Genomic DNA, 113,419 nt, shown 5'->3' with positions numbered 1-113,419 from the left:
CGGCCTCGGCGATGTAGGTCACGCCCTTGTCCATGCAGTGGACGACCGACTCAGCCGTCTTCGAGTTCTCCGACAGCGGCGTGGTCCCCCACTGCTCGGTCCGCCCCTGGCCCACCAGCCACGCCACCGAGCTGTCGAGCATGCCGAGTATCGCGGGAAGGTCGTCGGGGCCGCCTTCTCTGATGGTGATCTCCATCTCCCCATGATGGCAGGGTGGTCTGCATGAGACTCTTCGCAGCCGTGCTGCCCCCGCCCGAGGTGGCCGCCGAACTCGCCGCCGTGGTCGACCGGTTGAAGCGGTTGCCGGGTGCGGAGGCGCTGCGCTGGACCGGTCGCCCCGGCTGGCCCCGTGGCGGAGCCACTCATTGGCACTACACCCTGGCGTTCTACGGCGAGGTCGAGGACGGGGTCGTACCGGACCTGTCGGACCGGCTGGCCCGCGCGGCCCACCGCACGCCGCCCTTCCGCCTGTCCGTCGCGGGTGGCGGCCAGTTCGGCCACGGCCGGGCCCTGTGGGCGGGCGCCGAGGGCGACCTGGAGACCCTCCGCCTGCTGGCCGACCGCGCGGAGGCGGCGGCCCGGAAGGCGGGCGTGGCGATGGGGGAGCACCGTCGCTACAAGGCCCACCTGACGGTGGCCCGCAGCCGGGACGCGGTGGAGGTACGGCCGTATGTCGCGCTGCTCGCCGAGTTCGCGAGCCGGACCTGGACGGTGGGGGAGCTGACGCTGGTTCGCAGCAACCTGCCGACGTCGGGAGTGCCGGGGGAGCAGCCGCGGTACGAGGTGGTCGCCCGCTGGGGGCTGGGGCCTGTCCGGCGGATCGGGTCGCGGGAAATCGGCGGTGCCTGATCGGTGCTGGTGAGCGGGGTGTGGTGGGTGCGGCTGCAAGGCGGAGGAGGCGTGGACATCAGCCGCTGCCGCGGCGGGCGACGGGGTGGGGGCACCCCCGGCCGAAGGCTGGGGGACGTCGGCGAGTGACGACAACGCCGCTGGGGCCCCCTCTGGGGGAGTGCGTGCCACACCCCGCGTCTGCGGCAGGATCCGCCGGGCAGGCCCCAAGGACGGCCGGTTAGGCTCCTTGCCGTGGACCCGAAGACCCGGAACCGGATTATGGCCGGTGCGCTTGTGCTGTTGTTCGTGGTGGTCGCCGTGGCTTCTGCCATGAGGTGACAGGAGGAGCCGAAGGGATGACCGCGGCCGGCTGAGTGACCGGCCGCGGGTCGGCGGTGGCCCTTACGGGCGCTGCCCCTGACGTCGGCTACCGGTCGGCTACCAGGCGAAGGCCTCCGGAGAAGGACCCGGACCCGGGAAGATCTCGTCCAGCCCCTCCAGCAACTCCTCGCTCAGCTCGAGCTCGACGGCCCTCAGCGCCGACTCCAGCTGCTCGCCGGTGCGCGGGCCGACGATCGGACCCGTCACCCCCGGACGCGTCAGCAGCCAGGCCAGCGCGGTCTCGCCCGGCTCCGCCCCGTGCTTCTCCAGCAGGTCCTCGTAGGCCTGGATCTGCGCGCGGGCGGCGGGGTCCTTGAGGGTGTCGGCGGCCCGCCCGGACGCCCGGCGCCCGCCCTCGACCTCCTTCTTGATCACCCCGCCCAGCAGGCCGCCGTGCAGCGGCGACCAGGGGATGACCCCGAGGCCGTAGTCCTGCGCGGCCGGGATGACCTCCATCTCGGCGCGCCGCTCGGCCAGGTTGTACAGGCACTGCTCACTGACCAGCCCGATGGTCCCGCCACGCCGGGCGGCGATCTCGTTGGCCTGGGCGATCTTGTAGCCGGGGAAGTTGGAGGACCCGACGTACAGGATCTTGCCCTGCGTGATGAGGGTGTCGATCGCCTGCCAGATCTCCTCGAAGGGAGTGCTGCGGTCGATGTGATGGAACTGGTAGACGTCGATGTAGTCGGTCCCCAGCCGCTTCAGGCTGGCGTCGACGGACCGCCGGATGTTGAGGGCGGACAGCTTGTCGTGGTTGGGCCAGGCGTCGCCGTCGGCGGCCATGTTGCCGTACACCTTGGTGGCGAGCACGACCTTGTCGCGGTGCGCGGCACTCTTGGCGAACCAACTGCCGATGATCTCCTCGGTCCGCCCCTTGTTCTCACCCCACCCGTACACATTGGCGGTGTCGAAGAAGTTGATGCCGGCGTCCAGCGCCGCGTCCATGATCGCGTGACTGTCGGCCTCGTCGGTCTGGGGGCCGAAGTTCATGGTGCCGAGGACGAGTCGGCTGACCTTGAGTCCGGTACGTCCGAGCTGCGTGTACTTCATGGTCACCCAGCCAACGGCGTGGAGTGCGCTCTAAGCAAGCACCCCGGTCGGTCGTCCCGGCCGCGGGGCTCGGCGAGCAGGTCGTCCATCAGCTCGCACCGGATCGAGGGAAGGTACCCGGCGACCGCCGGCCCTCCTCCTCGGCCGCCTCCGTACGACCACAGTCGCGCGGTTCGACGATACGCACGGTGACCGGGGAACGTCCGGATCCGGTCAGTCCGTTCCGGCCGCGTACTCCTCGCCCAGAGCCCACCCCTGCCACATCGCCACGGCGAACGCCTCCGCGATCCGGTGCTCGCCGTTCGCGTTGGGGTGGGTGCCGTCATAGGTGTCGGTGTCGATGTCGTACGACGGCGGAGGTGAGGCCAGCAGGAGCGGTGACCGGGGCTCGTCCAGGTCGGCGACCGCCTTCGCCAGCAGCTCGTTGAAGAGGTTCACCTCTTCCGCGAACCGCACGTCCGACGCGGCCCGGATGTTCGGGATCACCGGCAGCACCACCATGCGGATGCGCGGCTCGGCCTCCCGTGCGGCGGCGACGAAGGACCGCACGTTCACCGCCGTCTGTTCCGCGTTCGTGTAGAAGCCCAGGTCGATCAGGCCGAGGGACACCAGGAGGACGTCGGCGCGGCAGGAACGCACGGCCTCCCCTATCAGCGGGGTCATGTGCAGCCAGCCCTCGCCCCAGCCGGCCAGGTGGGCGCGGGGGAAGTCGGGGTCGGCGTAGGCGTACGACGTGGGTGCGTCGGCGAGCTTGTCGTACAGCGTCTCGCGCGGGCCGACCAGCGTGAACGGGCCGCCGCAGGTCGCGCACAGGTGCTGCCACATGCGGTACCGCCATGTGTGTTCGCCCGCGCTGCCGATGGTCATCGAGTCCCCGACGGGCATGAACCTGAGCATCCGCTCATGATGGACGATCAGCGGGAGGGACGGGGTGTGAGGACCGCCACGTCCCCCGTGGGGGAACACCGGGCGGGATGGCAGGCTTGGCCCATGCGCCGACGACCGCTCGCCCTCCCCGCCGGAGCCCTCCTCGCCGGGCTCCTGCTCACGGGGGCCCTGGCCCCCGCCCCCGCCTCCGCCGCCGACGGCACCGGTGACCAGGGGTTCACGATCAAGGACCCGCGCATCACCGAGTCCAGCGGTCTCGCCGCCTCCCACCTCCACCCCGGCATCTACTGGACCCACAACGACAGCGACGACGGCCCCTACATCTACGCCGTCGACAGCGCGACCGGGAAGACCGTCGCCACGGTCACTCTCAGCGGCATCGGCAGACCCCGTGACGTCGAGGCCATCTCCATCGGCCCCGACAACCAGATCTACGTCGGTGACATCGGCGACAACCTCGACGGCAGCTGGCCGTATGTGTGGATCTACCGGCTGCCCGAGCCGAAGGTGCTGGAGACCCAGACGATCAAGGCCACGCAGTACATCGTCAAGTACTCGAACGGCGCCCGGAACGCCGAGTCCCTCATCGTCCATCCCAAGACGGGACGCGTGTACATCATCGACAAGAAGGAGGACGGCGGGCATCTCTACGAGGGCCCGGCGACCCTGTCCTCCTCCGGCACCAACATCTTCAAGCCCGTCGCCACCGTCGACCTCTGGGCCACCGACGCCGCCTTCTCGCCGGACGGCAGGCAACTCGCCGTACGCGGCTACTTCGGCGGCATCTACTACGACTGGAACGGCGGGAAGATCAAGCGCGAGGGACGGCTCGACGTGCCGCTCCAGAAGCAGGGCGAGTCGGTCAGCTACTCCACCGACGGGACCAGGCTGATGTACGGGAGTGAGGGCTCCGACAGCCCGGTGCAGGCCGAGGACGTGCCGGGCGGGACGGCGGCCGGGAAGTCATCGACGGGAAGCGGGAGTTCGGCCGCCGACGGGGGCAGCGGCAGTCCCGCCACCGGCCGGATCAAGGTCGGCGCCATCGCCGTCGGCGTCGCCCTGCTCGCCCTCTTCGGGCTGCGCCGGCTGCGGCGCACACCCACCCGCCGGCACTGACGCCCGGTGTGCGTACACCGGGCGCCTCTCACCGTCGTACGGAAGTGATCAGAGCTTCTCGATCACGTAGTCGACGCACTTGGTCAGCGCCTCGACGTCGGCCGGGTCGATCGCCGGGAACATCGCGACCCGGAGCTGGTTGCGGCCGAGCTTGCGGTAGGGCTCGGTGTCGACGACGCCGTTGGCGCGCAGCACCTTGGCGACGGCGGCCGCGTCGATCTCGTCGGCGAAGTCGATCGTGCCGATGACCTGGGAGCGCTGCGCCGGGTCGGCGACGAACGGGGTGGCGTACTTGCTCCCCTCCGCCCAGCTGTACAGCCGGGTCGAGGAGTCCTTCGTACGGGCCGTCGACCACGCCAGACCGCCCTGGCCGTTGAGCCACTCCAGCTGCTGGTTGAGCAGGAAGAGGGTGGCGAGTGCCGGGGTGTTGTACGTCTGGTTCTTGCGGGAGTTGTCGATCGCCGTGGGCAGGCTGAAGAACTCCGGTACGTGACGCCCGGACGCGTGGACGCGCTCGGCGCGCTCGATCGCGGCCGGGGAGAAGACGCCGATCCACAGGCCGCCGTCGGAGGCGAAGGACTTCTGCGGGGCGAAGTAGTAGACGTCGGTCTCGGTGACGTCCACGGGGAGGCCGCCCGCGCCGGAGGTGGCGTCGACGAGCACGAGCGCGCCCTCGTCGGCCCCGGAGACCCGCTCGATCGGCATGGCGACACCGGTCGAGGTCTCGTTGTGCGTGAAGGCGTAGACGTCCACGCCGGCCTCGGCGCGCGGCTCCGGGTGGGTGCCCGGGTCGGAGGCGATGACGGTGGGCTCGGCCAGCCAGGGGGCGAGCTTGGCGGCCTTGGCGAACTTGGACGAGAACTCGCCGAAGTTCAGGTGCTGCGACTTGCCGTCGATCAGACCGTGGGTGGCGACGTCCCAGAAGGCGGTGGATCCGCCGTTGCCGAGGACGACCTCGTAGCCGTCCGGGAGGGAGAACAGGGAGCTGATGCCCTCGCGGACCTGGCCGACCAGGTTCTTCACCGGGGCCTGGCGGTGGGAGGTGCCCATGAGAGAGGTACCGGTGGCGGCGAGCGCGTCCAGCGCCTCCGTCCGCACCTTGGAGGGGCCCGCGCCGAAGCGTCCGTCGGCGGGCTTGATGTCAGCGGGGATCTGGATGTCAGCCACGGGGCGAGCGTAGTGGTTGGAGGAAACGCGGTCGAAATGTAGTCCGTCGGGTGAGACGGGCGGGTGTGGGGGTGCGAGACGGTTCCGCGGCCGTCGTCCCGCGTCACTGTCGGTGCCGGCGGGCAGACTGGGAGGCATGGTCGAACTGGAGGCTGAACTGCGCAGGGCCGTCCGGGGCGAGGTGGGGTTCGGCATCACGTCGCGGGCGCTGGTCACCATGGACGCGTCCAACTACCGGCGGGTCCCGCTGGGGGTGGTGGCCCCTCGGGACACGGACGACGTGGCGGCCGTACTGGAGGTGTGCCGTGCCCACGGGGTGCCGGTGGTCGCCCGGGGCGGGGGCACGTCGATCGCGGGACAGTCGACGGGCACGGGCGTGGTCCTTGACTTCACCCGCCATATGAACCGTCTGGTCGACCTGGACGCGTCCACCCGTACGGCCGTCGTCCAGCCGGGGCTGGTCCTGGACCGTCTCCAGGAGGCCGCCGCCCCGCACGGCCTGCGTTTCGGCCCCGACCCCTCCACGCACAGCCGCTGCACGCTCGGCGGGATGATCGGCAACAACTCGTGCGGCTCGCACAGTGTGGCCTGGGGTACGACGGCGGACAGCGTCCGGGAGCTGGACGTGATCACCGCGCGGGGCGGGCGGCTGCGGCTGGGGCAGGACTGGGCCGGGGCACCGGAGGGCCTGCGCGAACTGGTGGCCGGGGAGCTGGCCCGCCTGCGCACCGGATTCCCGGAGCTGCCCCGCCGTATCTCCGGTTACGCGCTGGACGCCCTGCTCCCCGAGAGGGGCGCCGACGTGGCCCGCGCCTTCTGTGGCAGCGAGGGCACGCTGGGAATCCTCACGGAGGCGACCGTCCGCCTTGTCGAGTCACCCCGCGCGCGTGCGCTGGCGGTGCTGGGGTACGCCGACGAGAGCGCGGCGGCGGAGGCGGCGGCCGGGCTGCTCCCCGCCGCCCCGCTCACGGTCGAGGGCATGGCCGCCGACCTGGTGCGGTCCCCGGCCGGACTGCCGCGCGGTGGCGCCTGGCTGTTCGTGGAGACGGGCGGGGACTCGGCCGCGGCGGCACGGGCGCGTGCGGAGTCGGTCGTCCGGGCGGCGGATGTCCTCGACGCGCTGGTCGTCACCGACCCGGCCGGGCAGCGCGCACTCTGGCGCATCCGCGAGGACGCCTCCGGTACGGCGACACGGATGCCGGACGGCAGCGAGGCCTGGCCCGGCTGGGAGGACTGCGCGGTACCGCCCGCCCGCCTGGGCGCGTACCTGCGGGACTTCAGAGGCCTGCTGTCGGCCCACGCCCTGCGCGGCACCCCGTACGGCCACTTCGGTGACGGCTGTATCCACGTCCGCATCGACTTCGACCTGCTCAGCGAGGCTGGCGTGGCCCGCTTCCGCCGCTTCTCGGAGGAGCTGGCCGGCCTCGTCGTCGCCCACGGCGGCTCGCTCTCCGGGGAGCACGGGGACGGCCAGGCGAGAGCCGAACTGCTGCCGAGGATGTACGGCGAGGAGATGGTGACTCTCTTCGAGCGCGCCAAGGCCCTCTGGGACCCGGACGACCTCCTCAACCCGGGCATCCTGGTCCGTCCCGCCCCCCTGGACTCGAACCTCCGCTTCTCCGTCCTCCCCCGCGAGTCACTGCCGGTGGCCTTCGCCTACCCCACCGACGACGGCGACTTCTCCGCGGCCGTCCGCCGCTGCGTGGGTGTGGCGAAGTGCCGTACGACCGCGGTGTCCGGCTCCTCCGTGATGTGCCCGTCGTTCAGGGCGACGGGCGAGGAGGAGCACTCGACGCGCGGCCGGGCCCGGCTGCTGCACGAGATGCTGGCGGGCGAGCTGGTGACGGACGGCTGGCGTTCGGAGGAGGTCCGGGACGCGCTGGACCTGTGCCTGTCCTGCAAGGGCTGCCGGTCGGACTGCCCGGTGGGGGTGGACATGGCGACATACAAGGCGGAGTTCCTGCACCACCACTACGAGGGCCGTCGCCGTCCTTCGTCGCACTACAGCATGGGCTGGCTGCCGAGGTGGCTGGAGTTGACGGCACGCACCCGCACGGCGTGGGCGGCCAACGCGCTCGCCTCGGTAGGACCGCTGGCGGCGCTGGCCAAACGCCTTGGCGGTATCGCACCGGAACGCGGGATCCCGCGCCTGGCGAGGGAGCCCTTCAGCCGGTGGCAGCGGCGGCGCCCGCGCGGCCGGGCGGCGGAGGCGCGGCCGGGTCACCACCCGGACCCTCCGGCGCGCAGGGTCTTCCTCTGGCCGGACACGTTCACCGAGTACCTGTCACCGTCCGTGGGCCGGGCGGCCGTACGGGTGCTGGAGGCGGCGGGAGTGGGAGTGCTGGAGCTGCCGACGCGAGGTGGGAAGGCCCGGTGGCCCGGCCTGTTGCCGGGCCGGCTCGGCCGCTCCCCCCGGGCCTGCTGCGGTCTGACGTACATCTCGACGGGCCAACTGGACCGTGCCCGCGCGGTGCTGCGCCGCACCCTGGATCTGCTGGAGCCGTTCCTGGTCCCGGAGCCGGGGGACGCGCCCCTGTTCGTGGTCCTGGAACCCAGCTGTGCGGCAGCCCTGCGCGCGGATCTGCCGGAACTCCTCCCGGACGACCCGCGTGCGGCACACCTCGCGGGGGCGGTGGTCACCTTCGCGGAGGCCCTGGAACGCCTGGCCCCCGACTGGGCCCCGCCCCGCCTGGACCGCCCGGTCACCGGTCAGACCCACTGCCACCAGCACGCGGTACTGGGCGACACCGCCGACCGCCGCCTCCGCCAGGCCGCCGCCCTCAACGGTGACCTGACGGGCGGCTGCTGCGGCCTGGCCGGCAACTTCGGTTTCGAGAAAGGCCACTTCGAGGTGTCGAGGGCGTGTGCGGAGGAACAGTTGCTGCCGGCGGTGGCCGAGGCGGCGGAGGACACGGTGATCCTGGCGGACGGCTTCTCCTGCCGGACCCAGCTGGAACAGCTGGCGGGGGTGCGGGGGCGGCATCTGGCGGAAGTGCTGGCGGAGGGGTTGGAGGGGGAGGGGAAGTGACCTTGCGCGAGGCTGGATGGAACCGGGTGGCGGTCCTCTCCGACATCCACGGGGTGTTACCGGCGCTTGAGGCGGTCCTCGCGGAACCGGACGTGTCCACGGCCGACCGCATCGTCCTCACCGGCGACATCACGGCGGGCCCGCAACCGGGCCAGGTGATCGACGCGTTGCGCGAGCTGGGCGACCGGGTGCTGTGGCTGTCGGGAAACGCGGACCGGGAGTTGGTCGAGTACCGCAGGGGCGAACGTACCGAAATCCCCGACCCGATAGGTCCGTTCGCGGCGGACGCGCTCACCGCCGAACAGGTCGACTTCCTCGCTGCCCTCCCCAAGACGGCCACTCTCACGATTCGAGGCATGGGCCGGGTCCTGTTCTGCCACGCGACTCCCCGCGACGACGAGGAGATCGTCCTGGTCGACTCCACCTCGGACCGCTGGGCGGAGGTGTTCGCCGGCCTCGGCCCCGACATCGGAACCGTCGTCTGCGGCCACACCCACATGCCGTTCACCCGCCTCGCCCACGGCCGCCTGGTCGTCAACCCCGGCAGTGTGGGCATGCCCTACGGCCGTCCGGGCGCCCACTGGTGCCTCCTGGGCCCCGGGACCGACCTGCGTGTGACGTCGTACGACATCCCGGCGGCGGTGGCCCGGCTCCGTGCCGAATGCGCATACCCGGACATCGCGGAGTGGGCGGACTGCTACCTCAACTCCCGGGTGACCGATACGGAGGCGTTGGCGGTGTTCGGGCCGAGGGACGGGAGGGCGGCGGCCACCGAGGCTCCTTGCGGCCTGTCCGGCGGGCGCAGCTCAGGACGGTCCGGGCCGGGCGCCCCGGAGCGTCGGTGAGCGTTTCCGTGACACGCGGTCCTCGGCGGCGTGGGGAAGGCAACCGCTCGGGGTGCGTCTGTTGTCCTTGACGGAATGACCGGTCCCGCAGCCGAGGAGTCCCCGCCGATGACAGCAGCCCTTCGCCTTCAGCCCATCAGCCGTGCCGAGCATCTCGCCTTCGCCGGTTCCCGGCCGTCCGTCAGCCATATGCAGGTGCCGTCCTGGGGAGAGGTGAAGGCCGACTGGCGGGCGGAGAGTCTGGGCTGGTTCGACGGGGAGGGGCGGATCGTCGGGGCCGGGCTGGTGTTGTTGCGGGCGTTGCCCAAGGTGAAGCGGTGTCTCGCCTACCTGCCGGAGGGGCCTGTCATCGACTGGCACGACCCGGGGCTCGAGCGCTGGCTCGATCCGCTGCTGGCGTATCTGAAGCAGCGCGGCGCTTTCGCGGTGAAGATGGGGCCGCCGGTCGTCGTACGACGGTGGGGTGCGGACGCGGTGAAGGAGGCGATCGCCGATCCCGCCGCCCGGCGGCTGCGGGACGCCGAGGCGACCTCGGAGGATCCCCGTGCCCTCGAACTCGGCGAACGGCTGCGCCGGATGGGGTGGCGGCAGGCGGAGGCGGGCGGGGAGGAGGGGTTCGCGGCCGGGCAGCCCCGGTATGTGTTCCAGGTTCCTTTCGCCGGAAGGTCGTTGGACGACATCCAGCGCGGGCTCAATCAGCAGTGGCGGCGCAATGTGAAGAAGGCCGAGAAGGCCGGGGTCAAGGTCGTCCGCGGCGGATACGAGGACCTGCCCGCCTTCTACACGCTGTACGCCGAGACCGCCGAGCGCGACCGCTTCATCGCGCGCCCCCTCTCCTACTTCCAGCGCATGTGGACCGCCCTCACCGCCGAACACCCCGACCGTATGCGCCTCTACCTCGCCCACCACGAGGGCGAGGTGCTCGCCGCCGCGACCATGCTCACCGTCGGCGGGCACGTCTGGTACTCCTACGGCGCCTCCACCAGCCGCAGGCGCGAGGTCCAGCCCAACAACGCCATCCAGTGGCGGATGATGTGCGACGCCCATGAACTCGGCGCCTCCGTATACGACTTCAGAGGCATCACCGACACCCTGGAGGAGTCCAACCACCTGCTGGGGCTGCTCCGTTTCAAGGTGGGCGCAGGCGGGGAGGCCGTCGAGTACCTGGGGGAGTGGGACTTCCCGCTCAACAAGCTGCTCCACAAGGCGTTCGACGTGTACATTGCCCGCCGCGCTTCATAAGCCGGCTCTCAGGTTCATAAGAGAACTCTCAGGTTCGGGGCCGTTATACAGCTGTTACCCAGGTATTCACAGCACCTGTTTGCCTTTCGCAAGCCGACTTTGCTGTTCCTTGAGATCCGGGCCGTGTAAGTTCATCGGTGTCGGGCGGCGGGGATTGCCGAGGATGACGATCCGAAATCCCCGGACGTTGCCCAAGAGAATTCTCGCTCCATCCTGCACCACTTGCACTTCGAACTCTCAAGGAGTCGGAATGGGCCTCAAGAAGCTCGCCCCGCTGCCCCCCAAGCCCAAGAAGCAGCTGCCCCCGCCGCCCCCGCCGAAGCCGAAGAAGAAGGCCCACAAGCCGCTTCCGAAGCCGATCCCCGGCCAGGACAACTGAGCCAGCCTTAAAAGGGACCGACGGTTCGCCGTCGGTCCTTTTTCACTCCTGAATTCCCGTAATTCCAGCGTCGGAGAGCGGAGGTCGTGGGAAATGCACGCAAAGGAGAGTGAAGGAACGGAATACGAGTACGAAGTCGACGACTCGGAATACGAGGACGAGTACGAGTACGACGAGGACGGCGACCACACGCCCGCCATCCCGGCCCGCACCGCCTTCCGCCGCTTCTGGCCGCTGACCCGGGGCCTGCGCGGCTGGCTGGTGATCGTCTGGGTGTGCACGGTGATCGCCGCGCTCGCCGAGACCGAGGCCATCCTGCTCTTCGGCGACCTCACCGACCACGCCCTGCGGCAGGGCTCGCTCCGCGCCTTCTGGAGCCCGGCCGGCCAGTGGCTGGGCATCGCGATCGTCGGCGCGATCGTCGCGTACGCCGGCAACTCCACCGCCGCCTGGGTCACCGAACGCTTCGTCATGCGGCTGCGCGAACACGTCTTCGACCATGTCCAGCAGCTGCCCCCGCACTTCTTCCAGCGCCACCGCCAGGGCGACCTGCTCTCCCGCCTGACCAGCGACGTCGAGGCCATCGAGACCATGGTGGTGTCCGGGCTCGTGGGCGCCGCATCGGCCCTGTTCAGCGCCCTGTTCTACGCGGCCGCCGCAGTCTGGCTGCGCTGGGACCTGGCCGCCGCCACCTTCGTCCTCGCACCCCTGTTCTGGCTGGCCGCCCGCCGCTTCTCCGGCTCCATCAAGGACGTGTCCAGGGAGGGCCGGGTCGCCGACGGCGCGATCACCTCCGTGGTCGAGGAGTCCCTCGGCAACATCGTGCTGACACAGGCGTACGACCGCCGTGACGCCGAGCGCCGTCGCCTGAACGAGGAGGCGAGCGCCTGGTTCCGCGCCTCCGTCCGCTCCACCCGCCTCAACGAGGCCTACGAGCAGATCGTCCAGGTCATCGAGACCGTCTGCGTCCTCGCGGTGATCGGCATCGGCGCCTGGGAGATCTCCACCGGCCGGATGACCCTCGGCCAGCTCCTCGCCTTCTCCGCCTTCCTCGGCTACCTCTACCCGCCCGTGCGCGGCCTCGCCCAGCTCGGCCTCACCGTCACCGCCGCCACGGCCGGCGCCGAACGGCTGATCGAGATCCTCGACGTGCGGCCGTCGGTCACCGACCCGCGCCGCGGCACCGGCACCGACACCGGCCGCCCCGACGGCACCGTCGAGCTCCGCGACGTCGGCTTCCGCTACCCCGGTGCCGACCGGGCGGCCCTGGAGGGCCTCTCCTTCACGGTCAGCCCCGGCGAACTCGTGATCATCACCGGGCCCAGCGGCGCCGGCAAGTCCACCGTCTCCAAGATGCTGCTCCGCTTCTACGACCCCGACAGCGGCGAGATCCTCCTCGACGGCGTCCCGATCCGCGACTTCCCCCTCGCCAGGCTGCGCGAGTACATCACCCTGCTCCCGCAGGAGACCCTCGTCCTGCACGACACCGTCCGCGCCAACATCGCCTGCGGCCGCCCCGGCGCCAGCGAACAGGCCATCGAGGACGCCGCCAGGGCCGCCGACGCGCACGACTTCATCGTCCGGCTCCCCGACGGCTACGACACCAAGGTCGACCCCAACTCGGCCCGGCTCTCCGGCGGCCAGCTCCAGCGCCTGGCCATCGCCCGGGCGATCCTGCGCGACGCGCCCGTCCTCGTCCTCGACGAACCGACCACCGGCCTGGACGCGATGGCCGCGCGCCGCGTCGTCAAGCCGCTACGGCGCCTGATGACCGGCCGTACGACCATCATGATCACCCACGACCTCAACCTCGCCCCCGACGCCGACCGCATCCTCGTCGTCGACCGCGGTCGCATCGTCGAAACCGGCCGTCACGACGAACTCCTCGCCCGCGGCGGCGCCTACTCCCGCCTGCACCGCTCCCAGAACAACGCGGTGATGGACACCGGCGAGCTACGGCTGCCGCTGTTCGTGGACCAGGGCGGCGCCGCACCGGCGGCAGGGGCCGTGGGGACGGGGGTGCCCCAGGCCTCCTACACGGGCGCGCAGGGCGACGGGTACGCCTACCAGCAGCCGTACGGGAACGTGTACGACTACGACGTGTACGCGGCCGCGGGACTATGGCCCCAACCCATGTACGAGGCCCACATGGAGACTTACGTGGAGGCCGACTACGGGGCGAACGTGCCCACCACACTCCCCGACGGCCGCCCCCTGTTCCGCGACGAGGAGCCGTGGCCCGGCATGCGAGCCGCCGCCCCGGACGGCCCGCAACTCCGGTAGGTGTAGGTATAACACGGCCGCCCAGACCGCGATCGCCGGCGCCAACGTCGCATCCGGACACGCCTACGCCGCCTCCCAGGCCGCCGTCGACGCCGGTAACGCCGCCCTCCAGGTGGCCGCTCCCGCCAACGACGCCGTCCAACTCGGCGCCCCGTACGTGACCACCGACCCCGCCGCCGGCCTCGCCGTCCTGACCGGGCAGTCCACCAAGACGATTGCCCAGCAGCAGCAGGCCGTCGCCGAGGCCCACGCCCAGAACGCCCAGGAGGCCGCCGCCCAGGCGGCGAGCACCGCCAACGCGGCCACCGGCGACGCCAAGGCCGCCTACACCCTGGCCGCCGAAGCCGCCGGATACGCAGCCGCCGCCCGCGCCTCCGCGAAGGAGGCCCTGGACTACTCCGCCGAGGCCGCCGGGTATGCCTCCAAGGCCGCCCAGTCCCTCGCCCGCACCATCGACTACGACATGCAGGCCACCGCCGACGCCAAGGCCGCCGACGACGCCGCCGGCCGCGCCGACGGCTACGCCACGCAGGCCCGCGACTCCGCGGACGCCGCCGCCCTCGACGCCCAGGCCGCCCGCAACTCCGCCGACCAGGCGGAACAGGCGGCCGTGGACGCCCGGGCGGCCGCAAAGGACGCCGACGCCCAGGCCACCGCCGCCGAAGAAGCCGCCAAGAACGCCCAGAAGTACGCCGAATCCGCCCAGCAGGCAGCCACGGAGGCGGCCAACGCGCAGGCCAACCAGCAGGTCAGCACAGGGGCCGGAACGGGGGTGGCGAACAGCTTCTACGTCGTCGACAAGATCGATCCGATCGGAGATCCCCACCAGGACAACGACTGCGTCATCGACGTCGGACTCAGCGGCTGCACCGTGCAGTTCACCCTGCACTTCAACGCCACCGTCAGCTTCTACGTGTGCACCAACCCGGACGTCCCGGCCACGGAGTCCGGCTGCCCGCGAGAGGACACGGTGTTCGTCGGCACGAACACCTTCACCGATCTGTCCCAGCAGATCACCCGCTATTTCACCAAGCTTGAGCTGATCGAGGGCATCACCAAGATCATCGCCAAGGTCGCCTGGGACATCCTCGCCCAGGACTTCGTGGACTGCTGGCACGGCAGCGCCGGCGGCTGCGCATGGGCAGCGACCAATTTCCTCCCGGGCAAGAAGATCGGGGAGGCGATCGACGCGATCCGCGTCTTCGACGCGGCGCTGCGCACCGGCATCGGCGTCGAAGACGCGTTCAGGGCCCTGAAGGCCGCGGATATCGAGGCCGCGACGCTCGCCGACGTCGAGCGCACCTTCAACATCTACGGCCCCAGGCTTCACGGGCGCCGCACCAATTCACGATCACCGGCGCTCAGTACGCATCGCTGACGCAGCTGGCGGCGGCATTCGACTACGGCGAATACGCTCTCAGCGATCTGGATGCCGTAATCGACACATAGGTCGACCACATCGCGGCGAATGCGACGGCCGGGATCGGTGGCGGCACCCACGCCTCCACCGAACCCGGCTCGTCCATTTCCTGGAGCGTCAACAGCGGCGAGCTTGTCAAAAAGCGCCGGTGACCCGGCAGAAAACCGGCGCCGTTCCATGCGCCGGATTCACCAGGGCCTGGGATGTGTGCGGCGAGGAGATCACCACCTGACCTCCGCCGGGCGTCCGGCGCCCCGGTACGGCAACCCGCCGTACCGGGGGCCCCGGTGCTCAGTGTCACCCCACCCCTGCTGGCACTGCGCTTTGAGGACCGCCTCCGTCGGCAGACCGTCGTCGGTGGTGGCTGCGGCGGGCTGTTGCCTGGTGGCGTCCGCACCAGTTGGACCAGCATGGGCCCGGCCGGGGGCGACCCGCCGGGCCTCGCGATCCCAGGGGGATTCACGTGTGTATACGCGTCGAGGCCGCCGTTCTGTCCGGTGCGTGCGGTCGCACTGTCCGCGCTCGCTGTTCCTGTGGTCGCCCAGGCGGCGCGCCCGAGCGCGAAGGCGCTGCTCAGCTCCTTCTTCGCGAACTCCGAGCCCGTTGCGCACAGCGCGCACGCCATGAACTCCGCGCGGCGAATTCAGGGGGCGGGGCCGAACGTGTTTCGAGACTTTCTCGACGGCTCGGCATCTCAGCATCCAGGACAGTCCCATAAGGGGTTCACACGCCTGTCCAAGTCTATTACTCTGAACTGAGAAGTGCATCGTACTGAACAACGAATCTCCTGGACCGCCCGTGACCACCCCCAGCACCTCACAGCAGCCGACGTCGGTGCCCACGCCCGTCCCCGTGTCCGCGTCCGCCGCCACCGGCGTCCCCGGCCGGTTCGGCTCGCTCGGTCCCGTCGGCCTGGTGCTGGCCGGCGGGATCTCCGTGCAGTTCGGCGGCGCCCTCGCGGTCACCCTGATGCCCAGGGCGGGCGCCCTCGGCGTGGTGACCCTGCGGCTCCTCGCGGCCGCCGTGATCCTGCTCGTCGTCTGCCGGCCACGGCTGCGCGGCCACTCCCGCACCGACTGGGGCACGGTGATCGTCTTCGGCATCACCATGGGTGCGATGAACGGCCTCTTCTACGAGGCCGTCGACCGCATCCCGCTGGGCCTCGCCGTCACCCTCGAAGTGCTCGGACCGCTCGCCCTGTCCGTGCTGGCCTCCCGGCGCCTGATCAACGCCCTCTGGGCGGGACTAGCGCTGGGCGGCGTCTTCCTGCTCGGCGGCGGGGACTTCAGCGGCCTCGACCCCGTGGGTGTCGGCCTGGCCCTGGGAGCCGGCGCCATGTGGGCCACCTACATCATCTTCAGCGCCCGCACCGGCCGCCGCTTCCCGCAGGCCGACGGTCTGGCCCTGGCCATGGCGGTCGCGGCCCTGCTCTTCCTGCCGCTGGGCATCGCCGACGCCGGTCCCAAGCTCCTCGACCCGACCACCGTCGCCCTTGGCTCGTCGGTCGCGGTGCTCTCCTCCGTTCTGCCCTACACCCTCGAACTCCTCGCTCTGCGGCGCCTTCCCGCGCACACCTTCGCCGTTCTCATGAGCCTGGAACCGGCCATCGCCGCCACCGCCGGCTTCCTCATACTCGACCAGGCCCTGACGGCCACCCAGGCGGCCGCCATCGCCTTCGTCATCGCGGCGAGCATCGGCGCGGTGCGCACCCAGGTGGGGCGCGGCCGACGGACGGTAGTGGGCGTCGAGGCGGCGGCCGGCCTTCAGGCGGAGGGGAAGGGCAGCGCGTCCTGACAGCCGTTGGCCGGGCGCTGGATCTTCTTCACGGTCTGGGCGTCCAGCGCCAAGGACCGTCCCCGGGCCAAGCTCCCGCGGCGGCCGCGGACGCAAATTCATGCAAGCGTGCTTGATTGTTTCTTGGCTCGCTGCCATGCTCCTCCCCATGTCCGAGCCGACGCCCGTCATCGACGACCTGCGCGAGGAGAGCACGGAACTCGACCGGCTGGTAGCCGAGTTGGGGACCGAGCGGTGGGCTCTCGCCACTCCCGCGCCTCGCTGGACCATCGCCCACCAGATCGCCCATCTGCACTGGACCGACCGCGCCGCACTGCTCGCCGTGACGGACGAGGACGGTTTCCGCGCGGAGGCCGAGAAGGCTCTCGCCGCCCCCGACACGTTCGTCGACGACGGCGCCGAGGACGGCGCCCGGCTCCCGCCCGCCGAGCTGCTGTCCCGCTGGCGCGAGGGCCGGACCGCGCTCGACCGGGCCCTGCGGGAGGCCGCACCCGGCACCCGCTTCCCCTGGTTCGGGCCTCCTATGTCCGCCGCCTCCATGGCCACCGGCCGGCTTATGGAGACCTGGGCCCACGGCCAGGACATCGCCGACGCCCTGGGTGTGGTCCGCGCCCCTACCGCCCGGCTCCGACATGTGGTCCGCATCGGGGTGCGCGCGAGGAACTTCGCCTACCTGGTACACGGCCTCACCCGTCCCCCCGAGGAGTTCCGGGTGGAGATCACCGGCCCGGACGGCGAGCTGTGGACCTACGGCCCCGAAGCCGCCCCGCAGCGCGTCACCGGCCCCGCACTCGACTTCTGCCTCCTGGTCACCCAGCGCGCCCACCGGAGGGATCTCGCCGTGCGCGCCGTCGGCCCCGACGCCGACCGCTGGCTCGACATCGCCCAGGCCTTCGCGGGCCCGCCCGGCACCGGCCGCACCCCGAAGGGCGGCACCGCGTGACCCTGCGCATAGGCAACGCCTCCGGCTTCTACGGCGACCGCTCCGACGCCCTGCGCGAGATGCTCATCGGCGGCGAACTCGACGTGCTCACCGGTGACTACCTCGCCGAGCTGACCATGCTCATCCTGGGCCGCGACCGGCTGAAGGACCCTGGCGCCGGATACGCCCGCACCTTCCTCCGCCAGTTGGAGGACTGCCTGGGCCTCGCCCAGGAACGCGGCGTCAGGATCGTCACCAACGCCGGCGGCCTCAACCCCGCCGGACTCGCCGACGCGGTGCGGACGCTGGCCGACCGGCTCGGCATCCCCGTGCGCGTCGCACATGTGGAGGGCGACGACCTCACCGCCGCCCACCCCGGCAGCCTCGCCGCCCACGCCTACCTCGGCGGCTTCGGGATCGCCGAGTGCCTGCGGGCCGGCGCCGACGTCGTGGTCACCGGCCGGGTCACCGACGCCGCCCTCGTCACCGGACCGGCCGCCGCCCACTTCGGCTGGCGGCGGCAGGAGTACGACCGGCTCGCGGGCGCCGTCGTCGCCGGACACGTCCTGGAGTGCGGAACGCAGGCCACCGGCGGCAACTACGCGTTCTTCGACGAGACTCCCGGAGATCTCCGGCGGCCCGGCTTCCCACTCGCCGAACTCCACGAGGACGGCAGCTGCGTGATCACCAAGCACCCCGGCACCGGCGGCTTCGTCGACGTCGGCACGGTGACCGCCCAGCTCCTCTACGAGACCGGCGGCGCCCGGTACGCGGGCCCCGACGTCACCGCCCGCCTCGACACCGTACGGCTGAGCCAGGACGGCCCGGACCGGGTACGGATCGAGGGCGTGCGGGGCGAGGCACCGCCCCCGACCCTCAAGGTCGGCCGCAACCGGCTGGGCGGCTTCCGCAACGAGGTCGTCTTCGTCCTCACCGGGCTCGACATCGAGGCCAAGGCGGATCTGGTACGGGAGCAGATGGCCGACGCCCTCGCCAAGTCGCCCCCGCAGGAGGTGCGGTGGGAGCTGGTGCGCACCGACCGGGCCGACGCGGACACCGAGGAGACGGCCAGCGCTCTGCTGCGGCTCGTCGTACGGGACCAGGACCAGGAAGCCGTCGGTCGGGCGCTGAGCGGAGCCGCCGTGGAACTCGCGCTCGCCAGCTACCCCGGCTTCCATGTGCTCGCACCACCTGGCAAGGGCGCGCCCTATGGGGTCTTCGAGGATGTGTACGTCCCCCAGGGCGAGGTGCCCCATGTGGCCGTCCTCCATGACGGGCGACGGATACCTGTGCCGTCGGCCCAGGACACCCTCGTACTCCAGGATCCGCCGCGACCGCCGCTGCCCGAGCCGCTCCCGGCCGGTCCCACCCGGCGGGTGCCCCTCGGCCTTGTCGCCGGGGCCCGCAGCGGTGACAAGGGCGGGAACGCCAACGTCGGCGTCTGGGTGCGCTCGGACGAGGCCTGGCGGTGGCTCGCACACACCCTGACCGTCGACACCTTCCGGCACCTCATACCCGAGAGCCGTGAACTGACCGTCACCGGGCATCTCCTGCCCAACCTCCGCGCCGTCAACTTCACCGTCGAAGGCATCCTCGGCCGGGGTGTGGCCGCCCAACACCGTTTCGACCCCCAGGCCAAGGCCCTCGGCGAATGGCTTCGCTCCCGCCACCTGGACATCCCGGAGGCCCTGCTGTGACGGTCATCGAGACCACGCTCGACACCCACACCCCCGACTACCGGGCGAACCGCGACACCATGCTCGCCAAGCTCACCGACCTGGAGGCCGAGCACGCCAAGGCCCTCGCGGGCGGCGGCGACAAGTACGTCGCATGGCACCGGGCACGCGGCAAACTCCTCGCCCGCGAGCGCATCGAACTCCTCCTCGACCCCGACACGCCGTTCCTTGAGCTGTCGCCGCTGGCCGCCTGGGGCAGCGACTACGCCGTCGGCGCCTCGCTGGTCACCGGGATCGGGGTCGTCGAAGGCGTGGAGTGCCTGATCACCGCCAACGACCCCACCGTGCGCGGCGGCGCCAGCAACCCCTGGTCGCTGAAGAAGGCCCTGCGCGCCAACGACATCGCCCTCGCCAACCGGCTGCCCTGCATCAGTCTGGTCGAGTCGGGAGGTGCCGATCTGCCGTCCCAGAAGGAGATCTTCATCCCCGGAGGCGCCATCTTCCGGGACCTCACCCGGCTCTCGGCCGCCGGCATCCCCACCATCGCGGTCGTCTTCGGCAACTCCACCGCCGGCGGCGCCTACATCCCCGGCATGTCCGACCACGTGATCATGGTCAAGGAGCGCGCCAAGGTCTTCCTCGGCGGACCGCCCCTGGTGAAGATGGCCACCGGCGAGGAGAGCGACGACGAGTCCCTGGGCGGCGCGGAGATGCACGCGCGCGTGTCGGGTCTCGCCGACCACCTCGCCGTCGACGAGCCGGACGCGCTGCGCCAGGCGCGCCGGGTGGTCGCCCGCCTCAACCACCGCAAGGCGCACCAGGATCCGGGCCCGGCAGAACCCCCCAAGTACCCCGCAGACGAACTCCTGGGCATCGTCCCAGGCGACCTCAAGGTCCCCTTCGACCCGCGCGAGGTGATCGCCCGGCTCGTCGACGCCTCCGACTTCGACGAGTTCAAGCCGCTGTACGGGACCAGCCTGACGACGGGCTGGGCCACCCTGCACGGCTATCCCGTGGGGGTGCTGGCGAACGCACAGGGCGTCCTGTTCTCCGCGGAGTCGCAGAAGGCCGCCCAGTTCATCCAGCTCGCCAACCAGCGGGACATCCCGCTCCTCTTCCTGCACAACACCACCGGCTACATGGTCGGCAAGGAGTACGAGCAGGGCGGGATCATCAAGCACGGCGCGATGATGATCAACGCGGTCAGTAACTCGAAAGTCCCGCACATCTCGGTCCTCATGGGCGCCTCCTACGGCGCCGGCCACTACGGCATGTGCGGGCGCGCCTACGACCCCCGTTTCCTGTTCGCCTGGCCCAGCGCCAAGTCGGCAGTCATGGGCCCGCAGCAGCTCGCCGGCGTGCTGTCGATCGTCGCCCGCCAGTCGGCCGCCGCGAAGGGACAGCCGTACGACGAGGACGGCGACGCTGCCCTGCGCGCCATGGTCGAGCAGCAGATCGAGTCCGAGTCGCTGCCCATGTTCCTGTCCGGGCGGCTGTACGACGACGGGGTCATCGACCCGCGCGACACCCGCACCGTCCTCGGCCTGTGCCTGTCCGCCATCCACACCGCCCCCTACGAGGGCGCGCGGGGCGGCTTCGGCGTCTTCCGGATGTGAGGGATCACATGATTTCGACTCTGCTGGTCGCCAACCGGGGCGAGATCGCCTGCCGGATCTTCCGCACCTGTGCCGAACTCGGCATCCGGACCGTCGCCGTCCACTCGGACGCCGACGCGAACGCGCTCCACACGCGCGTGGCCGACACCGCGGTACGACTGCCGGGCGCCACGCCCGCGGACACCTACCTGCGCGGCGACGTGGTGGTGAAGGCCGCCGTGAGCGCCGGCGCGGACGCCGTGCACCCCGGGTACGGCTTCCTCTCCGAGAACGCCGACTTCGCCCGCGCCGTCATCGACGCCGGCCTGGCCTGGATCGGGCCGCCCCCGGAGGCGATCGAGGCGATGGCGTCCAAGACGCGCGCCAAGGAGCTGATGGGGATCGCGCCACTCGGCGAGGTCACCGAGTCCGACCTGCCGGTACTGGTGAAGGCGGCCGCGGGCGGCGGTGGGCGCGGGATGCGTGTCGTGCGCCGCCTGGAGGAGCTGACCGCCGCACTGGACAGCGCACGCGCCGAGGCCGCGAGCGCCTTCGGCGACGGCGAGGTCTTCGTCGAGCCCTACATCGAACGCGGCCGCCATGTGGAGGTGCAGATCCTCGCCGACGCGCACGGCACGGTGTGGCCGCTGGGCACCCGCGACTGCTCACTCCAGCGCAGACACCAGAAAGTGATCGAGGAAGCGCCGGCGCCCGGGCTAGCGGAAGGGCTCATGAAGGAGCTGTACGCGCTGGCCGTGCGCGCCGCCCGCGCCGTCGCCTACGTCGGCGCGGGCACCGTCGAGTTCCTCGTCGCCGACGGAAGGGCGCACTTCCTGGAGATGAACACCCGCCTCCAGGTGGAACACCCCGTCACCGAGGCCGTCTTCGGCATCGACCTGGTCGCCGAACAGATCCGCGTCGCCGAGGGCCACGCCCTCCCGCTCGAAGCCCCCCGGGCGCACGGCCACGCGATCGAGGCCCGCCTCTACGCCGAGGACCCCGCCCGCGACTGGGCCCCGCAGACCGGCACCCTGCACCGCCTCACCGTCCCCGGCAGCGTCCGCCTGGACACCGGCTACACCGACGGCGACGAGATCGGCGTCCACTACGACGCGATGCTCGCGAAAGTGATCGCGCACGCCCCCACACGCGCGGAAGCGCTGCGCACGCTGGCGCACGCGCTCGACAACGCCACCCTGCACGGCCCCACCACCAACCGCGACCTCCTCGTCCGCTCCCTGCGCCACGAGGAGTTCACCGAGGCCCGCATGGACACCGGCTTCTACGACCGCCACCTCACCACCCTCACGGCGCCCGCCCCCGATCCGCACGCCCCCCTCGCGGCCGCCCTGGCCGACGCCCACGGCCGCTCCCGCTTCGGCGGCTGGCGCAACGTTCCCTCCCAGCCGCAGACCAAGCGCTACCTGATGGCAGGCGAGGAACACGAGGCCCACTACCGGCACACGCGCGAGGGCCTCACGGCAGAGGGCGTACGGGTCGTGCACGCGAGCGCGCATCTGGTCGTACTCGAAGTGGACGGCGTACGCCGGAAGTTCGAGGTGACCACATACGGCGACCAGGTCCACGTCAACAACACCGCCCTCACCGCGCTACCCCGCTTCCCCGACCCGAAGGCCCAACTGGCGCCGGGGTCCTTGCTGGCACCGATGCCGGGGACGGTGGTCCGGGTGGCAGAGGGCCTGGCGGAAGGGGCCGCCGTAGAGGTCGGCCAGCCCCTGCTGTGGCTGGAGGCGATGAAGATGCAGCACCAGATCACAGCACCGGTCACGGGCACGCTGAGCGAGCTGAAGGTGGTACTCGGGCAGCAGGTGGAGCCCGGCTCTCTCCTGGCAGTGGTCAGAGCGCCCCTTTAGGGGCGCGGGGCAGTACCGATATGCGGCTACCGCCACGTGAGCACGACCAGCCACGACGATCCCGCACGCGAAGGAGCCACGTTGACCCCCCAAATCGAATCCGACGAGCACAAGGCACTCCGCGAAGCGGTGGCCACCCTCGGCAAGAAGTACGGCCGCGACTACATCACCCGCACCATCGCCGAAGGCAAGGCCCCCACCGAACTCTGGCAAGAAGCAGGCAAACTCGGCTACCTAGGCGTCAACCTCCCGGAGGAGTACGGAGGCGGCGGAGGCGGCATCAGCGACCTGTCCATCGTGCTCGAAGAGCTGGGCGCCGCGGGTTCCCCGCTCCTCATGCTCGTGGTCTCACCCGCCATCTGCGGCACAGTGATCGCCCGCTTCGGAACCGACGCCCAGAAGACCCGCTGGCTCCCCGCGCTAGCGGACGGCTCACGCCTGATGGCCTTCGGCATCACCGAACCCGACGCCGGCTCCAACTCCCACCGCATCACCACCACCGCCCGCCGCGACCCGGACACCGGCGACTGGCTGCTCACCGGCCGCAAGGTCTTCATCTCCGGCGTCGACATGGCCGACGCCGTCCTGATCGTCGGCCGTACCGAAGACGCCCGCACCGGACGCCTCAAGCCCTGCCTGTTCATCGTCCCGGCAAACGCCGAGGGCTTCCACAAGCACCCCATCGACATGGAACTCAACGCTGCGGAGAAGCAGTTCGAACTGGTTCTCGACGACGTACGGCTGCCCGCAGACGCACTCGTCGGCGACGAGGACGCGGGCCTGCTGCAACTGTTCGCCGGACTCAACCCGGAGCGGATCATGACGGCCGCCTTCGCGATCGGCATGGGGCGCTACGCACTGTCCAAGGCGATCGAGTACGCGCGCGACCGTACCGTCTGGAAGACCCCCATCGGCGCCCACCAGGCCATCGCACACCCCCTCGCCCAGGCACACATCGACCTTGAACTCGCGCGCCTGATGATGCAGAAGGCGGCCCATCTGTACGACGCAGGGGACGACATCGGCGCAGGCGAGGCCGCCAACATGGCCAAGTACGCGGCGGGCGAGGCATGCGTCCGCGCGGTCGACCAGGCCGTGCACACCCTCGGCGGCAACGGACTCACCCGGGAATTCGGACTCGCTTCGTTGATAACGGCCGCGCGTGTGGCTCGTATTGCTCCGGTGAGCAGGGAGATGATTCTCAACTACGTCTCCCACCAGACTCTCGGCCTTCCCAAGTCGTACTAGGCCACCCACTGGCACTGGCAGCCGCCTGGAGGAACCGTGTTCCGCAGCGAGTACGCAGACGTTCCGCCCGTAGAACTCCCCATCCACGAGGCGGTGCTGGGCCGGGCCGCCGAGTTCGGTGACACGCCCGCCCTGATCGACGGCACCGACGGCACCACCCTCACGTACGAACAACTGGACCGGTTCCACCGCAGGATCGCGGCCGCGTTCGCCGACGCGGGCGTCCGCAAGGGCGATGTGCTCGCCCTGCACAGCCCCAACACGGTCGCCTTCCCCACGGCGTTCTACGCCGCCACGCGCGCGGGCGCCTCCGTCACCCTCGTGCACCCGCTCGCCACACCAGAGGAGTTCGCCAAACAGCTCAAGGACTCCGCGGCCCGCTGGATCGTCACCGTCTCACCGCTGCTGGAAGCGGCCCGCCGGGCAGCCGAACTCGCCGGCGGCGGCGTAGCCGAGATCTTCGTCTGCGACAGCGCACCCGGGCACCGCTCCCTGATCGACATGCTCGCCGGCGACGCCCCCGAACCACAGGTCGACATCGACCCCGCCGAGGACATCGCCGCACTGCCGTACTCCTCCGGCACCACCGGCATCCCCAAGGGCGTGATGCTCACCCACCGCCAGATCGCCACCAACCTCGTCCAGCTGGAGCCGGCCGTCCCGGCGGCCCCCGGCGACCGCGTCCTCGCCGTGCTCCCGCTCTTCCACATCTACGGCCTCACCGCACTGATGAACGCGCCCCTGCGCAAGGGCGCAACCGTCGTCGTACTGCCCCGATTCGACCTGGAGACCTTCCTCGCGGCGATCCAGAACCACCGCATCACCGGCCTGTACGTCGCCCCGCCGATCGTCCTCGCCCTCGCCAAGCACCCGCTGGTCGAGCAGTACGACCTGTCCTCCCTGAAGTACGTCATGAGCGCCGCCGCACCCCTGGACGCCCGCCTCGCCGCCGCCTGCTCCGAGCGCCTCGGCCTGCCACCCGTCGCACAGGCCTACGGCATGACGGAACTCTCGCCCGGCACCCACGTCGTCCCGCTCCACGCCATGCACCAGGCACCGCCCGGCACCGTCGGCAAGCTCATCGCCGGCACCGAGATGCGGATCGTCTCCCTCGACGACCCGCACAAGGACCTCGGCACCGGCGAACCCGGCGAGATCCTCATCCGCGGCCCCCAGGTCATGAAGGGCTACCTCGGCCGCCCCGACGCCACCGCCGCGATGATCGACACGGACGGCTGGCTGCACACCGGCGACGTCGGCCACGTCGACGCCGACGGCTGGCTGTTCGTCGTCGACCGGGTCAAGGAACTCATCAAGTACAAGGGCTTCCAGGTGGCCCCCGCCGAACTGGAGGCACTCCTGCTCACCCACCCGGGCATCGCCGACGCCGCAGTCGTCGGCGCCTACAACGAGGACGGCAACGAGATCCCGCACGCCTTCGTCGTCCGCCAGCACACCGCCCACGAGCTCACCGAGAACGAGACCATGCTCTACGTCGCCGAACGCGTCGCACCCTACAAACGCGTCCGCAAGGTCACCTTCGTCGCCGGAGTGCCCCGCGCGGCCTCCGGGAAAATACTCCGCCGCGAACTGCGCGCACTGGGCGAAACCGGGCGGACCGGGGAACCCGGGGAGCGGCCATGACGTTGATCGGCCAGACACGCGCGCGTGCCGTCGCCACCCTCAGCCTCGACTCCACCCCCACCCGCAACGCCCTGTCCGCGGCCCTCGTCACCGAACTCGCCGAAGCCCTCACCGACTGCGCCAAGGACCCCGGGATCCGCGCGGTCGTCCTCACCCACACCGGTACCACCTTCTGCGCCGGCGCCGACCTGCGCGACCCGCCCCACCCCGACGCGCTCGTCGGCCTCCTGCGCCAGATCGTCGAACTCCCCAAACCGGTCGTCGCCCGGATCACCGGCCACGTCCGCGCCGGCGGCCTCGGCCTCCTCGCCGCCTGCGACATCGCGGCCGCCGCCACCGACGCCACCTTCGCCTTCACCGAGGTACGCATCGGAGTGGCCCCCGCCGTCATCTCCCTGACCCTCCTCCCACGCACCGACCCCCGCGCCCTCGCCCGCTACTACCTCACCGGCGAACGCTTCGAAGCCCCCGAGGCCGTACGCCTCGGCCTCCTCACCGCCACCGCCGACGACGTCGACACCGCCCTCGAACCCATCCTCGACGGCCTCCGCCGCTCCGCCCCCCAGGCCCTGACCGAGACGAAACAGCTGCTCACAGCTAGGGTGCTGGAAACATTCGACCGGGACGCGGCCGCCCTGACCGCCCTCTCGGCCCGGCTGTTCTCCTCCGACCAGGCCCGCGAGGGGATGACGGCCTTCCTCGAACGACGGGATGCGGCGTGGGTGGTGTGAGTACGGCTGGCGCGAGTACGGCGGAACACGCGCGCGGACCTCAACAGGACCGCGCCCCCAAACAGGACCGCAGCCGGGCCACCCGGCAACGGCTCCTGGAAGCCGCCGTGGCCTGCCTCGCCGAACACGGCTGGGCAGGCTCCACGGTCGCCGTCGTCGCCGAACGCGCCGGCGTCTCCCGAGGCGCCGCCCAGCACCACTTCCCGACCCGCGAGGACCTCTTCACCGCCGCCGTCGAATACGTCGCCGAAGAACGCTCCACGGCCCTGCGCGCCCTGTTCCCGCAGGGCGCCGCCGACGACCGCCGAGCCGTGGTCCACGCCCTCGTCGACCTCTACACCGGCCCCCTCTTCCGCGCCGCCCTCCACCTCTGGGTAGCCGCCTCCGACGAGGACCACCTCCGCCCCCGGGTCACCGAACTCGAAGCCCGAGTCGGCCGCGAGACCCACCGCATCGCCGTGGACCTCCTGTCCGCCGACGAATCCCGTCCGGGCACCCGCGAAACGGTCCAGGGCCTCCTGGACATGGCGAGGGGCCTGGGCCTGGCCAACCTGCTGACGGACGACGGGGCGAGGCGGGAGCGGGTGGTGGCCCAATGGGCGGCGCTGCTGGACGAGGTCCTGGGCTGAGCGCCGTTGGGGGCGCGGGGCTGTACCCGATGCGCGGCTACCGCCGCGTGGGCGCGACCAACCCCCACCCGCCCGCACCCGCCCGCACCCGCCAAGTCACCGTCAGAGGCAGCTCAGTGGGAGATATCCGCATACCCGGCGATGTCCTGAGGCTTCCTCGGCCCCGGCCCCACATACTCCGCCGACGGCCGCACCAACCGCCCCGTCCGCTTCTGCTCAAGAATGTGCGCCGACCACCCGGCAGTGCGCGCACACGTGAACATCGACGTGAACATGTGGGCCGGCACCTCCGCGAAGTCCAGCATGATCGCCGCCCAGAACTCCACGTTGGTGGCCAGCACACGATCCGGCCGACGGTTGTGGAGTTCCTCCAGCGCGGCCTTCTCCAACGCCTCCGCGATCTCGAACCGCGGCGCCCCCAGCTCCCGCGCCGTCCGCCGCAGCACCCGCGCCCGCGGATCCTCCGCCCGGTACACCCGGTGCCCGAACCCCATCAGCCGCTCACCCCGGTCCAGCGCACCCTTGACGTAGGCCTCCGCGTCCCCGGTCCGCTCGATCTCCTCGATCATCCCCAGCACCCGGGACGGCGCACCCCCGTGCAACGGCCCCGACATCGCGCCCACCGCACCCGACAGCGCCGCGGCCACATCCGCACCCGTGGAAGCGATGACCCGGGCGGTGAACGTGGACGCGTTCATGCCGTGCTCGGCGGCGGAGGTCCAGTACGCGTCCACGGCCGCGACATGCCGGGGGTCCGGCTCACCGCGCCAGCGGATCATGAACCGCTCCACCACCGAGTTCGCCTTGTCGATCTCCCGCTGCGGCACCATCGCCAGCCCCTGCCCGCGCGCGGACTGGGCGACGTACGACAGCGCCATGACCGCGGCCCGCGCCAGATCCTCCCGGGCCTGCTCCGCGTCGATGTCGAGGAGCGGTTTCAGCCCCCACACCGGGGCGAGCATGGCGAGCGCCGACTGGACGTCCACCCGGATGTCACCCGAATGGACCGGGATCGGGAACGGCTCGGCGGGCGGCAGACCGGGATTGAAGGCGCCGTCGACCAGCAGCCCCCAGACGTTCCCGAACGAGACGTGCCCGACCAGATCCTCGATGTCGACGCCCCGGTACCGCAGGGCGCCACCCTCCTTGTCCGGTTCGGCGATCTCCGTCTCGAACGCAACGATTCCTTCGAGCCCAGGTACGAAGTCGGACATGGGGCGGCTCCTCAATGAGGTGTACGGCGGAGGCATCTGCACCATAACCCCGAGTGCCAGAGTTGGGGAGCCCAGCGGCACTCAGTGCCACAGCAGCTCTGGGCCACATGTGCCCCCGACCCATATGCGCATACGGCAAGATGACCGCGTGACCGACCCCGACGCCGCCGCCTCCGACCACATCCTCAACCCCGCGCTGATGCGCAAGCACTACCGGGCCGAGGGCCTCGACGAGCACGACCTGGCCGCACATCCCATGGACCAGTTCACCCGCTGGTTCGAACAAGCCGTGCGCGCGGCGGCCGACGGCATGATCTACGAACCCAACGCGATGATCGTCTCCACCGCCGACGCCCAGGGCCACCCCAGCTCACGCACGGTCCTGATGAAGCAGTACGACGCCCAGGGCTTCGTCTTCTACACCAACTACGACTCCCGCAAGGCCCAGGACCTCGCCGCGAACCCCCATGTCTCGCTGCTCTTCCCCTGGCACGCGATCGCCCGTCAGATCATCGTCACCGGCACCGCCCGCCGCACCGGCCGCGACGAGACCGCCGCCTACTTCCGCACCCGCCCGCACGGCTCCCAGCTCGGGGCCTGGGCCAGCGCCCAGTCCTCGGTCATCCACTCCCGCACCGGACTCGACACCGCCTACGCCGAACTGAGCGCGCGCTACCCCGAGGGCGAACAGGTCCCGGTCCCCCCGCACTGGGGCGGCTTCCGCATCGCACCCCGCACGGTGGAGTTCTGGCAGGGCCGCCACAACCGCCTCCACGACCGCCTCCGCTACGTCACCGCCCCCGACGGCACCTGGCACGTGGAACGCCTCAGCCCCTGAAACGCAGACGACCCGCGAGCACGTGGTCCCTCCGCCTGACGGCGAAGAAGCCGGCCGGACGTACCGGCGAGCTCGCGGGTCGGGTGACTGCGTTGGATTGGCCGGCTGCGTGCGTCTCGCACACGCTGGTCCGGCACCGCACTCGTGTGGTGACGGGCGCTAGCCCGCAGCCACCTCCGACGTCCGGTGTGCATACATGCTCCGAACCACCTCCTTTCCTCGGTGCTCCACACCTTACGAAGCACGCTGGAGGTGCTCAAGGGGTTTTCTGGAGATGTCGGCAGGGCCGCCTCCGGCCGCGTGGTGCAGCCGTACGATCGAGCGAGGCCGACGCCCACGGCGCCCGTTGTCTCACGGGTCCTCTCACTTCTCCGCGCTACCGGCTTCGTGCTGGGCGCTTGTGGACGCATCGGCGTGCCCGCCGGGCCCGTCGGCAGCGTCCGGGGTCTCTGCCTGGCCGCGCTCTCCCGACCCTCCGTTGTCGGCGCCGGTCTGGGCTCCCTGCTGGATGTTGTCGGTGTCCGGGCCGGCCGGTTCCGGCGGAGTGTCCTGCTGGACGAGGGACGCGGCGGGTGCCGCGCTCGCGCTGGACGCTGCTGCCACGGACCCGACGCCGGCCCCGCCGAGAGCCAGGACGCCGACCGCCGTAGCCGCGATCTTGCGGTTGACCTTCATGATGTCCGCCTTCCGAACGGATCGATGTCACTGATACCGCCAGTGTGCGAAGCGGCCCATGAGGCGACCGTGTGCGGTCCATGTGAACCGCTGACATGGTGAACCGGCCCCTGCTCACGGGGCGGAGTGAGCGGGAGTTCCATGCGGACTCGGGCGCCTCCGTCGGCGGGATTGTCCGCTGTCACGCTGCCGCCGTGCGCCTCGGCGATGGACCGTACGATCGCCAGGCCCAGGCCGGCGCCGCCGCTCTTGCGGGCTCGTGCGGCATCGGCACGGCGGAATCGCTCGAAGGCGAACGGGAGGAACGCGGGCGGGAACCCGGGCCCGTTGTCGCGGACCTCGATCACGGCGGTCCCCGCTTCGGGTTCAGCGGTGAGCGCCACGTCGATGACGCCGCCGTCCGGGGTGTGGCGCAGGGCGTTGTCGAGGAGGTTGTCCACCGCCTGACGCACCCGGTCGGGATCGGCCACGACCCGCACCCGGGTGTCCGCCCGCACGTTCAGGCGGACACCGCGCGTCTCGGCGCGCGCTGAGGCCGCGTGGACCGCCCTGGTCAGGACGTCGGCCGGGGCCATCGGTTCGGATCGTATGAAGGCGCGGCCCTCGTCCGCGCGGGCCAGCAGCAACAGGTCCTCGGCCAGCCGGACCAGCCGGTCGGTGTCGGCCGCCGCCGCGGTGATCGCCGCCATCAGCGCCTCGCGCGATCGGCCCGGCCGGCTCGCCAGCTCCAGCTCGGCCCTCAGCGTCGTCAACGGCGTGCGCAGCTCGTGGCCGGCGTCGGCGACGAGGCTGCGTTCGCGGTCCAGGGCCCGGGCAAGGCGGTCCAGCACCGCGTTCATGGTGGCCGCCAGCGTCGCGATCTCATCGCGGGTCTCGGGCACCTGCAGCCGGGCTCCGGTGTCCTGTTCGGAGATGTCCGCCAGACGGCGCCGCATCCGTTCCACGGGGCGCAGCGCGGAGCCGGTCAGTACGTAGGCGCCGAGCCCGGCGAGAGCGACAGCGGGCGGCCCGGCGATCCAGAGCGCGGTGCTGGTGCGTGCCGTGGCCTCTTCCACCAGATGGGAGCCGGTGCCCACCACGACGAGGACCGGCCGGGCGCCGTTGCGGGCCGGTACGGCCAGCATCCGGAATTTCTCTCCCTCGATCATGGCGGTGAACCTCACCGGCATGCGGGCGGCGGCCCGCCGTTGCGTGGCGTCTGCCAGCGGTTGACGGCCGGCCGGATCGGTGGTCGCCAGCACCGTGCCATCGAGGGAAAGAACCCGCGTGATGTCGTCGGATGCCGGGTTCTGGCCCTGCTGATCCCCTTGCCGGCCGCTGTCCTGGCCTTCGGGAGGTGGGGGCGGGGGGAGTGGGGGGAGCGGTCCGGCGGACTCAAGGCGCACGACCTCTGCATCGGCCCGTGCGCGCAGCGTGGAGTCCAGGGACCTGTTCATACCTGCCGTCAGCTGCTGGACGAACAGCAGCCCTGCCGTGGCGATCACGACCGCTGTGCTCAGCGCGAACAGCACAGCCAGCCGCCACCTGAGCGGCATGACCGCTCATCCGCCTTTCGCCGGAATCGAGGCCCGCAGCCGGTACCCGGCTCCGCGCACGGTCTCCAGATGGGATTCCCCGCCCGGCTCGTCGATCTTGCGCCGCAGATACGCCACGTACTGGTCGACGACGTTGGACACCCCGTCGTAGGCGAAGTCCCACACGTGTTCCAGAATCCGCGTGCGGGTCAGCACATCCTGGGGATACCGCAGGAACAGCTCCAGCAGCGCAAACTCCTTGGGCGACAGCTGAAGCTCCGCCTGCCCGCGCCAGACCCGCCGGCTGGACGGGTCCAGCCGCAGATCCCCCACGGCAAGCAGCGCGGGCCGCTCTCCCGCCCCCCGCCGTACCAGCGCCCGCAGCCGCGCGAACAGCTCGGCAAAGCTGAAGGGCTTCGTCAGGTAGTCGTCCGCGCCCGAGTCCAGCCCCCGCACCCGGTCGCGGATCGCGTCCCGGGCGGTCAGCAGCAAAACCGGCGACCAGCACCCGTCGGCCCGCAGCCTGCGGCACACCTCGAATCCGTCGAAACCCGGCAGCATCACATCCAGCACGATCACGTCGTACGGGCTCTCCTGTCCCCGCCACACCGCCTCCGGACCGTCCCCGGCGACATCGACGGCATACCCCTCCTCACACAGCCCGCGCTGCAGCAGCGCCGCCGTGCGGACCTCGTCCTCGACCACCAGAACCCGCACACCACCACCGTAGGAGCAGCCGTATGTGAACGGCGTGTGAGACGGTCCCGCAACTGGCGTGGACGGGCGACCGCCTGGCGTATGTCGCCCGAACGGACCCGGGGTCTGCTATGTGCCGTACTGGAGCTTGCCAGGTTGGACGTATGGCCGCCGCCCCACCTAGCTTTCGGGGCATGACAAAGCGGCAGGTGATTCTCGGTGGTTCCGTGTTCGAGGAGCAGATCGGGTATGCGCGGGCGGTGGTGGACGGGGACTGGGTGCATGTGTCCGGGACCACCGGGTTCGACTATGCGGCCATGACCATCTCCGAGGATGTGGTGGAGCAGGCCGAGCAGTGTCTGCGGAACATCGGGGCGGCGCTGGCCGAGGCCCGGTGTGGTTTCAAGGATGTGGTGCGGGTGCGGTATCTGCTGCCCGTGCGGGAGGATTTCGAGCCGTGCTGGCCGGTGTTGCGGCGGGTGTTCGGGGATGTGCGGCCGGCCGCGACGATGATGGTGTGCGGGCTGGCGGATCCCCGGATGAAGATCGAGATCGAGGTGTACGCGCGGCTGGCGGCCGGAGGGGAGGGGGACGCGTGAGTGGTGTGCTGAGGTTCGTTCCCGTGGGTGGGGACGAGGCGCTGGAGGAGTGGCGGTATGTGCACAACGTCGTGGTGCCGCCTGCCGCGATGTCGGCGGCGGAGGCGCGGGAGCGGCTGGCGCGCGGGTACCGGCTGGAGAACGCGTATCTCGGGGACGTTCTCGTGGGGTGCTCGACGGTGCGGCCCGTGGTCGGCGGGGCGGTGACCGTGATCGCGCGGGTGTTGCCGGGGTTTCGGGGGCGGGGGTTCGGTAAGGCGTTGTACGAGCGTGGGCTCGCGCACGCGCGTGTGCAGGGCGCCGAGGCCGTCGAGACGTGTGTGCTGGCGGTCAACGAGGACGGGCTGCGGTTCGCCGGTCGGTGCGGGTTCGTCGAGGTCGAGCGGTATGTGCTCGACGGAGGGAACGATGAGTGGGTGGATCTTCGGCTGGGGCTGTGAGCGTCGGCTTGCAACGATTCCTTCAATCTTGCGGGAACACGGTGTGGGTTGCGTCACGTTCCAGTTGAATGAAGGGCAGCGAGGAACCGACGCGCCGTGCGTGCGGACGCAGCCTGATGGGGGTCCAGGTGAGTGCTTCCCGGCGTAGTGGGACCACCGACGAGCTGGGGCCCGACGAGCCCGAGCCGGAACCGGAGCGGGATGGTCCGGAGGACTCGGGCGGGTCGGATCTGCTCGCGGCGCTCCTTGACGGCATGGACGCGGCCCTGTGTGCGTTCGACGCGGACGGCGTGGTCACCCACTGGAACCGTGAGGCCGAGCGGATCCTGGGGTGGACGGCGGCGGAGGCGGTGGGCCGGCACGGGTTCGCCGGGTGGGCGGTGCGTGAGGCGGACGCCGACGAGGTCGAGGGGCGGCTGCTGTCGGCCATGCACGCCCCGGGGCGTCAGGTGCACGAGTTCGCGCTGCTCACGAAGGACGGCGGGCGGGTGCTCGTAAGGACGCAGTCGGCGGCCGTGCGTGGCCCGGACGGGAAGCCGGCGGGTGTGTACTGCGCGTTCAGTGAGGTGCATGCGCAGATCGACCTTGAGCGGTCGATCGCGCTGAGCGAGGCGCTGTTCGAGGACGCGGCCTGGGGTGTCGTCCTCGTGGACGCGGATCTGCGGCCGGCCGTGGTCAACGCGCATGCGGCGCGGGCGCTCGGGATCGGGCGTACGTCGGCGCTGGGGCGGCCGCTCGGGGAGTTGCTCGCGCAGGGTGTGGAGGAACTGGAGGGCGCGCTCACGCATGTGCTGGCCGAGGGTGCGCCGCCGGCGCCGGCCGAGATGTGGGTGAGTGTGCGGACGGCTGAGGGTGATCAGCGGCGCTGCTGGCGGTCCGGGTTCCTGCGGCTGGCGTCGCCGCTCGCGGAGGAGCCGGTGCCGCTCGGGGTGGGCTGGTTGTTCCTGGACGTCACGGAGGGGAAGCAGGCGGAGCAGGAGGCGTCGATGCTGCGCTTCCGTGCGAACCAGTTGCATCGTGCGGCCCGCGCGGCCGCGGACTGCGAGGATCCGGTGGAGGCGGCCACCGTCCACCTGGACTTCGCGCTGGCCGGTTTCGCCGATCATGCGGTGGTCGACCGGGTGGTGGGCGGTGCCCGGGCGGACGGGGACGTGGGTGAGGTACGGCTGGTGCGGATCGCGGCCACGCCCTCCGGGACGCCGGGGCCGAGCCTGCTGACTGGGGCCGCGGGGCTGCCGGTGCGCTACGAGGAGGGGCATCCGGCGCTGCAGTGCGTGGCGCGGGCCGGGAGTGTGCGGGCGGACGCCGGTTCGGTGCCTGCTGACCGTGCGCGGGCGTGGGCGCTGGACCGGCAGTGGCCGGGGGACGCGGTGCACGCGTTGTGCGCGGTGCTGCGCAGCCGGGGGCGGACGCTGGGCGTGCTGACGTTTCTCCGTGGGTCGGGGCGCAGCCGTTTCGAGCGTGTGGACGCGACGTACGCGGAGGACGTGGCCGTGCGGATCGCCACGGCGCTGGATCTGGCCCAGCTGGCGAAGGAGAGGCAGCAGTAGGGGCGTCTCAGTGCTGTCTCAGTGCTGGTAGAAGATCCGGTCGCGGTACTCCTCGAACACGCGGGCGTTCCACTCGTGGCCGCCGTCGACGTTGCCGGAGCGCAGCAGCGGGGGTTCGAGGCCGCGGTCGGCGAGGGTGGCCGCGGTGGTGGCCAGGACCGCCTGGAGCAGGGCGCTGGTGACGACGGTGGAGGCGGGGGCGAAGGGCGCCGGGATGGTGTCGAGGGTGAGTTCGGCGTCCCCGATGGCGATCTTCGAGTCGAGTACGACGTCGCAGTGGTCCTTGAGGTACGTGCCGGAGGAGTGCCGGGACGTGGTCTGCGCCGCGTACGCCACGGAGGTCACGCCGATGACCTTGGCGCCGCGCGTGCGGGCGCCGGCGGCCATCTCGACGGGGAGGGCGTTGCGGCCGGAGAGGGAGATGATCACCAGGGTGTCGCCGGCGCGCAGGGGTGAGGTGTCGAGGACGGCGGTGGCGAGTCCGTCGACGCGTTCCAGGCGGGAGCCGAGGGTCGCGGGCATCACGTCGACGCCGACGAGGCCGGGGGCCGCCAGGAGGTTCATGAGGGCGAGGCCGCCCGCGCGGTAGACGACGTCCTGGGCGGCGAGGGAGGAGTGCCCGGCGCCGAAGGCGAACAGCCGGCCGCCGGCGGCGACGGTGTCGGCGAGGAGGGTGCCGGCGGCGGTGATGGCGTCGGCCTCCTCGTCGCGGACGCGTTGCAGGAGGCCGATCGCGGCGTCGAAGAACAGGTCGGCGGGTGTGCCGTCGCTCATGCGGTGCCCCTTTGCGCGGTCGACGCCAATGTCTGTGTCGCGGATGTCTGTGTCGCGGATCACCCTCCGGTCTGGACCATCTCGGTGTCAATACGGCCGGGGGCGGCAGCGGTGGGCCGGGATGGGCGACCTCCGTTCTCCCGGCGTCCCCCGCTTGTCAGTGGGATCCGGCAGAATTGGTGACAGGGCCAGCGCACGCACGCGACCGGGCTTCGGCAGAGGTAATCGAGGGGCACGTATGTCCGGACTGATCGACACCACGGAGATGTATCTCCGCACCATCCTCGAGCTTGAAGAGGAAGGCGTGGTCCCGATGCGCGCCCGCATCGCGGAGCGGCTCGACCAGAGCGGGCCGACGGTGAGCCAGACGGTGGCGCGGATGGAGCGGGACGGTCTGGTCTCCGTCGCCAGCGACCGCCATCTGGAGCTGACCGACGAGGGTCGCCGGCTGGCGACGCGTGTGATGCGCAAGCACCGGCTCGCCGAGTGCCTGCTGGTCGATGTGATCGGCCTGGAGTGGGAGCAGGTGCACGCCGAGGCGTGTCGCTGGGAGCATGTGATGAGCGAGGCCGTGGAGCGGCGGGTGCTGGAGCTGCTGCGCCACCCGACCGAGTCGCCGTACGGCAATCCGATCCCGGGTCTGGAGGAGCTGGGCGAGAAGGACGGCGCGGACCCGTTCCTCGACGAGGGCATGGTGTCGCTGGCCGACCTGGACCCGGGCGCGGACGGCAAGACCGTGGTCGTACGCAGGATCGGCGAGCCCATCCAGACGGACGCGCAGCTGATGTACACGCTGCGGCGGGCGGGTGTGCAGCCCGGTTCGGTGGTGAGCGTGACGGAGGCGGCCGGCGGGGTGCTGGTGGGAAGCGGCGGCGAGGCGGCCGAGCTGGAGGCGGACGTCGCCTCCCATGTGTTCGTCGCCAAGCGCTGAGTACTGAAACCAGACCGTCGTTCAACTTCCGCTGCTGGTGGGGCAGTTGACACCTCTCTTCGTCGTCTCTCCCGGGTTTGTCGAACGTGTCGAATCCAGGATTCAGTGCGTCGAATCGCAGCGCCGGAACGGTTCGCGTGCGAGGCTGTCGCGAGAGGCATATGACCTGAGGGGGCGGGGAGGATGTGCCGAAGACATGGAAACGGACCTGGGGTTGGCCCCGGCACCCTTCGGTGCCGGGGCCTGTCCTCCCCAGTGCTGACCCGGAGCCCCGAGCTCTCAGGGTCATCCCCACGGACCGTCTTCCCCGAGCGGTCCGCCCCCCGCAGAAGAAATCCCCCTGGTGGCGCCGATCATGCCTGGGGAGGGGTCACTCGAACGAGGGGTGTTGCCTGCAGGGACCCGATTTTCGAATAGGTATTCGATAGTCTGCAGTGGTACCGAAGCATCACGAAGCGATACGAGGCGACACTAGGCACGCGGAGCTAGGGGGGTGCCAGGCTCATGGCACGACGCATCGACGTGACAGGAGCCGGCGGCGTACACCTCGCCGCCTGGGAGTTCGCGGACCCGCCCAAGCAGGGCGGCCCGGCGCGGCCGCACGGTGACCGCGCCGACCCGGACCGCTCGTCCCCCGGTGTGCTGTTACTGCACGGCCTGATGGGCCGCGCCTCGCACTGGGCCTCCACCGCCCGCTGGCTCTCCGACCGGCACCGCGCCGTCGCACTCGACCAGCGCGGCCACGGCCAGAGCGACAAGCCCCCGCAGGCCGCGTACACCCGTGAGGCGTACGTCGAGGACGCCGCGGCCGCCATCGAGCAGCTGGACCTCGCCCCGGCCGTGCTCATCGGCCACGCCATGGGTGCGCTGACCGCCTGGCAGCTAGCCGCGAAGCGCCCCGAACTGGTCCGGGGCCTGATCATCTGCGATATGCGGGCCTCCGCGCTGGGCGCGGCCTCGCAGCGCGAGTGGGCCGACTGGTTCAAGTCCTGGCCCGTCCCCTTCGCCACGCTCGCCGACGTACGCAAGTGGTTCGGCGAGGACGACCCCTGGGTGGAGCGGCCGAACCCGGCACGCGGGGAGTTCTACGCCGAGGTGATGCACGAGTGCGCCGACGGCTGGCGGCCCGTCTTCGACCCCGACCAGATGCTGAAGTCCCGGGAGACCTGGGTGTACGACGCGCACTGGGAGGAACTGGCCCAGGTGCCGTGCCCCGCGCTCGTTGTCCGCGGGGTGGACGGGGAGCTGGGGCGGGCGGAGGCACAGGAGATGGTGCGGGTCCTTTCCAAGGGGGAGTACGCGGAGGTGGCCGAGGCGGGGCATCTGTTGCCGTACGACCGGCCGGAGGCTTGGCGGGCGGCTGTGGAGCCGTTTCTCGATCGGGTGGGGGAGTGAGAGGCGCCTGTGGGGGCGGGGGCTCAGGGGGCGCTGCAGTCACCCCTTGCTTACAGCCGTAAGGATCTCCGGCAAGCTCGCCGCCGCGAGCGGTGCCGCCAGGCGCAGCCCCGTCCACGTGATCGCCGCCCCGTAGGCCGCCCCCACCGGTAGCAGCGCCCACGTCCAGTCCTCGCCGCCCGCGCTCACGTTCAACGCGATCGTCAGGGCGATGACGGGGGCGCACAGCAGGGCCGCCGAGACCATGCCGCCGAAGATGGCGATCCAGGCGAGGCCGGTCTGGCCGGGGGCGACGTTCTTGTGGCCCTCCTGGGGGATGGAGTACGGGAAGCGGGCCGATGTCCAGGCGCCGGTCGCCAGCATCGCGCCGAGCAGGGCGAGGGACAGGCCGAGCACCTCGGGCAGCCGGGGCCAGTCGCCCAGCAGGGCCGTGGTCAGGACGGTCACCAGCGTGGCGTACGGCAGGGTGATCACCAGCAGGGCCAGGGCCCGCCCGCGCAGTTCGACATAGGCGTCCCGCGGGGACGAGATGGTCATCGCCACCATCCAGAAGGCGGAGGTGTCCTGCCCGAACTGGTTGTACATCTGGATGCCGAGCATCCCGGCGGCGAAGCACGCGAAGTAGATCGACCCGGTGCCCTGGAGGGCGTTGAAGACGGGCACGATCAGGCCGATGGCCAGCGACGTCACCCACGCGGCCTTGGTCTTGGGGTCGCGCCAGACATAGCGCAGGCTGCGCGCCATGACCGTTCCGGTACGGCCGGCGGGGAGCAGCCGGCCGAGGCCCGCGCCGTCGGAGGAAAAACGGCTCCGGCCGGCCGAGTCGGGCGCCTGGAGCGTCGAGCCGTCCGGTGAGGTCATCAGCCGGGTCAGGGTCCGCGCCCACGCGCCGATCAGCAACGCCGACGCGGCCACGGACATGCCCAGTTGTGCGGCGGCCGTGCCGTACGAGCCCTCGCTCGCCGATTGCACCGCGCCGATCGCCGACGCCGGCGGCAGCCAGCGCACCACGTCGGTCACCGGTGTGAGTTCCCCGAGCCCGGCCGAACCGAGGCTCCGGGCACCGAAGTTGACCAGTTGCGCCCCGACCGCGATGACCAGGCCGCTCAGTACGGCCAGGTCACGACCCTTACGGCTGCTGAGCAGCCGTACGTTCGCGGCGGCCACGGCCCGCGCGAGGGCCACGCAGATCAGCAGCGCGAGGACGACCGCGACGACCGCGACACCGTACGCCGCCACCCCGTGCGCCACGGACACCGCACAGCCCACCAGCAGCAACAGCGAGAACAGCGGGCCGATACCGACCAGGGAGGCGGCCAGCAGGGCCCGTACCAGCGGTCGTGGCCGCAGCGGGAGCATCACCAGGCGGGTCGGGTCCAGGGTCTCGTCGCCGCTGGGGAAGAACAGCGGCATCACCGCCCACCCGAGCGCCAGCACGGCCGCTCCCAGCACGGCCACGGAGTCCGCGTGCGCATGCCCGCGCAGCAGGACCAGCCCCAGCAGCTGTACCGCCCCGAACAGCAGCGCGATCACGGCCGACGCGACGAACGCGGCCCGCCGGCCACCGGACTGCCGCAGCCCGTTGCGCAACAGCGACAGCTTCAGCCGTACGACGGTGGAGGTCACGTCCGTCATCGGGCCGCCCCGCCGCCCAGCCAGTCCAGGTCCGAACCGGCGTCCCGGCCGCTCGCCCCGACGAGTTCGAGGAAGGCGGCCTGGAGGGTGGTGTGCGCCCCGCGCACGTCCTCCAGGGTGCCCGTCGCGCGGATTCGTCCGGCGGCCATCACCGCCACCCAGTCGCACAGCGACTCGACGAGTTCCATGACGTGGGAGGAGAAGACGACGGTCGCGCCGGAGGCCGTGTAGCGCTCCAGGACGCCCCGGATGGTCTGCGCGGACACCGGGTCGACGCCCTCGAACGGCTCGTCCAGGAAGAGGACTTCGGGGTTGTGGAGGAGAGCCGCGGCGAGCCCGATCTTCTTGCGCATGCCGGTCGAGTAGTCGACGACGAGTTTGTGCTGGGCTCCGGCGAGATCAAGCACGTCCAGGAGCTGGGTGGCCCGCTTGTCGACCTCGGCGCCGGGCAGCCCGCGCAGCCGGCCGCTGTAGGCGAGCAGTTCGCGTCCGGAGAGCCGCTCGAAGAGTCGTAGTCCCTCGGGCAGCACGCCGATACGGGCCTTCACCGCCACCGGGTCCCGCCACACGTCGTGCCCGACGACCTCGACGCTCCCCTGATCCGGGCGGAGCAGCCCGGTCACCATGGAGAGAGTGGTGGTCTTCCCGGCCCCGTTGGGCCCGACCAGCCCGACGAACTTCCCCGCGGGCAGGGACAGATCGATCCCGCCGACGGCCACCTGCTGCCCAAAGCGTTTCCAGAGCCCACGAACACGAACGGCATCGGTCATGCCAGCACCCTAGGGGGTGGGCAGCGCCCTCAGGGGCGCGGGGGAACCGCGCACCTCAGCGGTCCCGCCCGCACGCATAGGCAAGCGCCGAGATCAACTCCTCCGCGTCCGGCAGCCACCGGTTCGCCGGTGTCGGCCGGCAGGCCCACTGCACCGCACCCCGGGAGCTGTACCGTGTCGGCGGCGCCGGCACGTACGCGCCCTCGCCCAGTGCCGTGAGGTCCAGCGACGCCGGCGACCAGCCCAGCTTCCGTACCAGCTCCGGCACCTTCACCGACCCGCCCGGCAGTACGAAGAACTGCATCCGCCGATCAGGCGTGAGCGTCACCGGCCCGAGCGTCAGCTCCATCCGCTCCATGCGTGCCAGCGCCAGAAACCCCGCCGTCTCCGGGACGGACAACGCGTCGAAGGTCCGCCCCGTCGGCAGCAGGATCGACGCCGCCGGCTGCTTCTGCCACATCCGGCGCGCCACCGTCGCACTACCGGTCGCCTGCGTCGCCCAGTCCGGGCGCGCCGCATGCGCGCCGGGCGCCGCGCACGCCACCTCCCCGCAGGAACAGCGCTGCACCCCCTCGACCGCTTCCAGCCAGGTGCCCGGGAAGACGTCCCAGTGGCGCTCCTCGGCGTAGCGTACGGCGGTCTCCAGCAGCGATTCCCCACGCTGCTTCGGAATCTGAGCGGCTTCGGTGCCGACGATCGTCTCTTCCACGCTCAACACAACTCCCGCACCCACCTGGAGTTACGGGCGTAGCGCGCGCGGGGGAGGAGCATCGATTCCGCAACCGGGGCGCATGGATGCACGTGTGGGGGCGCGCGGGAGGAACCGGGACGTGAGCGGGTAGTCAGAAGTGGGGGGTTGGCAGCGGTCGTACCCGCAATTCCGCTGCCTTTACCCGGCAATCCTCGCATGTCCCGCATTTTCGGTATGTCCGCTGGGCAGTGATCGTCAAGGCCGGATCTTTTCCCTACAGGGAGTTCGCAGGGGGTACGCCATGGCCGCAAGGCCGCTTGTCGCGCGGCAGCCGAACGAACGGTTGCAGGCGCTCATCCAGGAGGCGGGGTGCTCGAACGCCGGGCTCGCCCGCCGGGTCAACATGTGCGGTGCGGAGCACGGTCTCGACCTCCGGTACGACAAGACGTCCGTGGCCCGCTGGCTACGAGGACAGCAGCCGCGGGGCCGGGCACCGGCGATCATCGCCGAGGCGCTGGGGCGCAAGCTGGGCCGCACGGTCACGATCGACGAGATCGGCATGGCCAACGGCAAGAACCTCGCCTCGGGCGTCGGCCTGCAGTTCTCGCCGACGGTCCTGGGGGCCATCGAGCAGGTCTGCGAGCTGTGGCGCAGTGACGTGGGCCGCCGGGACTTCCTGTCCGGTTCCTCGGTCGCCGCGTCCGCGCTGGTCGAGCCCAGCCGGGACTGGCTGATCTCGGCGCCGGACGCGCAGGTGGCGCGGCAGGCCGGGCCGCGGGTCGGACCGTCGGACGTCGCGGCCGTGAAGGCCATGACACAGGCGCTCACCGACCTGGACCACCAGTACGGCAGCGGGCATGTGCGCCCGGTCGTGGTGCACTACCTCAACAGCGTGGTCTCCGGGCTGCTCGCCGGGTCCTACCGGGAGACCGTGGGCCGGGAGTTGTTCGCGGCCGTCGCCCGGCTCACCGAACTCGCCGGGTACATGGCCGTGGACACCGGCCAACCCGGGCTGGCCCAGCGGTACTACATCCAGTCGCTGCGTCTCGCGCAGGCCGCCGGCGACCGTGGCTACGGCGGCTATGTGCTCGCCGCCTCCATGAGCCACCTCGCCGCACAGCTCGGAAACCCGCGGGAGATCGCCCAGTTGGCGCGGGCGGCGCAGGAGGGGGCGCGTGGGCGCGTGACCCCGCGTGCGGAGGCGATGTTCTACGCGGCCGAGGCCCGGGGGCACGCGTTGCTGGGCGACGCGCGGTCGGCGCAGCTGGCGTCCGGGCGTGCGGTGTCGGCGATGGAGGCGGCCGATCCGTCCTCCGGGGACGACCCGTCGTGGATCGCGCACTTCGACGAGGCGTATCTGGCCGACGAGTTGGCGCACTGCCACCGTGACCTGGGTCAGGCCGAGGCGGCCGCGCGGAGCGCGGAGCAGTCGCTGGCCGGGCACCCGCCGACGCGGGCGCGGCGCCGCGCGATCGGCTATGTGCTCCTCGCCACGGCGCAGGTGCAGCAGCGCGAGATCGAACAGGCCTGTGCTACGGGGCTCAGGGCGGTGGAACTCCTTGAGACGGTCCGTTCCAACCGGGGTGCCGAGTACCTGGAGGACTTCCAGCAGCGTCTGGAGCCGTTCCGGGACGAACCGGTCGTCAGGGAGTTCGGCGCCCGCCTGGATCTGCAGGCGGCCGCATGAATTCATGCCCCGCGGCTGCGTGAACGTGTGGGAAACCACACCTTGCCGTGCGAGAGGCGGTATATACAGCGCGCCGCGGGGCGGTTTTGTTACTGCTGTCACAGGGAAGAAGATCGCGCCCTCGGCTGCGTGGCACCTTGCTGAGGGGACCCGGTAGCGTGAGCCGACGATTCACAAGGTCCCCCATTAGTAGGAGTCCCGGTGACGCAGAGTGGACAGGGCGAGCCCGCGCGCGAAGGCATCGTGCTGCCCTCCGACGGTGGCGAGCCCCTGCTGCCGGGCATGACGGGCGTTCCCGCCCCCGCATCGCAGCCGCCCGTGCAGGCCCCGGCGCCGACCACCGCGCCCTCCGAGGGCCAGGCCTGGGGGCAGCCGTGGGGGCCCGGTCACCAGCAGGGTGCGCCGCAGCCCGAGCAGGGCTGGCCGCAGGCGGCCGGCCAGGAGTGGAACACCCCGGAGCCGGCGCTGCCGCCCGCCTGGAACGCCCAGTCCCAGGCCGCGCAGTCCCACGCCGACCAGTACCAGTCCCACGCCGCGCAGTTCCAGCCCCCTGCTTCCGGCGCCGGCCCGCTCCCGCCGGAGGGGGCGCCCGCCCCGTCGTACGGCGGCGGTTACGAGCAGTCGTACGAGCAGTCCCACGGCCACGGCGCCCAGCCCCAGCAGTCGTACGGCGCCCCGCTGCCCCCTGCCGCCGGCCAGGACTCCTACGGCGCTCCGGGCGCCGCCCCGCACGGGAGCCACGGTGGCCACGGCGGGCACCCCGGCGTCCTGCCGTCCGCCGCCGACGAAGGCGCGACCCAGTACCTCCCGCCGGTGCCCACCGCGCCGGTGGGCGAGGGCGCCACGCAGTACATACCGCCCGTGTCGGCGGCCCCCGAAGGGGCCACCCAGCTGATACCGCCGGTCGGCCCCGGAGCGCTGCCGCCGGAGAGATCCCATGAGCAGACCACCTTCCTGGGCCGGCAGTCCGCCCCCGCCGCGCACCCCGACGCCGAGGCCACGCAGTACATCGCGCCGTACCAGGCCGGTGCCCCGCAGGGTGAGGACCGGCAGCCGCCCGCCGAGTTCGACAACCTCTTCCGCAGCGCCTCCGGCGGCGAGCCCCCGGCCGCGTCCACGGCCCAGCTGCCCCGCTTCCAGCAGCAGCCGCAGAACTTCCAGCAGCCGCCGGCGTACACCCCGCCCCCGCCGTCGTACGACCACGACGGTGACGGCGGCGGCCGGGGCGGTCGTGGCAGGTCGAAGGTGCCGTTGATCGCGGCCGTCGGGATCGGGATCGCCGTCCTCGGGATCGGGGCCGGTGCCCTGTTCAGCGGGGGCGGCGGGGGCTCGGGCGACCCCAACAAGACGGTCGCCGCGTCCCTGCCCGCGACCGACGGGTCCTCGTCGGGCGCGGCCGACCCGGCGAAGGCGCAGGCCACCGCCCTGGACAAGCTGCTCGCCGACAGCGGCAGCAGCCGTGCCACGGTGATCGGCGCCGTCGCCAACGTGAAGCAGTGCAAGGACCTGGACGGTTCCGCCTCCGACCTGCGCACCGCCGCCACGCAGCGTGCCGCACTGGTCACCAGGCTGTCGAAGCTGTCCGTCGACAAGCTGCCGGGCAACGCGGAGCTGACCACCGCCCTCACCCAGGCCTGGCAGGCCTCCGCGAACGCCGACAACCACTACGCGGCCTGGGCCGACCAGGCCAAGGGCAAGCACGGCTGCCACAAGGGCCAGGCCCGCACCACCGGCCAGACCGCGGCCGGCAACCGGGAGAGCGGGACCGCCAGCTCCCAGAAGGTGAAGGCGGCCGCGCTGTGGAACACGATCGCGAGCAAGTACGGGCTGACCCAGCGGCAGCCGACCCAGCTGTGAGAACGGGCCGGCCGGCCGTGAGGGCCGGCCGGTCAGCTGAGCGCGGCGTTCTCCAGGATCTTCGCCATGTCGAGGGCGTTCTTGTTCGCCGACTGGAGCAGGCCGCCCTTGACGGTCTGGACGTTCACGTCGGTGTTGACCAGCCGGGAGAAGCCGGCCGCGGCCAGCTTGCCCTGGTAGGGCCAGGACAGTGACGGGGTCAGGCCGCCGGTGGAGACCTTCAGGCCGCCGTTGAGGGTGCGGCGCACACTGTCGGCGCTGACCTCGCCGCTGCCGATCTTCTTCAGGGCGGCGGTCAGGACCTGGTAGGCGATCCAGGTCGTCTGCACCCCGGCGTCGGCCGGGTCGATCCGGTTGTCGCCGAAGGCCTCCTTGCTGATGACCTTCTTCATCTGGTCCCAGCGCGAGTCCGAGGCCACCGGGTACCAGCCGGTGATGTACGACCCCTCGTACGGGCCGGACGCACCGCCGGTGGAGTTGATCACTGTCTGGTCGACGCTGCCGACCTCGGCGGCCGTCTTCACCTTCGGGTATCCGTCGCGGGCGCGCTGGAAGTTGTCCATGAAGGTGGCCGTGCGGTCACCGAGCTCGGGCACCACACAGCCCTCCTTCAGCGAGTCCGAAGTGGCGTTCTCCAGCGCCTTCTGCGACTGCTTGTCGTACTCGGTGAGATTCTCGGCCGCGAGCTGGTCGATCGCCTTGGCGTGGCTGCCGGCCTGCAGGCCCGAGTCGAGCAGCTGGGGCAGCTGGTCGCCGGCGATGCTGTCCGGGCGTACCAGGGTGACCGGGCCGCAGGAGCCGGCCAGCGCCTCCCCGAGTCCGGCCAGCAGGGTGAGCTGGCCGCCGTTGACCGGGTAGGAGACGGGGCTGGAGAACTCCTGGTTCGACGCCCCGTAGCCGCCTATGTAGGGGATGGCGGCGCCTTCCAGCGCGGCGAAGTAGGAGTCGCCGAACTGGCTGTAGGAGCCGACGACCGCGACGACGTTCTCGTCGGCCGCCTTCTGGGCGCAGTTCGCGGCGCCCACGCTGGTGTTGTGGTCGTTGCAGGTGAGCAGCTTGAGCTTGCGGCCGTTGATGCCACCCTGGGAGTTGGTCCAGCGGACGATGGCCGACGCCATGGCGGGCATGCCGGCCTTGTTGGTGGCGCCGGTCTGCTGCGGCGCCCAGGTCATCACCTTGATCTCGTCGTCCCCCGAGCCCGACAGTCCTGGGACGACCCCGCAGCCGGCGGCGAGTGACGCGCAGGCCGTCATGGCCACCGCGGACAGGGCGGTGGCTCTGACGCGCCGGTGGGTCGTGGGGAGCATGGTGCTGAGGGTGGGGCGCCTGCCGGTCATGAACACACACGATTCCGCCACATCACTAACCAGCGAGTGCCCCATGGTCGACGAAGAGTGATGTGCGGGTGAATTACGGGGGGCGGTTACGGGCGAGTGGCGAGGAACGTACGATCGATGACCGTGCAAGGTTCGGAGAACTCTTCCCGTCGCGGCCGTCGCTCCTCCACCATGGGCGGCATGCCACTCAATGACATGCCGTGGTGGCGCTGGCGCAGCAATGTGCGCTCCGCGCTGCACATGCTTTCCGACCCGGACTTCCAGCGGAACGTCTGGCTGGCCGGCCAGGAGGGGTACGGAGATGTGACCGACGCGGTCTACCGGCTGGTCGAGGACACCTGGCTGGACAACTGGTCCGCGGAGAAATACGTCGGGACGATATTCCGCGACTCGCAGGAGGCGGCGCTGGTCGACACCGCCGTGCTGCGGGTGCTGCGGATCATGCACCAGGTGGGGCCGGACGCGCCGGTCTCCGCGTACCTCGACCACCAGGCGTGGCCGGACGCGGTGCGGGCGGCCCGGGACGCGCACATGCGTCTGGCGGCGAGCGACGGCGACGATCCGGACATCCCGCCGCGCAGCCTGGAGGTGCTGCGGATCGTGACCCGGGCGGCGTGAGTCCGCGAAGCGGACGCTGACCGCCGAGGGGCGGGCGGGCATGAGATTCTGTGGTGCATGACTGAGCAGTCCACCCGAGCCCAGGCCGCCCCGGCCGACCAGTACGTCCTCACCCTTTCCTGCCCGGACAAGAAGGGCATCGTGCACGCCGTGTCGAGTTACCTCTTCATGACCGGCTGCAACATCGAGGACAGCCAGCAGTTCGGGGACCACGACACGGGTCTGTTCTTCATGCGCGTCCACTTCTCCGCCGACGAGCCGGTGACGGTCGACAAGCTGCGGGCCAGTTTCGCGGCGGTCGGCGACTCGTTCCACATGGACTGGCAGATCAATCGGGCCGACGAGCGGATGCGGGTCGTCCTCATGGTCAGCAAGTTCGGGCACTGCCTGAACGACCTGCTCTTCCGCGCGAGTATCGGTGCGCTGCCGGTGGAGATCGCCGCGGTGGTCTCCAACCACACCGACTTCGCGGAGCTGGTGGGCTCGTACAACATCCCCTTCCACCACATCCCGGTGACGAAGGAGACCAAGGCGGACGCGGAGGCACGGTTCCTCGAGCTCGTCCGCGAGGAGAACGTCGAACTGGTGGTCCTCGCCCGCTATATGCAGGTCCTCTCCGACGACCTGTGCAAGCAGCTCAGCGGCCGGATCATCAACATCCACCACTCGTTCCTGCCGAGCTTCAAGGGCGCGAAGCCGTACCACCAGGCGCATGCGCGGGGCGTCAAGCTGATCGGGGCGACGGCGCACTACGTCACGGCGGACCTCGACGAGGGGCCGATCATCGAGCAGGAGGTCGAACGGGTGGGTCATGGCGTCACCCCGGACCAGCTGGTCGCGATCGGGCGCGACGTGGAGTGCCAGGCGCTGGCGCGGGCGGTGAAGTGGCATGCGGAGCGCCGCATCCTGCTCAACGGCCGACGGACGGTCGTCTTCGCCTGACGGCTGTTTCGGGCGGGTGCCTTCGCCCAAGGGGCGGGGCGGTTCGGTCGTGGTGCGACTGCGGGTGCGTGGGGGCCGTTCGCGCGGTTCCCCGCGCCCCTGAGAGATGCGGGCGTTTCCTTGGGGCGCAGGGGGAACTGCGCGACCAGCCACGAACCACCCGCAGCCGCCGCACGACCGAACCACCCTCGCCCCTGGCGCGAACCGGCACCTACATCCGGCTCAGGCTCGCCGCCGCGAACAGCACGTCCCTGATCGCCGCCCTGTCTCCCAGCTGCCCCGCCGCCGCGTCCTCCGGCGGTACATGGCCCGCGGCCAACCGGCAGAACTCCACGTCGTCCAGCGCCACGTGCGCCACCTCGAACTTCTCCGAGCCCACCGCCCCCGGCGAGTCCAGCGGGATCAGCCACTCGCCGCCCCCGGTGCCCTCGATCTCCAGCCGCAGGCTTCGGCCCGGCTGTCCCGCGGGGACCAGGTGCGGGGTCGGACCGGGCGCCGCAAGACCCGCCTGCCGGCGCGCCGCCAGCGCGGCGGGAAGCATGCGTGCCGCGAGGTCGATCATCCGGTGCAGGTACCTCGGGGCAGGCGGCCCGTAGGGGTAGTCCACGGCCTCCGCGATGTCCTCCGCGTGCACCCAGCATTCGAAGGCACGGTCCAGCATCGCGTCGTGCAACGGCAGGGCGAAGTCGCCGTACGACACCCCGAGGCGCCCGGCGCCGCCGCCGGTGAAGGAGACGGTCTGCACGACCCGGTGGCTCTGCTCCCGCCAGGGAGCCCGCACCGCACGGGTCGGCGGGAAGTGCGAGGCCTGCCAGAAGGCCTCGGTGCGGGCGGCGGCGCCCTGTGCGGGCGCCTCCCCGAGGGGGTCGTCCAGACCGAGCGCCGCCGCCACCAGGCCGTCGACGGACAGCAGGTGAGCGATCACCCCGGCGACCGTCGTACGGCGGCTGGTCTGCGCCGCGCCGTCGAACCAGCGCAGCCGTACCGGGGCGTGCCACTCCGCGTCGCCGAAGTCCTGGAGGAGGGCGTCCAGGCGGGCGGTCTCGGCGTCGTAGGGCGCCGCCCACTCGGGGATCGGGATACGCGGTGGCCGGCGGTCCAGGCAGGCCTCCAGGACGCGGGTGCGCAGGCCGGGGTCGAGGTCGAGGCTCTCCGGCTGGTGCAGCAGGCCGACCGCCTCGCGCAGCCGGCGGGCCTCGTCCGCGCAGGCCCCGCAGTCACCGAGGTGGATCTCGACGGCGAGGGCCTCCGCCGTCGAGCAGGCGGCCAAAGCCCACGCCCCCAGCAGCGATTTCAGGACGTCGTGCGGCAACTCCATCGGTACCGGCGGCAGCTCGTCGTCCACCTCGGGCAACGGCTGGCCGGTGTCCTCGACGGAGGCCCGGGGCAGCGGTATGCGCGGCGGGCCGCCCGGCTCGCCGCTGCCGTCGCGCGGCACGTCACCGGCTCCGGCCCCGTCTCCGGAGCCCGCTCCGGCTCCGTCTCCGGAGCCCGTGCCGTCGTGCGCCTCGAAGGGGCCGGCGCCGGTCACACCGCACCTCCGTGTCCGGGCGGTCTCCCGGCGTCGTGCGCGGTGGAGAGCAGTTGCAGGCCGAGGCGCAGCCGGCGGCGGGCCTCGTCCTCGGTGACGCCGAGGTCCACCGCGGTCTGGCGGTAGTCACGGCGCTGGAAGTAGGCGAGGTCCAGGGCGGCGCGCAGCGGGGTCGGCATGGAGTGCACGATGTAGTCCGCGCGGGCGGCGACGGAGGCGCGCCGCACCTTGCGCTCCAGCTCCTGGGTGGCCTCCGAGCCGGTGTCGCCCGGGGTGAGCGCGGCGGTCTCGGTGGCCCTGAGACGCTGCACGGCGAGCCGGTGGGTCAGCGCGGCGACCCAGGAGCGCAGCGGGCCCTGTCTGGGGTCGTAGGCGTCCGGATGCTCCCAGACGTGGGCGAAGACCTCGCGGGTTATGGAGTCGGCGGCCCGCTCGTCCCCGAGGACGCGGTGGGCGAGGCCGTGCACCAGCGAGGCGAAGCGGTCGTAGAACTCACCGAGGGCGGCCGCCTCGCCGCGTGCGAGCCGCTGCTGCATCTTGCGGTCCCAGCGGGGCGGTACGTCCTTCTTCGCCATGCGGCCCCCTCCCCGTGCCCGTGTCCAGCCTGTCTCCACTGTCTCCTCGAATGTAGTCGGCACGTCCGACAACGCACGCCCCTTTATGGCAATGTGCGCCCCCCGAGGAACCGCGAGTGGTAGGGGTCCTTCGGGGACACAGCCGGCTTCGAGCGAATCCTCTGTTTCTGATCGAACAGGATCGACAGTGACCGAAACAAGACCCTTCCTGATCATCGCTCGTTTGTCATCCGGGGTTTCGGGGAACGGCGGCTGGGCAGCCGCGCGAAAAGAAGCGAAGGAACTGGCTCCGTTTCCGGGCGGTTCCGGAGATCCGGCGAGCGAAGGGCTGAGCCGTGGCTTTCAAGGTGACCGGCGTCGAACAGGGTGAGTGGGCCGTGCTCGGGGTGTCGGGCGAACTGGACCTGGTGACCTCGCCGGTGCTGCGCCAGCGGGTGCACGACGCGGTGGCCGAGGGCCATCACAGCCTGGTCCTCGACCTCTCCGACGTGTTCTTCTGCGACTCCAGCGGGGTCGGCGTCCTCATCGCCGCCCGCCGTCTGATCCGCTCCTGCCGGGGCCGGCTGCGGCTGATACTGCCCGCCCAGGGCGCGAGTGACGGTTCTCACGTCAACCGGGTCCTCGGGGCCCTCGGCGTACGACGGCTGTTCGACGTGTACCCGGACATGGACAGCGCGGTCAGCGACGAGGAGGGCCCGCTCTCGGCGTAGGCTCACGCCCCCCCATGGCCGACGATCACGACAGTGCCACATTGTTGTCGCAGAATTCCCCCGGTCTTGGCACAAGGGTCTTTTTCCGGCTCCCCGGCGGCCGCCCGCGTCGTAGGCTCGCCGCGAGAGGAACCCCCACGTCACGTAAGGCGGCTCGAACACACATGGTCAGCACGGAGCACGAGCGACGGATCGCCGCCCGGTTCGCAACCTTCGACCAGGACGGCAACGGCTGGATCGCCCGCGAGGACTTCAACGCGGCGGCCAAGGCACTGCTCGCCGAGTTCGGCGTTCCCGCCCGCTCCGACAAGGGCCAGGCCCTGTACGCCGGTGCGGAGGCTTTCTGGCAGGGCATGGCCGGCATGGCGGACCGGGACGGCGACCAGCGCATCACCCGCGAGGAGTTCGTGAGCGGCGCGGTCAAGCGGCTGCACGACAACCCCGACCGGTTCGGCGAGATCGCGCGCCCCTTCCTGCACGCGGCCCTCGCCCTCGCGGACACCGCGGGCGACGGCACGGCGGCCGTCGCCGACACCGTGCGCGTGCTGCGCGTCCTCGGGGTCCCCCCGGAGATCGCGCAGGCGGTCGCGGCAGGCCTCGACATCGACGGCGACGGCAAGGTCGCGGAGACGGAGATCGTGCCGGCGTTCGCCCGCTACTTCACGATCCCGGAGTAGCGCTTCCCGGTGCCGCAGTCCTTGGGCTCCGCGGCGCGGAAGCCGCCGAGAACCGCTCGCGCAGCTTGTACTTGAGGACCTTGCGCAGGGTCTCGTTACGCGGAAGGGCGTCCACCACCTCCAGCCGCTCCGGCAGCTTGTGCACCGACAGCCCTTCCGTACGCAGGTAGGACACCACCTCCGGGAGCGTCAACGCGGCTGCTCCCGGCGGCTGTTCGACCACCGCGCACACCAGCTCCCCGCGCTCCGCGTCCGGCAGCCCCACCACCGCCGCATCGCCCACCGCCGGATGCGCGGCGAGCAGATCCTCGATCTCCTTCGCCGAGATGTTCTCGCCCTTGCGGATGATCACGTCCTTGAGGCGGCCGGTGAGCACGAGATGACCGCTCTCGGTCACATGTCCCAGGTCACCGGTCCGCAGGAACCCGTCCTCGTCGAAGGCCTCGGCGGTCTGCGCCGGATCCAGGTATCCCTGGCACACCGCCTCCCCGCGCAGCCGCACCTCACCGCCCGCGGCGATCCGTATCTCCATCCCCTGCGGCGGCTTCCCCTCGGTCGTCGCCAGGTTCTCCGCCGTGTCGTCCGGCGCCCCCATCGTGATCATCGGCACCTCGGTCATGCCGTACCCGTGCGTCAGCTGCACCCCCATCTCACGCACCACCGCGTGGTACACCTCCGGCGGCTTGGGCGCCCCGCCGCCGGCCAGCAGCCGCAGCGAGGGAATCAACGGAACCCCCGGCTGCCTGCGCTGCTCCGCCAGGAACATCGAGTAGAACGCCGTCGATCCGCCCGCCACCGTCACCCCGTGCCTGCGGTACTCCGGCAGCGCGTCCGGCAGTGCGAACTGCTCGAACATGACCGCCGGGAAGCCGTACAGCAGCAGCATCACCGTGTAGTCGGGGCCCGCGATGTGCGCGTACGGGAACGCCATCGAGCCCACGTCGGCCGCCGTGAGCCGCAGGGCGTGCGCCAGGCAGGAACCGCCCGCGATCAGTGAACGGTCCGTGTGGAGAACGCCCTTGGGGTCCGAGGTGGTTCCCGAGGTCCAGTAGATCCACCGGACGGAGGTGCCCTCGGCGGGCGGGGCGGGCAGCACGGCCGGATCGCCGTCGGGCAACCCGTCGTACGCCTCGAAAACCCCCTTCGCGCCGAGTCGCCGTGCCATCTCCGCGTGGTCGAAGCCGCGCCACACGCCCGGTACGGCGAAGAACTCGGCCCTGGACTCGCGCAGCGCGAAGCCGACCTCGCGGTCCCGGTAGAAGGGGATGACGGGGGACTGGACGGCACCCAGGCGGGCCAGCGCGAAGGAGAGGACAGCCGTCTCGATGCGGGTGGGCAGCTGCCAGGCGACGACCGTGCCGGGGCGCACGCCCATGCCGTACAGCCCGGCCGCCGTGCGTTCGGCACGCGCGCGTAGATCGCCGAAGGAGAGGGTGCGGTCGCCCTGGAGGAACACCGGGCGGCCGGGGGTGAGTTCGGCGCGGCGGGCGACCAGGTCCCAGAGTGTGCGGGAGGCACTCAGCTCGCGCGCGACGGCGTTCGCCTCGTGCGCGGTTGCGTTCGTTTCGTCCATGGCCGAGCCCCCTGCCGCCGTTAACTGACGAGTCGTCAGATCGTAGGTCCTGGCACCTTGTCGGTCCAGGGGTGCGGGGCTAGCCTGCAAGATCTGACGAACCATCAGCTCCGTGGGGGTGTCTGCCGGTGGATCTGTCGTACACACCCGAGGAGGAGGACTTCCGGGCGCGCCTTCGGGAGTGGCTCGCCAAGGCGCTGCCGGGCCTGCCGCCGAAGCCGCGCCCCGAGGACTGGCCGGGCCGCCGCGCCTACGACCTCGGCTGGCAGCGGATGCTGTACGAGGCCGGGTACGCCGACGTCCACTGGGACGCGTCCCCCACCGTGCGGCTGATCTTCCTCGAGGAGACCGAGAAGGCCGGCGCGCCCTATGTGGGCGCCAACTTCGTGGGCCTGCTGCACGCGGGCCCGACCATCGCCGCCGAGGGCACCGAGGAGCAGCGGGCGCGCTGGCTGACGCCGATCCTGCGCGGGGACGAGGTGTGGTGCCAGGGGTTCAGCGAACCGGGCGCCGGTTCCGACCTGGCGGCGCTGCGCACGCGCGCGTGGCGCGACGGGGACGACTATGTGGTGAGCGGCTCCAAGATCTGGACCTCGCACGCGGAAGTCGCTGACTGGTGCGAGTTGTTGGTGCGCACGGACGCGGAGGCGCCCAGGCATCGGGGCATCAGCTGGCTGGCCATGTCCATGGACGCGCCCGGCATCACCGTACGGTCGCTGCGCACGCTCGCCGGGTCGGCGGAGTTCGCCGAGGTCTTCCTCGACGAGGTGCGGGTGCCCGTGGCCAACCGGGTGGGCGCCGAGAACGACGGCTGGCGCGTCACCATGGTGACCCTCTCCTTCGAACGCGGCACCGCCTTCGTCGGCGAGGTCGTCGCCTGCCGCCGGGTGCTCGGCGACCTCGCGCGCGTGGCGCGCGAGAACGGCACCTGGGACGACCCGGTGCTGCGCCGCCGGCTCGGCCGGCTGAACGCCGAGTTCCGGGCACTGTGGCGGCTGACCCAGTGGAACGTCAGCGAGGCGGAGGGCAGGGGCGTGCCCGGCGTCGGCGGCTCGATCTTCAAACTGCGCTACTCGCACGCGCGGCAGGAGCTGTACGACGCGGCCGCCGCCGTTCTCGGCCCGGACGCCCTCGACCTGGACCGGCCGTGGGTCCTCGACCGGCTCTCGTCCCTCTCGTACACCATCGCGGCCGGGACCTCGCAGATCCAGCGGAACATCGTGGCCGAGCGGATCCTCGGGCTGCCGAAGGGGCGGTGAACGGGCATGCGCTTCCGACTGAGTGACGAGCAGCGGGCCTTGCGGGACGGGATGCGGGAGCTGCTCGCACGCCGGTTCGACGGCGGGACACTGCGGGCGGCGGTCGGCGCGCCCTGTCTGGACCGGGGCCTGTGGCGCGAGCTGGGGGCGGCCGGGTTCTTCGCACTGCGGCTGCCGGAGGCGGACGGCGGGGTCGGACTCGGTCTGCCCGAGGCGGTGTTGGTCTTCGAGGAGGCGGGCCGGGCCCTGCTGACCGGCCCACTGGTGGCCACCCACCTCGCGGCGGCCGACGTGCCCGGCGCGGCCACCGGGGAAGCCGTGGTGGCCCGCGTGGACGGCGGCCTGGTGGAGTGGCTGGCCGAGGCCGACGTCGTACGAGGGGACGCGTCGGGGGCCGTACCGCTGTGCTCCGTGGACCCGTTGACGCCGCTGCACCGGGTGCCGGGGGCGGAGGCCGTGGCCACCGATCCGGTCGCCGTACTCCTCACCGCCGCCGAGCAGCTCGGCACCGCCACGCGCGCGTGCGAGCTCGCCGTGCAACACGCGAGGACGCGCGAACAGTTCGGGCAGCCGATCGGGGCGTTCCAGGCGGTCAAGCATCTGTGCGCCGAGATGCTGGTGCGCGCCGAGACCGCGCGTGCGGCCGTCTACGCTGCCGCCGTGACCGCCGACCCGGTGGACATCGCGGCGGCCCGGCTGCTCGCCGACGAGGCCGCCGTGCGCGGCACCCGGGACTGTCTCCAGGTGCACGGCGGGATGGGCTTCACCTGGGAGGCGCAGGTGCATCTGCACATGAAAAGGGTCTGGGTGCGGGCTCAGCGTGGTGGTGGCAACACGGAGAGTGAGGAGACGCTTGCCGCCGAATTGCTCGGGTGAGCGTTCGAAACGGCTCTGGTCTGCTAAATCGGCGGCCCGGATCGCCGGGGTGTCACGGATCGTGGCATACCGGGGATCACGGAGCGTTGATATCGGGTTGTGTCCAACGCGTGACTCGTCACGGCCTGGAGTCGGGCGCCCCCTCGGGTACCTTCTGTGAGATGCGAGTGGTTCCGAGGACGAGCCATGCCGGCGGTGCCGTCGAAGCGGCCCCGCGGTTCAGGGTGCATACCGCCCCTCGCTGGGCGGTAAGGGCTTGCGCCCCCGCCTGTTCGACTCCCCGCAGCGAGCGTCGCACAGTATGCCGTACGCGTACTCCTTCGCGCTGGAATATGCCCGAAGCGCTTGTTGGGGTGACTGTACGTCAACCATGCTGTCTCGTAAGGGAATCACGTTCCGTGACCCTTGCTCTGGCCGTTGTTCTGGCCATGCAGAAAATGGCTACGATCGTGGCCCTCGCCGTCCTTGTCGTCGCGGTCCTCGCCGTGGCGCTCGCTCGGCGCGGGTTCATGTGTCCGCCGGTTCGGATGGTGTGAGCGGTGCAGGTGCTTCAAGTGCAGCTGGAGATCCGGCCCGACCCCGCGGAGGTGGGACGGGCCAGGAGGTGGGCGCGCTCGCGCCTCGCCGGGTCCGGTATAGCGGCGGACGAGCCGCTCGCCGAGACGCTGATCCTGCTCGTCTCCGAGCTGGTCACCAACGCCGTGGTGCACACCGGCTGTCCGGCCGTGCTGCGGCTCTCGCTGCCGGGCACGGACCGCGGGGAAGCCGAGGAAGCCGAGGAAGCCGAGGAATCGGTCACCGTCCGGCTGGAGGTCGCCGACAGCAGTGACCGCGCGCCCGTACCGCGGTGCGTCGGCAGTGACGCGACCGGCGGCCGGGGCCTCGCCCTCGTCGACGGGCTCGCCGACCGCTGGGGCTGGAGCCCCGAAGGCGCAGGCAAGCGCATCTGGTGCGAACTCGACCGGTGTTCGGAACCCCGGCAGGGCGCGGCGGTGGCGTACGGAGGCGGACTGGCCTCGTTCGAGGGGCTGGCGTTCGAGGCGGTGTGATCCCGGTGTGCGGTGATGCGCCGGAGAATGCATCTGTGCGCGCCCAGGATGAGCCGGGGCATAAGTCCTAACACCCCGAACGGTGTTGACGCCTTGTGACCGTTTGCTCACGCTTGAGGTCTGCGATTCGCCGCGAGGGGACGGCGAGGGGCTTGATGCCCTCGTCGAGCGTGGGTCGAGCCGGACGGAGGCGCGCGGGACCGGGCTCGGGGCGGGCCGGTGCGCGCATTCGTCCGGGTATCAGGGGGAATGGGGGAGAGGCGGTGTCACGCCGGTCTCGGCGTGACACCGCCCTCGACCTCGAGCAACGGCGGCACACCGACCTCAGAGCACGGCCACGGGGGCGACCGGGGTGCCCGTCGCCCCGACGAACGGCTCCGGCATCGCGGACAGCAGGAACGCGTACCGGCCGGTTTCTCCACAGGCTGTGGACAACTCTTCGAGATTCCAGTTCTGGCCCTGCAGCATCCCCATCTCCACCAGGTCCAGGGCGTGCACGGGCAGCCACAGGTCCTCGATCTCGGGCGGGAAGATCTCGAACGTGAGGGTGTCGTTGGCGACGGCGGCCACATCGCGCGCGCGGAACCACTCCGGGGTGCGCACCGAAAGCCCCGGTGACGGATAGCCGTACCCGTGCCTGTCCCCGGCGAGATACACCTGCACCTGCCCGGTCCGCACCAGCACGATGTCACCGCTGCGGACCGTGGTCCCGGCCAGCTCCTCGGCCGCGTCGAGATCCTCGGGCGTGACCGCACGGCCCCCCTCCAGCCGCTCCACCCCCCGCGCGCGTGCCACGTCCAGCAGCACCCCGCGCGAGACGATGTGCCGCGCCTTGTCGATCCCGCCGAACTCGGCACCGCCGTGCGCGGTCACGGTCTGCGCCGGGCGGCCGTTGTACAGCTTCCCCGAGTGCGAGACATGGGTCAGCGCGTCCCAGTGGGTGCCGGCCTGCAGTCCCATGGTCACGGCGTCGTCGCTGCACGCGACCGTCCCCGGGCCGAAGAGCTCCTGGTTGATCTGCACCATGGTGTGCAGGGGGTTGACCCGGCCCGGGATCATGCCGGTCTGCACGCCGTCCTGCCGGAGAGGGAGCGCGAGAGGGACGCGGCGGCCGGTCCGGACGGTCGCCGCCGCCTCCCGCACCACCTCGTCGGTGATCAGGTTCAGCGTGCCGATCTCGTCGTCGGCGCCCCAGCGGCCCCAGTTGTTCACGCGCTTGGCGATGTCGTGAAACGCCGCATGAGCTGTAGGCAGTGACATCTGGGTCCTCCCCGGGGCTTGTGTCCGCGCATCCGGCGCGCCATAGAATCTAACGGTCCGTCAGAAACCGCGGGAAGGGGCCGGGCGTGGGGAACTTCTTGGCAGGCAAGGTCGTCGCCGTCACGGGTGCGGGGCGCGGGATCGGACGGGCGGTCGCGCTGGGAGCGGCGGCCGAAGGGGCGAAGGTCGTCGTCAACGACTACGGCGTCTCGGTCGACGGCGGATCGCCCACCAGCGAGGTCGCCGAGGCCGTCGTCAAGGAGATCGGGGCGGCGGGCGGGGACGCGGTCGCGGTGGCCGACGACATCTCCACGATGGCGGGCGGGCAACGGGTCGTGGACATGGCGCTGGCGTCGTACGGCCGGCTCGACGGGGTCGTGTGCGTGGCGGGGATCCTGCGCGAGCGGATGCTGTTCAACATGACCGAGGAGGAGTGGGACCCGGTGGTCGCCACCCACCTCAAGGGCACGTTCACGGTGTTCCGGGCGGCGTCGGCGGTGATGCGCACCCAGCGCGCCGGCACACTGATCGGCTTTACCAGCGGCAACCACCAGGGCTCGGTCTCGCAGGCCAACTACAGCGCGGCCAAGGGCGGAATCATCTCGCTGGTGCGCAGCGCCGCGCTCGGCCTGCACAAGTACGGGGTGACCGCGAACGCGGTGGCGCCGGTGGCCAGGACCCGGATGTCGGCCGGGGTGCCGACGGAGCTCACGGAGATCGGCGAACCGGAGGACGTGGCGGCGTTCGTGGTCTACCTGCTGTCGGACGCCGCCCGGGACGCGGACATCACCGGGCAGGTGTACACGGTGGCCGGGCCGAAGATCGCGGTCTGGGCCCAGCCGAGGGAGTTGCGCGCCGCGTACGCCACCGAGGGGTCCTGGACCCCCGAACGGATCGCGGAGGTGCTGCCGGGGAGCGTGGGGGCGGACCCGATGCCGATGCTGGCGCGGGTGGCGGCGATGGAGACGGCGGCGCGGGCGGGAAGCCGGCCGAACGCCTGAGGGAGGGGATGCGCTGTGTGGCGGCTGCGGATGGGTGGGGCCCGGGCGCCTGCTCGCCGTCGCGGGGTGCCGTGCGTGCGCGAGTGCGGCGCCATCGTGGTCGTTCGCGCAGTTCCCGCGTCCCTTGGGTTTCTCGGGGTCGTCGGCGCTCACAGGTCCCGTCCGTAGTTCCGTAACCCCTACGCATCTCTGGAGGTCACCGTGGAGTTCGGATTCGCGCCGGAGGACGAGGCGTTTCGTCGGGAGGTCCGGGTCTGGCTCGGCGCGCACGCCACGAGCGAGGCGGACCGGCGTGGTTGGGAACGCACTCTCGGGGCCGCCGGATGGATCGGGCTCGGCTGGGCGGAGGGCGGGTACGGGAACCGGACCGCCACGCTCACCCAGCAGGTCGCCTGGGCCGAGGAGTACGCCCGGTCGGCCGCGCCCCCGCGCTCCGGGCACATCGGGGAGAACCTGCTCGCCCCTACGCTCATCGCCCACGGCAGCGCCGAGCAGAAGGCGCGCTTCCTGCCGCCCGTCGCCGCCGGCGAGGAGCTGTGGTGCCAGGGGTACAGCGAGCCCGGCGCCGGGTCCGACCTCGCCGGCGTGCGGACCGCGGCCGTACGCGAGACGGACGGCTACCGCATCACCGGGCAGAAGATCTGGACCTCCCTCGCGCACGAGGCCGACTGGTGTTTCGTGCTGGCGCGGACCGAGCCCGGCTCACGGCGCCACCACGGACTGAGCTTCCTGCTCGTGCCCATGGACCAGCCCGGCCGCATCGAGGTCCGCCCCATCCGCCAGATGACCGGCACCAGCGACTTCAACGAGGTCTTCTTCGACGGGGCCCACGCGCGCGTGGAGCACGTCGTCGGTGGTGAGGGCAACGGCTGGCGCGTGGCCATGAGCCTGCTCGGCTTCGAACGCGGGGTGTCGACCCTCGCCCAGCAGATCGGGTTCGCCGAGGAGCTGGGACGGGTGGTGCGGGACGCCGTGGCGAACGGCGCCGCCGACGATCCCGTCGTACGGGCACGGCTCGTGCGGCAGTGGGCCGAGCTGCGGGTCATGCGCTGGAACGCCCTGCGCACACTGGGCGGTTCGGCCGCCGAGCCCGGCGCGCCCAGCGTGGCCAAGCTGCTGTGGGCCGGCTGGCACCAGCGGCTCGGTGAACTGGCCGTACTGGTCCGCGGCGCCGGCGCGAGCGTCGGCCCGGCCGACTGGTCGGCCACCGCACCGTACGAACTGGACACCGCCCAGCACCTGTTCCTCTTCTCCCGGGCCGACACCGTCTACGGCGGCTCGGACCAGGTGCAGCGCACGATCATCGCCGAGCGCGTGCTCGGTCTGCCGAGGGAACCGAAGGGGGTCGAGTCGTGACGCGTGGTGTGGTGTTCGACGGAAAACAGGTACAGGTCGTCGACGATCTGGAGGTACGGGAGCCGGGAGCCGGTGAGGTGCTGGTCTCCGTCGCGGCGGCCGGGCTGTGCCACAGCGATCTGTCCGTGGTGGACGGGACCATACCCTTCCCCGTTCCTGTGGTGCTCGGACATGAGGGTGCCGGGGTGGTGGAGGCGGTCGGTGTGGGGGTCAGCCATGTCGCGCCCGGAGACCATGTGGCGCTGTCCACCCTCGCCAACTGCGGTGCCTGCGCCGACTGTGACCGTGGGCGGCCCACCATGTGCCGCAAGGCCATAGGGCGCCCGCAGAAACCGTTCACGCGCAGCGGCCAGGCCGTCTACCAGTTCGCGTCCAACTCGGCCTTCGCGGAACGGACGGTCGTCAAGGCCGTGCAGGCGGTACGGATTCCGAAGGACATCCCGCTGACCTCGGCCGCCCTCATCGGATGCGGCGTGCTGACCGGGGTGGGCGCCGTACTGAACCGCGCCCGCGTCGACCGCGGCGACACCGTGCTGGTCATCGGCACCGGCGGGATCGGGCTCAACGTCATTCAGGGCGCGCGGATCGCGGGAGCGCTGCGGATCGTGGCCGTGGACGCCAACCCGGCCAAGGAGGAGGTGGCCCGGCGGTTCGGCGCGACCGACTTCCTGACCTCGACGGACGGGGTGAAGGACCTGCTGCCGACCGGTGTGGACCACGCGTTCGAGTGCGTCGGCCGGGTCGAACTGGTCCGGCAGGCCGTCGACCTCCTGGACCGGCACGGCCAGGCCGTCCTCCTCGGCACGCCCGCCGCCACCGCCGAGGCGTCCTTCGTCGTCGCCTCGATGTTCCTGGACAAGTCCATCCTGGGCTGCCGGTACGGCTCCTCGCGCCCCCAGCGGGACATCGCCCTGTACGCCGAGCTGTACCGCCAAGGGCGCCTGATGCTCGACGAGTTGGTGACCGAGACCTACCCGGTGGAGGACTTCGAGAAGGCCCGCGCCGACGCGGAGGCGGGCCGGGTGGCACGAGGGGTGCTCACCTTCCGGTGAACCCGCCCCGCTGGTAGCCGACGGGCTGTGGAAAACCTGTCGGCGTTGTCGGGGCACCCCCCTACCGTCGTCCCATGACCTACCGCGACGTCGCCTCGAAGCAGATCCTGGTCTGGGCCTGCACCGCCGTGGGGCCGGCTACTCCGTGATGTACGCGGCCGCGGGCGCCGGTTACGCGGCGACCGGTTCCCCCGCGGGTGCGTTGCTTCGGGTGGTGGCGCCGTCCACGGCCGTCCTGGCCGGGGTGGGCGTGACCCTGGTGCTGAGCGGGATCATCGGCTGGTGGGGCGAGACCCGGCGTGCCGGGCGGTCAGCCCGGGACGCCGGCACCACCGTGGGCCTTGGCTTCGCCGGCACCGGTCCGGAAGGTCCGGCGGTAGGCGGTCGGGGTGACGCCGAGCGCCGTCTGTAGGTGCTGCCGCATCGACTGGGCCGTGCCGAAGCCGGCGTCCCGGGCCACCTGGTCCATCGAGAGCTCGGTGGACTCAAGGAGGTGACGGGCGCGTTCGACGCGCTGCTGGGTGAGCCACTGGCCGGGGCTGACACCGGTCTCCTCGCGGAAGCGGCGCGTGAAGGTCCGTACCGACATGGCCTCCTGCTCGGCCATGTCCCGCAGCTGGATGGGCTCGTGGAGGCGGCCCAGCGCCCAGGTGCGGGCGGCCGTGGTGGTGGCGACCTGAGGATCGGGGACCGGGCGGTGGATGTACTGGGCCTGGCCGCCGTCCCGGTGCGGGGGTACGACCGTACGGCGGGCCACCTCGTTGGCGACGGCCGTGCCGTGGTCGCGGCGGACCATGTGCAGGCACAGGTCGATGCCGGCGGCCACCCCGGCGGAGGTCAGCACGTCTCCGTCGTCGATGAAGAGGACGTCCGCGTCCACCTTGACCTGTGGGAACAGCCGCTGGAGGTGGTCCGCTTCGGCCCAGTGCGTGGTCGCCGGGCGGTTGTCCAGGTAGCCGGCGGCGGCCAGGACGTAGACGCCGGTGCAGATGGAGGCGAGCCGGGTGCCGGGGCGGATGCGGGCGAGGGCGGCGGCCAGTTCGGGGGTGAGGACGCCCTCCTCGAAGACCGGGCCCAGCTCGTACGACGCCGGGATGACCACCGTGTCGGCGGTGGCCAGTGCCTCCGGGCCGTGCGGCACCTGGACCGCGAAGTCGGCGTCGGTCTCGACCGGCCCCGGCGGCCGGACCGAACAGGTCACGACCTCGTACAGGTGCCGTCCCCGGGCGTCCTTGGGCCGGCCGAAGATGCGGTGCGGGATGCCCAGTTCGAAGGGGAGCAGCCCGTCAAGGGCGAGGACGACCACTCGGTGCGGGCGGAAGCCGGAGTCACTGCCACTGCTCATGGCCCGATCCTAGCGGATACTGTCCTCCGGGCCACTCGATGGAGTGAACCCCGCGGCCGAAGCTTTATGGCGTGACCCAGACAACCGAAGCCGCAGCAGCCGTCGAGGACTCGAAGCCGACCCGCTCACCGCGCGTCCACCGTGCCTGGTTCGTCGCCGCCGTCACCTTCGTCACGATCGTCGGCGCGGCCGCCTTCCGCTCCCTGCCCGGCCTGCTCATCGACCCCCTGCACCAGGAGTTCGGCTGGTCGCGCGGCACGATCGGCGCGGCCGTCTCCGTCAACCTCGCGCTGTACGGGCTCACCGCACCGTTCGCGGCCGCGCTGATGGACCGTTTCGGCATCCGCCGGGTGGTGGCCGTCGCCCTGACCGTGATCGCGGTCGGCTCGGGCCTGACCGTGTGGATGACGGCGGCCTGGCAACTGGTGCTGTGCTGGGGCCTGCTGGTCGGCCTCGGCTCCGGCTCGATGGCCCTCGCCTTCGCCGCCACGGTCACCAACCGCTGGTTCACCACGCGGCGCGGCCTGGTCAGCGGCATCCTCACCGCCGGCTCCGCCTCCGGCCAGCTGATCTTCCTGCCGCTGCTGTCCTGGATGGTCGAGAGGTACGACTGGCGTCCGGCCGCCGTCACCGTCGCCCTCGCCGCCCTCGCGGTCGTCCCCTTCGTCTGGCTGCTGCTGCGCGACCACCCGGCCGACGTGGGCCTGAAGCCGTACGGCGCACCGGACTTCGTACCGAAGCCGGCGCCGGTCACCGGAGCCGCGCGCCGCACGGTCGGGGTGCTGCTCTCCGCCGTCCGCACCGGCCCCTTCTGGCTGCTCGCCGGCACCTTCGCGATCTGCGGCGCCTCCACCAACGGCCTGGTCCAGACCCACTTCGTGCCCGCCGCCCACGACCACGGCCTGCCGGTCACCACGGCGGCCTCGCTGCTCGCGGTCATCGGCGTCTTCGACGTCGTCGGCACGATCGCCTCCGGCTGGTTCACGGACCGCTTCGAACCACGCCGCCTGCTCGCCGTCTACTACGCCCTGCGCGGCCTCTCCCTCCTCTTCCTGCCGATGCTGCTGGGCCCCGCCATCCACCCCCCGATGATCTTCTTCATCGTCTTCTACGGCCTCGACTGGGTCGCCACCGTCCCGCCCACGCTTGCCCTGTGCCGGGAGCACTACGGCGAGAACAGCGCCATCGTCTTCGGCTGGGTCCTCGCCTCCCACCAGGTCGGCGCGGCCCTCGTCGCCTACCTCGGCAGTGTCGCCCGCGATGTCTTCGGCACGTACGACATGGTCTGGTACGCCTCCGGCGCGCTGTGCGCGGCGGCGGCGCTGATGGCGCTGGTGATCCGGCGACGGCCGGTGACCGCGGTGCCCGTCCTGGGCGTCTAGGGGATACCCCTAGCCGTCCCGTCCGAGCCCGGTGAACCGCCCCCGGTGGAACAGCAGTGGTCCGTCGGGGGTCTCGGCCGCGCCCAGCGCGGTCACCCGGCCGACCACGATCAGGTGGTCGCCCCCCGTGTGGACGGCGTGGATCGCGCAGTCGATCCAGGCGGCGGCGCCGGTCAGGCGGGGCGCGCCGGACACCGGGGCCGTGTCGTACGCGACCCCCGCGAACTTGTCCGCGCCGCTCACCGCGAAGGCGCGGCACAGGGCGCCCTGTCCGGCGCCGAGCACGTTGACGCAGAAGACGCCCGCGCGGGCGATGCGCGGCCAGGTGGTCGACGTCCGGCCGACCATGAAGCAGATCAGGGGAGGGTCGAGGGAGAGGGAGGAGAAGGACTGGCAGGCGAAACCGGCGGGAGAGGCTTCGCCTTCGGCGGCCGGTGCGGTGACAACGGTCACCCCGGTCGCGAAGTTCCCCAGCACACGCCGGAACTCCGTCGGGTCGACCGGCGCCCGCTCGTCCGCGTGCACGCACCGCAACTCCGGGCGTGGCAAGGCCTCCACGGGCCCCGGCGGGGGAACCGACCTGAGATATCGAACGGCCGCCGCGGCCGCTCCTGCGTGTCCCATCACATCTTCATTGAAGCTGACGGAACGTCAGATGGGAAGGTCGTTGGCGGACGGGCGTACGGCTGCTTCGTATGCTGCGCTCATGCGGTGGGGAGTGCCAGGTGACCGGCTCCGTTACCGGCTCCGTGACCGGCGGCCGGTCTGGTCGGCCGGTGATCCGAACGCGGCGGTCGCGCAGGCGGCGGCCCGACCGCCGGCGGCCGGCTGTGGTGGACGGTCGGCCGGTCGGCCTCACCGGCCGTGGAAGTCCGGGCTTCTGCGTTCCACGAAGGCCCGTAGCCCCTCCTGGGCGTCCCGCGTCGTCATGTTGATCTCCTGGGCGGCGGACTCGGCCGCGAAGGCGGATGCCCGGTCGCTGTCCAGGGAAGCGTTGACCAGCTGCTTCGTCAGGGCGAGGGCGCGTGTCGGCCCGGTGGCGACCCGGACGGCCCAGTCCCGTGCCGTCCTGGTCAACTCCTCGTCCGGTACGACCCGGTTGACCAGGCCAAGGCGTTCGGCCTCCGGGGCGGAGAGGGCGTCGCCGAAGAACATCAGCTCCTTGGCGCGGTGCGGGCCGATCAGACGGGGGAGGAGGTAGGCGCCGCCGCCGTCGGGGACCAGGGCGCGGCGGACGAACACCTCGATGAAACGGGCGGATTCGGCGGCCAGGACCAGGTCGCAGGCGAGCGCGAGATGGGCGCCGAGGCCGGCGGCGGTGCCGTTCACCGCCGCGATCACCGGCTTCTCGCAGTCGAGGACGGCGGCGACGAGACGCTGGGCACCGAGCCGGATGGTGCGGGCCACGTCGCCGGGTAGGCGTTCGGCGGTGGCGCCGCCGCGGAGGTCGGCGCCCGCGCAGAAACCACGGCCCGTTCCGGTGAGGACCACGGCCCTCACCGAGGGGTCGGCGGAGGCTTCGGAAAGAAGTTGGATGATGCGTTCTCGCTGGTCAGGGGTGATGGCGTTGAGGGCCTCGGGCCGGTTGAGGGTGATCTGCGCGACCTGGTTGTCAGTGGCGTGCAGTACCAATGACTCAACGGAAATTTCCGGCTCTTCGTTCTTTGAAGGCTCACGGGGGGAATTGGGCATGTTCATCTCAGCGGCACACCACCAGCGCGTCCAGCGCCACCGCGCCCTGTCCCTCGGGCAGCACCATCAGCGGGTTGATGTCGAGCTCGGCGAGCTGGTCGCCGAGCTCCAGGGCCATCCGCTGGACGCGGAGGACCACCTCGACGAGCGCTTCGAGGTCGGCCGGCGGCCGCCCCCGGACCCCGTCCAGCAGGGCCCGCCCGCGCAGTTCGGCGAGCATGGCCCGGGCCTGCTCCTCGCCGAACGGCGGCACGCGTACGGCCGCGTCGTGCAGGACCTCGACCAGGACCCCGCCCAGCCCGACGGTCACCGTCGGCCCGAACAGGGCGTCGTGCGTGACCCCGACCACCATCTCCACGCCCCACTCGACCATCTGGCAGACCAGCACACCGTCGAGGGTGACCCCCTCGTAGCGGGCGATGTCGGTCAGCTCCCGGTAGGCGTCCCGGACCTGGCTGGCGGAGGTCAGCCCGATCTTCACCAGGCCCAGCTCGGTCTTGTGGGCGATCTGGGCGCCGGACGCCTTCATCACCACCGGGTAGCCGACCAGCCCCGCCGCGCGTACTGCGGCGGCCGCGCTGGTCACCAGCTGCTCACGCGGCACCCGTATGCCGTACGCGCGCAGCAGTTGCTTCGCCGCGTGCTCGCTCAGCTGCTGTCCCGGCCGCATCAGCGCGAGTGCCTTGCGGTACGAGGGGGAGGGTGTGCGCGGGGCCTCGTCGAAGGGGGAGCGGTAGGCGCGGACGAAGCGGTGGTGGTCGAGGTAGGCGCGGACTGCGGTGAGGCAGTTGCCGACCGTGCGGAAGGTGGCGACCCGGGAGGAGCCCAACAGGACCTCACGGTAGGCGGGTTCGGTGCCGACCGGCGAACCCCACACCACACACACCAGCTTGTCGGTCGCCTCGGCCGCGTCGACCAGGTCCCGCACGAGCCGGTCGCTGAGCGGTGGGAAGGGGCCGGTGATCGGGCAGATCAGCACGCCGACCTCCGGGTCGGCGAGGATGGAGTCGATGATCTTCCGGCCGCGCCAGTCGCCCACCGGATGGCCGCCGTTGTCGACCGGGTTGGCCACGCTGAGATACTCCGGTATCCACTGGTGCAGCTCGGCCTGGCGCGCCTCGGACAGCACCGGCAGCCGGAGTCCCGTGCCGGACGCCAGGTCGGCGACGTGCGCGCCCGTGCCGCCCGAGATCGAATAGACGACCACCCCGTCGGCGCGCGGCGGTCGCGCCCGGGCCAGCAGGGCGGCGGTGTCCTGGAGTTCGTCGAGGCCGTCGACGCGGATCACCCCGTACTGGCGCAGCGCCGCGTCGATCACGTCGTCCGCGCCGGTCAGCTTGCCGGTGTGGGTTGCGGCGGTGCGGGCGCCGGCCTCGGTGCGGCCGACCTTCACGGCGACCACCGGTACCCCGCGGCGGGCCGCGCGGTCGGCGGCCAGCAGAAAGGCGCGGCCGTCCTTGAGGCCCTCGACGTAGCAGGCGATGGCGCCGACCTCGGGGCGTTCGGCGAAGTAGGAGAGGAAGTCGGCGGTCTCCAGGTCGGCCTCGTTGCCGGTCGGCGCCCAGTGCGAGAGCCGGATGCCGAGTTCCTGGGCGGCGAAGACAGGCCGGCCCTGGTGCCCTGACTGGGTGATCAGCGCGATCGCCGGTCCGTCCAGGTCGTCGCGGAAGCGCTCGAAGGCGTTCAGGTTGGTGTTCGGGCCGAGCAGCCGCAGCCCGGAGCGGCGCACGGAGGCCGCGAGCCGGACCTGGGCCGCCGCCCCCTCCTCGCCGGTCTCGGCGAACCCTGAGGCGAAGGCGACGGCGAACCTCACCTTGGCCTCGGCCAGTTCCTCGATCACCGGAAGGGGGTCGGCGACCAGGAGTACGGCGAGATCGACCTGCTCGGGCAGGTCGGCGACGGAAGGAGCGCAGGCGATGCCGAAGACCGACGGCCGGGTCGGATGCACCGGGTGCACCCGGGCCCCGACCCGCTCGGCCCAGTCGAGGATCTGGCGGGTGATACCGGTGTTGGGCCGCCCCTCGGCGTCCGAGGCGCCGATCACGGCGATGGACTCGGGCCGGAAGAACCTGTCCAGATCAGGTACGTCCGCGTGCAGCGGCCGTCCGCTGACGTCATGCTCGTCCGCGTCGGCTGTCCGGCCGTGGACAGCGGGCCCGGGACGCTGCTCACCGCAGGCGATGACCCGGGCCCGGCGGGAGTCGGTGGTGAGGGTGCCGTGGGTTGATCCAAGCATCGTTCCGCCCGCTCCTGTGTGACAGCACAATTAACTGACGCTGTGTCAGATTACTGAACTGACGCTGCGTCAGGAACTGGTCTGCACGCAAAGTTGGGCCGAAAGCGCCTCTCGCCCCGCCTGTTGCCGCTACCCGAGGGCGGCCAGGACCTCCTTCGTCACCCGCTCGCCCGACGGGATGCGTTCTGGGCCCTGGCACGAGCGCAGGGCTCGGCCTACGCCACCCGCTGCCGCTTGGCGACGGCCTTCGCGATCTTCTCCGCGTCGATGGCCATCTCCCGGAACATGCCGGTGACGGGGTTGGTGTAGCCGGTGAAGTACAGGCCGGGGGCGTTCTTCGGGGTGCGGGGGCCGTGGGTGACCGGGTGGCCGGTGTCGTCGAGGACGTCGAGATGGCCGACCAGGCCTTCCAGAGCGCGCATGTATCCGGTTGCGGCGATCACCGTGTCGGGGGAGACGAGGGTGCCGTCGGCGAGGGTGACCTTGCCGTCCTCGAAGCCGTCGACGGCGGCCACGATCTCGACCTTCCCCTCCCGGACCGCGTCGATGAGGCCGACGTCCAGGATCGGGATGGCGCCCTGCCTGGCCCGGGTGTAGAGGCCGGTGTCGGGGCGGGGCAGGCCCTGGGCGGCCAGGTCGGGCACGCTGACCTTGGCCATCGTGCGGGCGAGCCGGTCGACGAGGGACACCGGGAGGCGTCGTACCAGGATCGAGTTGTACTGGGCGGCCCAGCCGGCGGTGGAGCGGCGCACGATGTGCGGGACCGTGCGGACGGCGAGCCGCACCCGGGAGGCGCCGCCCTCGACCAGGTCGACGGCGATCTCGGCGCCGGTGTTGCCGACGCCGACGACGAGGACGTCCTGGCCGGCGAAGGGCTCGGCGTTCCGGTACTCGCCGGCGTGCAGGAACCGGCCGCCGTAGGTGTCCAGGCCGGGCCAGTCGGGGATGCGCGGGGTGTGATTGAAGCCGGTGGCGACCACCACCGCCGAGCCGGTCAGCTCCCGGCCGCCGGAGGCGTGCAGCAGCCAGCCGTCGCAGTCGGGCGAGCGCTCCACGCGGGAGACCTCGACGCCGGTGACGATCTCCAGCTCGTGGTGCTCGGCGTACTTCTCCAGATAGCGGACCACGTTGTCGCGGGAGACCCAGCGGCCGAAGCGGCGTGGCATGGGCAGCCCGGGGAGGGCGGAGAGGCGGCGGGTGGTGTGGAGATGGAGCCGGTCGTAGTGGCGACGCCAGGACGCGCCGACCTCGTCGGACTTCTCCAGCACGACGGCACGTATGCCCCGGGCCCGCAGCGCGTACGCGGCGGCGAGCCCGCCGGGGCCGGCGCCGATGACATAGACGGGCGAGACGGTGGGGGGAAATACGGCCATGAGCGGGAGCGTAATCACGCTCTCCGTTGATGGGTCTCGGTCAAGACCGGAATTGGTTGCGGATTGATCACACCCGTAGGAGAAGTGAGTGGGACTTGTGACGTAGCCCACTTGGTCTGAACGGAAAGGGAAGGGAAGGGTGCGAAAAGGCCCGTGCCGTCGGGCTCCGGTGCGCTGGAGCCCGACGGCACGGGTGGGCGGTGTCCTTGGACAGACGGGAAAAGGACACCGCGTTCGAGGGGGCTGTCGCGGGCGTGAGGGGCCTGTCTCGATCGTGAGAGGCCCTTGCTTCCGCGGCGGTTTCCTACTTCCGTAGCGCCTCTCAGGCCTGCTTGCCCTTCTTGCCGTTGCCCTTGCCGTAGCCCGTCACCTCGGCGATCCAGGTGATGAAGTCGCCCGGGTCGGTGTTGGCGCCATGGCCCTGGTCCCAGTAGAAGAGGTGGTTCACGTCGTCACCGAGGTTGTCCAGGCGGGCCGCCAGGTTCGCGGAGATGACGTGCGAGGTGTCGGTGTCATTGGTGCCGAGACGGATCCACCAGTGCTTCGAGCGCCTCCCGTTGACCTTCTCGACCAGGTGGTACATCGGGTTCATCAGGTTCAGCTTCTCGGGGATGTCGCTCGCGACCCGCTTGGTGCTGAGACCGGTGGAGTCGTTCTTCGCGCCGTAGGCCGTGAAGTGGCGGCTTTCGGTCGTACCCGCTCCGAACTCGTTGTTCTCGCCGGCGGACAGGTCGAAGGCGTCGAAGGCGGGGGTGGTCTTCTTGCGGGCGCCGACGTGGGTGAGGTAGTCGTCCCAGCTGAAGGTGGCCTTGCCGCCGGACCAGGTGATGAAGGTGTTGGCGGCCAGGTAGGTCTCGCGGTCCGAGTCCGACAGGGCGGCGAGGTAGGTGGTGGCCGACGGCTCCAGGTACTGCTTGAGCAGGTACTCGTCGTAGTTGCGGGCGGTCAGCGGGCCGAAGCCGTCCAGACCGCGCAGCTTCAGGGCCGCCTGGTACTCGGCGAACTGCGCCCGCAGGTCCTTCGACACCGTCTGGTCGACGACCTTGCCGGTGGACTGGGTGACGTTGGAGCCCCAGTTCCACTCGTAGGCGCCGTCGGCGTGCTCCAGGTCGGTGATCGGGCACCAGGCGCCGGTCGCGAAGATCGCGTCCGAGGCGTCGGCCGCGCCGATCTCCTTGAGGTACCTGTCGTAGATCGGGCTGTCGCCGGACGCGCCGAGCAGCGAGGACAGGGCGCCGCCGGCGCTGGTCCCGGCCGACACGATCCGGTCGACATTGCCGGGGATGAGGCCGCGGTTGGCCTTCACATAGCGCACGGCCGCCTTGAGGTCGACGATCGCGGCGGGGGCGGTGCCGTAGTACTCGCCCTCGGAGTCCTTGAGGGTACGGCCGCGGGCGCCGGGCTCGACCACCACATAGCCGGCGGCCAGGGCCAGCAGCTGGTTGGAGGCGGTGGCGCCGCCGGTGGCGTTGGTGTTGCCGTTCGCGTTGGAGGTCGTGGAGGCCGAGGCGCTGGGCGCGGCGCTGCCGGTGGGCGCACCGCTCGGGGCACCGCCGCCGGCCGTCATGCCGCCGGCGCCGACACCGGTGGCGTCCGCGACGGAGGAGGGCATGTACCCGCCGACGGAGTTGGCGAACAGGATCGGCGCGTTCGTCGGGTCGACCGTCTTGCCGTCGATCTCGACGGGAGCGCTGACGACGAGCGACTGGTAGGTGGCGTCCACCGGCTTGGCGACATAGGTGATCGCCTTCCAGAAGTGGTACGTCACCGAGTGGTCGTTGCCGTCGGTGTCGGTGACGGTGGTCGTCAGCTTCGTGTAGGCGTCCGGGTCGAAGTTCAGGGAGCCCGAGGAGCCCGACGAGGAGTCGCTCGACGCCTGCGCGCTGAGGGCGATGCCGCCGACTGCTGCGACACCGGCCGTGGCGCCGATGCCCATGACCACGGTCCTGCGCTTCACTGCCCTGTGCTTCACCTTGCTGCCTCTCGCGTGCGGGTTCCTTGGCCTTACGCATGCGAACGTAATTCGGCGCCGACAAAATCGTCAACAATCTGCGGGGATTCATGGTGGACCCACAGCCCCATGGGAATCGCACAGCTTTGCCCAGCTCCCCCTGGGCTCCGGGGTCCATCTGACATAACGTCAGATTCATGGATGCGACGAGTGCGACGAGTGCCACGACAGCGGCTACCGCCATGACTGCGACGAGTGGCGGCCGGGCCCGCACATCCGCCCGGCGTTACGACCTCCCCGAACCGGACGCCTTCACCCGCTCCTACTGGGAGGCGGCGGCCGAGGGCCGGCTTCTGCTGCGCCGCTGCCGTTCCTGCGGCCGGGCCCACCACTACCCCCGGGAGTTCTGCCCGCACTGCTGGAGCGAGGACGTCGTCTGGGAGCCCGCGAGCGGCCGCGCGGTCCTCTACACCTGGTCCGTCGTGCACCGCAACGACCTCCCGCCCTTCGGTGACCGCATCCCGTACGTCGCGGCCGTGGTCGACCTGGCGGAGGGCCCGCGCATGATGACCGAGCTGGTCGGCGTGCCCGAGCCGCGCGCAGGACTGGAACTCGAGGTCGCCTTCCGGGACGGCGCGCCGGTGTTCCGCCCCGCGGCACGCTGAAACGCTGGGCCACCACCCGGCGCAGAGGTTTCAATAACCCCATGGCCCAGATCGACGAACAGCCCGCCGCCCGCCGCCCCGACGTCACCCCGCACGGTCACGGCCTACGCCTCGACCACTGGAACCCGGACTCGCAGGCCCACGCCGATGCCTGGCTGCGCGGCCGCACCGACCTGGACTTCCTCCGCTGGAACACCCCCCTCCAGCCGGACATCGACCTCGCCGGGGCCCGTGCCGCCCTGCTGCGGCAGCGGGAGCAGGTGGCCGCCGGCAGCTGCGCGCCGTTCCGGATCGCGGACGAGGAGAGCGGTACGACCCTCGGGCACATCGGTATCAACATGATCGACCGGGTGTCCCGTTCGGCCCGGGTCGGCTACTGGGTGCTCCCCGAGGCGCGGGGCCGCCGGGTCGCCACCCACGCCCTGACCCTCGCCGCCCGCTGGACCTTCACCGAGCTGGGCCTCTACCGGCTGGAGCTGGGGCACGCCCTCGGCCACGAGGCGTCCTGCCGGATAGCACAGACATGCGGTTTCCCGTACGAGGGGACGCTGCGGGGCGCGATGTTCGAGGCGGGCCGGCCGCACGCGTTCCGGGACGCCCACCTGCACGCCCGCCTCGCCTCGGACCCGGAACCGTCCCTGGACTAATTCACGTGCGGGGAGGGGCGATCGACCACGACCATCGACCATGGCCACCGACACACCCGCATCCGAAACATCCGAAACATGTGACACATCTGACACATCTGGCACATCCGACGCATCCGACGCATCCGACTGGCACTTCACCTCCGACGTGGACGAGTTCCTCGCCCGCGCCCACGACTTCCTCCACTCCCGCCCGGACCTGCACACCGTCCATCTGACGGTGACGCAGCAGCTGCGGAGCCGCGGCCCGTCAACGTACGGCGACCAGCCCCCGTTCCTCGGCTTCCTCACCCGCGGCGACGGCAGCGTGGGCGCGGCACTGCTGCACACCCCGCCGCACGCCCTGCGCACCACCCGCCTCACGGCGGGCGAGACCGAGGCGCTGGCCACCCGTCTCCTCACCCTCGGCCACCCGGTCCCCGGATTCGCCGCCGAACGCGCAACCGCGGAGGCGTTCGTGGCGGCCTTGGAACGGCTGACCGGGACGCCCGGAAAGCTCCGCGACCTCGAACGGCTCTACCGGCTCGGTGAGTTGACGGCCCCCTCTCCGGCGCCGGAAGGCCGGGCGAGGGTGGCCGGCCCCTCGGACCGGGACCTGCTGATCCGCTGGTACGGCGGTTTCGTCGCCGACGCGGGCATACCGGGCGGTCAGGACGCGGGGGACTGGGCCGACTTCCGGCTCTCCTACGGCGGCATCACACTCTGGGAGACCCCCGACGGCACCCCGGTGTCCATGGCCGGCGTGACCCCGACGGTCGCCGGCCAGGCTCGGATCGCGCCCGTCTACACCCCGCGGGAGCTGCGCGGCCGCGGCTACGCCGGGGCGGTGACGGCGGAGGTCAGCCGGGCGGCCCTGGCCCGGGGCGTCGGCGAGGTCCTCCTCGTCACGGACCTCGCGAACCCGACGAGCAACGCGCTCTACCAGCGCCTCGGCTACCGGCCCGTGGCCGACTGGGCGGTGTACGACTTGGGGGAGCGCGCGTAGGAGGATCCCGGCGCCTACGGTCGGCGGGCGTGGCGCGACTGCCCGGCGGTCATGGCCACAGCAGTTGCGTCCGCCAGGCGTGGTCCCCTTCCCTGACGTACCGGAGCCGGACATGGCGTCGTTCCGGGTCGCCCTGGAAGAACTCGACCTCCTCCGGGCGCAGCCGGTAGAGGGTCCAGGTGGGGGAGGAGGCGGTCGGGTCGGCGCGGGCCCGTTCCCAGGCCGCCTCCGACTCCTCCCGCAGCTCCTCCAGCGAGGACAGGATCCCGCTCTGCCTGCCGGTGAGCGCCGCCGCCAGGGCGCCCGTCGAGCGGGCGTGCAGATCCGCCTGGCCCTCCTCCCACGGGGCCGCGGTGACCGGCCCGCGGAGCCGGACCTGGCGGCCCAGCACCGGCCAGTAGAAGGCCAGCGCCGCGTACGGACGGGCGCTCAGCTGATGACCCTTGCGGCTGGTCAGATGTGACGCGAAGGACCAGCCGTCCGGGTCCGCGCCGTGCAGCATCACGATCCGTACGTCCGCCCGGCCCTCCTCGTCCGCCGTCGCCAGCGACACCGTGTGCGGCTCCGGCTGCCCGGCCGCCACCGCCTCCGCGAACCACTCGGTGAAGAGGGGGAGCGGCACATCGGGCGCCGACGCCGGGTCGAACGGCCGTAGCTCCGTGGTCTCGGGGGACCAGACCCGGAGGGACTTCAGGAGCGTGTGAAGATCCGTTGCTGCCATGTGCCGAGTATCACTCGGGGACCCCGCGCGGCCGCACCATCAGCACGCCGTACGGCGGCTCGGCGTGCCCCGGAGTACGCGGGGGCCGAACTCCCGGGCACAACCGGGCGAACACCTGCGAACACCTGTGCCCCGGCCCCACACTGTCCGGCATGAGGGGACCCAGGACCGTGAAGGTGGCCGTACGCCATGTGCTCGGCGACGCCAGGGGGCCCGGGAAGCGGACCGTCACCTGGGCCGCCCGGGACTTCCGGCTGGCCCGGCCCGTCGAGGGCCGGGACCGGGTCGAGCTGGAGTGTCCGGTCTGCTCGGCCGCGCTCCTCGCCGAGATCCGCGACCACGGCCGCACCCGGCGCGTCCGTCTGACCTGGGGCGCGATCTCCCTGCTCGCCCTGGCTCTCTTCGGCGTCTCGCTCGCCTACGCCGTCCACGAGGGCGGCCGGACCCTCCCGGCCGGGCAGTCACCGCCCCTGCTTCTGCCGATCAGCGTGGCCGTGGCCGTCGTCACCCTGATCGCCGCCCCCACCGCCTGGGGGATGGCCCGCAACCACATCGGCGTCACCCTCGTCGACACCCCCGGCCCCCGCCGCGGCCACCGGATCGTGCCGGTACGCGGCTGAGACACCGCTCAGTGCCGGGCGAACTGGACCCCCGTCCCCTGGATCGTGTCCGGGCGCACGGGGAGTGCGGGCACGGTGAGTTGCTCCCCGTAGATGTCGGTGAGCCGGATCTCGCCGCCGCAGCCGGTGCCCTTCTCGGAGAGGAAGTAGTTGTAGCCGGTGCGGGTCAGCGCCAGCCAGCCGCCGCCGGTGCGGACCTCGAGGCGGGCCAGCGGGTTGCGGTGGCCGATCGCCTGGATACCGCACCAGTACTGGGTGGAACCGGTCTTGTAGCGGATCGAGACCGTGTCCGAGGTGACCGGACTCAGCAGGCTCCAGGTGATCGCGATCCGGCCCGCCGAGAGCGGCGCGAGCTTCGCGAACGCCTGGTGGCTGAGGTCGAGTTGGCCGACCGCACAGGGCGCCGGGCACTCGTTGGTGATGCGTACGGTGATGGCCTTGCCGCTCGCCGCGCGGACGGAGACGTACGCCCCGCACGCCTTCGCCGTCTCGTAGTCCGCGGTGTTCATCGCCGCGGTCATGACGTCGGAGGTCGGGCCGTACGAGCAGGCGCCGTTGCCGTTCCCGGCGTCGTAGGAGGTGGCGACCCCCTGATAGGAGGCGCCGGGGTGGATCCGGCCGGCCGCGGGGGCCGTGGTGGAGGGGGTACGGGCGGAGCCGGCCGCCGCGCGCCGGGTCGGGGTGGTGGCGGCAGACGCGGACGCCGTCGGCGTGGTCCGTGCGGTCGCTGTGGGCTTCGGTGACGCCGACGACGGCTTCGCTGATGCCGTTTCCGTCGCCGCCGCGCTCGCCTCGACTTCGGACGAGGACGCGGACGACAAGGTGGACGCGGACACCGCCCGGTCCTGCGCGCCGCCGGACGCGGCTCCGGGACGGAACGCCACGACCAGGGTCACGACCAGGGCGACGGCGGCCACGGCTGCCACCGCCAGCAAGGGGCCGCGGACCGGGCGCCACTCGAAGTTCGGGTCCGGGCGCCGGCGGCGGCGATGTGAGGAGGAGGCCACGGAGGGATCCTTACGCGGTTCGGCGGTGCACGTCCTTCGAACGTCGCCTTCTGAACGTCGAAGCTTCCGGTACGGCAGTGGCCGCCGGAGCCCGAAAGGTTGCCGCCCTCGCCGGATCAGTCCCGCCCCAGCACCACCGTCCCCGACGAGCAGAACCAGCCCCCCGTCCCCGACGCCACCCCCAGCTTCGGCAGCCCCCCGTCCGCCTGGCGCACCTGCCGGTCACCGGCCTCTCCGCGCAGCTGCCGCACCGCCTCCACCAGCAGGAACAGCCCCCGCATGCCCGGATGCTGGGCCGAAAGCCCGCCTCCGTCCGTGTTCACCGGAAGCTCCCCGCCCTCGACCCGCAGCCGCCCCTTCTCCACGAAGGCCCCGCCCTCGCCCTTCGCGCAGAAGCCCAGGTCCTCCAGCGTGACCAGCGTCATGTAGGTGAAGGCGTCGTAGATCTCCGCGAAGTCCACCTCCGACGGCCGTACGCCCGCACGCCGGAAGGCCAGTTCGCCGCTCACCGCCGCCGGGGAGGTCGTGAAGTCGGCCCACTCCGACATCGTCGCGTGCGAGACGCACTCACCCGTGCCCAGCACCCACACCGGCGCGGTACGGCAGTCCCGTACGTACTCCTCGGCCGCCAGCAGCACCGCCGCGCCGCCGTCGGAGCGGATGCAGCAGTGCAGCTTGGTGAAGGGGTCGGCGATCATCGGGCCGGACAGGACCTCGTCGACGGTGACCGGGGTGCGGAACATCGCCTCCGGATTCAGCGCCGCGTTCGCCCGCGCCTGGACCGCGACCTCCGCCAACTGCTCGACGGTCGTGCCGTGTTCGATCATGTGACGGCGGGCCGCCATCGCGTACTTGGCGATGAGCGTGTGGCCGTAGGGGACCTCGAACTGGAGCGGGCCTCCGGCACCGAAGGACAGATCGCCGGTCCTGCGCCCCGCCTTGATGTCGGCGCGGGCGGTGGAGCCGTACACCAGCAGGACCGCGTTGGCGTGGCCCGCCGCGATCGCGTCCGCCGCGTGCGCCGCCATGACCTCCCAGGTGGAGCCGCCGACCGAGGTGGAGTCGGCCCAGGTGGGGCGCAGGCCCAGATACTCGGCCACCTCCACCGGGGCCAGTGTGCCGAGGCCCGCCGACGCGAAACCGTCCACCACCTCCCGGCCGAGGCCCGCGTCGGCCAGCGCGCGGCGGGCCGCCTGGGCGTGCAGGGCGTAGGCGGTGGTGTCGTCCACGCGGCCGCAGTCGGACAGGGCCACGCCGACCACGGCGACCTTGCGGGGTCCAGTCATGAATCTGACGGTACATCAGGTTCGCTCGACTCCGCCCCTGTGCATCTGCATCCACTGCCCCTAGCATGACGGGCCGTCAGATCGTCAGGAGGTCCGGTCATGGACGCCCGCTTCACCGACGAGCAGGACGAGATCCGGCGCGCCCTGCGTGAACTGCTCCACAAGCGATGCGGGACGGAGGACGTACGGACCGCCGTCGACAGGCCGGAGGGGCACGACCCCGCCCTGTGGACCGCCCTCGGCGAACAACTCGGCCTGCCCGGACTCGCCCTGCCCGAGACATACGGCGGTGCCGGCTGCTCGACCACGGAAGTCGCCTTGGCTGCGGAGGAGTTGGGCCGCGCCCTTGCCCCCTCGCCGTTCCTCGCCACCGCCGTCCTCGCCGCCCCGCTGCTGCTCGCCCTCGGCACCGACGCCCAACGCGCCGAACTGCTCCCGAGGATCGCTGACGGCGGCCTCACCGCCGCCCTCGCCGTCCCCGGCACCCGGCTCGGCACCGCCCTGGCGCTCACCGGGCCGGGCGGCGGCGACTGGGCCGGCGGCGGGCGGGCCGGTGGCGTGCAGGCGCGGCGTGAGGGGGACCGGTGGCAGCTGTACGGAGAGGCCGACCAGGTGCTGGACGGACACAGCGCCGGGCTGCTCCTCGTCCCCGCGCACGCCGGCGGATACGCCCGCTCCCGCGTCCTGCTCTTCCTGGTGGCGGGGGACGCCGACGGTGTCGTACGGACCCGGCGGACCACCCTCGATCCGACCCGCCCCCAGGCCCGGATCCAACTGCGCCATGTGGTGGCGGAACCGGTGGGCGACGAGGACACCGACATCCGGCCCGCCCTCGCCGCCCTCGGCGACTCCGTGGCCGCGGTGCTCGCGGGCGAGGCCGTGGGGGCCGCGGACCGGGCGCTGGAGCGGACCGTGGAGTACGTGAAGCAGCGCGAGCAGTTCGGGCGGGCGATCGGATCGTTCCAGGCCGTCAAGCACCGGCTGGCCGACGTGTATGTGGCGGTACGGGCGGCCCGGTCGGCCGCCTGTTACGCGGCCTGGGCGACGGTCCATGGGGAGAGGGTGGGCGGAGTGGCCCTCGCGCAGGCCCTGGAGGCGCTGCGGACCGCCGCCGCGGAGGGGATCCAGCTGCACGGCGGTATCGGGTTCACCTGGGAGCACGAGGCGCATCTGTACTTCAAGCGGGCCGCCGGGGACGAGCTGCTGTTCGGGCCCGTGCACCGGCTGCGCGGACGGGCCGCCGACGCGGCGGGGCTGTTCGAGGGACGCGAGGTGGCGGTGTGATCGGCGAACGCCTGGTGCGCAAGGCGGCGACCAGCCGCGGGTTCCTGAAGGTCGCCCCGCATGTGGTGCCGGCCCTGGACCGGGCCGTGCACCGGCTCAGCCGGGGCAGGGTGCTGCTCAGCGCGCAGATGCTGCCGGGGGCGATCCTGACGTCCACGGGGGCGCGCAGCGGGCTGCCCCGGCGCACGCCGCTCGCGTGCATGCCCCAGGAGGACGGCTGGCTGCTCGTCGGGTCCAACTACGGCCGGAGCGACCACCCCGCCTGGACCTACAACCTCCTCAGGCACCCCGACGCCGAGATCAGCTGGAAGGGGCGGGACATACCGGTCACCGCCCGGCTGCTGACGGGGGCGGAACGGGCGGCCGCCTGGCGGCAACTCCTGGAGTTCTGGCCGCCGTACGCGACGTACCAGGAACGGGTGGAACGGGAGCTGCGGGTCTTCCGGCTCACCAGGGCATAGCGGCCACCGGCGCACAGCCCTCACAGCGCGTGCTGTGCCAGCAGCAGGGCGCCGATGCCCAGCATCGCCGCCCCCGAGGTGCGGGTGACCGCCCTGGCCGCTCGCGGACGGGCGGAAAGCAGGCGGCGGGCCAGGGTGCCGACCGCGAGGTAGACGGCGGCGCAGGCGGCCATGTGCAGGGCGCCGAGTACCGCCGTCTGGGCGGCCACGGGGGCGTGGTCGCCCTTCGTCACCAGGAACTGGGGGAGTACGGAGAGATAGAGCAGCAGGCCCTTGGGGTTGAGGCCGCTGATCGCCGCGCCCCGCCAGAAGCCCGGCCCCTCCGGCCCGGCCGCCGCTGCTGCCCCCTCCGCCGCAGGCACCGCCGGGCGCCGCAGCACTCCCCACCCCAGCCACACCAGATAGACGGCTCCGGCCACCGTGAGCGCGGTGAGCAGCATCGGCGAACCCGCCACCAGCACCGCGAGCCCCGCGACCGCCAGTGCGGTGTGCAGTGCGTACCCGGCGACCAGGCCCGCCACCGCCCGCGGTACCGAGCGGCCGCGCACCCCGGCGGCGATCACGAACGCCCAGTCGGCGCCCGGCACGCACACCAGCAGCAGGTCCACGGCGAGGAAGGAGATTAGGGGTCCGGCGTCCATGGCAGGAACATTAGGCGCGAACTGGCCGAAAGTGTTGTCGAAATTTGCTCGTTACCGGCTCCATCGGGGGAGAATCTGCCCCATGGACGACGTGGACCGGAAAATTCTTGCCGAGCTCCAGCAGGACGGGCGGCTGACCGTGACCGAGCTGGCCGGGCGGGTGCGGCTGAGTGTCTCGCCCTGTCACCGGCGGTTGCGCGAGCTGGAGCGGTCGGGGGCGATCAGCGGGTACCGGGCGGTGGTGGACCCGTCGTCCGTGGGGCTGACCTTCGAGGCGCTGGTCTTCGTGTCCATGCGGCAGGAGGACCGGGACACGGTCGCCGACTTCGAGCGGGCGCTTGCGGAGATCCCTCATGTGCTGGACGCACAGCGACTGTTCGGCGAGCCCGACTATCTGCTGCGGGTGGCCACCGCCGACCTCGCCGCCTTCCAACGGCTCTACGACGAACGGCTCGCGACCCTGCCGGGCGTGCAGCGCCTCACCTCGACCCTGGTGATGAAGCACGTCGTCCGGGACCGGCCGCTGCCTGCGTGACGGAACCGGTAGCGCGACAGGCGGTGGTCCACCTCGGGTGAACCACCGCCTGCCAGACAGGACCCAGGGCGCGGGTTACTTCGTCGGCTTCTTACCGGTCACGCCCAGATGCACCAACAGTGCGAGGTTCGGCTTGAGTTCGGTCTGCTTCACGCCCCAGGACTGGAAGCCCTTCTGGTGCGAGGCGACCGCCGCGAGCATCGCGACCAGCGAACCGGCCATGGCCGCCGGGTTCACGTCCTTGTCGACCTTGCCCTTGGACTGCAACTCCTTGATGGAGTCGGTCAGGGAGTTGTTCACCGAGTTCAGGATCTTCATACGGATCTTGTAGAACCGTTTGTCCCCCTCGGCCGCGCCGAGGTCGACCACGCGCAGGATCGCGTCGTTCTTGCGCCAGAACTCCAGAAATCCGTCCACGAGTTCCTGTGCCGTCGCCCAGCCGGCCTTGCCGACCCAGGAGCGCCCTTCCAGCAGCGCGGTCAACTGGCCGCCCTCGGTGGCCATTTGCTCGGCGATCTCCAGGACGGCGCCCTCGACGTCCGGGAAGTACTGGTAGAAGGTCGCGGGCGAAGTACCCGCCTTCCGGGCGACATCGATGACCTTGACGTCCCGGTAAGGGGAGGAGCTGAGCATCTCGCTGAGGCAGTCGAGCAGCTTCTGCCGGGTCGCCTGCCCACGCCGGCCGGCCACGCGGCCGTCGACGGTACGCACTTGTCCTGTCATGCCGTCAGCTTACCGAGGGGTGATCGGAGCGCGATTCGGCCGACTGCAAATGGGGTGCACGGCCGCGGGGGCGGTGGTGCGGCTGGTCTGCGGGGTGCGGGGCGGGCGGTTACTTTGACGACATGGCCGAAAACAGGGCATCCGGATACACAGAGGGCGTCCCCTGCTGGGTGGACGTGCAGCTTCCCGACGTCGAGGCGGGCAAGCGGTTCTACGGCGGGCTCTTCGGGTGGACCTTCGAGGACGCCGGCGGGGGGTCCGTGTGGGCCCGCCTGGCCGGCGCGGACGTCGCCAGGCTGGCATCCAAGAGGGACGGCCGGATGCCCACCGTGTGGACGGTGTTCTTCGCGACCCCCGACGCCCGGGACCTCGCCCGGCGGATCCTGGCGGCCGGCGGCCAGCTCGTGAGCGACCCGGCCCCCGTCCGTGACCTCGGCACCGCCGCCCTGGTCGCCGACCCCCAGGGCGCCGTCTTCGGCCTCTGGCAGGCCGCGGGCCACCCCGGTTTCGGCGTCCGGCACGCCCCCGGCACCTTCGCCTGGGCGCAGCTCTACACCAGCGACACCGGCGCGGCCAACGAGTTCTACGGCCGCCTCTTCACCGACGCCCTGTTCGGCGCCGGTGCCGACCCGGACTTCGGCCGCGCCCCCGTCTCCGATGTCTTCTACGCCGGGATGCCGCCGCAGTTCGTCGTGCACTTCCGTACCGGGGACGTGGAGGCCGCGGTCGAGGCCGTGCGGCAGCTGGGCGGCCGGGTCCAGGCGCCGCCCTTCGAGACGTCGTACGGAAAAGTGGCCGTCGTGACCGACAATCAGGGGGCGTCCTTCGCGCTGCTGCAACGCTGAGGCCGGATGTAGACGGATACAGACGGCTCTCGGCGGATAATGTCTCACTTTGTCCTGTGACACCCCGATTGGTCGCCGGGTTCGCAACCTGCGCCCGGGCCAGGAAGAATCGGGGTGCGTGCCGCCATGGCGGTGCGGTGGTGAGACGCTGCACGGGGTCGCGTACATATGTGGGTGGACGAGGCCCGTACGGGGAGGTGGCAGGCAAGTGGTGGATCAGCTGACGCAGCACGATCCGCGGCGGATCGGGCCGTTCGAGGTGCTGGGACGGCTGGGGGCCGGCGGCATGGGGCTGGTCTATCTCGCGCGCTCGGCGTCCGGGCGGCGCGTGGCGATCAAGACGGTCCGGACCGAGCTCGCCGAGGACCAGCTGTTCCGGGTCCGCTTCACCCGCGAGGTGGAGGCGGCCCGCGCGGTCTCCGGCTTCTACACGGCCGCCGTCGTCGACGCCGACCCGCGGGCGGCGGTGCCGTGGCTGGCGACCGCGTACGTGCCCGCGCCCTCGCTCGAGGAGATAGTGAACGACTGCGGGCCGCTCCCGGCCCAGGCGGTGCGCTGGCTCGCGGCGGGCGTCGCGGAGGCGCTCCAGTCGATCCACGGTGCCGGACTGGTGCACCGGGACCTGAAGCCGTCGAACGTCCTCGTCGTGGAGGACGGCCCCCGGGTCATCGACTTCGGTATCGCGTCCGGCGTCTCGAACACCCGTTTGACGATGACGAACGTCGCGGTCGGCACCCCCGCCTACATGTCCCCCGAGCAGGCCAAGGACTCCCGCAGCGTCACCGGCGCCAGCGATGTCTTCTCCCTCGGCTCCATGCTCGTCTTCGCCGCCACCGGCCACCCGCCCTTTCACGGCGCCAACCCGGTCGAGACCGTCTTCATGCTGCTGCGCGAGGGCCCGGACCTCGAAGGCCTCCCGGAGGAACTCCGCCCTCTCATCGAGTCCTGCATGCAGATGGAGGCCACCGGCCGCCCCAACCCGGCCGACCTCCAGGCCCAGCTCGCCCCCCACCTCTTCGGCTCCGGCTCCGACGACAGCGGTACGGCGTCCGCGTGGCTGCCCGAGAAGGCGGTCGCGCTGATCGAGTCCCGTCGCGGCGGCCGCCCGGCCGTGAAGCCCTCCGCCAACCCCTCCGGCGGCCGCAGCGGCGGCCGGCTCGCCGTCCCCCCGCCGCCCTCCTACGACCCCGTCGTCCCGGCCCCGGTCCCGGTCGGCGCCCCGGCCCCCGGTCCCGACGCCGGCCCGGTCCGGCTGGCCGGCGCCCGGGTGCCGATCGGCCCCGGCCCCCGGGTCGCCGACGCCCGCGCCGCCGCCGTCAAGGCGCCTCCGCCCGAGGCCGGCCTGGTGGCCAACTGGTCCCGGCCGCGCCCCGGCGTCAACGGCGCCGACCCCGCCGTACCGGCCGCGCCCGTCCAGCCTCCGGAGACCGCGTCCGGCTGGCGGCCCTGGCGGTTCCGTATGTCCAACGACGTCTGGGGCACCCCGGCCGTCGACGGCGACCTCGTCTACGTCACCTCCTTCGAGGTGCACGCCCTCGACGTCGCCACCGGTCGCCGCCGCTTCAAGACCCGCGACGTCGCCTGGTCCATGGCGGTCGCCGACGGCCGTATCCACGCCTCCGACGGGCCCACCCTGTTCGCCCTGGAGGCCCGCGAGGGCGGCGACCTGTGGCGGCTGTCCACCGACGCCTGGGTGTACGCCCTCAAGGCCGACCGCGACACCCTCGTCACCGGCACCCGGGGCGGCGGCGTCCAGGCCTGGGAGGCCTCCAACGGGCAGAAGCTCTGGGAGCTGTCCGGCGCCCAGACCGACTTCGAGTCCCCCGAGTCCGGGCCCTCCCTGCACGAGGGCACGGTCTTCGTCTGGCAGGACGGCCGGCTGCGGGCGCTGGACGCCCGGACCGGCGACGAGCGCTGGTCCTACCCCATCGGCGACGCGGCCTCCTGCGGCGGCGTACCGGTCCGCCTCACCCACGCCCCCGACGGCTTCGTGTACGCCTCCGCGGGCACCCGCGTCATCGCCTTCGACTCGGCGACGGGGCGCGTCCGCTGGCACTTCGAGGCGCCGGCCGTCTTCCTCTCCCCGCCGGCCTTCGTACCCGGCCCCGCGGTCACCGGCGGCGGCATCTACCTCGCGGACTATCTCGGCACCGTCTACGCCCTCGACGCCACCGACGGCCGCGACCGCTGGCGCATCGCCACGGAGGCCCGCGCGTCGATCGAGCCGGTGCTCGTCGCCGCCGGGCACGTGCACGTCGGCAGCGGCAAGGGGCTGTACACCCTGGACGCGGTCACCGGGACGCCCAAGTGGCGCTTCCAGGCGGGCGGCGACGTGGTCGGGGCGCCGGTGGTGGCGGAGGGCCGGATCCACTTCGGGTCCACGGACCATCTGCTGTACACGCTGAAGGCCGACGACGGGCGGCTGCGCTGGAAGCTGGCGACGGGCGGGGAGATCACCGGCTCGCCGGTGGTGCGGGACGGTGTCGTGTACGCGTGCAGCAAGGACCGGTGCGTGTACGCGCTGGACGCGGAGAAGGGGACGGGGACGGCGCGCACGGCGTGAGTGCCGCGATCGGTTGAGGGGGAACTGCGCGACAAGCCCCCACGGCGCCGCAGTGGTGGATCTCTGGGTGCCCGGGACGGCCGTCGTACCAGTTGGTTGCACGGAAGGGCTGTGCACGGCGGCCGTCGCACGGGGTGGGAGTCGACTCCCACAGCGAACGCTACGCCCGACCGCCGTCCGCCGCACGCGGTGACTCAGCGGATACGGGGCGTGGTCCGGGACCGGTTCCCGAACAGCTCGGCCTGCCGGTCGTCCGGCAGATTCCCCAGCGCGATCAGGTACGGCGCCTGCCCGTACCCCCGCTCCCGCGCCGCCTCCTTCGCCGCCCACAGCGCCCGCACGCTCCCCTGCACCCCCTCGGCCGGATACCCGGCGATGACGGTCGCGCACCGTACGGCCGCCTCCAACGCCCGCCCCGGCTCGGTCACTTCGGACACCAGCCCCACCTCGTACGCCCGCCGGGCGGAGACGCGCTCGGCGTTGCCCATGAGTACCATCCGGGCCACCTCCCCGTACGGCATCCGCTGCGCCATCAGCACCGACTCGTAGGCGCTGACCATGCCGTAGGAGGTGTGCGGGTCGAAGAACGCGGCCGTCTCGTCGGCGACGACGAAGTCCGACTCCCCGAGGAGGTAGAAGGCGCCCCCGCAGGCCATCCCGGTCACGGCGGCGATCACCGGCTTCCACAGGTCGTTCGCCTTCGGGCCGACGGCGATCAGCGGATCGTCCTGCATGTACGGCGAGGAGGGCTGCGGCACCACCGCGTCCCGGTCGAGCCCGGTGCTGAAGGCCCGCCCGCCGGCGCCGGTGAGGACGACGGCCCGTACGGCGTCGTCGAAGCGCAACGTCCGCCAGGCGGCGGAGAGTTCGGCGGCGGTGGCCGGATCGATGGCGTTGAGCTTCTCGGGGCGGTCCAGGGTGACGACGGCGACCCCGGTGTCCTGGTCCGTGGTGAGGCGCAGGCTCACGGCCGCTCCAGGACCCACTGCGGCAGACCGTCCGCGAACACCGCCTGCACCCGGGCCCCGATCCGGATCCGGTCGGGGGGAAGGGAGTTGAGGGGGGCGCCGGCCGCGCTGACCAGATTGCCCACCAGCCGTATGCGCGGCGCGTCCGCCAGCTCCACGACCACGACGTTGTACGGGGCCTGTGCCGCGTAGTCCGGGAGGAGCGGCGGGTGCGGGACGACGTACGACCAGATCCGCCCGCGTCCGTTCGTCGGCCGCCACTCGCTCGCGAAGGACTGGCAGTGCGGGCAGCACGGGCGGGGCGGGAAGCGGGGCTCTTGGCAGTCGGCGCAGGCCTGGACGCGGAGTTCGCCCAGTGCCGCGTACTGCCAGAAGGGGGCGCCGTCGGCGTCGATGGCCGGTCGCAGCATCTCAGCTCCTGTTCGTGAGGAGGAGGGCGGACGTCGGCACGCCCTCGCCCGCGGTGACCAGACAGGTGGCGGCGCCGGGCACCTGGGCGGTACTGGTGCCGCGCAGCTGTCTGACGCCCTCGGTGATGAGGTTGAACCCGTGGACATAGGCCTCGCTGAGCCCGCCGCCCCCGGTGTTGACGGGCAGCCGCCCGCCGATCTCCAGCGCGCCCTGCTCGGTGAACGCCCCGCCCTCACCCCGTCCGCAGAAGCCGTATCCCTCGAGGGAGAGGGGGATCAGCGCGCTGAAGGCGTCGTAGATCTGGGCGACGTCGACGTCCTCCGGTGTGAAGTCGGCGTGCTTCCACAGGTGGCGGGCGGCGGTCCAGGCGGGTCCGGTGAGCGGGTCGTCGTTCCAGTAGTTGACCATGCCGTGGTGCTGGGCGGGGAGGCCCTGGGCGGCGGAGTGGACGTACACGGGTCGCCCGGCGCAGTCCCTGGCGCGCTCCCTGCTGACGACCACGCACGCCAACGCCCCGTCCGTCTCCAGGCAGTTGTCGAAGAGGCAGAGAGGCTCGCTGATCCAGCGGGAGGTCATGTACATCTCGCGGGTGAGGGGACGGTCGTACATGACGGCGGCGGGGTTCTGGTTGGCGCGGTTGCGGCAGGCGAGGGCGACGTTGAAGAGGTGGTCGCGGGTGGCGCCGTACTCGTGCATGTAGCGGCGGGTGAGCATGGCTATCTCGTCGGCGGGCCGGAGGAGGCCGAAGGGCCGGGTCCACTGGGCCGGGGTGGGGAGCTGGACGGTGGTGTTGGTCCAGGGGCGGGGCCCGGAACCGCGCTTGCGCGACCGCCAGGCGACGCCGACCGTGGCCTGGCCGGAGGCGATGGCGGCGGCGAGGTGCGCGACCGTGGCGCAGGAGCCCCCGCCGCCGTATCCGACCTTGCTGAAGAAGGTGAGGTCCCCGAACCCGACCGCCTTGGCCAGCTCCACCTCGTCGGTCTCCTCCATGGTGAAGGAGGCGAGGGCGTCGACCTCGCCGGGTGCGATCCCGGCGTCGTCGAGGGCGGCGAGGACGGCCCGGCAGGCGAGGGTCCTCTCGTCCTCGTCGAGCCGTTTGGCGAAGGGGGTCTGTCCGATCCCGACGATGGCGGTGGCGTCCTTGAGACCGGCCATGTGCCCACACCTCCACGGCTGTCGCGGCTTGCTGACAGCTCGTCAGGCTACAGCTAATCTGACGGACAGTCAGCTATCCGTCCGGGGAGGCCGTTGTGCGCGGTGACATGGAGTGGGGGACCGTTCCGGGACTGGTGCGGTCGGCGGCCCAGCGGTACGCGGACGTCGAGGCGGTGGTGGACGGCCGTACCCGCATCACCTACGCCGAGCTGGGCGCCCGGGTGGAACGGGCGGCGGCCGCGTGCCTGGCCTCCGGCGTCGAGGTGGGCGACCGGGTGGCCATCTGGGCGCCCAACTCCCCGGACTGGATCGTCGCGGCGCTGGGCGCGGTGTCGGCGGGCGGGGTCCTGGTCCCGCTGAACACCCGCTTCAAGGGGGCGGAGGCGGCGGACGTACTGGCGCGGAGCGGGGCGCGCCTGCTGTTCGTGACGGGGACGTTCCTGGGGACGTCGTACGTGGCCTCGCTGCGGAGGGCGGCCGGGGACGGGGACTCCCGGGGCCCGCTGCCGGGGCTGCCCCTGCTGCGGGACGTGGTGGTGCTGTCGGAGGACGCGCCGGTGGACTTCCGCACCTGGAAGGACTTCCTGGCGGCCGGGGAGGCCGTGGGGACTGACGAAGTCACCAACCGGTCGGCCGAGTTGGACGGCGACTGCCTCTGCGACATCATCTTCACCTCCGGTACGACGGGCCGCCCCAAGGGCGCGATGATCACGCATGCGCAGACCCTGCGGGCGTACGAGGTGTGGGCCGACCTGGCGGGTCTGCGTACCGACGACCGCTACCTGATCGTGAACCCCTTCTTCCACACGTTCGGTTACAAGGCCGGGGTGATCGCGTGCCTGATGCGCGGGGCGACGATGATCCCGCAGCCGGTCTTCAACGTGGAGACGGTGCTGGCGAACGTGGCGGCGGAGCGGGTGTCGGTGCTGCCGGGTCCGCCGACCCTCCACCAGTCGCTCCTCGACCACCCGGCCCGCGACACCCATGACCTCTCGGCGCTGCGGCTGGTGGTGACGGGAGCGGCGGTCGTCCCCCTGCTCCTCGTCGAGCGGCTGCGCGGCGAACTCGGCGTCGAGACGGTCCTGACGGCGTACGGCCTCTCGGAGGCGAGCGGGATCGTGACGATGTGCCGCCGGGGCGACGACCCGACGGTGATCGCGTCGACGTCGGGGCGGGCGATCCCCGGCACCCGGGTGCGGGTGGACGCGGCGCCGGGCGAACCGGGCGAGGTACTGGTCCGGGGCTTCAACGTGATGCGCGGCTACTACGAGGACCCGACCGCGACCGCCGAGACGCTGACGGAGGACGGCTGGCTGCGCACCGGCGACATCGGCGTCCTGGACGCGGCCGGGAACCTGCGGATCACCGACCGGCTGAAGGACATGTTCATCGTCGGCGGCTTCAACGCCTACCCGGCGGAGATAGAGCAACTGCTGGGCCTGCACCCGGATGTGGCGGACGTGGCGGTGATCGGCGTACCGGACGGGCGGCTGGGCGAGGTCGGCAGGGCGTTCGTGGTGCGGCGCCGGGGCTCGGTGCTGACCGGGGACGACCTGATCGCCTGGGCGCGGCGGGAGATGGCGAACTACAAGGTGCCGCGGGCGGTGGAGTTCGTGGCGGAGCTGCCGAGGAACGCGAGCGGAAAGGTGGTGAAGGGAGAGCTGCGGAGCCGCCGGCTCGTCTAGGCCTGCTTCGTACGGGCGGTGGCGACGGGCTGGTGGTCGTGCCGGGGCTGCCGGATCCGGGCCAGGACGATGGTGTCGTCGTCCCTGACGCCGGACCTGACGTCGGACCGGCGTCCCCAGCGCCGGCCGGAGCCTCGGACATGACCACGCCGAGCACAAGCCGGAACAGCATCTCGATCCGGTCCAGGTTGGACGGGTTGTCCAGCATGCCGGCCACGACACCCGGGTTGCGCCCGGGCGAACGAGGCGAAGCGCCTTCACGGACGCGCCGGGTCCGGCGGAGCCCGGCGGGGGACGGGCCTGCGGTGCGCCGGGCCCCGGGTTCTGGCCCTGGATCGACCTGAACCTCTCCCCGGACACACCTCGGCCGCGGCGGCTCCCCCTCGGTGCCGCCGCGGCCGGTCCCCGTGTGGAGGAAGGTCCGGTCAGGCCGTCTCGCCCGTGGCGTGGATGTTGTCCGTGCCGACCTCCGCGGTGCCGTCGTCCACCTTGAGGGGGTTCGCGGTCGTCAGCGGCTCGCTCGTCGCGTGGATGTTGTCCGTACCGACGGTCGTCTCGTCCTCGACGTCCGTCGCGTGGATGTTGTCGGTGGTGGTGTTGTCGCTCATGTTCCCTGCTCCCCTGACAGTTCGGTGCCCTGAAATAGGCCGCCTGTCCGGCGGCTCCCCCGAGCCCGCCGGACAGGCGTTGTGACCGCTCACCGTAGTGCAACGGCCCAGGTCGCCCGCCTGCCCCCCGACGCGACGGAACGACACGACGAGAGTGACGGACGGCGATAAACGAACGATGAACGCTCCCGAGGGCGCAATCAGGTCACGGCGAGCGGCTGGAGGAGGGCCCGGACCGGGCCGGCCTCGGGGGCGCCCAGCGCCTCGAACAGGTCCAGTGCCTCGCGCCAGCAGACCTGGGCCCGGCCGGGCTGCCCGATGCCGCTCAACGCGTGCCCGAGCACGACCAGCACGTTGGCCCGCCGCCAGTCGCCGCCGATGCCGCGCAGCACGGTCAGGGCCGCCTCGGCGTTGGTGGCGGCCTGCCCCGGACGCGGCGCGGCGAGGTCGACCTCGGCCAGACGGAACAGGGACATGCCCTCCCACATGCGCTGGCGGCTGTCCCGGAACACCTCCAGAGCCTCCTGCAACCGGGCGGTCGCCTCGCAGAGCGCGCCGTGCTTGGTCAGGGCGAGACCGAGGGCGTAGCGGCCGTTGGCGCCCTTGAGGGCGTGTCCCATGGCGTCGTACATCTCCGTGCCCTGCCGGGCCAGGGTCACCGCGCTCTCGGTCCGCCCGGTGGCCAGATGGATGCGGGAGAGGTTGCACAGGGCACTCGCCTCGCCCGGGCCGTCGTCGCAGGCGCGGAAACCCTCGATCGCCTGGTTGAGATGGGCCTCGCCGTCCTCGTTGCGGCTCTGGTAGACCGCGATCACCCCGAGGATGTTGGACGACCAGCAGCTCGCCAGCGGATCGACGGACGCGCTCGTCAGTTCGCGGGCCCGCCCGGCCTCCTCGTCGGCCAGGTCGAACCTGCCGGTGACGCTGTGGGCGTAGGCCAGCGTGATCAGGGCCCGTGCCTCCGCGTGCGGGTCCTCGGCCCTGCGTGCCGCCTCGCGCAGTGCCGCGGCGACTCCTGCGTACTCCTTGGAGTTGGTGCCGGACTCGGCCAGGTCCACCGCGGCCCACAGCACGTCGACCGCCCGCGTCAGGAGTCCCGAGCCCGCGGACTGCCGTACGCACGCCAGCAGGGACACCGCTTCCGAGTACAGCCAGTCCTGCGCCCGGTGCCGGTCCGCGAAGACCAGCCCGGGGTGGTCGGGCGTGGCCAGGTGGTCCACCAGCCGGTCACCTGGCCGCTCCAGGGCGTAGACCCCGGCCGCCGTCGCCAGATAGAAGTCCAGCAACCGGGACAGCGCCGCCTCCCGTTCACTCGGGGGCTGTTCGTCGCGTTCCGCGCACGCACGCGCGTAGAGGCGGACCAGGTCGTGGAAGCGGTAGCGGCCAGGAGCCGCCGATTCGAGCAGCGACGTGTCGACCAGGGCCTCCAGCAGGTCCTCGGTCGCCTCTGCCGGCAGGTCGAGTACGGCCGCGGCAGCCGCCAGGGAGATGTCCGGGCCGTCCGCCAGGCCCAGCAGGCGGAAGGCGCGGGCCTGGGCCGGTTCCAGCTGGCCGTAGCCGAGTTCGAAGGTCGCCTTCACCGCCAGGTCGCCGGCCTGGAGTTCGTCCAGGCGGCGGCGTTCGTCCGCGAGCTTCGCCGCCAGCACCGAGACCGTCCAGGTGCGGCGGGCCGCGAGCCGGGACGCTGCGATGCGGATCGCCAGCGGCAGGAAGCCGCACGCGGCCACCACGTCCAGGGCCGCCTCGCGCTCGGCGGCCACCCGCTCCTGGCCGACGATCCTCGTGAAGAGCTGGAGCGCCTCGTCGGGGGACATCACGTCCAGGTCCACCAGATGCGCCCCGGCCAGGTCGACCATGCGGACCCGGGAGGTGACCAGCGCCGCACAGCCCTCGGTGCCCGGCAGCAGCGGACGTACCTGGGCCGCGTCCTTCGCGTTGTCCAGGAGGACCAGGACCCGGCGGCCGTCCAGGACCGAGCGGTACAGGGCCGCCCGGTCGTCCAGGGTGTCGGGGATGGCGGAGTCCGGGGTGCCCAGGGCACGGAGGAAGGAGCCCAGGACCGTCTCCGGTTCCGCCGCCCGGGGTCCCGCGCCCTGCAGGTCGACGTACAACTGGCCGTCCGGGAAGGCGGATCGGGCCCGGTGGGCCACATGGACGGCCAGGGTGGTCTTGCCCACGCCGCCGATGCCGGCCAGCGCCGACACGGCCATCACCCGGCCCTCCGCCGACGCCAGCACCTCGCCCAGTTCGGTGACGGAGGCGGCCCGTCCGGTGAAGTCGGGCACGGTGGCGGGGAGTTGGGCGGGGCGGACGAGGGTGGCCGGGGGGTCCGCCGTGGGGGAGGAGGGTTCCGCCAGGGCCGGGTCGGCCTGGAGGATGCGTTGCTGGAGTTCGCGGAGGCCCGGACGCGGGTCCACGCCCAGTTCCTCGGCGAGCAGGCGGCGGGTGTCCGCGTACACGGCGAGGGCCTCGGCCTGCCGGCCGCTGCGGTACAGGGCCAGCATCAGCAGTTCACGCAGGCGCTCGCGGAGCGGATGGGCCGCCGTCAGTGCCGTCAGCTCCGACACCGCCTCCGCGTGACAGCCCTGCTCCAGGTCCATGTCCAGGCGGGATTCGAGGAGTTGGAGCCGCCACTCGTCCAGGCGGACCCGGTGGGCCTCGGCGTACGGGCCGGGGACGCCGGCCAGCGCTTCGCCGTCCCAGCGGGACAGCGCCCGGTTCAGCACGTCCCGGGCGTGGGCCAGATCCCCGGCGCTCCGCGCCTTCTCCGCCTCCGCCGCCAGGTCCTGCACCACCGCCAGGTCCAGGGCGCCCTCGCCGAGGCCGCGCACCGCGTAGCCGCCGGACTCGCTGACCAGGACGCCCGGGTCCAGGATCTTCCGCAGCCGGGACGCGTACGTCCGCACCGCCGCCAGCGCCTGCGACGGCGGCTCGGGGCCCCACAGCGCGTCGATCAGCTCGGCCGCGGTCGCCGTGCGGCCCTCGCGCAGCAACAGGGCGGCGAGCAGCGCGCGTTGCTGCGGGGAGCCGGTGTTGAGCGGCTGCCCCTCGCGCCAGGCGCGCACCGGACCGAGCACACTGAAGCGCAACGCCGCCGCCTCCGCAGAGGAGGAGGGGCGCCGCTGCTCCGGTACCCGCGGTCCACCGTCCATGCCCGTCCCCCTAGACATCCCGATCCACTCCGTCAGTTTGCCTTGTTCACGGGAGTCGCGTCAGCCTGGCGAGACACCGATCACAGGCCGACACGCGGTGGTCCACACACCCTTCACAGTCCGGTGGCCTTCGTGAGCAGGCCCGGTCCGTGACCGAACGTTTCCGCGTCCCGCCCCGGCGGACCGTCAACGACTGCCTGACGAACCGTCACCCAGTAGCTGACGGTTCGTCAGATCGGCGCTACCGTGAGCGCCATGGACACCCAGGACGGCACCCTTCCGCTGATCATCTCCGTCGACGACCACACCGTGGAGCCGCCGGACGTCTGGCAGTCCCGCCTCCCGAAGAAGTACCTGGACACCGGGCCACGCATAGTCCGGGCCCCGCTCAGGGAGATGAGCTTCCTCGGCGGCCGGTTCAAGCCGGTCATGGGCAAGCCGGGGGAGGACGGCCCCACAGGCGACTGGTGGATGTACGAGGACCTGCACCGCCCCCTCACCCGCCTCGACACCGCGGTCGGCTACAGCCGGGACGAGATCAAGCTGGAGGTGATCACCTACGAACAGATGCGGGCGGGGTCGTACGACGTCCCGCAGCGGCTCGCCGACATGGACGTCAACCACGTCCAGTCCGCCCTCTGCTTCCCGACCTTCCCCCGCTTCTGCGGACAGACCTTCACCGAGGCCAAGGACCGCGAACTGGCCCTGCTCTGTGTCCAGGCCTACAACGACTGGATGGTGGAGGAGTGGTGCGGCCCGCTGGCCCAGGGCCGGCTCATACCCCTCATCCTCATCCCCCTGTGGGACGCCGCACTGGCGGCCGCGGAGGTCCGCCGCAACGCGGCCCGGGGCGTCCGCGCCGTCGCCTTCTCCGAGATCCCCCCGCACCTCGGGCTCCCCTCCGTCCACACCGACGACTGGGACCCCTTCCTCGCCGCCTGCGACGAGACCGGCACGGTCGTCGCCATGCACATCGGCTCCAGCAGCCGTATGCCCTCCACCTCCGCCGACGCCCCACCGGCCGTCGGCTCGACGATCACCTTCGCCAACTGCTGCTTCTCGATGGTCGACTGGCTGATGAGCGGCAAGTTCGAGCGCTTCCCCAACCTGAAGGTGATGTACGCGGAGGGCCAGATCGGCTGGATCCCCTACATCCTGGAGCGCGCCGACGTCGTCTGGGAGGAGAACCGCGCCTGGGGCGGCGTCGCCGACAAGGTCACCCGCCCGCCCTCCGAACTCTTCGCCGAGCACGTCTACGGCTGCTTCTTCGACGACGCCTTCGGCCTGCAGAACCTCGACGCGATCGGCCTCGGCAACGTGCTGTACGAGACCGACTACCCCCACTCCGACTCCACCTGGCCGAAGTCGCGGGAGGTCGGTGAGGCCCAGATGGGCCACCTGGCCCCGGACGTGATCCGGCGGATCGTCCGCGGCAACGCCATCGACCTGCTGGGCCTGACCCCGGAGGGCCTCTGGGACGGCGGTCCGAGGTGACCGACTACGGCATCCAGCTCCCCGTCCAGTCCCAGTCCACGATCTACGCCGAGGACTGGGAGGCGGCCGCGGGCGCCGAGGACCTGGTCGAGATCGCCCGTGCCGTGGACCGGGCCGGCTTCGCCTACCTCGCCGTCTGCGACCATGCGGCGATCCCGCACCGGCTCGCCCCCGCGATGAGCACGGTCTGGTACGACCCGGTCGCCACCCTCGCCCACCTGGCCGCCGTGACCGAGCGGGTACGGCTGCTCAGTCACGTCGCCGTCGTGGGCCTGCGGCACCCCCTCCTCTCCGCCAAGCAGTACGCGACCCTCGACCACCTCTCCGGCGGCCGCCTGATCCTCGGGGTCGGGGCGGGGCATGTGCGGGAGGAGTTCGAGGTGCTGGGCGTGGACTTCGGGCAGCGGGGCGCGGTCCTGGACGAGGCGATCGACGCGCTGCGTGCCGCCCTCGGCCCCGACGAGTTCCCCACCCACCACGGGAAGTTCTACGACTTCGAGGGGCTGGGACAGCGGCCCCGTCCCGCCCAGCGCCGGGTGCCCGTGTGGGTCGGCGGCTCGTCACCGGCCGCCGTACGCCGGGCCGCGCTCAAGGGCGACGGCTGGCTGCCGCAGGGCGACCCCAGGGACCGGCTGCCCGACCAGATCGCCCGGCTGCGGCGGCTGCGCGAGGAGGCCGCCCGCGGCGGAGCCGCTACTGGACGCAGCATGGAGCCGCTGACCATCGGTGCGATCACCGAGCCGCTCTACGTCGGCACACCGAAGTGGGACGTCGGCCGCCACACCCTCACCGGCACCCCCGAGGCCCTCGCCGAGTCGCTGCGGGCCTACGCCGCGATGGGCGTGCACCAGATCCAGGTGCGGTTCCGCAGCCGGAGCCGGGCCGAACTCATCGACCAGATAGGCGTGTTCGGGGCGGATGTCGCGCCCCGTCTGAGCTGAGGAGCGGGTGGCATGGGCAAGCTGGACGGGCGGGTCGTCATCGTCACCGGGGCGGCGCGCGGACAGGGCGAGCAGGAGGCGCGGCTCTTCGTCGAGGAGGGCGCGAGCGTGGTCGTGGCGGATGTGCTGGACGACCTGGGCGAGGCGCTCGCCAAGGAGATCGGGGCGCGTTACGTCCACCTGGACGTGGGCGTGGAGGAGGAGTGGCAGGCCGCCGTCGCCGCCACGAAGCAGGCGTACGGCCGGCTCGACGGGCTGGTGAACAACGCGGGCATCCTGCGGTTCAACGCGCTCGTGGACACACCCCTCGACGAGTTCATGCAGGTCGTGCAGGTGAACCAGGTCGGCTGCTTCCTGGGCATCAAGACGGTGGCGCCGGAGCTGGCCGACGGCGGGACCATCGTCAACACGGCGTCCTACACCGCACTCACCGGCATGGCGGCGGTCGGCACCTACGCCGCGACCAAGCACGCGGTGCTCGGGCTCACCCGGGTCGCCGCACTGGAGCTGGCCGACCGGCGGATACGGGTCAACGCGATCTGCCCGGGCGCCATCGACACGGCGATGTCCAACCCGGCGCGGCTCGACCCGACCGCCGACCCGGAGGAGATGAGCCGCGCCCTGGACGAGCTGTACCGCAAGCTGGTGCCGCTGGGCCGGATCGGACGGGCGGAGGAGGTGGCCAGGCTGGCGCTGTTCCTGACCTCGGACGACTCGTCGTACATCACCGGGCAGCCGTTCGTGATCGACGGGGGCTGGCTGGCCGGGGTCTCGGTAATCTGACGGACCATCAGCTATTGACGGTGGAAGCGGCCGGTGCGACAGTCGGCCAACGACGGTATCTGACGAAGCGTCAGAGAATATGGGACGGTGAACCGCCTTGGAATTCGGGCTCTTTGTACAGGGATACGTGGGCAAGCGCGCCGAGACCGACCCGCTGGCCGAGCACAAGGCACTGATGGAGGAGACCGAGTACGTCATCCAGGCGGACAAGTCCGGCTTCAAGTACGCCTGGGCCTCCGAGCACCACTTCCTGGACGAGTACTCGCACCTGTCGGCGAACGACGTCTTCCTGGGCTACCTCGCGCACGCGACCGAGCGCATCCACCTCGGCTCCGGCATCTTCAACCCCCTCGCCCAGGTCAACCACCCGGTGAAGGTCGCCGAGAAGGTCGCCATGCTCGACCACCTCACCGGCAACCGCTTCGAGTTCGGCAGCGGACGCGGCGCCGGCTCCCACGAGATCCTCGGGTTCCTGCCGGGCATCACCGACATGAACTACACCAAGGAGATCTGGGAGGAGACCATCGCCGAGTTCCCCAAGATGTGGCTCCAGGACGAGTACGCCGGCTTCCAGGGCAAGCACTGGCAGCTGCCGCCGCGGAAGGTACTGCCGAAGCCGTACGGCAGGTCCCACCCGGCGATGTGGTACGCGGCCGGGTCGCCGCCGTCGTACGCCATGGCGGCGAAGAAGGGGCTCGGTGTCCTCGGGTTCAGCATTCAGAAGGTCTCCGACATGGAGTGGGTGCTCGAGCAGTACAAGACGGCGATCGTGAACGCGGAGCCGGTGGGTGACTTCGTCAACGACAACGTCATGGTGACGACGACGGCGATCTGCGCGCCGACGCACGACGAGGCGATCCGGATCGCCGCGTCCGGGGGGCTGCACTACCTGCCCTCGCTGGTGTTCCGGTACCACGACACGTTCCCGCGGCCCGAGGGCTTCCCGGTGTGGCCGGAGACGCTGCCCGAGTACACACCGGAGTTCGTGGAGCTGCTCGTCGAGGAGGAACTGCTGATCTGCGGCGATCCGGACGAGGTGCTGCGGCAGTGCAAGCGGTGGGAGCAGGCGGGCGCGGACCAGCTGAGCTTCGGGCTGCCGGTGGGGGTGCCGAAGGAGGAGACGCTGCAGACGATCCGGTTGATCGGGGAGCACGTGATTCCGAAGATCGATACGGATCCCGTGCACCGGACGACCCGATTCCGGGGTGCCGCGTAATCGCCGTTGCGGGGCGCGGGTGCGTTGCGGCTGGTCGCGCTCACGCGGCGGAGCCGCACATCGATACATTCCCGCGCCCGTTTTCGGTACCGGAGCTGAAAAGGGAGCCCCATGCTTGATCACCTCATCAAGGGCGCGACCGTCGTCGACGGGACGGGTGCACCCGCGTTCACCGCCGACGTCGGTATCCGCGACGGTCGTATCGCCATCGTCGGCACCGTCACCGAGGATTCCCGCACCATCGAGGACGCCGCCGGGCTCGTCCTCGCCCCCGGTTTCGTCGACCCCCACACCCACTACGACGCACAGCTCTTCTGGGACCCGTACGCGACCCCCTCCCTCAACCACGGCGTCACGACCGTCGCCGCCGGGAACTGCGGGTTCACCCTCGCCCCCTTGAAGCCGGGGGACGCCGACTACACCCGCCGCATGATGTCCAAGGTCGAGGGCATGTCGCTGGTCGCCCTGGAGGAAGGGGCGCCCTGGAGCTGGACCGGCTTCGGGGAGTATCTCGACGCGCTCGAAGGGCGGATCGCCGTCAACGCCGGGTTCATGGTCGGGCACTGTGCCCTGCGCCGGTACGTGATGGGCCCGGATGCGGTCGGCGGGCAGCCCAGCGAGGAGCAACTCGCCGGGATCGTACGGCTGTTGCACGAGGCCATGGACGCGGGCGCCTGGGGCTTTTCCACCACCCAGTCCTCCACCCACTCGGACGGCGACGGACAGCCGGTCGCCTCCCGGCACGCCCGCCCCGAGGAACTGCTGGCCCTCTCAAGGGCCGTCGGGGAACACGAGGGCACCCAGATCGAGGCGATCGTCGCCGGCTGCCTCGACCAGTTCAGCGACGCCGAGATCGAACTGTTCGCCGAGATGAGCGCGGCGGCGGGACGGCCCCTGAACTGGAACGTGCTGACCATCGACGCGGCCGTGCCCGAACGCGTCCCCCGCCAGCTCCAGGCCAGTGAGCGGGCCCGGAAGGCGGGCGGCCGGGTCGTGGCGCTGACCATGCCGATCCTCACGCCGATGAACATGTCCCTCGGGACCTTCTGCGCGCTGAACCTGATACCCGGGTGGGGCCCGATCCTCGGGCTGCCGGTACCGGAGCGGATCGACAAGCTCCGCGACCCGGACGTCCGCGCGGGGATGCTGGAGCGCGCCCACTCGAAGGAGGCAGGTGTCTTCCGGCGGCTCGCGAACTTCGGGCGGTACGTCATCGGTGACACCTACAGCGAGGCCAACGCCGGGCTGTCGGGCCGGGTGGTCAAGGACATCGCGGCGGAACGCGGGCAGGACCCCTTCCACTGCCTCGTCGAGATCTGCGCGGCGGACGAACTCCGTACGGTCCTGTGGCCCATGCCCACCGACAACGACCCCGCCTCCTGGGCGCTGCGCGCCGAGACCTGGCAGCACGAGGACGTGATGCTGGGCGGGTCGGACGCCGGGGCGCATCTGGACCGGATGTGCGGGGCGCCGTACACGACCCGGTTCATCGGTGACTGTCTGCGCGGCCGGAAGCTGCTCGGACTCGAACAGGCGGTCAAGATGCTGACCGGCGATCCCGCCCGGCTCTTCGGGCTGCGCGAGCGCGGCCGGATCGCGGAGGGCTGGCATGCGGACCTCGTGCTCTTCGACCCCGAGCGGATCGCCGCCGGCCAGGCCACCCTGGTCCACGACCTGCCGGGAGACAGTCCCCGCCTGGACTCGAAGGCGATCGGGATACGGGCGGTCTGGGTGAACGGCGTCGAGGCCATCCGCGACGACGTGGTGAGCGGCGCCGTACCCGGAAAGGTACTGCGGTCCGGCCGGGACACCCGGACGGTGAGCACCCGGTGAGCGATACGGCGGACGGGCAGCGGCTGTTCGTCGGGGGCGCGTGGGTCGAGCCCGACGCCGGACACTACGAGGTCGTCGACCCGGCGACCGAGGGGACCGTCGGCTGGGCTCCCGAGGCCTCCGAGGAGCAGGTCCGGGCCGCCTGCGCGGCCGCCCGGGAGGCCTTCGACGGCTGGTCGCGGACGCCGGCGGCGGAACGGGCGGCGGTCCTCGGCCGGGCCGCCGACATCATCCGGGGCCGGCTGAAGGAGTACGCCGACCTGGCCCGGGCGGAGACCGGCGCGACGACAGGGACCGCCCGGGCGATGCAGGTGGGGGTGGCGGCGGCCCGCTTCCGGCGCTACGCCACCGTCGAACCGTCCGAGTGGGCGATCCCCCCGCAGATCAACGAGGCCGGCCATGGGGGCACCTCCCACGCCTTTAGGGCAGTGGGGGAGGGGAAGGCGGGCGTGATGGGCGCGCTGGCCGTGCGCCAGCCGGTGGGAGTGGTCAGTTGCATCACCTCCTACAACAACCCGTGGGCCAACCCGGCGGGCAAGGTCGCGCCCGCGCTCGCGATGGGCAACACGGTGGTGGTGAAACCGGCCCCGCAGGACCCCCTGTCCGTCTACCGGATGGCGGAGGCGCTGGAGGCGGCGGGCGCCCCACCGGGCGTGGTGAACGTCGTCTCCGGCCGGTCGACCGGCGTCGGCGAGACCGCCGTGGCCTCGCCCGACGTCGACATGGTGAGCTTCACCGGGTCCACGGCCGTCGGGCAGCGCATCGCCGAGGTGTGCGGGCGGGACATGAAGCGGCAGCTGATGGAGCTGGGCGGAAAGGGCGCGGCGGTCGTCTTCGCGGACGCGGACGTCGGCTCGGCGGTGGCGGGCATCGGCACCACCTTCTCCTTCTACAGCGGGCAGATCTGCACGGCGCCCACGAGGGTGCTGGTGCAGCGACCGTTGTACGACCGGCTGGTGGAGCAACTCGCCGCCTACGCGGGCCGGTTGAAGGTGGGCGACCCGACGGCACCGGACACGGTGGTCGGACCGCTGATCACGGCCGAACACCGGGCGCGGGTGGAGTCGTACGTCGAACTCGCGGGGAAGGAGGGCGCGACGGTGGTGACGGGCGGGGAACGACCGCCTCTGGAACGGGGGTTCTACCTCGGGCCCACGGTGCTCGCCGACTGCCGTAACGACATGCGCGCCGCCCGCGAGGAGATCTTCGGCCCGGTCGTCTCCGTCATCCCCTTCGACGAGGAGGAAGAGGGCATCGCCCTCGCCAACGACTCCGACTACGGCCTCATCGACTACGTCTGGTCGGGAGACGTGGCCCGTGCCTTCCGGGTGGCGCGGCGGCTTCGGGCGGGGGGCGTCGGCATCAACACCGTCGGGCGGAACATGGAGGCCCCCTTCGGCGGCTTCAAGAAGAGCGGGGTGGGCCGGGACGTCGGCTCCTACGCCCTGCACGCCTACAGCGAGGTGCAGGCGATCGTCTGGCCGGGGTGAGGGGACCGCGTCGGCAACGGCCGCTGCTCCTGCCGTGTGGTCCGCGCGGCGGGGCGCGCCGGGAGGCGGTCGGCGTCCCGTAGAAAGGCGGGGCGGGTTGCCGACTGCGGGAGGACGTCTTGCCGAGTACTGATCCGATCCTGGTCACCGGGGCCGCCGGTGGCGTCGGAGGCGTGGGCGGGAGGGTCGTCACGGAACTGCGCCGGCACGGGTTGCCGGTCCGCGCCCTCGTCCACCACGACGACGACCGCGCCACCGCGCTGCGGGCCGTCGAGGGCGTCGAGGTGGTCGTCGGCGACCTCACGCGCGGCGCGGACGTGGTGGCCGCACTGGAGGGGTGCCGCAGGGCCTACTACGGGATGAGCCCGTCGCCCGCGTACCTGGAGGCCACGGCGACCGTGGCGGCGGCGGTCCTTGCGGGCGGGCGCCTCGAACTGCTGGTGCACATGTCACAGATGACCGTCTCCCAGATGACCCTCACCAGCAGCGCGGAGTCGCACCAGCAGCGGCTGCACTGGCTCTCCGAACACGTCCTCAACTGGTCCGGGCTGCCGGTCGTCCACGTCCGGCCGACGGTGTTCATGGAGAACCCGCTCTTCGGCATGCTCGCCGTCGCCTCCGTCCGACGCGACGGCACCATCCGCCTCCCCTTCGGCACCGCACGCACCTCGCCGGTGGCCGCCCGCGACGTGGCCGCGGTGGTCGCCCGGCTGCTGCTCGACCCGTCACCACCGGTCGGCCGGGTCTACGAACTGACCGGCGCCGCCTCCCGCGACATGACCGCGATCGCCGCCGAGTTCTCCGAGGCGCTGGGGCGCACCGTGACGTACGTCGACGTGCCGTACGACGAATGGATCGAGCACGACCTCAAGCCGCTGGGCCTGACGCAGCACGTCTCCGACCACATCGCCACGATGGCCCGCCTGCACGGGGAGAACCGCTACGACCGGGCGACCGACGACGTGACGGAACTCCTGGGCCGCCCGCCGTCGGGTTTCGACAGCCTGCTCGACGCGACGCCGGGACTGCGGGCGGGGCAGGGGTAGCCGCCGGGGCGGCAGCGGAGCGGGTCGGGTCCGGCGGCCGGCACCCGGGCCCGCTCAGCCGTCCAGGTCCACACGCACCGTCAGCAGGTTCGTCCCGAGCAGCCGTACGGCCGCGCTGTTGCCCCGGGGCAGGGTGCGCAGCCGGGCCACCGGGTCGTCGTCGGGCATGAGGTGGGCCGTCCCCGCGTGCCACTTCCCGCCGATGCGGACCCGCACCCTCGGGTCGGCCTTGATGTTGCGGACGTACTGCGAGTGCTCGCCGAACTCCGACACCAGCCAGAAGGCCCCGCCGACCCGCCGGCCGCCCAGCGGCGTACGGCGGGGCAGCCCCGAGCTGCGCCCGGTGGTCTCCAGGAGGGTCTGGAAGGGGAGGAGCCGGGTCAGCGGGTTGGCGATGTGCCGCTGGAAGGCGGTGGTGGCGCGGAAACGGGTGTCGGTGGGGCGGGGCATGGTCGGCATGGTCCGTGCGACTCCTCATGGTTGCTGCCGTAGCTGCCTTTGCTTCCATGGTCCCCGACACGCACGCGAGGTGCTTGCGGCATCGGGAAACCGGGTGGCCGCCGATGCCGTCTCTCATGCCGACAGCAGGCACTTCTGTTGGAGGCACCGATGGCCCTGGTCGGCCTGTTCTGGATCACCGAGGACGCCGTGTACCTGGGGGCCGACCCGTCGGCACGGCGTCCGGGGTACGGCTGACGGAGGACGGCGTCGAAGTCCTCGGGATGGGCCACGGCATGTACCGGAGCTGGAGCGAGGTGCGGCGGATCGACGTTGGTGACGTGCCCGTGCGGTCCGCCGGCCGGCGCCTGGTGTCCGTGGCCCTCGACGCGCTGCTCGTGGCGGTGACCGGCGACGGCGAGCTTCCGCCCGCCTACACCGTGCGCGTGGGTGCTATCTGCCCAGGAAGATCGGGTTCGTCAGGGCCGCCAGGGCCCCGGGCACCGGGCCCGCCGCCGTCTCGTGGCGCAACTCCGCGCGCACGTACGCCGCGTACTGCGGGGTCGTCTGCCACTCGACCACGCCCGAGCCGGCCACCGGGAGCGGGTCGCTGGTCAGCAGGACGCCCTCGTCGGTGATGAAGCGGACCGTGCAGCGCGGGGCGCCGGAGGCCTCCAGGCGGACGGTCACCGGGGTGTCGGCGGCCACCTCCAGCCGCTCGCCGATCCCGGCCTGCTCGCCGCGCCCGCCGGTCGCCGTGAACGTGAGCGACACGTTCTTCGACTCGGCGATGTACGAGCGGCCCGCGCGCAGACCGTCCTGGATGGCCTCGCGGGTCAGGTCGTCGGCGAGGACGACCGTCTGGGGCGCGCCGACGGCGTCCGGGTCGCGGTGCGCGTCGCTGTTGCCCATCGCCGGGAGCCATTCCTTGTCGTCACGTACCGAGGCGACCAGCGTGGCGTCCCAGGCGTTCAGGGCCACCTCGTCGTCGGGGGTGTAGGGGCCGTTCCACACCTCGACCGCGTCCGCGTCCCCGAACCCGAACTTCCAGGCGCAGCCCACACACGTGGCGTGCGGATGCGCCGGTACGACCAGACCGCCGGCCCTGTGGATCTGCTGGGCGAACCTGCCGAACCGGTTGTCCCGGGCCCGGTAGCGCCAGTCGACGAAGGTGCCCGGGTCGGTGCCGAGAGCGACGACATGGCCGTTGCGGGTGGTGATCTCCTCGCCGAGCATGATCAGCAGGTCGTCGCCGGCCTGGTCGGCCCAGTGCGCGTGCGACGCGTGCGTGTTGTGCTCGGAGGAGTTGATGAAGTCCAGGCCGGCCGCGCGGGCCAGCGCCGCGATCTCGGCCGGGGTGCGGCGGCCGTCGGAGTACCAGGAGTGCAGGTGGCAGTCGCCCCGGTACCAGTCCCGGCCCCGGCCCTTCGCACGGGACGGCGGGTACACGGGCCGGACGGGGGTGCCGGGTTCGCCGTACGTCAGCGTGATCGTCAGCTCGTAGTTCAGGCCCTGTGGGGCGACCGTGTAGGGGCCGAGGGCGACATACCAGGTGCCGGCGTGGACCGGGCCGGGAAGGTAGCCGGGGGTCGCGTCGTCGGCGCGGACGAAGAACTCCGTGCGCGCCCCGCCCGACCAGCCCCTGAAGCCCTTGCCGCCCAGCTCGGTGCCGTGCTGGTCGAAGAGGCCGATGTCGAGGGCGTTGCCCGTGGTGCCGGCCGGGACGCTCGGCCGGTCGTAGGTGTAGGAGACCTTGATCTCCCGGACACCGGCGGGTACCTCGACCGGTACGTACACGAAGTCGGGGCAGCCGGGCGGCAGCGTGCCGCGTACCGTCGCCGTCTGCTGAGTCCCCTGGCCCTGACCGTCCGCCGCTGCGAAGCTCACGGTTCCCAACGTAAGGGCTGCCGCCGCGCCCGTCACGAACAGCGCGCGTCTGCCGATGCCGTGCGTGTCCTCACACATGCCGTCGACTCTCCTCTCCCGACGTGAACTCCCATGGAAGGACAGGGAATCCACAGGCATCCGTATGTCACGTGCATAGCCGTGTGGACAGAAGTGTGAAAGGTGGGGCGCGTGATGCCGACCAGTCGGTATGGACATATCGCGCCACCCCCGGTACAGATGCCCCATGCGTATAGCCGTCACGATCTTCCTCACCGACGAGACCATCACCCCCGTCCGGCTCGCCCGCGAGCTGGAGGCCCGCGGATTCGCCGGGCTGTACCTGCCCGAGCACACGCACATCCCGGTCGAGCGGACCACCCCGTACCCGGCCGGCGGCGACCTGCCCCGTGAGTACGGCCGTACGCTCGACCCCTTCGTCGCCCTCGGCCAGGCCGCCGCCGTCACCGAGCGCCTCGGCCTCGGCACCGGCATCACCCTGGTCGCCCAGCACGACCCGATCGACCTCGCCAAGCAGATCGCCACCCTCGACCACCTGTCCGGCGGCCGTTTCACCCTCGGCGTCGGCTTCGGCTGGAACGTCGAGGAGGCCGCGGACCACGGGGTGCGGTGGCGGACCCGGCGGGAGCTGACCCGGGACCGGATGGCCCTGATGCGGGCGCTGTGGACGGCGGAACCGACCGCCTACGAAGGTGAGTTCGGGGGCGTACGGGCGAGCCAAGCGTTCCCCAAGCCGGCGCAGAAGCCGCGCGGGCCGGTCGTCGGGCCCCGCACGCTGGTCGGCGGGGCCGCGGGGCCGAAGCTGTTCGCACACATCGCGGAGTATGCCGACGGGTGGATGCCGATCGGGGGACGCGGGCTGGCGGAGTCGGTGCCGGCGCTGCGGGAGGTGTGGGCCGGGGCGGGGCGTGATCCGGGGGCGCTCCAGGTGGTGCCGTACGCGGTGCAGCCGACGGCGGGGAAGCTGGCGCACTATGCCGAGCTGGGGATCGAGGAGGTCGTGGTGCAGCTGCCGCCGGCGGGGGAGGGGGAGGTGCTGGGCGTGCTGGACGCGTGTGCTCAGTACCTGTGAGGGAGTTGCCCGCGCCCCCGAAGGGGCACACTGTGGCGCCCCTTCTTTCAGGGGCGCGGGACTGTATCGATGTGCGGCCACCGCCGCGTGGGCGCGACCAGCCACAACGCACCCGCAGTCGCCCACGCGCAGCACGCCCCCGGGCCCACTGAACCCGCCCAGCCCGAACGTATGCTCAAAGAATGACGACTTCCGCGATCCCCGGAACCGGCGGCCCCACCGAGAACTCCATGCGTCGCGCCCTCAAACGCGCCCGGGACGGTGTCGCCCTCGACGTCTCCGAGGCCGCCGTTCTGCTCCAGGCGCGCGGCGAGGCACTCGACGACCTCGCCGCGTCCGCCGCCCGCGTGCGCGACGCCGGTCTGGAACAAGCGGGCCGCCCGGGTGTCATCACGTACTCGAAGAGCGTCTTCATCCCCCTCACCCGCCTGTGCCGCGACAAGTGCCACTACTGCACGTTCGTCACCGTCCCCGGCAAGCTGCGCCGGGACGGGCACGGGATGTTCATGTCCCCGGACGAGGTCCTCGACATCGCCCGCAAGGGTGCGGCCCTCGGCTGCAAGGAAGCCCTGATCACCCTCGGCGACAAGCCCGAGGACCGCTGGCCGGAGGCGCGCGAGTGGCTCGACGCGCACGGTTACGACGACACGATCGCCTACGTCCGGGCCATCTCCATCCGCATCCTGGAGGAGACCGGCCTGCTGCCGCATCTCAACCCCGGCGTGATGTCCTGGACCGACTTCCAGCGGCTGAAGCCGGTCGCCCCGTCCATGGGCATGATGCTGGAGACGACCGCGACCCGCCTCTGGTCCGAGCCGGGCGGCCCGCACCACGGCTCCCCCGACAAGGAACCCGCCGTCCGGCTGCGGGTCCTGGAGGACGCGGGCCGTTCCTCGGTCCCGTTCACCTCGGGCATCCTGATCGGCATCGGCGAGACGTACGAGGAGCGGGCCGAGTCCCTTTTCGCGCTGCGCCGCGTGGCCCGCTCGTACCACGGCATCCAGGAACTGATCATCCAGAACTTCCGCGCCAAGCCGGACACGGCGATGCGCGGCATGCCGGACGCCGAGCTGGACGAACTGGTCGCCGCGGTCGCGGTGGCCCGCCTCGTCATGGGTCCGGCCGGCAACATCCAGGCCCCGCCCAACCTGGTCGACAGCGAGTACGAACGCCTCATCGCGGCCGGCATCGACGACTGGGGCGGGGTCTCCCCGCTGACCATCGACCACGTCAACCCCGAACGTCCCTGGCCGCAGATCGAGGAGCTGGCCCGGAAGTCGGCCGCCGCCGGCTTCGAGCTGCGGGAACGTCTCTGTGTGTACCCGGAGTTCGTGCGCCGCGGCGAGCCCTGGCTGGACCCGCGGCTGCGCCCGCACGTGGCCGCGCTGGCGGACCCGGAGACGGGCCTGGCGGTCTCCGGCGCGGTCGTCGAGGGCCATCCGTGGCAGGAGCCCGAGGAGGTCTTCACCGCCTCCGGCCGCACCGACCTGCACACCACCATCGACACCGAGGGCCGTACGACCGACCGGCGCGACGACTTCGACGAGGTGTACGGCGACTGGGGCGCCCTGCGTGAGGCGGCCGCCCCCGGCATGGCACCCGAGCGCATCGACACCGACGTGCGCCAGGCCCTGGCGACCGCGGCCGACGACCCCACGAAGCTCACGGACACCGAGGCCCTCGCCCTGCTCCACGCGGACGGCCCGGCACTGGACGCGCTGACCGGGATCGCCGACGACGTCCGCAGGTCGGCGGTCGGTGACGACGTCACCTACATCGTCACCCGCAACATCAACTTCACCAACGTCTGCTACACCGGCTGCCGGTTCTGCGCCTTCGCCCAGCGCCGCACGGACGCCGACGCGTACACGCTCTCCCTGGACCAGGTCGCCGACCGGGCCCAGCAGGCGTGGGAGGTCGGCGCGGTCGAGGTCTGCATGCAGGGCGGTATCCACCCCGACCTGCCCGGCACGGCGTACTTCGACATCGCGAAGGCGGTGAAGGAACGGGTGCCCGGCATGCATGTGCACGCCTTCTCGCCGATGGAGGTGGTGAACGGCGCGACACGCACCGGCATGTCGATCCGGGAGTGGCTGACCGCGGCGAAGGAGGCGGGCCTGGACACCATCCCCGGCACGGCGGCGGAGATCCTGGACGACGAGGTGAGGTGGGTCCTGACCAAGGGCAAGCTCCCCACCGCCACCTGGATCGAGGTCGTCACCACCGCCCACGAGGTGGGCATCCGCTCCTCCTCCACGATGATGTACGGCCATGTCGACCAGCCCCGCCACTGGCTGGGCCATCTGCGCACCCTGGCCCGCATCCAGCAGCAGACCGGCGGCTTCACGGAGTTCGTGACCCTGCCCTTCATCCACACCAACGCCCCCGTCTACCTCGCGGGCATCTCGCGCCCGGGCCCGACCATGCGCGACAACCGGGCGGTGACGGCGATGGCCCGCCTCCTCCTGCACCCGCACATCCCGAACATCCAGACAAGCTGGGTCAAACTGGGTACGGAGGGTGCGGCGGAGATGCTCCGCTCGGGCGCCAACGACCTCGGCGGCACGCTGATGGAAGAGACGATCTCCCGTATGGCGGGCTCCTCCTACGGCTCGTACAAGTCGGTACGCGACCTGATCGCCGTGGCCGAGGCCGCCGGCCGTCCGGCGAAGCCCCGTACGACCGTGTACGGCGAGGTGTCCGAGGAGCGTCAGCGGGCGGCGGAGGCGTCCGACGGGCACCTCCCGGAGCTGCTGCCGGTGCTGGACTGAGCGGCGAGCGGCCGGGCAGCGCACAGTACGATGATCCGACCCCTGTGCGAATACGTAGGGGGCCTCATAACGGAGGAGATGCGTACCCGTGGCTGCCCGACTGCTGCCCTCCTGGGTCTGGGTCACCGGTCTGACGGCGGGGGCGACGGTGGCCGTCGTCTTCCTCGCCGTACAGGCCGACAAGGGGCCGCACCCCACGGCCGCGGCGGTCCGCCCGTCGGCGAGTGCGTCGGCGGGCGCCCACCCCTCCGTGTCCCCGAGCCCGACCAAGGCCCCCGAGATACCGGCGGCCTCCGGCACGGGCCGCCGTATCGTCTACTCGCTCGGCGCCAAGCGGGTGTGGACGGTCGACGCGAGCGACAAGGCGACCCGCACGTTCACGGTGTGGCCGGGGACGGTGAGCCCCGACCCCGGCACGTACACGATCTCCAGGACCCGGTCGTCCACGACCGGCTCGGACGGCGTCCAGATCGAGCACATCCTCTACTTCGCCGCGAAGTCGGGGCTGTCGATCGCCTTCTCCAACGCTGTCGACGGCTCCTCCCCGCCGCCCGCCGCGGGCAAGCAGACCAGCGGTATCCGCATGCACACGGCGGACGGCGCGGCCCTGTGGACGTTCGGCACGGAACCGAACACCAAGGTGACCGTGGTGAAGTAGCGGGCGGTCGCTCAGGCGTCCTGATCCCGGCCCGAAGGGCTCAGCTGTACGACGATCAGCGCGATCCCGGTGAGCACCAGTACCCGGGTCGCGGCGTCCAGCCCGTTCCAGGTCTTGGACTGCCACATGGAGAACCACTCACCGCCGATGGCGATGAACCCGGCACCGAAGAGCAGCACGAGCATCAGCAGACCGTAGGTGGACAGGCGCCGCGCAAGCCCGTTGTCCCGCCGGAACCACAGCACGGTCCCGGCGATGAGCACGAGCGCGGCGACGGTCTCCCACACGATGATGGCGACGTAAGCGGTGTTCTGAAGTCCTCTGTTCGTAATGGCCCGCCACATCAGATCGTCGTCCTTGAACGTCGTGTCCATGGCCAGCACATGCTGGACGAACGCCTGGTTGGTACCGAAGTCGGTGATGTTCCCCAGGGCGACGAGAGCGATGTAGAGAGCGACGGTGCCGGTGAGCAGGGCAGCGGCGAGTGAGAGCGCACGAGGCGCGTGGGAGGTGGACATGTCACCGTCCTTCCCCGCCTCGCCGATTCACACGCTCCCCAAGTGAGCTGGGCCGTTTCGCAGGTCTGCCAGACTTGGCGTGAGCCGGCTGCGGGGGTGGTGTGGATGGGGTCGACACGGCCGTCGATGCAGGAGCTGATCGGGCGGCGCCGGAGGGCCGGGTTCGTCGGGCGGGTTGACGAGCGGGCCGCGTTCCGGCGGAACCTCGATCTGCCGGCCGAGGACGAGCGGCACCGTTTCCTCTTCCATGTGCACGGTGACGCGGGAGTCGGGAAGACCTTTCTGGTACGGGAGTTGGAGCAGATCGCCCGGGAGGCCGGGGCGGTTACCGCTTACGTCGACGAGGGCGCGGCCAGTGTGCCCGAGGCCATGACCGCGATGGCACGTCAGTTCGCGGACCAGGGACGGCGGTTCAAGGAGCTGGAGCGGCTGCTGGCCGCGCACCGGGAGCGCCGGCACGAGGCGGAGGCCGCTCTGGTGATGGGCGATCCGGCGGAGCCGGACGGGCCGTCGGCGGGCAGCCTCGCGGTGGCGCGGGCCGGGCTGGTGGGACTGGGGATGGTCCCGGTGGCCGGCGCCTTCGCCGCCGCCCTGGACGCGGACCGGCTCGCCCAGGGCGCCGACCGGCTCCGGGCCCGCTTTCGCAGCCAGGAGGACGCCCAACTGGTGCTGTCCCCCGAACAAGTGCTCACCCCGGTGCTCCTGACCGAACTGGCCCGGACTGCCGACACCGCCTCCTGGATCGTCCTCTTCTTCGACACCTATGAGCGCACCGGCGCGTTCCTGGACCCCTGGTTGCACGACGTGATGACCACCGACCGCCACGGCGCCCTCCCCGCCGACGTCGTGGTGGTCACCTCCGGCCAGCACCCCTTCGACAACGCCCGCTGGGGCGGATTCGCGGACTTCATGACCGACATTCCGCTCGGACCGTTCACGGAGACGGAGGCGCGGGGGCTGCTCGCGGAAAAAGGGGTACGGGACGAACCTGTGGTCGCGGAAGTGCTGCGCCTCACCGGCGGGCTTCCGGTGCTGGTGTCGACGCTCGCCGCGACCATGCCCGACGATCCTGAAAGGGTCGGAGACCCAAGTGCCACCGCCGTCGACCGTTTCCTGAAGTGGGAGCGGGACCCCGTGCGGAGGGCGGCCGCGCTGGCAGGCGCCCTGCCCAGGCACCTTGACGAGGACGTGTTCCGGACGGCCGTGGACTGCCCCGCGGACGACGCCCGCTCCCTGTTCGCCTGGTTGACGGGCATGCCGTTCGTGAGCGAGCGCGTGGAACGCGTGCAGTACCACGACGTCGTACGCGCCCCGATGCTCCGACTACAGCGTCTGCGCTCTCCGAGCTGGTGGCGGGAGAGCCACACCCGCCTCGCCGAAGCGTTCGGCCGATGGCGTACGGAAGTCGAAGGGGACCGGCACCCGGACGAGTTGTGGTCGGACGAACGGTGGCGGGAGCTTCACCTGGCCCGGTCCTACCACCTGATGTGCGCGGGGCCCCCGTTCCCGCTGCCGGCGGTGTCACACGATCTCGTGCGTGCCTGCGCCGAGGGCGACGCGGTGGCCCGGCGATGGGCACGGACCCTGGTACAGGCGGGCGAGGACACGGACGCGCAGGAGATCGGCGTCCTGGGGAAGGACGTGCTTACGGCGCTCGACCAGGGCGGGACCCTCGACGCGCTGGGGGTGCTGCTCGCGAAGGGGAGCCTCGATGTCCTGGGACGGGCCGCGGCCTACACGGTGCGGGGTGCTGTGCTGGGCAAGGCCGGGGAGCACGCCGCGGCGCTGAACCAGTTCGATCAGGCCATCGAACTCCGTCCGGATTCGGCTTCGGCGTACGAGGGCCGGGCGGTCGCGCGGGCGAATCAGCGTGACTACGCCGGAGCCGTGGCCGACCTGGACCGGGCCGTCCTTCTGGCCCCGAACACCGCCGGAGTCCTCGCCCTGCGCGGCGACTACCACCGGATGACGGGGGCCTTCGAGGCAGCCGTAAGCGATCTGGACACCGCGATCGAGCTTGATCCGGCAAAGCAGCTGGCGTGGGCTGTCCGAGGTGCCGCCCGGCACCAGCTCGGTGACCTCGACGCGGCGGTGTCGGACCTGGACCGGGCGCTGGAGCTGGACCCGGAGTTCGTGTGGGCCCTGGTACGCAGAGCACGTGTCTGGCGAACGCGCGGCGATCACGAGCGGCGCCTGGCCGACCTGGACCGCGCCGTCGCCCTGGAGCCCGACCTGCCGTGGGTGCTGTGCGAGCGAGGCGACGTGTTGGTCCGAGCCGGCCGCTACGAAGCCGCTCTGGCGGACTACGACCGTGCCCTTGCCCTGGACGCCGGGTACGCCTCGGCGTACGCGAGTCGTGGAGCCTGCCGAACGACGATGGGCGAACCGGATCAGGCGCTGGCGGACCTGGACCGTGCGCTTGAGCTCAACCCGGGGTATTTCTGGGCGCTTTGGCAGCGAGCCAGAACGTACCTCGCACTCGGTTCACTGGAAGGTGCCTCCGCCGACGCTGCGCGGATGGCGGCACTCGACCCCGACCACTGGCAGTCACACCAGGTCGTCCTGCGCATCCAGATGCAGCAACTGGTGAACGACGGGTCGTGGGACCGCCTCACGCGGCTTCGGGACCGGCTGGAGACCGCTCTCTCGGAACCGTACGATCCGGCCGACGCGACGCTCGAACCGTTCCTCGTACTCCCGGCCGCCGAGCGCGCCGACATCGCCGAGCGCCTGACCGAACTCCTCACGGGGCGAGATGCCCTCGGCGGCGTCGGCGACTGACGCTCAGCGCTTGGTGAACGCCAGGAACTCGGCCCACGAAGCGTCGGCGGGGGCTATGGCGACCTCGACACAACCAGGGCCGTCGTTGCTGCCACAGCTGCTCTTGAACCACTTGAGGGCGGTCATGTCTCTCACTCCAGCACTTTCTCGATGAAGGTCAGTGACTCCCGTTGGGCCTCGGTGCGGGCGGCGGTGGCGCGGATCGCCCCGAGCCGGATTCCGGCCCTCGCCCAGCACCTCTTCGACGCGGCGACGAACGCGCAGCAGACCCAGAGCCTCGCCCCGTCGCGCGCCTTCGGGCGCTCGTGGGCCGTGTTCGTGGCGATCTGACGCCATCCGGACCGCGCTGCACGCCTGCCTGAGCTGGAGCGCATCGTGGACGCGGGGGAACAGGATCCGACGGCCACCATCGCCGAGATCCGCGCGAGCCGGGAAGCGGCCGAGGCGGAGACGTGTACGTGTGCAACGTCACCTGGTACCGCTGACCGTCACCGAGCCGTCTGACCGACCCCGCCCACACACCCCGGACTGGCCGAAAATCAGCCACCTGGGAGCACACAACCCCCACTTCGCATACCTAACTGTGCCCTGAACGGATCATTCCCGGTCGATTACAGTGCTGTGCTGTCGCACGTACGGACGGTGCCCGTGAGGAGGTCATGGTGGGTGTGACATCGGGTGCCGTCTGGGGTCGTGCCGAACAGCAGGACTTCCGGAGCCGGGTGCGGGGCACATTGCTGGGTTCGGCCGTCGGGGATGCCCTCGGTGGGCCCGTGGACGGGCTGACGCTCGAGGAGATCCGGGCGGCGTACGGGCCGGAAGGGCTCGTCGACCTGGCCTTCGGACACGGGCGGCGGGGTGCCGTGACCCATCACACCCAGCTCACCCTCTTCACCGTGGACGGGTTGATAAGAGCTCAGGTGAGGAGGGATACCGGCGCCTGGTATCCGCCTGCCGACCTGCATCGGGCCTATCTGCGGTGGGCGGCCACCCAGCGGGACTGGGGGCCCGACGAGCGGCGGAAGGAGGACGGGTGGCTGGCGAGGGAGGAGTGGTTGTACGCGCGCCGGGATCCCACGCGGTCGCTGCTGATCGGGCTCGGGGACGAGACCATGGGGACCCTGGAGTCGCCGAAGAATCCCGATGACATGGGGCCGGAGGCCGTCGCCCGGTCCGCTCCGTTCGGGCTGCTCGTCGGCTGGGAGCCGCAGCTCGTCATCCAGCTGGCCGTGGAGTGCGCGGCGCAGACCCACGGGCATCCGACCGCCTGTCTGTCGGCGGGCGCCTACGCGGTGATCGTGCACGCGCTGGGGAGAGGCGACTCCCTCGACGGGGCCGTCCAGCGGGCCCTCGCCCTCCTCGCCGCCCGGCCCGGGCACCAGCCCGTCTCGGACGCGTTGCAGCACGCGCTCGGCGCTGTACGGCAGGGCATGCCCTCCCCGGCCCGCGTGGAGGAGCTGACCGGGGACGGCGCCGCCGACGGGGTGCTCGCCGCCGCCGTCTACTGCGCCCTCGTCGGCGAGGACGTACGGCACGGGCTCTGCCTGGCCGTCAACCATGCCGGCCCCTCCGCCGTCGCCGGCGCCCTCACCGGCGGCCTCCTCGGCGCCCTGCACGGCGAGACGGCCCTCCCGCCGGCCTGGGTGGCCGATCTGGAGGGCCGTCCTACGATCCTGGAGCTGGCCGACGACTTCGCGATGGAGATGACCCAGGGGCCGGCCCTGCACAGCCCGGCGGGCGCGGCCCCCGGATGGCTGGCCCGCTATCCCCGGGGCGCCTGAGCCGGTCGCAGAGGGTCAGTCCCGCACGACCTCGCCCCCGCCTGCCGGAGCCTGCGCCGGTACGGGGATCGCCGCAGCCCCGTCCCCGTCCGTGTTCACGGTCTCGATGATCGCGAGGCGATCCGGGGTGTCCTCCGGCTTCAGGTAGCCGATGAGGATGTAGAGGACCAGGGAGACGGCCAGGGGGATCGAGACCTGGTACTGGAGCGGTACGCCACCGTCGACGTTCCAGTTGATCGGGTAGTTGACCAGCCAGAAGGCCAGCAGGCCGGCCGCCCAGCTGGTGAGCGCGGCCGTCGGGCCGGAGCGGCGGAACGGGCGGAGCAGGCCCAGCATCATCGGGATCGCGATCGGGCCCATCAGACCGGCCACCCACTTGATGACCACCGTGATGATGTCCTTGAACGTGGGGGAGTTGACCTGGGTGGCCACCGCCATGGACAGGCCGAGGAAGACCACCGTCGTCACGCGGGCCGCGACCAGGCCGGAGCGTTCGCTCCACGACCGCGCCCTCGACGACAGCACCGGCGCCACGTCACGGGTGAAGACGGCCGCGATCGCGTTGGCGTCGGAGGAGCACATGGCCATCGTGTGGGAGAAGAACCCGACCACGACCAGGCCCAACAGGCCGTGGGGGAGGAGCTGTTCGGTCATCAGGCCGTAGGAGTCGGAGCCGTCCGGCTTCTGGGCGTGGACCAGGAGGGGCGACATCCACATGGGGAAGAACAGGACCACCGGCCAGATCAGCCAGAGCGCCGCGGAGAGACGGGCGCTGCGCTCGGCCTCCTTCGGGCCGGCCGTCGCCATGTAGCGCTGGGCCTGGTTGAGCATGCCGCCGTTGTACTCGAAGAGCTTGATGAAGAGGAAGGCCAGCAGGAAGACCGTGCCGTAGGGGCCCACCAGCGGCTTGCCGTGGCCGTGCAGGGCCGGCTGGTCGAAGGCGTCGAAGATGCCGATGCCCTTGTCGTTCAGCTTGAGGACGACGGCGACGAACATCGAGACGCCGGCCAGCAACTGGATGATGAACTGGCCCAGTTCGGTCAGCGCGTCCGCCCACAGGCCGCCGATCGTGCAGTAGACCGCGGTGATCGCGCCGGTGATGAGGATGCCCTGGTTGAGGGACACACCCGTGAACACCGACAACAGGGTGGCGATCGCGGCCCACTTGGCGGCCACGTCCACGATCTTCAGCAGCATGCCGGACCAGGCCAGCGCCTGCTGTGTGGTCAGGTTGTAGCGGTTCTTCAAGTACTCCAGCGGGGACGCCACATGGAGGCGGGAGCGCAGGCGGTTGATGCGTGGTGCGAAGAGTTTCGAGCCGATCGCGATGCCCAGCGCGATCGGGAAAGACCAGGTGATGAACGACGTCACGCCGTAGGTGTAGGCGATGCCCGCGTACCCGGTGAACATCACCGCGCTGTAGCCCGACATGTGGTGCGAGATGCCGGAGAGCCACCAGGGCATCTTTCCGCCGGCCGTGAAGAAGTCGCTCACGTTGTCCACGCGCTTGTGCGACCAGATACCGATCGCGACCATCACGCCGAAGTAGCCGATGAGCACGGTCCAGTCGAGCCCGTTCATACGCCCCCCTTCCAGGGTCCGCCTTCTGAACTCCGCTCAGCTGGGTGGCACTTCGCATAAGCGGAGTGGGGACGGGGAAGGCCGCGAAGTGCCCGCTCATCGTGGGTTCGGTTACGCGGGCACGACAAGCGGGCGTGAGGTCAAGGGACGGTAAAATCGTTCTGATCGCTGACCTTGGTTCATGTGTATGAACATACTGAGGCGGCCTGGATGGCCGGAACCAGTGCCTCAGCGCATCAGCTCCCCCGCGTTGACCAGCAGTGACTGCCCCGTGATGGCCCGCGCCCGGTCCGACGCCAGGAACACCGCCGCGTCCGCCACATCCCCGTCCGTCGCCAGCTCGGG

At 71.6% G+C, this 113,419-nt stretch carries 98 protein-coding genes (2 of these 98 only partly in view); 59 read left to right on the top strand and 39 right to left on the bottom strand.

From position 1 onward, the window contains the following. Positions 1–196, bottom strand: the 5' portion of a protein-coding gene (locus ACZ7OO_RS20085; RefSeq protein WP_471506127.1) for a GNAT family N-acetyltransferase. 323 nt of this gene lie to the left of the window's left edge; 196 of the gene's 519 nt are visible here — the first part of the coding sequence; the start codon lies at positions 194–196; its stop codon lies beyond the left edge, outside the window. A 26-nt stretch (positions 197–222) separates the two neighbouring features. Here ACZ7OO_RS20085 and thpR point away from each other — a divergent pair, with 26 nt between their 5' ends. Next, a complete protein-coding gene (gene thpR, locus ACZ7OO_RS20080; RefSeq protein ID WP_471506125.1) occupies positions 223–849 on the top strand; it encodes an RNA 2',3'-cyclic phosphodiesterase in 627 nt (208 codons plus the stop codon). 420 nt (positions 850–1,269) lie between these two features. On the opposite strand, the gene ACZ7OO_RS20075 is transcribed toward thpR, so the two are convergent. Both ACZ7OO_RS20075 and ACZ7OO_RS20070 read right to left on the bottom strand, forming a co-directional pair. Beyond that, positions 1,270–2,262 carry an aldo/keto reductase gene (locus ACZ7OO_RS20075; protein WP_471506123.1) on the bottom strand — a complete coding sequence of 331 codons (993 nt, stop codon included), beginning with the start codon at positions 2,260–2,262 and terminating at the stop codon, positions 1,270–1,272. 213 nt (positions 2,263–2,475) lie between these two features. Then, a complete protein-coding gene (locus ACZ7OO_RS20070; protein WP_471506121.1) occupies positions 2,476–3,159 on the bottom strand; it encodes a GDSL-type esterase/lipase family protein in 684 nt (227 codons plus the stop codon). Positions 3,160–3,252: 93 nt separating this feature from the next. Here ACZ7OO_RS20070 and ACZ7OO_RS20065 point away from each other — a divergent pair, with 93 nt between their 5' ends. After that, positions 3,253–4,266, top strand: a complete 1,014-nt coding sequence (locus ACZ7OO_RS20065; protein ID WP_471506119.1) for a TolB-like translocation protein — start codon at positions 3,253–3,255, stop codon at positions 4,264–4,266. A gap of 48 nt (positions 4,267–4,314) precedes the next feature. On the opposite strand, the gene serC is transcribed toward ACZ7OO_RS20065, so the two are convergent. Beyond that, on the bottom strand, positions 4,315–5,433 hold the full coding sequence (serC, locus tag ACZ7OO_RS20060) for a phosphoserine transaminase (protein ID WP_471506117.1): 1,119 nt from the start codon (positions 5,431–5,433) through the stop codon (positions 4,315–4,317). A 136-nt stretch (positions 5,434–5,569) separates the two neighbouring features. Here serC and ACZ7OO_RS20055 point away from each other — a divergent pair, with 136 nt between their 5' ends. From ACZ7OO_RS20055 to ACZ7OO_RS19985, 15 genes are all read left to right on the top strand, one after another. Beyond that, on the top strand, positions 5,570–8,461 hold the full coding sequence (locus tag ACZ7OO_RS20055) for an FAD-binding and (Fe-S)-binding domain-containing protein (RefSeq protein ID WP_471506115.1): 2,892 nt from the start codon (positions 5,570–5,572) through the stop codon (positions 8,459–8,461). Between the two features lie 2 nt (positions 8,462–8,463). Continuing rightward, on the top strand, positions 8,464–9,306 hold the full coding sequence (locus ACZ7OO_RS20050) for a metallophosphoesterase family protein (RefSeq protein WP_471506113.1): 843 nt from the start codon (positions 8,464–8,466) through the stop codon (positions 9,304–9,306). 108 nt (positions 9,307–9,414) lie between these two features. Next, complete coding sequence (locus ACZ7OO_RS20045; protein ID WP_471506111.1) at positions 9,415–10,548, top strand: lipid II:glycine glycyltransferase FemX; 1,134 nt, start codon at positions 9,415–9,417, stop codon at positions 10,546–10,548. 250 nt (positions 10,549–10,798) lie between these two features. Beyond that, positions 10,799–10,927: a hypothetical protein gene (locus tag ACZ7OO_RS20040; protein WP_471506109.1), complete on the top strand. Its 129-nt coding sequence runs from the start codon at positions 10,799–10,801 to the stop codon at positions 10,925–10,927. A 93-nt stretch (positions 10,928–11,020) separates the two neighbouring features. Continuing rightward, a complete protein-coding gene (locus tag ACZ7OO_RS20035) occupies positions 11,021–13,210 on the top strand; it encodes an ABC transporter ATP-binding protein (protein ID WP_471506107.1) in 2,190 nt (729 codons plus the stop codon). Positions 13,211–13,322: 112 nt separating this feature from the next. Continuing rightward, positions 13,323–14,588 (top strand): hypothetical protein, encoded by a 1,266-nt coding sequence (locus ACZ7OO_RS20030; RefSeq protein ID WP_471506105.1) that lies wholly within the window; start codon positions 13,323–13,325, stop codon positions 14,586–14,588. 840 nt (positions 14,589–15,428) lie between these two features. Next, on the top strand, positions 15,429–16,424 hold the full coding sequence (locus ACZ7OO_RS20025; RefSeq protein WP_471506103.1) for an EamA family transporter: 996 nt from the start codon (positions 15,429–15,431) through the stop codon (positions 16,422–16,424). Between the two features lie 148 nt (positions 16,425–16,572). Beyond that, complete coding sequence (locus ACZ7OO_RS20020) at positions 16,573–17,367, top strand: TIGR03084 family metal-binding protein (RefSeq protein ID WP_471506101.1); 795 nt, start codon at positions 16,573–16,575, stop codon at positions 17,365–17,367. Then, complete coding sequence (locus ACZ7OO_RS20015) at positions 17,364–19,043, top strand: acyclic terpene utilization AtuA family protein (protein ID WP_471506100.1); 1,680 nt, start codon at positions 17,364–17,366, stop codon at positions 19,041–19,043. The genes ACZ7OO_RS20020 and ACZ7OO_RS20015 overlap by 4 nt, the downstream gene beginning before the upstream one ends. Beyond that, a complete protein-coding gene (locus tag ACZ7OO_RS20010; protein WP_471506099.1) occupies positions 19,040–20,638 on the top strand; it encodes an acyl-CoA carboxylase subunit beta in 1,599 nt (532 codons plus the stop codon). The genes ACZ7OO_RS20015 and ACZ7OO_RS20010 overlap by 4 nt, the downstream gene beginning before the upstream one ends. An 8-nt stretch (positions 20,639–20,646) precedes the next feature. Further along, positions 20,647–22,491: an acetyl/propionyl/methylcrotonyl-CoA carboxylase subunit alpha gene (locus ACZ7OO_RS20005; RefSeq protein ID WP_471506098.1), complete on the top strand. Its 1,845-nt coding sequence runs from the start codon at positions 20,647–20,649 to the stop codon at positions 22,489–22,491. An 81-nt stretch (positions 22,492–22,572) separates the two neighbouring features. After that, positions 22,573–23,739 carry an acyl-CoA dehydrogenase family protein gene (locus ACZ7OO_RS20000; protein WP_471506097.1) on the top strand — a complete coding sequence of 389 codons (1,167 nt, stop codon included), beginning with the start codon at positions 22,573–22,575 and terminating at the stop codon, positions 23,737–23,739. A 36-nt stretch (positions 23,740–23,775) separates the two neighbouring features. Continuing rightward, positions 23,776–25,383, top strand: a complete 1,608-nt coding sequence (locus tag ACZ7OO_RS19995) for a 4-coumarate--CoA ligase family protein (protein WP_471506096.1) — start codon at positions 23,776–23,778, stop codon at positions 25,381–25,383. Beyond that, a complete protein-coding gene (locus tag ACZ7OO_RS19990; RefSeq protein ID WP_471506095.1) occupies positions 25,380–26,114 on the top strand; it encodes an enoyl-CoA hydratase family protein in 735 nt (244 codons plus the stop codon). Before ACZ7OO_RS19995 ends, ACZ7OO_RS19990 begins: the two co-directional genes overlap by 4 nt. Continuing rightward, on the top strand, positions 26,102–26,743 hold the full coding sequence (locus tag ACZ7OO_RS19985; protein WP_471506094.1) for a TetR/AcrR family transcriptional regulator: 642 nt from the start codon (positions 26,102–26,104) through the stop codon (positions 26,741–26,743). The genes ACZ7OO_RS19990 and ACZ7OO_RS19985 overlap by 13 nt, the downstream gene beginning before the upstream one ends. Before the next feature lie 113 nt (positions 26,744–26,856). On the opposite strand, the gene ACZ7OO_RS19980 is transcribed toward ACZ7OO_RS19985, so the two are convergent. Continuing rightward, on the bottom strand, positions 26,857–27,957 hold the full coding sequence (locus ACZ7OO_RS19980; protein ID WP_471506093.1) for a citrate synthase 2: 1,101 nt from the start codon (positions 27,955–27,957) through the stop codon (positions 26,857–26,859). A gap of 124 nt (positions 27,958–28,081) precedes the next feature. Between ACZ7OO_RS19980 and pdxH the strand changes: the two genes are divergently transcribed. Further along, positions 28,082–28,795, top strand: a complete 714-nt coding sequence (gene pdxH, locus ACZ7OO_RS19975) for a pyridoxamine 5'-phosphate oxidase (RefSeq protein WP_471506092.1) — start codon at positions 28,082–28,084, stop codon at positions 28,793–28,795. Positions 28,796–29,158: 363 nt separating this feature from the next. Here the strand turns inward: pdxH and ACZ7OO_RS19970 are convergent, their stop codons facing one another. The 3 genes from ACZ7OO_RS19970 to ACZ7OO_RS19960 are packed head-to-tail and all read right to left on the bottom strand — an operon-like array spanning position 29,159 to position 31,701. Beyond that, complete coding sequence (locus ACZ7OO_RS19970; protein ID WP_471506091.1) at positions 29,159–29,470, bottom strand: hypothetical protein; 312 nt, start codon at positions 29,468–29,470, stop codon at positions 29,159–29,161. Then, on the bottom strand, positions 29,467–31,005 hold the full coding sequence (locus ACZ7OO_RS19965; protein WP_471506090.1) for a sensor histidine kinase: 1,539 nt from the start codon (positions 31,003–31,005) through the stop codon (positions 29,467–29,469). The genes ACZ7OO_RS19970 and ACZ7OO_RS19965 overlap by 4 nt, the downstream gene beginning before the upstream one ends. Before the next feature lie 6 nt (positions 31,006–31,011). Next, positions 31,012–31,701, bottom strand: a complete 690-nt coding sequence (locus ACZ7OO_RS19960; RefSeq protein WP_471506089.1) for a response regulator transcription factor — start codon at positions 31,699–31,701, stop codon at positions 31,012–31,014. Between the two features lie 173 nt (positions 31,702–31,874). On the opposite strand from ACZ7OO_RS19960, the gene ACZ7OO_RS19955 reads away from it, so the two are divergent. From ACZ7OO_RS19955 to ACZ7OO_RS19945, 3 genes are all read left to right on the top strand, one after another. Then, positions 31,875–32,279, top strand: a complete 405-nt coding sequence (locus ACZ7OO_RS19955) for a RidA family protein (protein ID WP_471506088.1) — start codon at positions 31,875–31,877, stop codon at positions 32,277–32,279. Positions 32,280–32,302: 23 nt separating this feature from the next. Continuing rightward, positions 32,303–32,719, top strand: a complete 417-nt coding sequence (locus ACZ7OO_RS19950; RefSeq protein ID WP_471506087.1) for a GNAT family N-acetyltransferase — start codon at positions 32,303–32,305, stop codon at positions 32,717–32,719. Between the two features lie 128 nt (positions 32,720–32,847). After that, positions 32,848–34,269 (top strand): PAS domain-containing protein, encoded by a 1,422-nt coding sequence (locus ACZ7OO_RS19945; protein ID WP_471506086.1) that lies wholly within the window; start codon positions 32,848–32,850, stop codon positions 34,267–34,269. 18 nt (positions 34,270–34,287) lie between these two features. Here the strand turns inward: ACZ7OO_RS19945 and ACZ7OO_RS19940 are convergent, their stop codons facing one another. After that, positions 34,288–35,043 (bottom strand): SIS domain-containing protein, encoded by a 756-nt coding sequence (locus ACZ7OO_RS19940; protein ID WP_471506085.1) that lies wholly within the window; start codon positions 35,041–35,043, stop codon positions 34,288–34,290. A 238-nt stretch (positions 35,044–35,281) separates the two neighbouring features. Here ACZ7OO_RS19940 and ACZ7OO_RS19935 point away from each other — a divergent pair, with 238 nt between their 5' ends. Further along, positions 35,282–35,974 (top strand): metal-dependent transcriptional regulator, encoded by a 693-nt coding sequence (locus tag ACZ7OO_RS19935; protein WP_351321325.1) that lies wholly within the window; start codon positions 35,282–35,284, stop codon positions 35,972–35,974. A 504-nt stretch (positions 35,975–36,478) separates the two neighbouring features. Continuing rightward, the gene (locus ACZ7OO_RS19930; RefSeq protein ID WP_471506084.1) at positions 36,479–37,369 is read left to right on the top strand and encodes an alpha/beta fold hydrolase; all 891 of its coding nucleotides are present in this window, start codon (positions 36,479–36,481) and stop codon (positions 37,367–37,369) included. A 39-nt stretch (positions 37,370–37,408) separates the two neighbouring features. On the opposite strand, the gene ACZ7OO_RS19925 is transcribed toward ACZ7OO_RS19930, so the two are convergent. Genes ACZ7OO_RS19925 through ACZ7OO_RS19915 form a run of 3 tightly spaced genes read right to left on the bottom strand, consistent with a single transcriptional unit; the run spans position 37,409 to position 40,492 of the window. Then, positions 37,409–39,004: a transporter gene (locus ACZ7OO_RS19925; protein ID WP_471506083.1), complete on the bottom strand. Its 1,596-nt coding sequence runs from the start codon at positions 39,002–39,004 to the stop codon at positions 37,409–37,411. Then, a complete protein-coding gene (locus ACZ7OO_RS19920) occupies positions 39,001–39,774 on the bottom strand; it encodes an ABC transporter ATP-binding protein (protein WP_471506082.1) in 774 nt (257 codons plus the stop codon). The genes ACZ7OO_RS19925 and ACZ7OO_RS19920 overlap by 4 nt, the downstream gene beginning before the upstream one ends. Before the next feature lie 55 nt (positions 39,775–39,829). Then, the gene (locus tag ACZ7OO_RS19915; protein ID WP_471506081.1) at positions 39,830–40,492 is read right to left on the bottom strand and encodes a bifunctional DNA primase/polymerase; all 663 of its coding nucleotides are present in this window, start codon (positions 40,490–40,492) and stop codon (positions 39,830–39,832) included. Positions 40,493–40,766: 274 nt separating this feature from the next. On the opposite strand from ACZ7OO_RS19915, the gene ACZ7OO_RS19910 reads away from it, so the two are divergent. Both ACZ7OO_RS19910 and ACZ7OO_RS19905 read left to right on the top strand, forming a co-directional pair. Beyond that, positions 40,767–42,152 carry a transcriptional regulator gene (locus ACZ7OO_RS19910; RefSeq protein ID WP_471506080.1) on the top strand — a complete coding sequence of 462 codons (1,386 nt, stop codon included), beginning with the start codon at positions 40,767–40,769 and terminating at the stop codon, positions 42,150–42,152. 201 nt (positions 42,153–42,353) lie between these two features. Continuing rightward, entirely contained in the window at positions 42,354–44,009 is a 1,656-nt protein-coding gene (locus ACZ7OO_RS19905) for a hypothetical protein (protein ID WP_471506079.1), read from the top strand. Positions 44,010–44,041: 32 nt separating this feature from the next. Here the strand turns inward: ACZ7OO_RS19905 and ACZ7OO_RS19900 are convergent, their stop codons facing one another. Beyond that, on the bottom strand, positions 44,042–45,346 hold the full coding sequence (locus ACZ7OO_RS19900; protein WP_471506078.1) for an ABC transporter substrate-binding protein: 1,305 nt from the start codon (positions 45,344–45,346) through the stop codon (positions 44,042–44,044). A gap of 117 nt (positions 45,347–45,463) precedes the next feature. Here ACZ7OO_RS19900 and ACZ7OO_RS19895 point away from each other — a divergent pair, with 117 nt between their 5' ends. After that, positions 45,464–45,964 carry an SCO4402 family protein gene (locus tag ACZ7OO_RS19895; protein ID WP_471506077.1) on the top strand — a complete coding sequence of 167 codons (501 nt, stop codon included), beginning with the start codon at positions 45,464–45,466 and terminating at the stop codon, positions 45,962–45,964. Positions 45,965–46,021: 57 nt separating this feature from the next. Continuing rightward, entirely contained in the window at positions 46,022–46,906 is an 885-nt protein-coding gene (gene purU, locus ACZ7OO_RS19890; RefSeq protein ID WP_471506076.1) for a formyltetrahydrofolate deformylase, read from the top strand. A gap of 211 nt (positions 46,907–47,117) precedes the next feature. Here purU and ACZ7OO_RS19885 read toward each other — a convergent pair whose 3' ends face one another. Beyond that, complete coding sequence (locus tag ACZ7OO_RS19885; RefSeq protein ID WP_471506075.1) at positions 47,118–48,437, bottom strand: maleylpyruvate isomerase N-terminal domain-containing protein; 1,320 nt, start codon at positions 48,435–48,437, stop codon at positions 47,118–47,120. Continuing rightward, on the bottom strand, positions 48,434–49,012 hold the full coding sequence (locus ACZ7OO_RS19880; protein ID WP_471506074.1) for a sigma-70 family RNA polymerase sigma factor: 579 nt from the start codon (positions 49,010–49,012) through the stop codon (positions 48,434–48,436). Before ACZ7OO_RS19880 ends, ACZ7OO_RS19885 begins: the two co-directional genes overlap by 4 nt. Before the next feature lie 335 nt (positions 49,013–49,347). Here ACZ7OO_RS19880 and ACZ7OO_RS19875 point away from each other — a divergent pair, with 335 nt between their 5' ends. Both ACZ7OO_RS19875 and ACZ7OO_RS19870 read left to right on the top strand, forming a co-directional pair. Continuing rightward, complete coding sequence (locus ACZ7OO_RS19875) at positions 49,348–49,722, top strand: STAS domain-containing protein (RefSeq protein WP_358916663.1); 375 nt, start codon at positions 49,348–49,350, stop codon at positions 49,720–49,722. Between the two features lie 164 nt (positions 49,723–49,886). Beyond that, positions 49,887–50,399 (top strand): EF-hand domain-containing protein, encoded by a 513-nt coding sequence (locus ACZ7OO_RS19870; RefSeq protein WP_471506073.1) that lies wholly within the window; start codon positions 49,887–49,889, stop codon positions 50,397–50,399. Here ACZ7OO_RS19870 and ACZ7OO_RS19865 read toward each other — a convergent pair. Then, positions 50,383–51,972 (bottom strand): class I adenylate-forming enzyme family protein, encoded by a 1,590-nt coding sequence (locus ACZ7OO_RS19865; protein ID WP_471506072.1) that lies wholly within the window; start codon positions 51,970–51,972, stop codon positions 50,383–50,385. The two genes, ACZ7OO_RS19870 and ACZ7OO_RS19865, sit on opposite strands and share 17 nt — an antisense overlap. A gap of 128 nt (positions 51,973–52,100) precedes the next feature. On the opposite strand from ACZ7OO_RS19865, the gene ACZ7OO_RS19860 reads away from it, so the two are divergent. From ACZ7OO_RS19860 to ACZ7OO_RS19850, 3 genes are all read left to right on the top strand, one after another. Beyond that, complete coding sequence (locus tag ACZ7OO_RS19860) at positions 52,101–53,231, top strand: acyl-CoA dehydrogenase family protein (RefSeq protein ID WP_471506071.1); 1,131 nt, start codon at positions 52,101–52,103, stop codon at positions 53,229–53,231. A 6-nt stretch (positions 53,232–53,237) separates the two neighbouring features. Further along, positions 53,238–54,107 carry an acyl-CoA dehydrogenase family protein gene (locus ACZ7OO_RS19855; protein ID WP_471506070.1) on the top strand — a complete coding sequence of 290 codons (870 nt, stop codon included), beginning with the start codon at positions 53,238–53,240 and terminating at the stop codon, positions 54,105–54,107. A gap of 554 nt (positions 54,108–54,661) precedes the next feature. After that, positions 54,662–55,156: an ATP-binding protein gene (locus ACZ7OO_RS19850; protein ID WP_471506475.1), complete on the top strand. Its 495-nt coding sequence runs from the start codon at positions 54,662–54,664 to the stop codon at positions 55,154–55,156. 324 nt (positions 55,157–55,480) lie between these two features. On the opposite strand, the gene ACZ7OO_RS19845 is transcribed toward ACZ7OO_RS19850, so the two are convergent. Further along, complete coding sequence (locus ACZ7OO_RS19845) at positions 55,481–56,416, bottom strand: cyclase family protein (protein WP_471506069.1); 936 nt, start codon at positions 56,414–56,416, stop codon at positions 55,481–55,483. Between the two features lie 86 nt (positions 56,417–56,502). Between ACZ7OO_RS19845 and ACZ7OO_RS19840 the strand changes: the two genes are divergently transcribed. The 3 genes from ACZ7OO_RS19840 (at position 56,503) to ACZ7OO_RS19830 (ending at position 59,825) form a co-directional block, all read left to right on the top strand. Continuing rightward, entirely contained in the window at positions 56,503–57,417 is a 915-nt protein-coding gene (locus ACZ7OO_RS19840; protein ID WP_471506068.1) for an SDR family NAD(P)-dependent oxidoreductase, read from the top strand. A 201-nt stretch (positions 57,418–57,618) separates the two neighbouring features. Beyond that, entirely contained in the window at positions 57,619–58,773 is a 1,155-nt protein-coding gene (locus ACZ7OO_RS19835) for an acyl-CoA dehydrogenase family protein (RefSeq protein WP_471506067.1), read from the top strand. Next, on the top strand, positions 58,770–59,825 hold the full coding sequence (locus ACZ7OO_RS19830) for a Zn-dependent alcohol dehydrogenase (protein WP_471506066.1): 1,056 nt from the start codon (positions 58,770–58,772) through the stop codon (positions 59,823–59,825). The genes ACZ7OO_RS19835 and ACZ7OO_RS19830 overlap by 4 nt, the downstream gene beginning before the upstream one ends. A 310-nt stretch (positions 59,826–60,135) precedes the next feature. On the opposite strand, the gene ACZ7OO_RS19825 is transcribed toward ACZ7OO_RS19830, so the two are convergent. After that, on the bottom strand, positions 60,136–61,170 hold the full coding sequence (locus ACZ7OO_RS19825) for a GlxA family transcriptional regulator (protein WP_471506065.1): 1,035 nt from the start codon (positions 61,168–61,170) through the stop codon (positions 60,136–60,138). A 71-nt stretch (positions 61,171–61,241) separates the two neighbouring features. Between ACZ7OO_RS19825 and ACZ7OO_RS19820 the strand changes: the two genes are divergently transcribed. After that, a complete protein-coding gene (locus ACZ7OO_RS19820) occupies positions 61,242–62,552 on the top strand; it encodes an MFS transporter (RefSeq protein ID WP_471506064.1) in 1,311 nt (436 codons plus the stop codon). A 9-nt stretch (positions 62,553–62,561) separates the two neighbouring features. Here ACZ7OO_RS19820 and ACZ7OO_RS19815 read toward each other — a convergent pair whose 3' ends face one another. The 5 genes from ACZ7OO_RS19815 to ACZ7OO_RS19795 form a co-directional block, all read right to left on the bottom strand. Then, a complete protein-coding gene (locus tag ACZ7OO_RS19815) occupies positions 62,562–63,176 on the bottom strand; it encodes a flavin reductase family protein (RefSeq protein ID WP_471506063.1) in 615 nt (204 codons plus the stop codon). A 231-nt stretch (positions 63,177–63,407) separates the two neighbouring features. Beyond that, positions 63,408–64,244 (bottom strand): enoyl-CoA hydratase/isomerase family protein, encoded by an 837-nt coding sequence (locus tag ACZ7OO_RS19810; RefSeq protein ID WP_471506062.1) that lies wholly within the window; start codon positions 64,242–64,244, stop codon positions 63,408–63,410. Positions 64,245–64,251: 7 nt separating this feature from the next. Continuing rightward, on the bottom strand, positions 64,252–66,480 hold the full coding sequence (locus ACZ7OO_RS19805; protein WP_471506061.1) for an acetate--CoA ligase family protein: 2,229 nt from the start codon (positions 66,478–66,480) through the stop codon (positions 64,252–64,254). 215 nt (positions 66,481–66,695) lie between these two features. After that, the gene (locus ACZ7OO_RS19800) at positions 66,696–67,853 is read right to left on the bottom strand and encodes a flavin-containing monooxygenase (protein ID WP_471506060.1); all 1,158 of its coding nucleotides are present in this window, start codon (positions 67,851–67,853) and stop codon (positions 66,696–66,698) included. A 322-nt stretch (positions 67,854–68,175) separates the two neighbouring features. Beyond that, entirely contained in the window at positions 68,176–69,789 is a 1,614-nt protein-coding gene (locus ACZ7OO_RS19795) for a subtype B tannase (protein ID WP_471506473.1), read from the bottom strand. A 257-nt stretch (positions 69,790–70,046) separates the two neighbouring features. Here ACZ7OO_RS19795 and ACZ7OO_RS19790 point away from each other — a divergent pair, with 257 nt between their 5' ends. The 3 genes from ACZ7OO_RS19790 to ACZ7OO_RS19780 all read left to right on the top strand — a co-directional run bounded on the left by ACZ7OO_RS19790 (position 70,047) and on the right by ACZ7OO_RS19780 (position 72,101). Next, on the top strand, positions 70,047–70,469 hold the full coding sequence (locus ACZ7OO_RS19790; protein ID WP_471506059.1) for a Zn-ribbon domain-containing OB-fold protein: 423 nt from the start codon (positions 70,047–70,049) through the stop codon (positions 70,467–70,469). A gap of 41 nt (positions 70,470–70,510) precedes the next feature. Continuing rightward, a complete protein-coding gene (locus ACZ7OO_RS19785) occupies positions 70,511–71,116 on the top strand; it encodes a GNAT family N-acetyltransferase (RefSeq protein WP_471506058.1) in 606 nt (201 codons plus the stop codon). A 148-nt stretch (positions 71,117–71,264) separates the two neighbouring features. Continuing rightward, positions 71,265–72,101 carry a GNAT family N-acetyltransferase gene (locus ACZ7OO_RS19780; protein WP_471506057.1) on the top strand — a complete coding sequence of 279 codons (837 nt, stop codon included), beginning with the start codon at positions 71,265–71,267 and terminating at the stop codon, positions 72,099–72,101. Between the two features lie 49 nt (positions 72,102–72,150). Here ACZ7OO_RS19780 and ACZ7OO_RS19775 read toward each other — a convergent pair whose 3' ends face one another. After that, on the bottom strand, positions 72,151–72,822 hold the full coding sequence (locus ACZ7OO_RS19775; RefSeq protein WP_471506056.1) for a pyridoxine/pyridoxamine 5'-phosphate oxidase: 672 nt from the start codon (positions 72,820–72,822) through the stop codon (positions 72,151–72,153). A gap of 152 nt (positions 72,823–72,974) precedes the next feature. On the opposite strand from ACZ7OO_RS19775, the gene ACZ7OO_RS19770 reads away from it, so the two are divergent. Next, positions 72,975–73,442, top strand: a complete 468-nt coding sequence (locus ACZ7OO_RS19770; RefSeq protein ID WP_471506055.1) for a hypothetical protein — start codon at positions 72,975–72,977, stop codon at positions 73,440–73,442. 8 nt (positions 73,443–73,450) lie between these two features. On the opposite strand, the gene ACZ7OO_RS19765 is transcribed toward ACZ7OO_RS19770, so the two are convergent. Together ACZ7OO_RS19765 and ACZ7OO_RS19760 are read right to left on the bottom strand one after the other, a co-directional pair. After that, entirely contained in the window at positions 73,451–74,449 is a 999-nt protein-coding gene (locus ACZ7OO_RS19765) for an expansin EXLX1 family cellulose-binding protein (RefSeq protein ID WP_471506054.1), read from the bottom strand. 116 nt (positions 74,450–74,565) lie between these two features. Beyond that, on the bottom strand, positions 74,566–75,735 hold the full coding sequence (locus ACZ7OO_RS19760; protein ID WP_471506053.1) for a thiolase C-terminal domain-containing protein: 1,170 nt from the start codon (positions 75,733–75,735) through the stop codon (positions 74,566–74,568). 99 nt (positions 75,736–75,834) lie between these two features. On the opposite strand from ACZ7OO_RS19760, the gene ACZ7OO_RS19755 reads away from it, so the two are divergent. Further along, positions 75,835–77,019, top strand: a complete 1,185-nt coding sequence (locus ACZ7OO_RS19755; protein WP_471506052.1) for an acyl-CoA dehydrogenase family protein — start codon at positions 75,835–75,837, stop codon at positions 77,017–77,019. Continuing rightward, positions 77,016–77,480 carry a nitroreductase family deazaflavin-dependent oxidoreductase gene (locus ACZ7OO_RS19750; RefSeq protein WP_471506051.1) on the top strand — a complete coding sequence of 155 codons (465 nt, stop codon included), beginning with the start codon at positions 77,016–77,018 and terminating at the stop codon, positions 77,478–77,480. Before ACZ7OO_RS19755 ends, ACZ7OO_RS19750 begins: the two co-directional genes overlap by 4 nt. 20 nt (positions 77,481–77,500) lie before the next feature. Here the strand turns inward: ACZ7OO_RS19750 and ACZ7OO_RS19745 are convergent, their stop codons facing one another. Beyond that, positions 77,501–78,121 carry a LysE family translocator gene (locus ACZ7OO_RS19745; RefSeq protein ID WP_471506050.1) on the bottom strand — a complete coding sequence of 207 codons (621 nt, stop codon included), beginning with the start codon at positions 78,119–78,121 and terminating at the stop codon, positions 77,501–77,503. Positions 78,122–78,203: 82 nt separating this feature from the next. On the opposite strand from ACZ7OO_RS19745, the gene ACZ7OO_RS19740 reads away from it, so the two are divergent. Then, positions 78,204–78,656 carry an Lrp/AsnC family transcriptional regulator gene (locus ACZ7OO_RS19740; protein ID WP_352220460.1) on the top strand — a complete coding sequence of 151 codons (453 nt, stop codon included), beginning with the start codon at positions 78,204–78,206 and terminating at the stop codon, positions 78,654–78,656. A 75-nt stretch (positions 78,657–78,731) separates the two neighbouring features. On the opposite strand, the gene ACZ7OO_RS19735 is transcribed toward ACZ7OO_RS19740, so the two are convergent. Then, entirely contained in the window at positions 78,732–79,379 is a 648-nt protein-coding gene (locus ACZ7OO_RS19735; RefSeq protein ID WP_471506049.1) for a TetR family transcriptional regulator, read from the bottom strand. Between the two features lie 122 nt (positions 79,380–79,501). Between ACZ7OO_RS19735 and kbpA the strand changes: the two genes are divergently transcribed. Then, entirely contained in the window at positions 79,502–80,224 is a 723-nt protein-coding gene (gene kbpA / locus ACZ7OO_RS19730) for an AfsK-binding protein KbpA (protein ID WP_471506048.1), read from the top strand. A gap of 208 nt (positions 80,225–80,432) precedes the next feature. Beyond that, positions 80,433–82,787, top strand: coding sequence for a protein serine/threonine kinase AfsK (gene afsK, locus ACZ7OO_RS19725; protein ID WP_471506047.1), 2,355 nt, complete (start codon positions 80,433–80,435; stop codon positions 82,785–82,787). Positions 82,788–82,981: 194 nt separating this feature from the next. Here the strand turns inward: afsK and ACZ7OO_RS19720 are convergent, their stop codons facing one another. Genes ACZ7OO_RS19720 through ACZ7OO_RS19710 form a run of 3 tightly spaced genes read right to left on the bottom strand, consistent with a single transcriptional unit; the run spans position 82,982 to position 85,321 of the window. Continuing rightward, a complete protein-coding gene (locus tag ACZ7OO_RS19720; protein WP_471506046.1) occupies positions 82,982–83,755 on the bottom strand; it encodes an enoyl-CoA hydratase/isomerase family protein in 774 nt (257 codons plus the stop codon). Next, on the bottom strand, positions 83,752–84,165 hold the full coding sequence (locus ACZ7OO_RS19715) for a Zn-ribbon domain-containing OB-fold protein (RefSeq protein WP_471506045.1): 414 nt from the start codon (positions 84,163–84,165) through the stop codon (positions 83,752–83,754). Before ACZ7OO_RS19715 ends, ACZ7OO_RS19720 begins: the two co-directional genes overlap by 4 nt. A 1-nt stretch (position 84,166) precedes the next feature. Next, positions 84,167–85,321: a lipid-transfer protein gene (locus tag ACZ7OO_RS19710; protein WP_471506044.1), complete on the bottom strand. Its 1,155-nt coding sequence runs from the start codon at positions 85,319–85,321 to the stop codon at positions 84,167–84,169. A gap of 95 nt (positions 85,322–85,416) precedes the next feature. Here ACZ7OO_RS19710 and ACZ7OO_RS19705 point away from each other — a divergent pair, with 95 nt between their 5' ends. Continuing rightward, positions 85,417–87,006, top strand: a complete 1,590-nt coding sequence (locus ACZ7OO_RS19705) for a FadD3 family acyl-CoA ligase (protein ID WP_471506043.1) — start codon at positions 85,417–85,419, stop codon at positions 87,004–87,006. A gap of 425 nt (positions 87,007–87,431) precedes the next feature. Here the strand turns inward: ACZ7OO_RS19705 and ACZ7OO_RS19700 are convergent, their stop codons facing one another. Both ACZ7OO_RS19700 and afsR read right to left on the bottom strand, forming a co-directional pair. Beyond that, positions 87,432–87,614 carry a hypothetical protein gene (locus ACZ7OO_RS19700; RefSeq protein ID WP_471506042.1) on the bottom strand — a complete coding sequence of 61 codons (183 nt, stop codon included), beginning with the start codon at positions 87,612–87,614 and terminating at the stop codon, positions 87,432–87,434. Positions 87,615–87,814: 200 nt separating this feature from the next. After that, a complete protein-coding gene (gene afsR, locus ACZ7OO_RS19695) occupies positions 87,815–90,766 on the bottom strand; it encodes an SARP-family global regulator AfsR (protein ID WP_471506041.1) in 2,952 nt (983 codons plus the stop codon). A gap of 255 nt (positions 90,767–91,021) precedes the next feature. Here afsR and ACZ7OO_RS19690 point away from each other — a divergent pair, with 255 nt between their 5' ends. The 7 genes from ACZ7OO_RS19690 (at position 91,022) to ACZ7OO_RS19660 (ending at position 99,569) form a co-directional block, all read left to right on the top strand. Next, a complete protein-coding gene (locus ACZ7OO_RS19690; RefSeq protein ID WP_471506040.1) occupies positions 91,022–92,260 on the top strand; it encodes an amidohydrolase family protein in 1,239 nt (412 codons plus the stop codon). Continuing rightward, positions 92,257–93,201, top strand: coding sequence for an LLM class F420-dependent oxidoreductase (locus ACZ7OO_RS19685; RefSeq protein WP_471506039.1), 945 nt, complete (start codon positions 92,257–92,259; stop codon positions 93,199–93,201). Before ACZ7OO_RS19690 ends, ACZ7OO_RS19685 begins: the two co-directional genes overlap by 4 nt. Before the next feature lie 12 nt (positions 93,202–93,213). Continuing rightward, entirely contained in the window at positions 93,214–93,984 is a 771-nt protein-coding gene (locus ACZ7OO_RS19680) for an SDR family NAD(P)-dependent oxidoreductase (RefSeq protein ID WP_471506038.1), read from the top strand. Positions 93,985–94,081: 97 nt separating this feature from the next. Continuing rightward, complete coding sequence (locus tag ACZ7OO_RS19675) at positions 94,082–95,200, top strand: LLM class flavin-dependent oxidoreductase (RefSeq protein ID WP_352220443.1); 1,119 nt, start codon at positions 94,082–94,084, stop codon at positions 95,198–95,200. 111 nt (positions 95,201–95,311) lie between these two features. Further along, positions 95,312–97,033: an N-acyl-D-amino-acid deacylase family protein gene (locus ACZ7OO_RS19670; RefSeq protein ID WP_471506037.1), complete on the top strand. Its 1,722-nt coding sequence runs from the start codon at positions 95,312–95,314 to the stop codon at positions 97,031–97,033. Beyond that, a complete protein-coding gene (locus ACZ7OO_RS19665; RefSeq protein WP_471506036.1) occupies positions 97,030–98,523 on the top strand; it encodes an aldehyde dehydrogenase family protein in 1,494 nt (497 codons plus the stop codon). The genes ACZ7OO_RS19670 and ACZ7OO_RS19665 overlap by 4 nt, the downstream gene beginning before the upstream one ends. A 119-nt stretch (positions 98,524–98,642) precedes the next feature. Further along, positions 98,643–99,569, top strand: a complete 927-nt coding sequence (locus ACZ7OO_RS19660; RefSeq protein ID WP_471506035.1) for an NmrA family NAD(P)-binding protein — start codon at positions 98,643–98,645, stop codon at positions 99,567–99,569. A gap of 54 nt (positions 99,570–99,623) precedes the next feature. Here the strand turns inward: ACZ7OO_RS19660 and ACZ7OO_RS19655 are convergent, their stop codons facing one another. Further along, on the bottom strand, positions 99,624–100,019 hold the full coding sequence (locus ACZ7OO_RS19655; RefSeq protein WP_471506471.1) for a nitroreductase family deazaflavin-dependent oxidoreductase: 396 nt from the start codon (positions 100,017–100,019) through the stop codon (positions 99,624–99,626). A gap of 441 nt (positions 100,020–100,460) precedes the next feature. After that, a complete protein-coding gene (locus ACZ7OO_RS19650; protein WP_471506034.1) occupies positions 100,461–101,972 on the bottom strand; it encodes a CehA/McbA family metallohydrolase in 1,512 nt (503 codons plus the stop codon). Between the two features lie 166 nt (positions 101,973–102,138). On the opposite strand from ACZ7OO_RS19650, the gene ACZ7OO_RS19645 reads away from it, so the two are divergent. The 3 genes from ACZ7OO_RS19645 (at position 102,139) to ACZ7OO_RS19635 (ending at position 106,413) form a co-directional block, all read left to right on the top strand. After that, a complete protein-coding gene (locus ACZ7OO_RS19645; protein ID WP_471506033.1) occupies positions 102,139–102,984 on the top strand; it encodes an LLM class F420-dependent oxidoreductase in 846 nt (281 codons plus the stop codon). A 182-nt stretch (positions 102,985–103,166) separates the two neighbouring features. Further along, positions 103,167–105,755, top strand: coding sequence for a bifunctional FO biosynthesis protein CofGH (locus ACZ7OO_RS19640; protein ID WP_471506032.1), 2,589 nt, complete (start codon positions 103,167–103,169; stop codon positions 105,753–105,755). Between the two features lie 88 nt (positions 105,756–105,843). Further along, entirely contained in the window at positions 105,844–106,413 is a 570-nt protein-coding gene (locus tag ACZ7OO_RS19635) for a hypothetical protein (protein WP_471506031.1), read from the top strand. Positions 106,414–106,424: 11 nt separating this feature from the next. On the opposite strand, the gene ACZ7OO_RS19630 is transcribed toward ACZ7OO_RS19635, so the two are convergent. Further along, positions 106,425–106,931 (bottom strand): DUF2165 domain-containing protein, encoded by a 507-nt coding sequence (locus ACZ7OO_RS19630; RefSeq protein ID WP_471506030.1) that lies wholly within the window; start codon positions 106,929–106,931, stop codon positions 106,425–106,427. Positions 106,932–107,036: 105 nt separating this feature from the next. Between ACZ7OO_RS19630 and ACZ7OO_RS19625 the strand changes: the two genes are divergently transcribed. After that, the gene (locus ACZ7OO_RS19625) at positions 107,037–109,712 is read left to right on the top strand and encodes a tetratricopeptide repeat protein (RefSeq protein ID WP_471506029.1); all 2,676 of its coding nucleotides are present in this window, start codon (positions 107,037–107,039) and stop codon (positions 109,710–109,712) included. A 3-nt stretch (positions 109,713–109,715) separates the two neighbouring features. Here ACZ7OO_RS19625 and ACZ7OO_RS19620 read toward each other — a convergent pair whose 3' ends face one another. Next, entirely contained in the window at positions 109,716–109,838 is a 123-nt protein-coding gene (locus ACZ7OO_RS19620; protein ID WP_471506028.1) for a DUF397 domain-containing protein, read from the bottom strand. Between the two features lie 24 nt (positions 109,839–109,862). On the opposite strand from ACZ7OO_RS19620, the gene ACZ7OO_RS19615 reads away from it, so the two are divergent. Together ACZ7OO_RS19615 and ACZ7OO_RS19610 are read left to right on the top strand one after the other, a co-directional pair. Continuing rightward, a complete protein-coding gene (locus tag ACZ7OO_RS19615) occupies positions 109,863–110,042 on the top strand; it encodes a hypothetical protein (RefSeq protein WP_471506027.1) in 180 nt (59 codons plus the stop codon). A 332-nt stretch (positions 110,043–110,374) separates the two neighbouring features. Further along, positions 110,375–111,493: an ADP-ribosylglycohydrolase family protein gene (locus ACZ7OO_RS19610; RefSeq protein WP_471506026.1), complete on the top strand. Its 1,119-nt coding sequence runs from the start codon at positions 110,375–110,377 to the stop codon at positions 111,491–111,493. A gap of 15 nt (positions 111,494–111,508) precedes the next feature. Here ACZ7OO_RS19610 and ACZ7OO_RS19605 read toward each other — a convergent pair whose 3' ends face one another. Next, complete coding sequence (locus tag ACZ7OO_RS19605) at positions 111,509–113,074, bottom strand: sodium:solute symporter family protein (protein ID WP_471506025.1); 1,566 nt, start codon at positions 113,072–113,074, stop codon at positions 111,509–111,511. A 228-nt stretch (positions 113,075–113,302) separates the two neighbouring features. Beyond that, on the bottom strand, positions 113,303–113,419 hold the end of the coding sequence (locus ACZ7OO_RS19600; RefSeq protein WP_352220423.1) for an SDR family oxidoreductase. It continues 672 nt past the right edge of the window; the window shows 117 of its 789 coding nt (coding positions 673–789); the start codon falls outside the window, past its right edge — the gene reads right to left on this strand; it ends in the stop codon at positions 113,303–113,305.

The organism is Streptomyces sp. NPDC111744 (genome assembly GCF_055634995.1).
Note: the sequence above shows the minus strand (reverse complement) of the source record. Positions and strands in the feature narration are given on the sequence as shown.

What these genes read in the sequence shown, in the direction of transcription:
- thpR (WP_471506125.1), top strand. Translation starts at nt 223, where the DNA reads ATGAGACTCTTCGCAGCCGTGCTGCCCCCGCCCGAGGTGGCCGCCGAA.
- ACZ7OO_RS20075 (WP_471506123.1), bottom strand. Translation starts at nt 2,262, where the DNA reads ATGAAGTACACGCAGCTCGGACGTACCGGACTCAAGGTCAGCCGACTC.
- ACZ7OO_RS20070 (WP_471506121.1), bottom strand. Translation starts at nt 3,159, where the DNA reads ATGCTCAGGTTCATGCCCGTCGGGGACTCGATGACCATCGGCAGCGCG.
- ACZ7OO_RS20065 (WP_471506119.1), top strand. Translation starts at nt 3,253, where the DNA reads ATGCGCCGACGACCGCTCGCCCTCCCCGCCGGAGCCCTCCTCGCCGGG.
- ACZ7OO_RS20055 (WP_471506115.1), top strand. Translation starts at nt 5,570, where the DNA reads ATGGTCGAACTGGAGGCTGAACTGCGCAGGGCCGTCCGGGGCGAGGTG.
- ACZ7OO_RS20045 (WP_471506111.1), top strand. Translation starts at nt 9,415, where the DNA reads ATGACAGCAGCCCTTCGCCTTCAGCCCATCAGCCGTGCCGAGCATCTC.
- ACZ7OO_RS20040 (WP_471506109.1), top strand. Translation starts at nt 10,799, where the DNA reads ATGGGCCTCAAGAAGCTCGCCCCGCTGCCCCCCAAGCCCAAGAAGCAG.
- ACZ7OO_RS20035 (WP_471506107.1), top strand. Translation starts at nt 11,021, where the DNA reads ATGCACGCAAAGGAGAGTGAAGGAACGGAATACGAGTACGAAGTCGAC.
- ACZ7OO_RS20020 (WP_471506101.1), top strand. Translation starts at nt 16,573, where the DNA reads ATGTCCGAGCCGACGCCCGTCATCGACGACCTGCGCGAGGAGAGCACG.
- ACZ7OO_RS20005 (WP_471506098.1), top strand. Translation starts at nt 20,647, where the DNA reads ATGATTTCGACTCTGCTGGTCGCCAACCGGGGCGAGATCGCCTGCCGG.
- ACZ7OO_RS19990 (WP_471506095.1), top strand. Translation starts at nt 25,380, where the DNA reads ATGACGTTGATCGGCCAGACACGCGCGCGTGCCGTCGCCACCCTCAGC.
- ACZ7OO_RS19980 (WP_471506093.1), bottom strand. Translation starts at nt 27,957, where the DNA reads ATGTCCGACTTCGTACCTGGGCTCGAAGGAATCGTTGCGTTCGAGACG.
- pdxH (WP_471506092.1), top strand. Translation starts at nt 28,082, where the DNA reads ATGCGCATACGGCAAGATGACCGCGTGACCGACCCCGACGCCGCCGCC.
- ACZ7OO_RS19970 (WP_471506091.1), bottom strand. Translation starts at nt 29,470, where the DNA reads ATGAAGGTCAACCGCAAGATCGCGGCTACGGCGGTCGGCGTCCTGGCT.
- ACZ7OO_RS19965 (WP_471506090.1), bottom strand. Translation starts at nt 31,005, where the DNA reads ATGCCGCTCAGGTGGCGGCTGGCTGTGCTGTTCGCGCTGAGCACAGCG.
- ACZ7OO_RS19955 (WP_471506088.1), top strand. Translation starts at nt 31,875, where the DNA reads ATGACAAAGCGGCAGGTGATTCTCGGTGGTTCCGTGTTCGAGGAGCAG.
- ACZ7OO_RS19940 (WP_471506085.1), bottom strand. Translation starts at nt 35,043, where the DNA reads ATGAGCGACGGCACACCCGCCGACCTGTTCTTCGACGCCGCGATCGGC.
- ACZ7OO_RS19935 (WP_351321325.1), top strand. Translation starts at nt 35,282, where the DNA reads ATGTCCGGACTGATCGACACCACGGAGATGTATCTCCGCACCATCCTC.
- ACZ7OO_RS19930 (WP_471506084.1), top strand. Translation starts at nt 36,479, where the DNA reads ATGGCACGACGCATCGACGTGACAGGAGCCGGCGGCGTACACCTCGCC.
- ACZ7OO_RS19925 (WP_471506083.1), bottom strand. Translation starts at nt 39,004, where the DNA reads ATGACGGACGTGACCTCCACCGTCGTACGGCTGAAGCTGTCGCTGTTG.
- ACZ7OO_RS19920 (WP_471506082.1), bottom strand. Translation starts at nt 39,774, where the DNA reads ATGACCGATGCCGTTCGTGTTCGTGGGCTCTGGAAACGCTTTGGGCAG.
- ACZ7OO_RS19910 (WP_471506080.1), top strand. Translation starts at nt 40,767, where the DNA reads ATGGCCGCAAGGCCGCTTGTCGCGCGGCAGCCGAACGAACGGTTGCAG.
- ACZ7OO_RS19900 (WP_471506078.1), bottom strand. Translation starts at nt 45,346, where the DNA reads ATGACCGGCAGGCGCCCCACCCTCAGCACCATGCTCCCCACGACCCAC.
- ACZ7OO_RS19895 (WP_471506077.1), top strand. Translation starts at nt 45,464, where the DNA reads ATGACCGTGCAAGGTTCGGAGAACTCTTCCCGTCGCGGCCGTCGCTCC.
- purU (WP_471506076.1), top strand. Translation starts at nt 46,022, where the DNA reads ATGACTGAGCAGTCCACCCGAGCCCAGGCCGCCCCGGCCGACCAGTAC.
- ACZ7OO_RS19880 (WP_471506074.1), bottom strand. Translation starts at nt 49,012, where the DNA reads ATGGCGAAGAAGGACGTACCGCCCCGCTGGGACCGCAAGATGCAGCAG.
- ACZ7OO_RS19870 (WP_471506073.1), top strand. Translation starts at nt 49,887, where the DNA reads ATGGTCAGCACGGAGCACGAGCGACGGATCGCCGCCCGGTTCGCAACC.
- ACZ7OO_RS19865 (WP_471506072.1), bottom strand. Translation starts at nt 51,972, where the DNA reads ATGGACGAAACGAACGCAACCGCGCACGAGGCGAACGCCGTCGCGCGC.
- ACZ7OO_RS19855 (WP_471506070.1), top strand. Translation starts at nt 53,238, where the DNA reads ATGCGCTTCCGACTGAGTGACGAGCAGCGGGCCTTGCGGGACGGGATG.
- ACZ7OO_RS19845 (WP_471506069.1), bottom strand. Translation starts at nt 56,416, where the DNA reads ATGTCACTGCCTACAGCTCATGCGGCGTTTCACGACATCGCCAAGCGC.
- ACZ7OO_RS19825 (WP_471506065.1), bottom strand. Translation starts at nt 61,170, where the DNA reads ATGAGCAGTGGCAGTGACTCCGGCTTCCGCCCGCACCGAGTGGTCGTC.
- ACZ7OO_RS19815 (WP_471506063.1), bottom strand. Translation starts at nt 63,176, where the DNA reads ATGGGACACGCAGGAGCGGCCGCGGCGGCCGTTCGATATCTCAGGTCG.
- ACZ7OO_RS19810 (WP_471506062.1), bottom strand. Translation starts at nt 64,244, where the DNA reads ATGCCCAATTCCCCCCGTGAGCCTTCAAAGAACGAAGAGCCGGAAATT.
- ACZ7OO_RS19805 (WP_471506061.1), bottom strand. Translation starts at nt 66,480, where the DNA reads ATGCTTGGATCAACCCACGGCACCCTCACCACCGACTCCCGCCGGGCC.
- ACZ7OO_RS19800 (WP_471506060.1), bottom strand. Translation starts at nt 67,853, where the DNA reads ATGGCCGTATTTCCCCCCACCGTCTCGCCCGTCTATGTCATCGGCGCC.
- ACZ7OO_RS19795 (WP_471506473.1), bottom strand. Translation starts at nt 69,789, where the DNA reads ATGGGCATCGGCGCCACGGCCGGTGTCGCAGCAGTCGGCGGCATCGCC.
- ACZ7OO_RS19790 (WP_471506059.1), top strand. Translation starts at nt 70,047, where the DNA reads ATGACTGCGACGAGTGGCGGCCGGGCCCGCACATCCGCCCGGCGTTAC.
- ACZ7OO_RS19785 (WP_471506058.1), top strand. Translation starts at nt 70,511, where the DNA reads ATGGCCCAGATCGACGAACAGCCCGCCGCCCGCCGCCCCGACGTCACC.
- ACZ7OO_RS19775 (WP_471506056.1), bottom strand. Translation starts at nt 72,822, where the DNA reads ATGGCAGCAACGGATCTTCACACGCTCCTGAAGTCCCTCCGGGTCTGG.
- ACZ7OO_RS19770 (WP_471506055.1), top strand. Translation starts at nt 72,975, where the DNA reads ATGAGGGGACCCAGGACCGTGAAGGTGGCCGTACGCCATGTGCTCGGC.
- ACZ7OO_RS19760 (WP_471506053.1), bottom strand. Translation starts at nt 75,735, where the DNA reads ATGACTGGACCCCGCAAGGTCGCCGTGGTCGGCGTGGCCCTGTCCGAC.
- ACZ7OO_RS19755 (WP_471506052.1), top strand. Translation starts at nt 75,835, where the DNA reads ATGGACGCCCGCTTCACCGACGAGCAGGACGAGATCCGGCGCGCCCTG.
- ACZ7OO_RS19745 (WP_471506050.1), bottom strand. Translation starts at nt 78,121, where the DNA reads ATGGACGCCGGACCCCTAATCTCCTTCCTCGCCGTGGACCTGCTGCTG.
- ACZ7OO_RS19740 (WP_352220460.1), top strand. Translation starts at nt 78,204, where the DNA reads ATGGACGACGTGGACCGGAAAATTCTTGCCGAGCTCCAGCAGGACGGG.
- ACZ7OO_RS19735 (WP_471506049.1), bottom strand. Translation starts at nt 79,379, where the DNA reads ATGACAGGACAAGTGCGTACCGTCGACGGCCGCGTGGCCGGCCGGCGT.
- kbpA (WP_471506048.1), top strand. Translation starts at nt 79,502, where the DNA reads ATGGCCGAAAACAGGGCATCCGGATACACAGAGGGCGTCCCCTGCTGG.
- ACZ7OO_RS19715 (WP_471506045.1), bottom strand. Translation starts at nt 84,165, where the DNA reads ATGCTGCGACCGGCCATCGACGCCGACGGCGCCCCCTTCTGGCAGTAC.
- ACZ7OO_RS19710 (WP_471506044.1), bottom strand. Translation starts at nt 85,321, where the DNA reads ATGGCCGGTCTCAAGGACGCCACCGCCATCGTCGGGATCGGACAGACC.
- ACZ7OO_RS19700 (WP_471506042.1), bottom strand. Translation starts at nt 87,614, where the DNA reads ATGAGCGACAACACCACCACCGACAACATCCACGCGACGGACGTCGAG.
- afsR (WP_471506041.1), bottom strand. Translation starts at nt 90,766, where the DNA reads ATGGACGGTGGACCGCGGGTACCGGAGCAGCGGCGCCCCTCCTCCTCT.
- ACZ7OO_RS19690 (WP_471506040.1), top strand. Translation starts at nt 91,022, where the DNA reads ATGGACACCCAGGACGGCACCCTTCCGCTGATCATCTCCGTCGACGAC.
- ACZ7OO_RS19680 (WP_471506038.1), top strand. Translation starts at nt 93,214, where the DNA reads ATGGGCAAGCTGGACGGGCGGGTCGTCATCGTCACCGGGGCGGCGCGC.
- ACZ7OO_RS19670 (WP_471506037.1), top strand. Translation starts at nt 95,312, where the DNA reads ATGCTTGATCACCTCATCAAGGGCGCGACCGTCGTCGACGGGACGGGT.
- ACZ7OO_RS19655 (WP_471506471.1), bottom strand. Translation starts at nt 100,019, where the DNA reads ATGCCCCGCCCCACCGACACCCGTTTCCGCGCCACCACCGCCTTCCAG.
- ACZ7OO_RS19650 (WP_471506034.1), bottom strand. Translation starts at nt 101,972, where the DNA reads ATGTGTGAGGACACGCACGGCATCGGCAGACGCGCGCTGTTCGTGACG.
- ACZ7OO_RS19645 (WP_471506033.1), top strand. Translation starts at nt 102,139, where the DNA reads ATGCGTATAGCCGTCACGATCTTCCTCACCGACGAGACCATCACCCCC.
- ACZ7OO_RS19640 (WP_471506032.1), top strand. Translation starts at nt 103,167, where the DNA reads ATGACGACTTCCGCGATCCCCGGAACCGGCGGCCCCACCGAGAACTCC.
- ACZ7OO_RS19630 (WP_471506030.1), bottom strand. Translation starts at nt 106,931, where the DNA reads ATGTCCACCTCCCACGCGCCTCGTGCGCTCTCACTCGCCGCTGCCCTG.
- ACZ7OO_RS19625 (WP_471506029.1), top strand. Translation starts at nt 107,037, where the DNA reads ATGGGGTCGACACGGCCGTCGATGCAGGAGCTGATCGGGCGGCGCCGG.
- ACZ7OO_RS19620 (WP_471506028.1), bottom strand. Translation starts at nt 109,838, where the DNA reads ATGACCGCCCTCAAGTGGTTCAAGAGCAGCTGTGGCAGCAACGACGGC.
- ACZ7OO_RS19615 (WP_471506027.1), top strand. Translation starts at nt 109,863, where the DNA reads ATGAAGGTCAGTGACTCCCGTTGGGCCTCGGTGCGGGCGGCGGTGGCG.
- ACZ7OO_RS19605 (WP_471506025.1), bottom strand. Translation starts at nt 113,074, where the DNA reads ATGAACGGGCTCGACTGGACCGTGCTCATCGGCTACTTCGGCGTGATG.